Source organism: Thioalkalivibrio sp. XN8 (assembly GCF_011058255.1).
Lineage (GTDB): Bacteria > Pseudomonadota > Gammaproteobacteria > Steroidobacterales > XN24 > XN24.
In genome coordinates, this window is sequence record NZ_JAALFH010000062.1 from 78,971 (window position 1) to 194,313 (window position 115,343).

Sequence of the window (115,343 nt, forward strand, 5' to 3'; positions counted from 1 at the left end):
CGCCGCCGAGTCCTGGATCGGGATCTCGCGCCCGTCGCGGGAGATCAGCACCGAGTGCTGGCCGACCTCGGTGACGTTGCCCTCGCGCAGGCAGACCTCCGCCGGGTTGTCCAGCGTGTGGCCCTTGGTCTCGTGCCGCAGCGACATGATCTCGCTCACCGGGCGGCCGCGGGCCTGTTCCAGCGGCCAGCCGGTCAGGGTTTCCGCCACCGGGTTGAGGTAGTCGACGATGCCCGCGTTGTCGGTGGTGATGACGCCGTCGGCAATGGAATTCAGGGTGACCTGCGCCCGCTCCTTCTCGGCCTGCACGGCGAGCTCGGCGCGCTTGCGCTCGGTGATGTCCGACAGCGTGCCCTCGTGGCCGATCGGCTTGCCGTGCTCGTCCAGGATGGTGCGGGCGTTCTCCAGCACCACGATCTCGCTGCCGTCCTTGCGCCGCAGGCGCAGCTCGGCGTTGCGCAGGTTGCCCTCGCGGTTGAGCGCCTCCTGGAACACCGCGCGCTCCTCCGGATCGACGTACAGCGCGGCGGTGCTGGGCATCGCCATCAGCTCTTCTTCCGACTCGTAGCCGAGCATCTGCACCAGGCTGGGGTTGCAGGCGATGAAGCGCCCGTCCATCGACACCTGGTAGACGCCGTCGAGCACCTTCTCGAACAGCCCGCGGTAGCGGCGCTCGCTGGCGCGCAGGGCGCGCTCGTCGCGCTTGCGGGCGATGGCGATGCCGGCCAGCTGGATGACCCGGTCGAACAGGTCGAGCTGGTGCAGGACCGACGCGCCGGACTTGCCGTGGTAGACAGCGAAAGCGCCCAGCACGCGGCCGTCGGCGTCGCGAATCGGGGCCGACCAGCAGCCCTCGTAACCGTACTGGGCGGCCACCGCGCGGTGCCTCGCCCAGACCGGCGCGGTGCCGATGTCCGCCATACACAAGGTCTCGTCGAGGGAGCGCGAGGAGGTCGACTGGTGCTCGAGATCGGCGAACCGGATGCGCCCGACCGCGTTGCGGAAAGCTTCCGGCAGCCCCGGGGCCGCCAGCAGCTCCAGGTTCTCGGCGCTGTCCTCCAGCACGAAGAACGCGGGCTGCATGCCGCGCGCAATGCTGGTCACGATCTCGGCGCAGGCAGCGAGGATCTCCGGCAGCGGCGCGCTGGCGGCGATGCGCTCGAGGACGCTGCGCTCGCCCGCGGCCTGCAGCTCGCCGCGCTTGCGCGCGCGGATGTCGATGATCGAGCCGCGGACCATGACCTTGCCTTCGACCTTCACCGGCGTGAGGCGCACTTCGCAGGGAATCAGCTCGCCCTTGCTGTCGCGGTGGGTCCACTCGAAGCAGTCCCCGCTGCCGGCGAGCGCTTCCTGCACCACGGCGCGCGCGGCCGTCGCCGAGTCGCGCCCGTCCGGCTGCTCGGGCGGGCTGAAATCCCCCGGCCCCTTCTCCAGCAGTTTCACGCGGCTGGTGCGCAGCAGCTTCAGGGCCTGGTCGTTGGCGTCGACGAAGCGGCCCGTCGCCGGGTCCAGCACCACGATCGCTTCCGGGGCGCTGTCCACCAGCGAGCGGTAGCGGGCCTCGCTCTCGCGCAGGGCACGCTCGGCCTCGAGGCGCTCGCTGTTGTCGCGGATGGCCAGCACGTAGATCTTGCGGCCGTCCACCTCGGTGGCGCTGGCTACCATGTCGAGCGGGAACTTGCGCCCGTCGGCGCGCCGGCCCCTGCCGGCGGTCGGGGACAGGTCGAGCTGGGTGTTCTCCCGGACCCGGGACAGTTCCTTGAGGTAGTCGCCCTCGCGCCGGGCGCCGGGAATGTCGAGGATCAGGCCGAGGCTCTGGCCGACCAGCTCAGTGGCCTGGCGGCCGAACATGCGCTCGGCGGTGAGGTTCATGGAGCGGATGCGGCCGAGCGCATCGACCGAGATGATGCCGTCCTTGATGTTGTCCAGCAGGACCTGCAGCCCGCCGTCGCCGGCCACTTCCAGCCGCGCAGACGCCCGGCGCTCGGCATCGGCCAGCCGTTGCTCGAGGTCCATCAGCTCCTTCTCGTAGCGCCGGTACTGCTCGTGCACGGTTTGCACGAGCGCCTGGAAGCGGGATTTCTCCGGCGCTCCCTGGCCCAGCGCAGCCTGGAGCTGCTGTTTCAGGATCGGGTGCATGCAAGCCCTGTCCGTCGCGGCTGAACATAATGCCGCTAGTGACATGAACTATAGGTAGATCATGGGGATGCAAAGCGTGATTAAGCTCACGCTTTAAGGCCGGCGCCGCTGCGCTCGGCGCGCTTGCGCTCGTGCTCCTTGAGGAACCGCTTGCGGACCCGGATCGCCGCCGGGGTGATCTCGACCAGCTCGTCGTCGTCGATGAACTCCATCGCCTGCTCCAGGGTCAGGCGGATGGCCGGGCTCAGGTTGAGGTTCTCGTCCTTGCCGGCGGCGCGGATGTTGGTCAGCTGCTTGGCCTTGAGCGGGTTCACGGTCAGGTCGTTGTCGCGGCTGTGGATGCCGACCACCTGGCCCTCGTAGACCTCGTCGCCCGGGGCGGTGAACAGCCGGCCGCGCTCCTGCAGGTTGAACAGCGCGTAGGCCAGCGCCTTGCCGGTGGCGTTGGCGATCAGCACGCCGTTGGGGCGCTGGGCCAGCGGCCCGGACTTCACCGGCGCGTAGCGGTCGAAGACGTGGTGCAGCAGGCCGGTGCCCGAGGTCATGCTGCGGAACTCCGACTGGAAGCCGATCAGCCCGCGGGAAGGTACGAGGTAGTCGAGGCGCACGCGGCCGGCGCCATCGGGGCGCATGTCCAGCAGCTCGCCGCCGCGGCTGCCGAGCTGCTCCATGCTGGCGCCCTGGTGGCGGGTCTCGATGTCGAGAGTCACGTGCTCCCACGGCTCCTCGGTGACGCCCTCGTCGGTTTCGCGGGTGATGACGTGCGGGCGGGAGACGGCCAGCTCGTAGCCCTCCCGGCGCATGGTCTCGAGCAGCACCGACAGATGCAGCTCGCCGCGGCCGGAGACCAGGAAGCGCTCCGGGTCTGCCGTGTCCTCGACCCGCAGCGCCACGTTGTGCACGGCCTCGCGCATGAGGCGCTCGCGCAGCTGGCGGCTGGTCACGTACTTGCCCTCGCGGCCGGCGAAGGGCGAGTCGTTGGTCTCGAAGCTCATCTGGATGGTCGGCTCGTCCACCGTGAGCGGCGGCAGCGCCTCGGGCCTGGCCGGGTCGCAGAGGGTGTCGGAGATCAGCGGGTGCTCGATGCCGGCGAAGGCGACGATGTCGCCGGCCTGCGCCTCGGGCACCTCGATGCGCTTCAGCCCGAGGAAGGAGTAGACCTGCATGACCTTTTCGCTGCGCCTGGTGCCGTCGGCGCCGACCACCGTCACCGGCATGTTCCGCATGAGGCGGCCGCGCTTGATGCGGCCGATGCCGATCGCGCCGACGTAGCTCGAGTAGTCCAGCGCGCTGAGCTGCAGCTGTAGCGGGCCGTTCGGGTCGACGTCGGGCGGCGGGCAGCGATTGACGATGGTCTCGAACAGCGGCTGCATGTCCTCGGCCAGGTGCTCCGGGTCGAAGCCGGCCCGGCCCAGCAGGGCCGAGGCATAGACGATCGGGAAGTCCAGCTGCTCGTCGCTGGCGCCGAGGCTGTCCATGAGGTCGAAGGTCAGCTCCACGGCGCGGTGCGGATGGGCGCCCTCGCGGTCCACCTTGTTGATCACCACGATCGGCCTCAGGCCGTGGTCGAAGGCCTTGCGGGTCACGAAGCGGGTCTGCGGCATGGGGCCGTCTACGGCGTCGACGAGGAGGAGGACGGAGTCCACCATGGAGAGGACACGCTCGACCTCGCCGCCAAAGTCCGCGTGGCCCGGCGTGTCGACGATGTTGATGCGGTAGTCGTTCCAGCGGATGGCGGTGTTCTTGGCGAGGATCGTGATGCCCCGTTCGCGCTCCTGCGGGTTCGAGTCCATCGCCCGCTCCTGCAGCTCCTCGCGATCCGCGAGGGTCTGGGACTGCTTCAGCAGCTTGTCGACCAGGGTGGTCTTGCCGTGGTCGACGTGAGCGATGATCGCGATGTTCCTGAGGTTCATAGATGTACGGGGTCGGACCGTCGTAGGTGATTGAATCTGTTTGGTTTAGGGTGGAAAAAGCCCCTCGAAAGGGGCCTTGCGTGACACGAAACCGGGGGTTTTGTGCGATGTAAGCGCCCGCGAGGGCGGCCGCGCATTGTACTCGCAAATCGATGTAATTCCTTACCCGACACGAAAGCGGGGATCTGCTGTCACGTAAGGCCAGAAAACCCGGCCTCCTGGGACCTGTTTCACAAATAAAACAATCCGTTATGTCGGTCCGACCCGCTTAGCCCTTATCATCCCGAGCCTTAGTCCCTAGGAAGAGTCACCCGATGCCTAATGGAATCCTGGTCACCGGCGGCGCCGGCTACATCGGCAGCCACGTCGTGCAGCAGCTCGGCGAGGCGGGCGAACGTGTCGTCACGCTGGACAATCTCTGCACCGGGTTCGCCGAGGCGGTGACCCACGGCGAGCTCGTGGTCGGCGACACCGGCGACCGCGAGCTGGTCGCGAAGATCCTGGCCGAGCACGACATCGACACGATCATGCACTTCGCCGCGCACACGATCGTGCCCGAGTCCGTCGCCGACCCGCTGAAGTACTACCGCAACAACACCTGCTCCACGCGCAACCTCCTGCAATGCGCGGCCGAGGCCGGTGTGAAGCACATCGTGTTCTCCTCCACCGCCGCGGTGTACGGCATCCCGGCAGGCGGCGTTGCGCGCGAGGACTCGCCGAACGCGCCGATCAACCCCTACGGCACGTCGAAGCTGATGAGCGAATGGATGCTGCGCGACCTGGCTGCGGCCGGCGGGCCGAGCTACGTCGCCCTGCGCTACTTCAACGTCGCCGGCTCTGATCCCGAGGGCCGCATCGGCCAGTCCACGCCGAAGGCCACGCTGCTGGTCAAGGTCGGGGCCGAGGTCGCGACCGGCAAGCGCGAGGCGCTCACGATCTTCGGCACCGATTACGACACGCCCGACGGCACCGGCGTGCGCGACTACATCCACGTCGAGGACCTGGCCGCGGCGCATCTCGATGCGCTCGCGTGGCTGCGGGCCGGCGGCGAGTCGCAGGTACTCAATTGCGGCTACGGCCACGGTTACAGCGTGCGCGAGGTGGTCCAGGCCTTCGAGCGCGTCACCGGCCAGCCGCTTCCCGTGCGGGAGGCCGAGCGCCGCGCCGGCGATCCGCCGTCGCTGGTGGCCGACGCCGCACGGATCCGCGAGCTATTCGGCTGGACGCCGAAGCATGACGATCTCGATGGGATCGTGGCGTCGTCGCTGGCCTGGGAGCGGACGCCGCGGTACGGCGCGTAGGTTTGGGGACTGTCCCGGGGACTGTCCCTAGGACATGGACCCGACCGTCAACCCCAGCTTCCCCTCGATTAGGCATAGAAATTAAGCATTGAATACTAATGGCTTATGGATGAATCTTGAGTCATGCTCAGAGATCGACTAAATTTAGCTAATCATGTACCAGCCAGCGATCCAAACGCTATGAAAGTCAACATGCACGAGGCCAAGTCACAACTCTCAAGGCTCGCCGAACTCGTCGAGCAGGGCCAGACCATCGTCATCGCGCGCGCCGGCAAGCCATGCATGGACCTGGTGCCGCACCGCCCTGGCCGAGGACCACGCGAGCCGGGCCGACTGAAAGGCCGCATCACTATCGCGCCCGACTTCGACGCAACGCCTGCGGCCGTGCTCGAGGACTTCGAGCAGGATTGATGGAACGCCTGCTTCTGGACACCCACGTCTTCCTGTGGTGGCTAGTCGATGACCCGCGGCTAGGGCATGAAGCGCACCAACTGATTGCCGATTCCGACAACACGGTATTCGTCAGCGCGGCGACTGGCTGGGAGATCGGGATCAAACGCGCGCTCGGCAAGCTCGACGCGCCCCGCGACCTCGAGCGCGAAGTCGAGCGAAGCGGGTTCGCCCATCTTCCCGTTACCTTCTTTCACGGTGAGCAGGCCGGCGCGCTGCCGCCACACCACCGCGATCCCTTCGACCGGATGCTGATCGCCCAGGCGCAGGCCGAAGGCCTGCTCTTGCTGACCGCAGACAACCATTTCAGCGCATACGGGATCCGGGTGCTCGCCGCCGGCACCTGACCCGGCGCGTCCCCTTGCACGACACAAAACCCGCCCTTTTGTGTCACGCAAGGCCCCGCCAGGGGCCTTTTTCGATAACTCTTCGAAACAATTTCAATAACTTAAGTTGGTCCGACCCCAATAGTTCCCAAAACCGTGACCCGAGTCACGAAACTTCGTTGCTTTTTCCCGCCCCCGCCGCTACCTTCAATCCCACTGACAAGGGCAAACCCGCCGAAAGGCGGGGACGCAAAGCCACCGGTCTAAAGGACGTCGTCCTACGACAGCGGGGTTGCCAGACAAACAGAGGTTCGCGCTACGACTCCCCCCCTCCTCCTGGGCGCACTCTCTTCCTCGGCAACCCCCAGTCTCGACGCCCCCGGCAGCCTCGCCTCGAGGCGGTTTGCCCTGGTCGGTACGACCCGGTAACGGGATCGACCATTCGAAGACGAAAGGGCCACTGAAAAAGGCAAACTCACCGAAAGGTGGGGACGCAAAGCCTCCGGTCTAAGGGACTCCAAATCCTAAGATAGCGGGGCCGCCAGGAAACATGGACAGAATCGGCATACAGCTCAGGCTTGCCCACCGACAACGGCTCAGCCACCGATTGCCCAGCCCGGCGCGTTCCCGCCGGCGCAGCGACCTGCTGCGCCACCCGCTCTGCACTGCATCCCGTGAGTTGAACTTTTCCGTGGCCATGTTGCGAAGCGAGGTTTCGCCGTGGCTATCCGGAACAACTATTTAACTTCAGCACTCGCCGCGCTGGCCGCCGTCTCCCTGCTGACGCTGGGCGGCTGCAAGCTCGAGGAAATGGTCGACGGGTCGCACGGCTCGGCCGCCGAACTGCCGCCCGCAATTACGACCCCGCCGCCCGCGACGACGACGCCTCCGGACACGGACATCATCGAGAACCGCGTCATTGGCAGCGTGGGCGACGGCCCGATCGTCGGCGCGCGAATCCGCGTGCGCGCCAACAACGGCTCGCTGCTGATGGAATCCGAGAGCAGCGCCAGCGCCGACTACGACATCGTCATCAAGACCCGCGGCAAGAACTACGCCCTGGGCATCGAGGCCGACGAAGGCATCGACCTCGTCACCGGCATGGCGCCCGACTTCCGCCTCGTCACGGCGATCGCGAAGCCGAACGAGCGCACCATCAGCAACATCAACCCCTTCACCACCCTGATCTTCGAGACCGCGCGGCGCAACGGCGGCATCGAGGACTCGACCGTGACCGCCGCCCACCATGCCGTCACCACCCGCTACGGCTTCGGGCTGGACCCGGCGATCATCCCCGACCCGGCCAACACGCCGATCGACGAAAGCAACGTCCATATCATCGTCAAGACCAGCGAGACCCTGGGCGAGATGATCCGCCGCACGCGCGACGCGCTGGTCATCACCGGCGCCAGCATCGACGGCAACGTCGTAGTCGAGCGCCTGACCGCCGACCTGGTGGACGGCTGGATCGACGGGCTCGGCGCCGACGGCGTCGATGCCCGCACCGCCGCCGTGGCCAACGTGGCCAGCGCCGCCGTGCTGCTGCAGGCGATCGCCAACCGCCTGCACGTCTATGGCTTCGACGCCACCAGCGCGATGGACAACGCGATCCGCCAGGTGCGCCCCGACACGCCCGCCGAGAACAACACGGCCAACATCGCTATCCCGGCCGAAGCCATCGACCAGGCCGTGCGCGCGCTGCAGGCGGCGCGGACCCTGGCCGCCGACTCGCGCCTCGACGACGCCATCGCGGCCCTGCAGGCCCTGGCGCCCGGCGCGCTGCCGGCCGACCTGGCCGCGGCGCTGCCCGCCGACATCGACATCCTGCTCGAGCAGGCCACCCTCGACACGGCCTTCGCCGCCGAGACGCAGCTCGACGTAATCAACGCCGTCGGCCGCGGCGAAGCGCCGCCGGAGACCACGCCGGACCCCGAACCGACCCCGGACCCCGATCCCGCGCCGACCCCGGATCCCGACCCGGACCCGGCCCCGACGCCCGACCCTGACCCCGATCCGACCCCGGATCCGGATCCCACGCCGACGCCTGACCCGGATCCCGATCCGACTCCGCCGCCGCCGCCGCCCAACGCCGCGCCGACCATCTCCGGCACGCCGACGACCAGCGTCGAGGCCGGCAATGCCTGGAGCTTCCAGCCCCAGGCGTACGACGCCGACGGCGACGCGCTGACCTTCTCGGTGGACAACAAGCCGGCCTGGCTGAGCTTCGACAGCGCGACCGGCCGCCTGTGGGGCACCCCCGGGACCAGCAACGTGGGCACGCACCTTTATATCGTCGTCAGCGTCAGCGACGGCGAGGCCAGCGCCAGCCTGCCGGCCTTCGACCTGACGGTGACCGCGCCGCCGCCGCCGCCCAACCAGGCGCCGACGATCTCCGGCACGCCGCCCACGACCTCGATCCTGGTCGGCGAGTCCTGGAGCTTCACGCCCAGCGTCTCCGACCCCGACAGCGATACGTTGACTTTCTCTGTCAGCGGCGCGCCCGCCTGGCTGAGCATCGACAGCTCGACCGGCCGGCTGTCCGGCACGGCCCCGGCCGGCAGCGCCGGCGCCTACCAGGGCATCGTGATCAGCGTCAGCGACGGCGAGGCGACCGCCAGCCTGCCGGCCTTCACCCTGACGGTGACCGAGCCGGCGCCCGTGCTGGGCTCCGCCAACCTGAGCTGGACGCCGCCGACCGAGCGCGTGGACGGCTCGGCCATCGGCACCATCACCAGCTACCGCATCTACTACGGCCGCGACGCCGCCAACCTCGAGCAGGTGGTGACCGTGAGCGGCGGCATCACGAGCTACTTCATCGACAACCTCGACGAAGGCACCTGGTACTTCGCCGTCAGCGCCGTGTGCGAGGACGGGCTCGAGAGCGCGAAATCACAGGTGGTCAGCAAGACGATCTGACCGACCACGATTCCGGGAGCAGTGCAACGGCCGCGAGGCCGCTTCCCTTGGTGCGGACCGCGATGCGGTCCGCTTTTTTTTGGTCGGGGAAAAGTGTGACGTAGTTCACGTCGGCACACTTTACGGTTCACGGTTACTCCGTCTTGGCTGGCCCTCTCAAGCCACTGTTTTATAGACCCTTATCCCGCTTGGCACGCGACATGCATATCTTGTGAGCAGACAAGTTACAGTGTTCACAAAGGATTCGCTGCATGATTCGCAAGATTTCCAAGGCGCTCAAGGTTTCGGCCGTCGCACTGCCCCTGGCGTGCTTCTCGGGAACGGCCAGCGCCGACCTGATCCTGGACCAGTCGCAGTTTCCGGAGGCAGGGGATCCGACGTCCGCGACGCTCGGGGCGAAGTACGACTACAGCGAGTTCGAGAACGCTACGATCGACTTCGGCCAGCTGGAGGCGACTAAGGACGGCCAAGTCAAGTTCCAGTACCTTTACAAGGAAGCCGGCTACACGAACAGCCTGGTTCTGACATTCAATGGCCAGCCCACTGTTTTCACCACGGGATCGCCGCCCGCTTCTGGCCAATGGTCAAGCCTGTTCAACGTCGTTGCCGGCGCGCTGCCATTCGGTATCTGCACGGATGGTGGCAACTCGATTGGAGACTCCATGAAGTGCGCCTATAACGACGATCCTGCGTCGCTGATTGAACAGTACGGCGACAACGGCTACCGGAGTATCGGCTTCCTCGAGGAGACTCCGACTTCCTGGGTTCTGTTCTGGGACGACTCGGGCGCCACTAACGACGACGACTATGACGACCTGGTCGCCCGTATCCACTTCGTCGCCGCCGTCCCCGAGCCCGGCACCCTCGCCCTGCTCGGCCTCGGACTGCTCGGCGTCGGCCTGATGCGCCGCCGCGGCTGACAGACAGACACGTCTACGGCTCCTTCGAGCCGACCTTGCAAGGGCCCCTTTCGGGGCCCTTTCTTTTTGCGCGTGCTGCGCTGTCCTGCGCGCCACTTGCGCAACGCCTGATATGCCTGCCCGGCACTGACCGGCTCAAACAAGCCTTCCTGAGCCGATTTTCCGCATTGCAACAACCAGCTGTACACGTTTCTTGAGAACGTTTCTAGGAACTGCGCCCAAGCACACCTAGAGGTCTGGTTAAAGAATCGCCACAAGCTGCCGATTTCTAAGCTTTAACGGGCCTGGACTTTTGCCCTCCCATGCGCAAGTTTCTGTTTATTAATTAAAATTTCGGCTTTTACCCCTTGTTTGACTTAATTCGACTTGCTAGAACAGCGCGAATTTCAACCCAGCCAGCGCCGGGCGGCGCACCTATCCGCCCGACGGAGTTCTGATGAATTTCAGGTACGCGAGAAGCCTCAGGTTCTTGCCCGTGGTCGCCAGCGTCTTCCTGGCAGCCTGTCTCGGTAACGATGACCGGTCAGCGGGCGGCACGCTGCCGCCGGGAAGCAACTCCCCGCCGTCGATCTCGGGCACCCCGCCGTCGTCGGTGACGGTTGGCCAGTCCTGGCGGTTCCAGCCGACCATTTCGGACCCGGACGGCGACCGGCTAACAGTTTCGGCCAACAGCCTGCCGAACTGGTTGTCTCTGAACTCGAGCACGGGGCTGGTGCAGGGGACGCCCAGCGCAGGCGACGTGCGCACCTGGAGCGGCATCTCTCTCACGGTGAGCGACGGCCAGGCCACTTCGAGCCTGGGCCCCTTCTCGGTCAACGTGATCGCGCAGGGCGCGGCCACGGGCTCGGCCACGCTAAGCTGGATGCCGCCGACTGAGCGGGTGGACGGCTCGCCGATCGGCGAACTGGAGGGCTATGAAGTCCTCTGGGGACAGCGTTCGCGGGACTACGACAACGTCGTAGAACTGGGTGCCGGCACGACCCGTTACTTCATCGGCGGCCTCGGACCGGGCACCTGGTATTTCGCCATCCGCTCCAAGACAGCCGACGGGCTCGAAAGCCAGCTGTCGCAGGAAGTGAGCAAGACGATCTAGCGTTCTGGCCCAGTTGTGAGGCTGCCAGATCAGCTCAAGGCGCGGCCAGGGTCAGTCGGTGTGATAATCGGCGATTATCTGTGCGAGTTCTAAGGCGGCAGACTCCTGCCCATCTCGTGCAAAGTGGCAGGTGTCGTAACGCATCTCCATGGTCAGTAGTTCGTCCGTATTCACTCCGATTTCTACACCGTCAAGTTGCGCCAGCCGGGTTTGCGCCTCAGTAACCCTGTTCGGATATTTCAGGTCCTCTCCGCAAGTGCTCGCGATCGACAGGAAGATCGGAGCCTGGACACCTTCACCTCTCAAGGTGCTCAACATGCTCAAGAACATAGCCTCGTAGGTTTCCGTGAAAGTGTATCTATGGTCGGACTCGCCTTGATGCCAGACCACATCCGTAACCCGGTATATCGGTCGAACATTCGCGACCACGGACCTCAGCATTTCATTCAAATCGTTCCCGGCCGCCCATCTTGCTACCGGTGTACTCGTAATAGCACTTGATACGACAACAACTTCCTCGTATACGCCCCGAGATACCAGATGGCTTGCAACTCTGCTCAGCCACTCTCCGCCTCGTCCGGTCGAGCCCAGCAGCGGCGAGGATGCCTCATAACACTTGCCATCAAAATAGTTGTACACCCCTGCGAGCTCGCTTGACTGGTATTTGTACTCGGCGTGATTCGCCGCATTACTCTGGCCGATAACGAGCAGCACTCCCAACTTGTCCGTTTGAACCGGGCATTTGGCCTCAGTTTTGGATGCGTCAGCCACCAATCTTCCGATGGCATCGAATTCCAGGCCTGACGGCTCCTTTCCCGACCCTTTCAGAATCTTGATGGCTTCGTAGGGGAACCATTGATACTTACCGACCCCGACGCCGTAACCGAATACAGCCAGGCTATACGCACCAACAAGTAACAACGTCAACATTGTTCTCATTTGTTCTTTCCTGCGATTACCGGACGTGCCACGAATACCCGGATACCAGATAGCGCCCAAGGGGGTTCTGGTCTTGGAGAATTCGGAATTGGTTCACGTTCCAATCTGTCCAAATTGATGATTATATGCGGGAAACTATTGGTGGGACCTGCAGGATGCTCATCGCTGCAGTTCTTTCTAATGCCAACCGGCCACGCGTTATTCGAGCAGGCAACTGTGCTTGCGAACAACACTGGTGAATTAGCCTCGTGATTATGTTCTAACGAGGGTAATAAGAGTCAGAGCTTATGGGAAACTAAGCCCTGGGTTGCCGCATATGCGGCGCGAAAAGGACCGAAATGAAAGTTGCAATTCTCGCCGGCGGCGCCGGCACGCGCCTCGCTGAGGAAACCACGATTCGCCCGAAACCGATGGTCGAGATCGGCGGCATGCCGATTCTCTGGCATATCATGCGCCATTACTCGCACTTTGGGTTCAACGAGTTCCTGGTCGCACTCGGTTACAAGGGCGAATACATCAAGCGCTGGTTCTACGACTACGCCACCCTGGGCTCCAGTGTCAGCGTCCGAACCGGCAACGGCGAGATTCGCCGCCACGAGAGCGACAGGCCGGACTGGCAAGTAGACTTGGTTGACACCGGCATGAGCACCTTGACCGGCGGGCGCGTGAAACGCCTGCAGCCGTGGATCGGCGACTCGCCATTCATGCTGACCTGGGGTGACGGCGTCTCGGACGTGGATATCGGGCGCTTGCTGGAATTTCACCGCTCACATGGCAGGCTCGCGACGGTAACTGCCGTACGCCCGCCCGCCCGCTACGGCTACATGGAATTCGCCGGCGAGCAGGTTTCGAAGTTCTCGGAGAAACCGCAGACCGCCGAGGGCTGGATCAACGGTGCGTTTTTCATCCTCGAGCCCGGGGTGTTCGATTACATAGACGGCGATGATGTCATGTTCGAGCATGCGCCGATGGAGCGGCTGGCAGCGGACGGCCAGCTGATGGCCTACAAACACGATTCGTTCTGGCAATGCATGGATACGCTGCGTGAGAAGCACCTGCTCGAGACGCTGTGGAACTCCGGCAACGCGCCCTGGAAAACCTGGAGTTAACGATGCGAGTACTGGTGACTGGACACAAGGGATATATCGGCTCCTGCCTGGTGCCCATGCTGCTCGAGCAGGGCCTCGAGGTGACCGGGCTTGACAGCGATCTTTTTAAGGAGTGCACCTTCGACGGGGAACTCGCGGAGGTCCCGGAGGTTATCAAGGACACGCGTGACGCCACCCTGGAGGACGTCGCAGACCACGATGCGGTGATCCACCTCGCCGGCCTCTCGAACGACCCGCTGGGCGATTACGACCCCTCGCTGACCGACGAGATCAACCATCGCGCGTCGGTCCGGGTCGCGGAACTGGCCAAGAAGGCCGGCGTCGGCCGGTTCGTCTTCGCCTCCTCCTGCAGCAATTACGGTGCGGCGGGCGACAGGTTCCTCGACGAGTCGGCCAGCTTCAATCCGGTCACGCCTTATGGTATTTCCAAGGTGGACGTAGAGCGCGCCGTATCGCAGATGGCGACCGATGATTTCAGCCCGGTGTTCCTGCGCGCTTCGACGGCCTACGGCATGTCTCCCCGGATTCGGTTCGACCTGGTGGTTAACAACCTGACGGCGTGGGCCTTTACCACGGGACGCGTCTACCTCAAGAGCGACGGCACGCCGTGGCGCCCGATCGTCCACGTCGAAGACATCTGCCGGGCCTACATCGCCGCCCTGACGGCGCCCACCGAGGCGGTACACAACGCAGCCTTCAACGTCGGAACCACGACCGAGAACTACCAGATCCAGGAAATCGCCCGGCTGGTCGAGGAGATCGTGCCCGGTTCCAGAGTCGAGTTCGCGCCGGATGCCGGCCCCGACCTGCGGTGTTATCGGGTCGACTGCAACCACATCGCCCGCACCCTGCATGGCTTCAAGCCGCAGTGGACGGCGCGCCGGGGTATCGAGCAGCTGTATGCCAAGTTCCAGGAGGTGGGCCTGAAGCTCGAGGACTTCGAGGGCGAGCGCTTCAAACGCATTGCCCATATCAAGAAGCTCGTCGCTGACGGCGTGGTCGACAATCGGCTGCGCCGTATCGCGCCTGAATCTTTGTCCCGATCCGCCTGAGTCCAAGCGAGACCCAGCCCATGTATGGTCAAATCCAATCGTGTCGCAGTTGCGGATCGTCGAGGATCGACACCGTGCTCGACATGGGTATGAGCCCGCTGGCGGACGGCCTAATGCGGGATTTCGAGGCCGCGAAGAACGCGCCCCAGTATCCGCTGCAGCTTGTCTTCTGCCATGACTGCAGCCTGGTCCAGATCGACTACACGGTGCCGCCCGAAGAGCTGTTCTGCCGCGACTATCCCTATTTCTCCTCGGTTTCGGACGAGCTCCAGCGCCACACCCTGGCGAATGTCGAAGAGATCATCGCGCAGCGCCGGCTTGGTCCAGAGAACTTCGTGATCGAGCTGGCCAGCAACGACGGCTACCTGCTGAAGCATTACCTGGCCCGCGGCATCGGCGTGCTCGGGATCGACCCGGCGGAAGGCCCGGCCAAGGCGGCACAGGCCATCGGCGTTGAAACCATCCAGGATTTCTTCACGATCGAACTCGCCGAGCGCCTGGCGGCCGAGGGCCGGCGCGCGAGCGTCCTGCACGCCAACAACGTGCTGGCCCATGTGGCCGACACCAACGGTTTCGTGGCGGGCATTTCCCGGATCCTGGCGCCGGATGGCGTCGCGGTCATCGAGTTCCCCTATGTGCGGGATCTCATCGATCACTGTGAGTTCGACACCATCTACCACCAGCACCTGTGCTATTTTTCGGTCACCGCGGTGGACCGCCTGTTGCGCCGCCACGGTCTTTACCTCAACGACATCCGCAGGATACCGATCCACGGCGGCTCGCTGCGGCTCTTCATCGAGCCCGTCGAGCGCGTCGGTGCCCGGGTGACCGCGTTGCTCGCCGAAGAGGAGCAGCTCGGACTGACGCGAATCGATTACTTCACTGATTTCGGCGACCGCGTCGCGGGTATTCGACGGCGCCTGCTGGAGATGATCGGGGGGTTGCGCGACCAGGGCCATCGCCTCGCCGGCTACGGCGCGCCCGCGAAGGGCTGCACGCTGCTCAACTACTTCGGTATCTCTTCCGACCTGGTCCCCTACGTAGTGGACCGGGCGAAGGTGAAGCAGGGACGATTCATGCCCGGCACCGGCCAGGAGATCTTCGACCCGGCCCGGCTGCTGGAGGACCGCCCTGACTACGCTCTCCTGCTGCCTTGGAACTTCGCCGATGAGATTCTCGCCCAGCAGGCGGAGTTCCGTAGAGGCGGCGGGAAGTTCATCATCCCCATCCCGGAACCCGTAATCGTCTGAACGAGCGCCAGCAGGTAGCCATGAGCAAGACCAACGCAATGCTGAACCAAGCCGCACCTTTACCGGAGCCGTCCTGTCCTGCCTGCAAGTCGGGAGCCATGGAGATCTTTCTCGAGATCAGCGGGGTGCCGACCAACAGCTGCATCCTCTTCGACACGCCCCAGGCGGCGAAGGCGTGGCCGCGCGGCGACATCCGCCTCGGCTTCTGCCCGGAGTGCGGCTTCGTCTCGAACACGGCCTTCGATCCCAGGCTGACCGAGTATTCCGGCCGCTACGAGGAAACGCAGGCTTTCTCACCCACGTTTAACGAGTTTCACGAGCGGCTGGCGCGGGACATCGTGGAGCGGCACGAGCTGCGCGACAAGGACATCATCGAGATCGGCTGCGGGAAGGGCGAGTTCCTGAACCTGTTGTGCGAGCTCGGCCAGAATCGCGGCCTGGGCTACGACCCCGGATACTCCGAGTCGCGCGGCAAGGCGCTAGGCTCCGGCCGCTTCGAGGTCATTCGCGACTTTTTCTCGGAGAGCTATACGGACCGGAGCGCGGATTTCGTCTGCTGCAAGATGACCCTCGAGCACATCCCCACGCCGAACGATTTCCTCGGCACGGCCACCCGGGTCACCCGCCAGCCGGACGGGCTGGTCTTCATCCAGGTCCCCGAGTCGAAGCGCATCCTGGCCGACGTGGCCTTCGAGGACATCTATTACGAGCACTGCTCCTATTTCACTGCGGGGTCTCTGTCCCGGCTGTTCTCCCAGTTGGGCTTTGCCGTCCGCAACATTGACATCACCTACGGCGACCAGTATCTGGCAGTCGAAGCCGCACCGACGGCGAACGAGGATTCCGCAGGTCTCGCGGCCGCGGACGACCTGGCGGAACTCGCCGGACTGGTCGCCACCTTCCCGGCGCGGTTCGCGGCCCGGATCGAGGAGTGGCGCGACAAGTTCGCTGGCTGGCGGGCGGACGGCCAGAAAGTCGTGCTCTGGGGTTCCGGCTCCAAGGCCGTCGCCTTCCTCGCGGCTGTTCCCGGCTCCGATCATGTCGCCCACGCGGTGGATATCAACCCTTTCCGCCAGGGCTGCTTCATGCCGGGCACAGGGCAAAGAATCCTTTCACCGGAAGAGCTGCTTGGATTCCGTCCGGATGTCGTCATCGTGATGAACCGGGTTTACGTCCCCGAAATCCAGCGGGATCTCGAGCGGCTCGGCCTGCAACCGCAACTGCACGCCCTGTAGCGGGGCGCCGAGCTCAGGTCTATGGATACTGTGGACGCGATCGTCATCGGGGCCGGGGTCGTCGGCCTGGCGGTCGCAAGGGAACTCGCGCTGGCCGGTCGCGAAGTCATCGTCGCGGAAGCCGAATCGACCTTCGGCACAGGCATTAGTGCCCGCCATTCCGAGGTCATCCACGCCGGAATCTACTACCCGCCCGGCTCCCTCAAGGCCAAGCTGTGCGTCGAGGGCAAGGCGCTGCTGTACGACTACTGCGAGAGGCGCAGGATTCCCCACAAGCGGCTCGGCAAGCTGATCGTCGCGGTGGAGCGAACCGAACGCAGCCGGCTGGAAGAACTGGCCGAGCGGGCCGCCGCAAATGGCGTCGCAGACCTGCAATGGCTGACCGGGGCCGAAGCCCGGGCGCTTGAGCCGGAGCTGGTCTGCGACTCTGCCCTGCTCTCCCCCTCAACCGGCATTCTCGACAGTCACGCGCTGATGCAATCCCTGGTCGCGGACCTCGAGGCTGCAGGCGGAGCTGTCGCTTATGACAATCGGGTCACCTCGATTTCCCGCGGGCCGGGTGTTTTCGAGGTGGCCATCAACGGTGCACCGGAGCCCTGCCTGGCAACCCCCCTCGTGATCAATGCCGCCGGGCTGGAGGCGGCTGACGTTCTTGCCTCCATCGAGGGTTTTCCAAGAAGTGACGTCCCGAAAATGTATTTTTGCAAGGGCAATTACTTCACCCTGAGCGGCAAGAGCCCGTTCTCTCGCCTGATTTACCCCATGCCGGCGGCCGGTGGCCTGGGCACGCACGTCACGCTCGACCTGGCCGGCCGGGCCCGACTTGGGCCCGATACGGAGTGGCTCGACGCCCCCTGCTATGACGTCAGCGAAGACCGAGCGGAGGCATTCCGCACTGCTGTCGCCCGGTACTTTCCGAAGGTGCGAGACCGCAACCTGGTGCCGGCCTATGCGGGCGTGCGGCCCAAGCTCGCGGCTCCCGGGGAAACGGACCGTGATTTCGTAATCAGCCGCCAAGATGAAAACGGCGGCGCCCGGTTGATCTCTCTCCTGGGGATCGAGTCGCCGGGCCTGACGGCATCATTGGCGATAGGCACAAAGGTCGCCCTACTTGATGACTGACCTGCACCAGCGCGACCATGCCGCGTTCTCTCAAGGGGAATAAAGCAATGCCCGACACGCACCGCGATTCTGATCCACCGCCGCGTATCAGCTTCGGCCTGTTTGTTCGCAACGAAGTCGAGACCATAGAGACATGCATCGACAGTATCCTCGGCCAGACGCTGGCGGATATTGAGCTGGTGATCTCGGATAATGCATCCGACGATGGCACGCGAGAGATTCTGCAGAAGTACGCAGAGAGAGATGGCCGGGTCCGGCTTTATTGCCAAGAGCAAAACCTTGGCCTAATCGACAATGTCAATTTCGTAATTCGCGCGTGCCAGGGCGAGTTTGTCCGCCTGATCGGTGGTCATGACTGGCTGGAACCGAATTACGCGCAAGGATGTGTCGCGGCGGCGGAAGACAATCCGGGAGCCATCGTGGTGACAACCGATTTCGATATCCGCGATGAGTACGGTCACGTGCGCATTGGCCAGTATCAAGGTCAGCGACTCGAAAGCGAAAGTCCTTTAGAGCGTCTCCGGATGATGCTGTTCTTCTTCAAAGCCGGTGATGCGGAATACGACCCCGTCTACAGCGCGATTCGCCGCGATGTATTGATGAAAACGGGCCTGATCCGGATGATGGAGCATGCGGATCTCGTGCTATCCGTGGAACTCAGCCTTATCGGCCACTTCGCGCATGTGAATCATGTTTTGGCGCATCGCTTAAAGCGAGTAGCCCACTACAAGAATCGTCAAGCAGTATTCAAAAGTTACCGACCAGAGCAACACCTGGAACTCAAGACATCGGCCACCAGGCTATTGCGGGAGTTTTCCACAGTAGCATGGCGGTCGAATATGTCACTATCGGAAAAGCTCAGCGCTCAAGCTTCATTTCTATTTTTTTACGTCAGACGGGTTTGGAGAAAAAGGCACTTGCCGTTCCTTAGGAGAACCGTCAAGCATGGCCTCAGGAAGTTAGGACTTCGCCGACACAATCAAGCTATTAAAGAGAAATGACAGGGCTGGTAAGATTATGAGATTGCCGTATGGCGACGAACCGGTGGTTCTCTTTGACACGCCAGTTGATGCGTCTCCGTGGATTTCTGGTACGGTCGGTTTCCTCAGGGATTGCATGCGTGCTACACCACTCGTCCGCCACTTGGGTGCCATAGACCGTTTGTCACAAGGCCCGCTCGCAGATTGTGTCGTTCTGGGACTACAGAAATTCGGCGCGGATCTCGGCCGTTGGAGTATCAAGCCCGCTTCGCCCGGCGACCTTTTCGACCAGATCACCCTCTTGCCTACCGTCGTAGCCACACTGTTCTATCGGATCAATCACGAGCTCTACCTAGCCGGAGCGGAGAAACTGCAGGATATTCTCGCTGCAACAGCGAGAATCCAGTCGGGAGTGGAGATCTACTACTCTGCTGAGATCGGGCCTGGACTGAAGGTCATACACGGCGTCGGCACAGTAATTGGGGCCCGCTCGAAAATCGGTAAGAATTTCTCAACTTTCCAGGGGGTTACGATCGGCGACAAGCTGGGCACCAAGACCGGGCCTCGACCGGAGATTGGCGACAACGTGATCATGTCGGCTGGCTCGAAAGTACTCGGTCCAATTAGCATCGGAGACATAGTTGTTGTCGGAACGAATACCGTCGTGATCGAATCGGTAGGCTCGAACACCATCGTTGCAGGCGTTCCAGCGCGAGTGATTAACCCGGATCTTACGGCAGAGTATTTCAGCCAGTTCGTCTTGGCGATCAAAGGCTGACGGCAGCGGCTGGGGTCGGTCAACTGATGTGCGGCCTCGCGGGCATCCTCCATCTCGAAGGCGACGGCATCGTAACACGCCGCGAACTCGAGCCCATGGTGGCGGCTTTGGCGCCGCGCGGGCCCGACGGCACCGGTTACTACACGGAGCCGGGCATCGGCCTCGGGCACGCCCGCCTGAGCATCATCGACCTCGCCGGCGGCGACCAGCCGATCCACAACGAGGACCAGACCGTCTGGACGGTGTTCAACGGCGAGATCTTCAACTACGTCGAGCTGCGCGCGGAGCTTGAGACGCGCGGCCATTGTTTCTACACTCAGACCGACACCGAGGTCATCGTCCACGCCTACGAGGAATACGGCGACGATTTCCCGAGCCACCTGAACGGCCAGTTCGCCATCGCCCTTTGGGACGCGCCGCGCCGCCGGCTGCTGCTGGTGCGCGACCGGCCCGGCATCCTGCCGCTGTACTTCACCCACGACCCGGGCCGGCTCTTGTTCGCCTCGGAAGTGAAGGCGCTGCTGCCCGCCATGCGGCGTCGGCCGGCACTGGACCCGGCCGCGCTGAACCAGCTGATGACCTTCTGGGCACCGGTCAGCCCGGCGTCCCTGTTCCAGGGCGTCGAGGAGGTTTCACCGGGCGAGATGGTCGTGGTCGAGAACGGCCGCCTGCGCCGACAGCGCTACTGGGAATGGACCTTCCCGGGGGACGGCGAATACCTCCGCGGCAGCGCCGAAGAGTTGGCCGAGGAGTTGCACGAGCTGCTGCTCGACGCGACGCGGCTGCGGCTGCGCGCCGACGTGCCGGTGGGCGCGTACTTGTCGGGCGGGCTCGACTCCTCCGGCATCGCGGGCCTGGTGAAGCACTCCGGCCATCCTCATCTCCGGACTTTCTCGATCCGCTTCGAGGACCCGGGCGTGGACGAGACCGAGCACCAGGAGCGGATGATCCGGCACCTCGGCACCGACCACACCTCGATCCTGTGCCGCAACGCCGACATCGCCGACATCTTCCCGCGCGTGATCGCGCGCACCGAGGCGCCCGTGCTGCGCACCGCCCCGGCGCCGATGTCGATCCTCTCGGGCCTGGTGCGGCAGCAAGGCTACAAGGTGGTGCTGACCGGCGAAGGCGCCGACGAGGTGCTGGGTGGCTATGACCTGTTCAAGGAGGCCAAGATCCGCCAGTTCTGGGCCCGCCAGCCGGACTCGAAGTGGCGCCCCGCCCTGCTGAAGAAGCTCTATCCGTACCTCGACCTGAACCAGCGCAGCGGCAGCGCGTACCTGAAGCAGTTCTTCGGCCAGGGCCTGGACGACCCGGAGGCGATGGGGTTCTCCCACTTGCCACGATGGTCCACGACCGGCAAGACCCGCGACTTCTTCAGCCCGGAATTCCGCGCCACCATCACCGATGATCCCGAGGCGACACTGGCCGCGCGCCTGCCCGCCGGGTTCTCGCGCTGGCATTCCTTCAACCGGGCCCAGTTCCTCGAGGCCCGGACGCTGATGGCCGGGTATCTCCTGAACAGCCAGGGCGACCGGATGCTGATGGCCAACTCGGTGGAGGGTCGCTTCCCCTTCCTCGACCACCGCATCATCGAGTTCGCCAATCGTCTGCACCCGACCATGAAGATGCGCGGGCTGAACGAGAAATACCTGCTGAAGAAGGCACTGACACGGCACCTGCCACGGGAGACCGTGGCGCGCTACAAGCAGCCCTACAGGGCTCCGGACATCGCCGCCTTCTTCGGCGCAGGCGGCCCGCCGGACTACGTGCGGGAGTGCCTGAGCCCCGAGTCATTGCAGGCTACCGGCTATTTCGACGCCCAGCGCGTGCAGCACCTGTTGAAGAAGATCGAGCATGGGCGTGTGATCGGGTTCAAAGATAACATGGCGTTTCTTGGCGTATTGTCGACCCAGTTGTGGCACCGGACGTTCGTCGAAGAGCGGCCGGCGCAGGTCACGTCATAGATAACAAGCAGACAGCATCGGGTTTGGGGGAGCGCACTCATGTCGACCGAGGTCAAGGACCAGATCAAGCAGTACATCCTTGAGACGTACCTGTTTACGAGCGACACCAGTGCGCTCGGCGACGACGAGTCCTTCCTGGACCGCGGCATCATCGACTCCACCGGCGTCCTCGAGCTGATCTTCTTCCTGGAGGAACAGTTCGGAGTGAAGATCGCCGACGAGGAGCTGCTGCCCGAGAACCTGGATTCCGTCAGCCGGCTCACCGCCTTCGTCGAGCGCAAGCGCGCCGCCGCCTGAGCGGCGCCCGGCCACCCATGGGACGCCCCGCATACCGCGCCCTGCTGCACGACGCGCTGGCGGACGGGGCCGAGGCGACGCCCGACAAGGTCGCGGTGCATGTCGGCGACGAGCAGCTGACCTACGCCGAACTCGCCAGTCAGTCCGATCGGCTCGCCGCAGCCCTTCAGCAGCGGGGCGTCCGCCGCGGCGACCGGGTCGCCATCTTCATGGACAACACCCTGGCCTGCGCACCGGCGATCTATGCCGTGCTCAAGGTGGGCGGGGTGTTCGTCATGGTCAACCCCCAGACCAAGCACGACAAGCTGCGCTTCATCTGCAACGACTGCTCGGTCCGGGCGCTGATCACCGATAGCCACCTGGCGCCCGTAGCCGGCGGCCTGCCCGACGACGTGCCGAGCGTAAAGAGCGTGCTGTTCTCGGGCGACCCGGCGGCGGCCGGCGCGCTGAGCGGCCGCCAGGTCGAGGCCGAGCCGCTGGCCGGCGTGCTCGATGCCGCGCCCGCTGCGCCCCAGCCGCCGGGCACCATCCCGAGCGACCTGGCGGCATTGATCTACACCTCCGGCAGCACCGGCAACCCGAAGGGCGTGATGCACTCCCACCAATCCATGACCTTCGCGTCGGGGAGCCTGGTCGAATACCAGCGCCTCGCGCCGGACGACGTCATGCTGAATGTGCTGCCGATGGCCTTCGACTATGGGCTGTACCAGCTGTTGATGGCGGTGCGCATCGGCGCGACCCTGGTGCTGGAGCGCTCCTTCACCTACCCCGCCGAGGTATTCGCGCGCATGCGCGAGCACGACGTCACCCATTTTCCGGGCGTCCCCACCGTCTACGCCATCATGATCGCCGCGCACCGGCGCAGCCCGCTCAGCTTTCCCTCGGTCCGGCGTGTCACCAACACGGCTGCCGCGCTGCCGCCTGCCTACCTGGAGACACTGCGGGAGATCTTCCCCAATGCGCTGATCTTCTCCATGTACGGCCTGACCGAGTGCAAGCGGGTCAGTTACCTGCCGCCGGAGTGGCTGGAGCGCAAGCCCGGCTCGGTCGGCATCGCCATCCCGGGCACCGAGGTCTACCTGCGCTCCCCAGAGGGCGAAGCGGTGCCGGTCGGCGAGCCTGGGATTCTCCACGTGCGCGGCCCGCACCTCATGCGCGGCTACTGGAACAACCCGGAGCGCACGGCCAAGATACTGCATCCGGGGGAGCTCGAGGGTGAGCGCGTGCTGTGCACGGGCGACTGGTTCCGGATGGACGAGGATGGCTGCCTGTATTTCCTCAGCCGCAGCGACGACATCATCAAGACCCGAGGCGAGAAAGTCAGCCCGGCCGAGGTCGAGGCGGCGCTGTGCAGCATCCCCGGGGTCCGCGAGGCGGTGGTGGTGGGCGTCCCCGACCCGACGCTGGGCCAGGCCGTGAAGGCCTTCGTCGTCCCGGCCGAGGGAGCCGCGCTCGACCCGCGGCGGTTGCGCTTCGAGCTGACCCAACGGCTGGAGAACTTCATGGTGCCGCAGGAAGTCGTGGTGCTCGAAGAGTTCCCCAAGACGCCGAACGGTAAGATCGATCGGAAGGCACTGCAATGAGCGACACGGCCGAGCTCCAGCCGCAGTTCGACGCATTGCTGGCAAGGCTCGAGGCCGAGCTGGAGATCTTGCCCGACAAGCCGGACGAAACCCCGCGCTCGACCCTGCTGTGCCTCTGGGCGCTGGCCGAGGGCCGCCGGCTGGCGCTGAGCGAACTGCCGAGCTACGCTCCGGGAGCGCTGTCCACAGACCAGTCAGCCCGGCTTGAGACACTCGTCTCGCAGCGCCTCGAAGGCACGCCACTGGCCCACCTGACCGGGCGCCAGGATTTCCTGGGCGAAGTGCTGCTGGCCTCACCCGCAGCCCTTGTGCCACGCCGCGAGACCGAGCAGCTGGCACGCACCACCATCGACCGGCTGAGGTCGATCGGCGAAGCATCGCCGCTGGTGATCGACGTCTGCACCGGCGCCGGCAACATCGCCCTGGCAATGGCCGGCGCGCTGCCGGAGGCCCGCGTCTTCGGCGCCGACCTGTCGGAAGACGCGGTCGACCTGGCGCGGGAAAACGCCCGCTTCCTCGACCGCGAGCGCGTGGAGTTCCGCTGCGGCGACCTGCTGGCCCCGTTCGAGACCGGGGAGTTCCTCGGCCGAGTGGACATGATCACCTGCAACCCGCCCTACATCTCCAGCGGCCGGGTCGAGCAGATGCCGGGCGAGATCAGCCGGCACGAGCCGAGGCTCGCCTTCGACGGCGGACCCTTCGGCGTCGGCATCATTCGGAAGCTTTTTTCCTCGGCGCCCGCCCTGCTCCGCCCCGGCGGCTGGCTGGTACTAGAGGTCGGCCTGGGCCAGGGTCCCGGGCTCGCCCGCAGCCTGGCTGGGCAGCCGGCCTGGAGCGAGGTGTTGCAACATGCCGACAAGCGGGGCGAGATTCGCGTGATCGAGGCGCGCTTCGAGCCGCCCCACGGAGGAACCGACTCATGAGCCGACTGCATCCGGGCGTCCTCGAACTCGACGCTGAGGCCGAGATCGAACGCATCTGCCAGGCGATCCGGACGCAGCTCTCGACGAAGCTGCACCGGCGCGGCCTGGTGCTGGGCATCTCCGGTGGCATCGACAGCGCCGTCTGCGCCGCGCTCAGCGCGCGTGCCGTCGGCGCCGAGCGGGTCCAGGGATTGCTGATGCCCGAGACCGACTCGTCTTCGGCGACGACGCCGCGCGGCCAGCTGGTGGCCGACACCCTCGGCATCCGCACCCTGACGGAGGACATCTCCGGGACGCTCGAGGCCATCGGCTGCTACCGCTGGCGCGACGAGGCGATCCGGGCCGAATTCCCGGACTACGACGGCAGCTGGCCGCACAAGCTGGCGATCCGCGGCGGCCAGGAGGGCCGCGTGAATCATTTCGTGCTGGTGGTGCAGCGGCCGGACGGGGAACAGGAAGAACGCCGCCTCGGCCTGAACAGCTACCTGCAGATCGTCGCCGCGACCAACTTCAAGCAGCGTATCCGCAAGACTCTCGAGTACTTCCACGCCGACCGGCTCAACTACGCCGTAGTCGGCACGCCCAACCGGCTGGAGTACGACCAGGGCTTCTTCGTCAAGAACGGCGACGGCGCCGCCGACCTCAAGCCGATCGCCCACCTGTACAAGACCCAGGTGTATGCGCTGGCCGAGAAGTTGGGCATTCCCGAAGAAGTACGACGCGCCGCACCGACCACCGACACCTACAGCCTGGTGCAGGGCCAGGATGAGTTCTACTTCGCCCTGCCCTACCACCAGATGGACTTGGCGCTGTGGGGCGTGAACCACGGCCTCGGGGCCGACGAGATCGCCGCGGGACTCGGCATCACCGACGACCAGGCAGCATTCGTCTGCAAGGATATCGCCGCCAAGCGCCGCTCGACCCGCTATCTCCAGCTCCCGCCGCTGCTGGTCGAGGACGTGCCGGAGATCCGGTAGTGAGCCGCTGGTTCACGCGCCGCCTGGTGATGCTGCCGACGTGGCGGAGCTGGCTGGTCATCATTGGCGTGCTCGCGCTTGGGGTCCTCGCTGCCGCTCGCCACGTGCACGGGTTCCTGGCAGTGGAGCGCCCTGCCGAAGATGCGACCATCCTGGTCGTGGAGGGCTGGCTCTCGCAAGGCGCGCTGGACCGGGCCGTCGCGCTGTATCGAGACGGAGCCTATCGGCTCGTCGTGACCACCGGGGGGCCGATCGAGTCCTGGTCCGATTCAGACGACTTCCCCTCGTATGCCGACCGCGCCTCGGATTACCTGGTCCGCAGCGGCGTGCCTGCTGATCAGATCCACTCCGTCCCAGCGCCCGCCTCGGCGCAGAACCGGACGTTCCTGTCTGCGGTGATGCTGCGTTACTGGCTAGATGAGCAGGAACTCGCCCCCGCAGCACTCGACATCCTGTCCGGCGGCGTCCATGCACGACGTTCGCATCGGCTTTTCCGGCTGGCGCTCGGCCCCCGTGTTCGCGTCGGCATCCTCGCGGCGGAGGCGGACGGTTACGACCCGACGGCCTGGTGGCGCAGCAGCGCGGGTGCGAAAGCCGTCATGGGAGAACTGATCAGCCTCGGTTGGACGGTTTGCTGTTTTCGCGCGCCGGAGCCTGGCAGCCATCAAGAGCACTGGGGCGAGACGCGCTAGGCAGCGATAGGACCGGATCAATCGCTGGCCTGGCTATTGCGCCTCGACCTGCCGCTCCACGAAATTCGCGATCCGGCGCAGGGACTGCAGTTCCTCGAAGTCCAGTTCGAGCACGTCGATCTTAATGCCGTACTGCTGCTCGAGCTCGTAGATCAACCCGACCAGAGACAGCGAGTCCACCAGGCCCGACTCGAACAGGTCCTCGTCCGGCGAGTCGACGATGAGGTTAAGCCGCTCGCGGAAGAGTCGGGTGAGGTCCTCGATAGTGACAGGCGTCGGGGTATTCATTGGCTAGCGAACTCTTCCTGGAGCAGGTCGAACAGCGTCCGGTCGACCGTGCGGTCGCCGAGACGGTGGCAGCGGCGCTGGATGCCGATGCGACGGAACCCGTGCCGCTCAAGCACGCGTTCCGAGGCAGGATTGCCCGTGGCCACCCACGCCCAGGCGCTTTCCAGTCCGAGCTCGCCGAAGCCATGCGCCAGCAGCGCGCCGACGGCACGACTGGTCAGGCCCTGGCGCGCGAAACGCTTGTCGCCGAGGACGTACCAGACCATGGCGGTGCGTGACTCAGGAGCGATATTGCTAAACGCCACCAGGCCGGCCGGCGTCTCCGTCTCATCGCCCGCCGTAAATATCCGGAGACAGTGCACGGGTCGCAAGCACATCGCGCGCAGCGTCAACGGAGTGAGGCTGTGGACATCTTCACCGAAATCCAACCACGGTGAATGGGCCGGGTCGGCGGTCCACCCGGCTGCAAGCTCGATCAGTTCGTTATCCAATTCCAGTAAGCGCACCTCAGGCCCCGAACAATCCTCGTAAAGCGACACGATCGACCTTGCCGTTCTGATTGCGCGGCAGCGCTTCCAGCCGCTCCCAACGGCTCGGCAACATGTAGGAAGGGAGCAACGCCGACAAGGCGCGGCGCAGAACCGCCGCTTCCGCCATCTCGTCGCCGTCAGGAACGAAAGCGCAGCAGATGGTCTTACCGTTGAAGTCCGCGGCATCCACGGCGACGATCGCGGACTCGCGCAGTCCGGCCAGCGTATGCATTGCGGCCTCGATCTCGCCCAGTTCGATGCGGTAGCCGCGGCTCTTGACCTGGGTGTCGGCGCGGCCGTGGAAGTAATAGAGGCCATCGCTTCCTCGACGCGCAAGGTCGCCGGTCCGGTAGATCCGCAGGGCGCCACCCCCGGGCGCCGGCCAGTCAAGGAATGCGGCGGCCGTCTTCTCCGCGTCCTGCCAGTAGCCGGGGCTGAGGCCGACGCCCGCGATATAGAGGTCGCCGACCACCTCCGGCGGGCATTCCTTCATCTCGCCATCCAGCACCAGCAGTCGCTCTCCCTCGCAGGGCTGCCCGATGGGAATCTCGGCCCGCGGGTCTGCGGGCCTCTCGGTCGGCGAGTACCAGCTCGAGGCGATGGTTGCTTCGGTCGGGCCGTAGAGGTTGGTGAACTGGACGTGCGGCAAGCGTTCCATCAGGTAAATTAGGGTCGGAGTCGGCAGCGCCTCGCCGCACCAGATCATCCGCTTCAGCCCAGGAAAGTCCCCTGGCCGCACGACATCGAAACGTGCCAACAAGTTGAGCGCCCCGGGCACCGAAAACCACTGGGTGAGCTCGCGATCGGCGATGAACTCGCGCAGTTTCGGCGCGAGGATGTTGGCGCTCTTCGGGACGAAATGCAGCTCCGCGCCGGCGGCCAGGGCACCATAGAGATCGAAGGTGCTGAGATCGAAAGCCAGCGGCGAATGGGCCGAGATCCGCTCACCGGGTCTGATGCCGAAATGCTTAACGCCCCAATCCACGAAAGAGATCACGTTGGCATGGGTGATGACCACGCCCTTCGGTACGCCGGTGGAGCCAGAAGTAAAAAGGAGGTGCGCCGGGGAATATGAGGAGCGCCCCTTGCGCCGCAGCGGCGCATCGCTCTCGAGGCCCCCGAGGTCGAGCGAGCTCTGGAATCGATCGCCGGCGAGCGGCTGCTCCTGCAGCGCCATGACCTGGGCGGACAACGTATCGAGCTCGGCCAACACACCATCGAGGAGCTTGGCGGCAGCCGCCGAAACCATGACCACTCGCGGCGCTGCTGCCCGCAGCACATGGGCCACGCGGGGCGCCGGGCTGTCGGCATCGACCGGGACGTAGACCCCGCCGACCTCGAGCACCCCGAGGATGCCGGCAATCGTATCGATCGAGCGGGGCGCGATGACCGCCACCCGATCCCCGGGCGCCAGTCCCGCCGCCGCCAGGCGGGCGCCGATCACCCCGGCCCGTCGGGCCAGGCCCACGAACGAGATCGTGTCGTCGCCGTCGCGCAGCGCCACGCCGTCCGGCCAGCGCTCGGCGGCGCGGTGCAGGTAGTCCTGCAGTTCGCGGACGGCCATCCAGTTCAGTCCTGGCCCGCTATCGCGAGGCGGAAGACCTGGCCAGTGTGCTCGAGCTCCTCCTGGTCCGGCGGGATGTCCAGGATGAAGGTGCGGAAGCCCTGCGCGATATAACCGGCGATGAGCTTCGCCACCTGTGCATGGCTGCCGACCAGGTAGGGGCAGAAGGTTTTGCCGGACTTAAAGGGGTGCAGCCAGTAGACGTCGCGCGCCGGGCCTTCGTCGCTGGCCGACAGCTGCTTGTGCCAGTGCGAGTCCGAGACCTTCATCGCCATCTGGTGCTCCAGCTCGCCGCGCCGGTCCTCGGGGAACCGCTCTTCCGCGACGGCCCAGGCCGCTTCAGGGGTGTCGCGCGCGATGATCCCGACCCGGACCCCGAAATCGATCCCGGCGTCCGGCGGCAGCCCGGGCTCTTTGCCCGGCGGCTGGGGGTAGCGGATCGCAGTGGCGCCGACCTGCTGGGCGCAGGCCAGCCCGGCCGGCGAAGAGCCGGACAGCAGAATGCCCGGCTGCAGCTCGTCCGGGACCGGGGGCGACATCTTGAGGCCCTGGACCTTGTAGTAGCGCCCCTCAAAGCTGTAGCCGCGCGGGTTCTCCAGCACGCCGCGGATGACCTGGGTGAACTCGCCGGTGCGCAGGTAACGGTCGTCGTGCGGGGTCTCGTCCCCGAGTGCCTGGAGGTCGTTGACAAAGCCGCCCGCCAGCATGTTGAGGTAAAGCCGGCGTCCGTGCATGAAGGCCATCGAGGCCACCATCTTGGCCACGGAGTAGGGATGCATGTAAATGGGCTGGACGGCGACGAGGGGCGCCAGCGACTCCGTCGCATGCAAGATCTCCTGGCTGACGAGCCATGGATCGACCAGCGAGTTGTCGGTGTAGACGAGGATGCCGCGGCAGCCCGCCTCCTCGCTCCAGCGCGCCACATCGGCCACGCGCGCAAGATAATCGGGACTCGCGCTGTCCTTGGATTGCGGGCACGTCGAGAAGACGTCGATATCGCGGAACGTCGGCGTTGTACTGCGGTTAACTTCACTGGACATAACTTGCGCGACGACTCCTGAGATTGCGTGGGGTTTTCGTCAAATCGTGCTGGTGGTCAGTTGTTCCCGGGCGCCTCTTCAAAGGGTTCGAAGCGAATGCCCATCAACCACTCGCCCTCGATGCGAGAAATGTTGTTGTCGAGGGTCAGCACCGCGTCCAGGATTTCCTTGTTGCCGGAATGGACCAGTACCCGGTGGCCGAACGATATGCGCGAGCGATACGAGGCCAGGACATCGGCGACCCGGCCATCGATCCGACCGCTAACCGCGTGTACGTCCCTGCGCGCCGCCTCTGCCATCAGGGCCGCGAAAACACGGGGCAAGCTGCGGGGGACAGCTTGCAGGTCCAGCACCTGGAACACCCCGTCGGGCCGGGCCTGGCCGATGAACCAGCCGATCACGCCGCGCGAATCCTTTACCTCGCAGGCCACCGCTTCGCCGAAATAGGAGTACGCCGTCAGCTGGCGAAAGATCCAATCCACGAGCTCCGGGGAATACACCATCCGGAGCCGGACCCCGGTATCCACGGTTGCCGCAAGCTCTGCGAATCTTCCGGCGGACAGCGGCGTTGCCTCCGGCAACGGAACAGGGGGCCTGTGCAAAGCCTTGTTCCAGCGCCCGTCGGCCAATCGATCGACCACCACAGCCAGTGGGTGCAGGGCGCGCGCAAGGAAACGGAAGGCCCTGCGCCGGCGTCTGGCCAAAGACTTTGTTGCCGCTCTTGCCGGGCGGAGCGAAATGGTCCATTCGATGCTCTGCGGGACCGCCACCTTGCCCCCGAGCAGCTCCCAAAGCTTGCTGACGCCGGCGCCCGCACCATCGGAAAGGGTCAGCTCCTGTCCCGCCTGTACGGCTGCCTTGATGAGCTGGGCGCCCGCAGCCTTGGTGCGGAGCTCGGGAACCACGAACACGGGCCCAACCGACGCAAGCCTGCGGCGCACGCCATCAAACTCGAACTCCCGGACCTGTACGCCCTGGAATCCTGCAACCTCACCGCCGGCCTCCAGGACCAGCGAGGGAAGATCCGCTGCGCAAACCGGCGCCTCGATGAAGAGCTTCCGGAACTCGCTCTCGAGGCCCGCCGGCGCCGGCCCCGTGCCCCGGCGGATGATTCTCTGATAAAGAGCCGCCACTTCGGGAATGTCTTTGCCTTCCAAGGGACGGATGATCATGAGCGAAGACCTCGACGGCAGCCTACCGGGACCCTGGGGAGACCGCGAGCTGAGCCACGGCACGACGCTTGCCCCTGGTCAGGACATGCCAATGATATTCCCTGAGAAACTTGCGGAACTCCGGGTTCTCGTAGCGAGGAAGCCGCCTCAAGGCGCTACGAATCCAGCCCCAGAGCACTGCCATGCTGCCGATAACGTAGGGCCGCTCATTGAGCCGAAACGCCGCGCTGGCCATCATGTAAAGCAATCCTGTGCCCATGAAATACTGCCCGTAGCCGTGCCGCATCCGGCCGGTCAGGATGCCCTGCTGACTGGAGCCCATCGGCCGGAGATGGACGAACCGGAGCTCCGGCTCGTCCCAGCTGCAAGCCACCCAGCCTCGCATTCGACACATGTGACAATCAATGCCGTCCCACATGACCTCGCGCACGAACCCGCCGATCGCCTCGAAGCACGAGACCCGGTAGAACTTCGTCATGCCGAGCGACGTGTCATCCCCGTGACGTTCGAACACCAATTCCCCGTCCCGCTCGATGTAGGCTTTGCCGCTGCAGGTCGCGATGCGGGGATCTGCCTCCATGCGTCTCATCAGCAACTCAAAGTATCGCGGCGGCAGCTCCAGGTCGAGGTCGAGCTTGCAAAGATAATCGAAGTCCTCTGGATCAAATGTCCGGTAACCGGCATAGAACGCGTCGATGACCCCGGGACCGACGGCCCTGTGCCCCCGGTCTTCCCGGGTAACCACTTCTATCCAGGGATGTGCTTCCGCATACTCCCGCAGAATCGCCGGCGTCTCGTCGGTTGACCCATCGTCCACGATCACCCACCTGGCCGGTTGCTCGGACTGGGCGATGACACTGTCGAGAGTCCGGCGCATGTACCTGGCCTCGTTCCTGCATGGCGAGACGAGAACGTAGCGCCTTTCGCGTGTAGCCATCGGTACTCCAAAATCTCCTTTCGAAACACAGTATTTCAAACCATCCGGCCATAATGTTAACTGGCTCTAAGTTCAGATCTCAGTCGCCCGGATAATAGCAAGACCGCTTGGTTGCCAAGACAGACAGGGACACATCAAATTGACCGATCTGAACCCCAGAGAGCCCCAGGTATCGGTGGTCCTCGTGTCCTACCAGTCGAGGGAAACGATCGGCCGCACGCTCGACGCCCTGCAACGGGCCCGGGAATCGATGGGCATCAGGACCATCGTTGTAGACAACGCCAGCTCGGATGGGACCGCCGACTTCGTGGCCGAGTACCATCCCTGGGTCAGCCTGGTTCGAGGCCACGAAAACGTGGGCTTCGGCAAGGGATGCAACATCGCGTTACGCGACGTCGCATCGCCCTATGTGCTCTTTCTGAATCCGGACGCGGTCTGCGGCCTGCCTGCGCTTCAGGCCATGTTGGCGTTGATGGAGTCCCGGCCGTCCATCGGCATCCTGGGTCCCGCGGTGGTCGAGGCATCGGGGCAGCTGCAGCCCTCCGGGGCCCTGCCGACGCCATGGACCGTGATGTGGAAACCTGCCTTCCCCGGATGGGCGAGCCGCGGGATGCGCCATGTGCAGCCGGGGGAGTTGCCGCGCCGGACGAGCTGGATCTGCGGCTCTGTCATGCTGGTCCGGATGTCGATGGTCAAGGAGATCGGGGGATTCGACCCGCGATTCTTCCTCTATTTCGAGGAATCCGACCTCTGCGCCCGGGCGCACAGAGCCGGGTGGGAGGTCTGGACTTCGGGCCAAGCGGTCTGCGAGCACGTGAACGCTGCATCGGCAAAGAAGACCGGCGACGCGATGATGTGGGGCACGATTTCCGATCACTACTTCCGGAGCCGGATGTACTACATGGTTAAGCATCACGGCTGGCCGGCGGCTTTGGTAATGGAAGCCGGAGAGCTCGTGCTGATGTGCGCTCGCGCCGTCATCGAGAGGACCAGGGGCCGACCCTATCCGACCCTTGCAGGTCGGCTTCGAGCGCCCAAATTTCGATTGCCCGCGCCGGCGCAGGTCGCTGTCGCCGCCACATCGGCAAGGAACGGGACTCGATGATGTCAGTCAGCGACTTCAGACGGTTCGACCGTCATCCGGGCAAACCGGGTCCGGACCACTCGACTCGCCAAGTGGTTCGGTCGACGGAGTCGCCTTACGCCTTCGCCTACGCTCGGACTGCGTTCAAGTATGGGCTGCTGGCGGTGGGCCTGCAGCGGGGCGACGAGCTGCTGGTACCCGCATTCATTTGTGAATCGCTGATGCATCCCTTGCAGGAGCTCGGGATCGAGACGAGTTACTATGCGGTTGACTCCTCATTGCGGCCGATATGGTCGGATGTCGAGGCCAATGTGTCAGAGCGATCACGCGGACTGGTGCTGGTCCATTATTTTGGCCAGCCCAACGACCTGGCCCCCGGAAACGCGTTCTGCAAAAGCCATCGCCTGTTACTGATCGAAGACAACGCGCACGGATTCGGGGCCACCTGGAACGGGCGACTATTGGGCACGTTCGGAGCAATGGGAATTACCGCGCCGCGAAAATCGTTTCCGGTCAGGAATGGCGCATACCTGCATCTCGGGAACGAATGGCAGATGGATCTTCCCGAGTTGGCACCCCAGCCAGACCCAAGGAACCGGCTCAGGGCGTGGTTGGCAAGTCATGCCCGGCAGTCCCCTCGCTGGCTGGCCAGCCGGCGCGAACTCCGGCGACGCCGCGGACCCGCTCCACCCTATCATTCCCAGTACGCGTATCGGGACCCGCCCCTCGCGGAAGATTACGGGATGGACTCAAATGCCGCGGCGATGCTCGAGACGCAGGACCTGGCCTCAATCCGGCAGCAGCGCCAGGCGATCTTCGAGGTCTGGTCTGAATGGGCCGAGACCCGGGGCCTCGAGCCAGTGTTCGAATGCGCGGACCCGGGATCCATGCCGCTGGTATTCCCGGCGCTGGTCTCGGACCCAAGCGAGGCGCGGCAATGGTTTCAAAAAGGCCACGCGGCAGGCATCGACATCCACTCCTGGCCAACGCTCCCGCTGGACATCGTCGCCGAGGACGCCGCCGCGATGCGCCTTTGGGGAAGGTTGGTGTGTTTCCCGATCCACCAGTATATGGATCCGAACGCGCTCGCAACGCGATTGAAGCAGCTATGACCACTGAAACCAACTCAAGCGTCCTGACGTCCGAGGAGCTGGAATGGGACGCCTTCGTGAGCCGAAACCCGCTCGGGCATCACGAACAGACGAGCATGTATGCGCGCATGCGCCTAGCCTACGGGTTCTCATGCGAGCGGGTGGTAATCCACTCATCCGGGCAGATTGTGGGCGGAGCCCAGGTCCTGTTTCGGCGCACGCCGATCGGGACGTTCGGCGTGCTGCAACGCGGGCCGCTGGCCCGGGAAGATGATCCCGACGTCCTCGCTGCGGTCGTCGAGCGGCTCGACGAGGTGGCACAAGAGGCCAGAGCGGTTTCGCTGCGTGTCCAGACGTTCTGCCTCCAGGCGAATGCGAGGGCCGCCCTCGAAATGGACGGATTCATCGAGGACGAGTCCTGGGTGGGGCGGCAGACCACGACGGTTGCGCGCCTCGGCTTTTCGGACGAGGACTTGCTTGCTCGCATGGCCAAGCAGGGCCGCTACAAGACGCGTCTCGCAAAGCGCTCCGGCGTTGTAGTGTCAGTCGGTGGCGCTGACACACTCGAAGAATTCTTCGCCCTACACCAGATGACCGCCGAGCATCACGGCTTTCCTATCTTCCCCCGCAGTTACTACAACTACATCTGGTCACTGTTCGCCGATGGTGGGCGGGTGCAGCAGTTCATCGCTGTTCACGACGGCAAGCCAGTAGCAGCGATCCTGAATGCGATCGTCGGCGATCACATGCTCTATGGCTGGGGAGGCACCGACCGAAGCGACGCGGCAAGCAAGCTCGCGGCGAATTACCTGTTGCACTACGAGGCTATGAAATGGGCCCGGGACCACGGCTGTTCGCTATACGACATGCTCGGAATCTCGTTGCAGCAGCAAGACGGGCTGACACGATTCAAGACGCGGGTTGCCCCGGAATTAAAAACCTGGCCGGCCCCGATCCGAAAATGGTACGGACCCCTTCCCGGTTTACGGGCCAACGCATCAACCTTCGCCTGGTCGAGACCGATCGCACGAAAGGTTGTCAAGCGTATTGCACGGCAGGTCGGTCTGGCCCCAAAAATGCCATGGTAAAAAAGTAGACGGTACCGGCCGCTGCCGCGTCATGGTCCAGCCTGAACCCAATGAGCGGAAGACATACAGTGGACTTCTTGGCTCCGGCCACGGCCATCGGCGGATTGCTCCGAATCCACCTATACTTCGGAGCCTCCCTGGTCGGGGCTGATCGGGACATAAAAACATGAAACGGCGTTATTGGTCGGAGTTGTCGTGAGCTTAGCCAGCCTCTCTTCATATTTCGTTGCCCTGGCAAGAAGCCCAGCCCGGAAACTCCGCATCTGGTACCGTCGGCGGTTTCGGGGGAACCACATTGTTTTCATGAGAGAGGGCCCCTATGGACCCGAAAAACACCCGACCGCCGAATTTATGGCTTATCGCGAGATCGAGGTAATCCCTCCTCCCGTCGCCGCCGCCATCGTGGAGAGGGAGAGTGAAGCGCATTTCGCACAAGACTTGGCCGAGGTCCAGGATGGATCCGTGCTCTGGGTGGCAACGGTCAATGGCGCGGTGGCGGGAGTCAGGCACTCGCGGCGTGGCAAACAGTTTCGGCACTGGTTCGTGCCAATCAGAGAAAACGACATGGTGATTTTCCGCGGCCGAACCTACCCCGAGTTTCGCGGCCAGGGCATCAGCCCCTCAATGCACAGGCACATCATGCATTCGGAGTTGGCCCCGGAGGACCGGGTTTATGCCGATTGCGCGTTGTACAACAAGCCCTCAAGACGCAGCCTGCAGAAGGCCGGATACCACCCGATCGCCACCATGAAACCGATCACTCGCGAATGGGCGCTCTATGATCAAACTGGCCCGATCTAACGACAAAGAACCGACCAATTACCGACGTCGTTCTTCGAGAAAGCCAAGCGAGTACGGCAGTTTCCTGAGCACCGCCAGCATTGAATAATTGAATGCCTCGCCCCACCCGTCGCCCCGCCTGACCTGCCCGGCCATGATTCTCGCGGCGAGCACCGCGTATGCGGCCAGCGCCATCGCCACCACCAAAAGGAAACGGGCATCGCACAGCGACAGTATGGCACCCGCCAAAACGACCGAGGGCACCACCAAAACCCACGTCACCACACTGCGGACCTCCCGACGCAGGCGTGCGCATGATGCCTCGCCGAGAACATCCAGCTGTAACGCATCTCCCCGACCTCCCCAGACAGCCCTCGACCACCATTCGCTGAAGTGAAGCAGTTGCGAATCGTGGTCCGCCATGGGAACCGGGATTCGCGCAATGCGGTAGCCCGCCTCACGTACCCGGTTACAGAAATCCAGTTCCTCGCCGGTGAGCAGCTCGGACCGGAAACCGCCTGCGCTCTCGTAAGCCTCTCTCCGTGCAAGAAAGATTCCGCCACTTCCGGCGATGTCGCCGAGAGGGAGTGAGCGCCATCTCGACGCGTTAAAGCGGTTGTAAATGGAAGCCTCCGGATAACGCTCCCTCAGCATCCCACACACTACTCCCACGGAGGGGTTATCGCCCAGGAAGTCGGCTGCAGCCTGAATCCAGCCGGGCTCAAGCACACAATCCCCATCGAGAAACTGGATCATTTGCAACTCGGGATGTCGCTCCAGCAATTTCTCGACACCCTCCTTCCTTGCCCTTGCGGCAGAGAACGGCTCACTCGGGTCGAGCTCATGCACCATAACAGCGGTGCTCGTGGCAATTTCTATGCTGTCGTCGGTGGAGCCGGAGTCCACGTAGACGACGGCTTCCACATCCGCCGGCAGCGACTTAAGAGCGTCAACGAGGTTGGGTCCCTCGTTGCGCCCGATAACCACGAAGCCAAGCTGCTCCGTCGCCACTCAAAACTCCCCTCGATCAACAGATGATTGGACAGGGAACAGCATCGGAGCGCAGCGGTAGATTGACACCCTGGCACGCCTGCCTGGACCGATGCGCTCGCCAATATCCCGGACGAGCGCGCTCCAGTCGTAGAAGACCGGCGCTCCATCGACCAGGTCCGGTCGAAGCCGCACTGAGTCCTCCACAAACGGGACGAAAATGACATGGCCCGAATCCCATCTCCGGCCCGGATCGCGCCTGAGCTCCCACCGCCGGTGTTGCTCCTTCAGCCACCGCTTCAGAGCGGAGGCACCCGAGCGACGTTTGAGCGCCTGGACCATCCGCTCCCTGGCGCTCGACGCCAGGGGGACCCGGCCCAGCGGACAGTCGCACAGCGCAGTGACCAGAATGCGGCAAGCATCCTTTTTTGCGTAGCGGAAACACCACCTGCTCTTCCCTAGGACGCAAAGCGCGGTGTCCATGGGATAGGCGCTGGCGATAATGACGTCCGCTTCAGTATCAGGCACTGTGGCGAAACTGGCCCTCGCATCCACCACGGCGGCGCGGAAAGCCTGCCGGAAATCCCCACAATGCAACGATGCGACCTGCTTGTCCTGGTTGACGACACAATTGACGCTGTATCCCAGCCCAACCAGGTCGGCGAGATCCTCCAGGTCCTGCCGGAAAGCGGTGTCTACTTCGCCGCCCCGCTGCAGCAGCCCATGCCGGCGATGGATACCGGAAATCGTCTCCAGCGCAAGTATTCCGATCAGGATCTTGGCCCCGCCGCTGAACGACACCTCGTCATGGGGATACACGCCGCTGATCGCGATCCTGGCGTCGGCCGCCACGAAGTCCTTGTGAATCCGGACAGGCACGCCCGCCGGCAGTTTCCCACAGTCGGCAAACTGGGATGCATCCCGACAGTCCGGAACGATTACTTCAACGCCTGCGGGAATGCCCCCCAGCTTACGATCAAGAATCCGGCGGTCGTCGAACTCGTGCGTTCCTACTGCAACCAACACCTTGACATTGCCAGGGCTGATGCCGCTCGCAAACATCTCGTCAAGCAAAGGACCCAAGATCGCGCTCACGGGTGTCGGTCGCGAATGATCGTCAACGACAATCGAGACCTTGCGTTGCCCCGGCCCGACGTCCCGCTTTCCAAGGAACTCCCGCACACCGGCAAGCTTGGCCCTGATGTCTTCCGGGCCCAATGGCACACGGTGACTCATGTCGTGGATCGTAATGTCCCAATGCGTGGGCAAGTTCAAGGTAACCTCAGAATCCGAACACCACGAGCCGGTCTGAAGTACAACTTCTTGGGCAACTAGGTTCGATTTCGGGTCGTGGCTTCCTGCAACCATGTTTACGCTCTCTTCGATCTTGCCCCGGCGCCGAAGTATTCCCGAAAGTAATTGCCGTATCCAACAAAAAAGGGCCTTAAATCCCCAAGTGAGAACAGGCCGAAGGCCCGCGCCCTTCGAATACTGACCAGACCGCGGAAAGCATGAGACCATTGGCCTCGCTTCTTGCGCTCCCAGGCGCCACGTAACTCGTTTCTAAGATGCAGCCAATAGACGCTGTCTCGTTGACGAATAGGGCCGATCTCAGCGCCTTGGCCCGTCACGTCCTGGAAATAAATCAGAGGAAAATTAATTCCGCATGCCGTGAATAGGCTGTTGTACCAGGGAAGCCTGGGATTGATCTCCACAAGATAATATCGACCGTCATGCGGATTCTTCTTGTACTCCACCGAGGCGAATCCGGTGTACTGCACGGAGTTGAGCAATCGCAGGGTGTCCGTGACCAAGTCTGGCATCCATCGCGTCCGGCCGAACGACATCGTGCCGAAATCAACGGGTTGCTGGCGAATCTTCTGCACCGTGCACACCTGCGTCGAAACATGGCGGCCGATGTAAACGTTGCACTGAAAAATGCCGTCCTCCGGTCCAGCAATGATCTCCTGCAACAGGGCGTGTGGGACGAGTTGCGGGGACCCTCGGAAAAGCCGCGCTAGCTCCTCCGGACCAGCCACAACCTTGTTCTTCCACGGGAACTCGACCGTGTAGGAATCGCGCGGCTTGACGAGAGCGGGAAAAGAGAAGCTGCTTGCCAGAGACGGATTCTCTGCGAAGCGGGGCAAGGGAACCAAGCGTGGCACTTTCAGCCCGCAACGTTGGGCGAGATCGTGACTGCCCACCTTATCCGTGATTTCCTGGAGCGTGGCATCATCAACTACATTAAAGGCGCAAACTTCAGCCAGGTCTCGACGGTTCCTGGCGATGAACTCGACGTAGGCGTCGCTGCTTGCGAACAACGGCGGTAGCGCCGGCGACCCCGCAGCAATCGACCGCAGCGCATCCACCAGGCGCGAGTCGTAGTCCTCCCCTTTCGCCACCGTCACCGCGGTGGCGTAACGTGAATGGGCAGCTGGCTCAGCCAGGTCCGTGCAGACCACCACGACAGGTATGCCGGCACGGCCCAATGCACGAACCTGTCCCAGGCCGTTGACGTCACCTCCCAGCACAATGGCAATGGGCAACTCGCCTTTGGCGGGTCGCGTGGATGACACTAGTCGGAACCTCCGAGATTTTCGGGCCGCTCAGCGCGCAGCGCGGCTGCGTAAACCTCTTGTATAGGAACGCCCGCCACGCGCGCCCGCTCACGGCATGATTCGTACTCGGGGTTCACGCGTTCGCTGCCAGACGGCAGCATCGAGACCTTGACTTCGACCTTGCCGAATGGCGTATGGACCTTGCAGCGCCGGCGACGGAGCATCAACCTGGGGACCTGTCTCAGGCGAATCCCGATGGTGCTGGTGTGCTCGAGCACATAGCTGGCTAGATTTTCGGCACCTTCGTTGCCTGCCAAGACCTCAAGCACATATCCCGGCCGGCCTTTTTTCATCGTCACGGGGAAAATCACCACGTCGAGCGCGCCACGCTCGAGGAGGTCGGAGACGAAGCCGCCGCCAAGCATTTCTGCGGTACAGTCGTCGATGTTACAACGGAGCTCAAACACTTCGTCTCGCAGAAGAATGGAACCAGGACCATCATGCGCCTGCGCCAGTCGGAGGCGCAGGACGTTCGCTCGGCTGGCAGGATCCAGAGATCCTCCTCCGTAAGAAGACGCCGTGACCGTGTGCACCGGCCAGTCGAAGCTGACGCCAAGTTCGCGCAGGATCGCGGCCCCGGTCGGTGTCGTCCACTCCCCCGGCAGGTCACCCGGGGTCACCAGCATGCCGTGCAAGAGCTGCTCAGTAGCCGGCGCGGGTACCGGGAGTTGTCCATGCGCCGTGTGAACCAACCCGGATCCTACACAAATCGGCGTTGAAAAAGCCGCGTCCACCTCGAGGCGCTCGATGCATACTGCAGCTGCAACAATATCGATGATCGAGTCCACGGCGCCGATCTCGTGAAACTGGACATCCGCTATCGGCATCCCGTGGAGCTGTGATTCAGCCATGGCGAGGCTCGTGAACATTTTCGACGCCCGGACCCGAATGCCTTCTTCAAGGGCTGCGCGCTCGATCATGTCGAGAATCAGCGCAAGCGGACGATGATGGCTGTCTCGTCGTGGCTTGTGGTCATCTACGTCGAATTTCCGACATGCCAACGATCCTCGAATCACTTCAGAGAACCGGCAGTGGACATGCTCCAGCCCGAGCAACCCGGGCAGGGCGACGACCTCTGCCTCACAGTCAGCGAGTGCCGCCGCCGCTGCGACGAACATGTCGCCACTGATGCCGGCGTGGGCCTCAACCAGCAACGACCGCATGGCTCGTGCCGTTGAGCTGGCGCAGGATTCGGGCCGCAGCCGCAGCGGCCCCGCAGCCGTTGTCGATGTTCATGACCGTGACCCCGCTCGCGCAGCTCGACAGCGCGGCATGCAGGGCGGCCCTGCCTCCTTCGGAAACTCCATAGCCGACGCTCGTAGGCACTGCGATTACCGGCTGGGGGAAAAGTCCTCCTACGACCGACGGCAAAGCACACTCGAAGCCGGCGAAACAAATGACCACCTGGCAACCATCGAGGGTCTTTCGATGTGCCAGCAACCGATGCAGGCCGGCGACTCCGCAATCCCCGCACTCGGTGGCGGTCCCGCCGAGAAACTCCAGGGTGATTAGGCTCTCGCGGACGACGGGCAGGTCAGAACTGCCACCGTATACAAAGGCGACACGTCCGGGCAGCGGGTCCGGAAGTGTTCGGATCATGCGAAAGGTTCGGGAGACCGGTTCGTAGATGCCGTCAAGGCCCGCGACTTGCTCGGGCAGGCACCGCGTTACCAACAGGTTCAGACCCCGCTCTTCGTGCAGACGCGCTATCTCAACAAGCTGCTCCGGCAACTTGCCGGCGCCATAAATGATCTCGGGCAGGCCGATGCGTTCCTGGCGTTGGAAATCGAGGTCAATATCAAGATGAGACATGGTGCGGTGTCACACTATTCCTAAAGCTCGATTGAGCTTGCCCGAGACAAGACCCTCGCCATCAAGCTCAACGTGACGGAAGCCGACCCGAGCGAACGCCTGGCGGACGTCGCCCCAGAGCTTCTCCAGCTCGGGAATGCGCTCGCCTGGGATCTCGATCCGGGCGAACTGGCCGTAATGACGGACTCGGCAGACGCCAAACCCGCGCGCCTGCAGCCACACCTCGGCAGCCTCGATCTGCGCCAACTTGCCCCGGTCCACCGGCTGCCCGTACGGAATCCTGGAACTGAGACAGGGGCTGGCGGGCTTGTCCCACATGCTCAGGCCGTACGCTCGCGCAAGTTCCCGAACAAGGGACTTGCCGATACCGCACTCGAGCAAGGGATGGCGAACATGCCGCTCCCTCGCCGCCTGAAGCCCCGGCCGATAGTCGCCCAGGTCATCCAGATTGGCCCCACTACAGATCCACCACTCGCCGGTCTCCCGGTCGAGATGGGACCGGATCGCGGAATATAGGGAGTTCTTGCAGTGATAGCACCGGTTAGGCGGATTCGACGCGTAGTCCGGGTTATCCAGTTCCCGGGGATTCACCATCTGTAGCGTAATGTCGTGGGTCGCGGCAAACTTCTCGGCGATCTCGAGATCTTTGCGCTTCAGGCTGGGCGAGTCGCCAGTCCAGGCCGTTGCTCGGCGTTTGCCAAGGGCCCTGCGGGCCCAAAAGGCCACCAGTGCAGAGTCCACGCCGCCAGAGAATGCGACGGCGACGCGCGGGGCCGCCGTGAACCAGTGGTTCAACCGCATCTCAGCCGCTGCCAAATCTTCTACGTTCCACATACGCTCAGGTTGGCCGGGGTTGACGCGTTGGCAGCCGAGATGGCCTTGCTGAGTTACGTCGCGTTGGGAGGACTCTCTTTTCAGTCAAGGCAATCTGGCAACGCCCCGCTAGAGCGCCTGCGACCAACCAGAAAATCGGGTTCCGGAAATCGTTGGGAATCATGTAGAGCAATGACAACGCAATGATCATCGCCAGTGCTGCGGTCGCGGGATCGAAAGGGTCTTGCTGTCGGCGTTGTTGCCGCCAAAGCAGTATGAGTGGCAACGCCACCAGGCCGAATTGCGCGATGTAACCGATCCAACCATACGTCCCGATCACGATAATCCATGCGCCATCCGTTACGCTTAGATCGCGCCCGGACACCTCATCGTAGAGTCGGTTACGGCCCCATCCTCCCCAACCGGATAGCGGCTTCTCGAGGGCACGCTCGAGCAGGGCATCCTCATGGTAGAGCCTGAAACGTAACGATGCAGCACGACGCTCATCCACTATTTCCGCGGCACTGATGATCGTCTCAATCGGCACAAGGCCGACACCCCGAAGAAGCGGAAAACTGAGGAAAGTCACAGCTACAAACGCAGCCAGCAGCAGCTGATTGCGTACCGACAATAGCAGAACCGCCGGCACGAATACCATGACTAACACAACCGCTGCGAGATTGCGGGAGAGCAATAAGGCCAACGCGATCCAGATACCCCCGACTACCCAGGGGCCCTTCGCCAAGCCGGCCGTCGCCCTCACACGGAATTGACCTGACGAAGCCAGTAGCGCGGTAGCAAGGAAAAGACCGACCGCCAACCCATGCTCAAGAAAGACGATCGGACGAAAACCTCCGCCGCGTATATGCTGCACCCAGTCGTGCTGGAAGAAACCGTAGATCCAGATATGCAGTCGCGGGCTCATTCGGAACTCAAAGAGAACAAAGAACGAATAGACCACGCCAGCCACCGCAAGAGCTGTGACGAGGTAACGATGCTCATCCCTGGTGGCCACGAATCGCAATCCGAGGATGAATGGAATCACCGCGATAAAAAGATTGATGGACATCGAGAGCCCATCATATAGACTCAATCCTGAGATGATCCGCGGGCCGGCCGTCACACCGTCGCCATTACGAAAAACCGTCAAGAAGGGAGACAAAACTACTGCAAGCAAGAATACGAAAAAAAGCCTCGTTCCCGGCCTGCCAAGCGGCACCCCGTTAAAGCTTGCGCCTTCCGCTTGTAAACCAGCCTTCATAGACTGAGAACGCAGAGAACGAATGGAAGATCGTCTTGCATCTCTATGGGCAAGCGACATCCTTTGTGTCAAAAGTAAAGCCACAAGACTAATCACCGACGCCTTGTCAAGGGGCGGCACCAACGGCAAATCGACAACGGTTCTGGATGGAAGAAGCAAGTACCCGCTAAGCACGGATAGAATCAAGGCCTTCGGAACTGGCAACATCCGAAACAAAGCGAACATAACCAACGGCCAGCTGAAAAGCGCTATGTAGGCAAAACTATTAGGCATATGGCAATAGTCAGTTGGACTGGCGCAACCCTGAGAGATTGAGCTTAAGATTACCGAATAACGCGCAAAAAAAAAGCGGAAAACGTCGTTGGGGTCGAGCTTCTACTAAGTGCAGACTGAAAGTCGAGAACAACCCAGCTTGCTCCCGTGGGTCCCGCCCTCCGAACACCATCGGAAACGCAGAAAATTGGAAGGGCGGAGTCCGGAATGACCGTCAACTCAAGTCATCAATCATCGGGGGCATAGCATTAGCAGGCTCGACTCTTGGTTATCAGAGAATCACATGATGCGCCCTGCCCGAATCGGGCCATTGTTTGAGTGAGTTTTCCGGCAAACTGACCCTTGGGACAGGAGGGGGGGTTGCCGTGAAGAGGAAGCGATTTTCGGTCGAGCAGATCGCGGCCGAGCTGAAGCAGGCGGAGCTCAGGATGCCAGTGGGAGAACTGACGCGACAGGCGGGCATCTCGGAGCAGACATTTTATCGGTGGAAGAAGCAGCACGCGGGACTGCAGTCGGACCAGGCCCGGGAACTGAAGCAGTTGCAGGAGGAGAACACGCGACTGAAGAGGCTGGTCGCCGAGCTGAGTCTGGACAAGGCGATGCTGCAGGATATCAATTCAAAAAATAGCCCGGCCCGCGCTGAAGCGACAAGCAATGGACTATATTATAAACCACTCTGGGATCGCGCGGCGGCGGGGCTGCCGGATAGTCCAACAGCACCGTACTGTGCAGTACTACCGCACGCGCAAGGATCCTGAGGTTGCATTGCGGATGGGGGAATTGGCTGTCGTCCGAGTGCGTTACGATTACCCTCGGCTGCATATCCTGCTGCGACGGGAGGGCTGGCAACTCGGCAAGGACAAAGCGTATCGTCTCTATAGCGCAGAACATCTGCAGTTGCGCAGCAAGCGGCCGCGGCGGCGCAAGATGGCCACCCATCGTCGCGAGACTTACCGGCCGAGGCGGCCCAACCAGGCTTGGTGCATGGACTTTTCAGCAGACCAACTGGCCGACGGGACACGGTTCAGGTTGCTAACAAACCTCGATGTGTTCACGCGTGAGTCGATCGTGATCCGCCTTGGGCGACGACTTCGTGGCGAAAATGTGGTCGACGAATGCAATCGCCTAGCGGCGCGCCGCGGCCCGCCGGTTCGAGCATTCATGGACAATGGCAGTGAGTTTTCCCGGCGCCTGATGGATTTGTAGGCGTACCATAACCATGTACGACTCGACTTCGGTAGGCAGGGGCAATCTACGGACAACGCCTTCATCGAGAGTTTCAATGGGACGCGCCGCAAGGAGTGCCTGAACCTGAATTGGTTCCGGTCGGTTGACGAGCCCGCAGCGACTGTTGAAGCTTGGGGACGGGACTACAATGAGGGTCGGCCTCACATGGCTCTCGGGGGCCTGACGCCAACAGAATTTTCGCTGCGAAACGGGACGTTAATACAAACAAAAATTGAAATAGCCGCCGGAAAGTAACTTTCGAGGTGGTCCGGGAAGGGCCAACGCTTCAGATGAGCCATTTTCCAGAAACGAATGGCCCGAAGAATCCCGGCAGGTCAAGGTCAGTGCGGCACGAGAGTTAGCATCCTGAATTAGGTGCGCCGAAATGCAGGAAACCAATTCGAACATCAATGCGATATTTGGACCGGGCCGATCTGGAACAACATGGCTCGGATCGATGATCAATGCACATCCAGATATCGCGTACCGGTTTGAGCCATTCACGCGCCAGAAACGTGACGCCACAATTCAGAAATGCAAGGCGGAGTTAAGGGAAGGCCACTTAACAACTGAAGCCCGAAAGACGCTATACGATCTCCTGCTTCTCGCGCATCCCCTGACGGACAAGCCGCCTTTTTTCAAAAAGTCTTACGCTAAGGGGAAGCGTCTAAAAACTTGGTTATGGAGAGCAGCACGGGGCTTCCCTCCACTGAGGGTCATATACTCAGCGGCTCACAGCGCTCCCAGCGGCACCCCTGTAGTGTTCAAAGATGTCGGAAGCATGACCGCGCGAGGTTTCGCCCAGGCAACCGATATTCCTCTAATTTATCTTGCGCGCCATCCTTGCGCTACAGTGGTTTCGCATGTTGTAGGCCAAGAGAGCGGAAGAATGCCGACCGGCCGTGTTCAGGCGTTCGCGTCCTTGCTACTCGCGCACGATCCCAAGCTGTACGAAAGCCTGGCACCGCATTTTGCTCATATGAACGAGTACCAAAAAAATGCCCTGGTTTGGCGGATCAATGTGGAGACCGTAATGGAATCCCTGGAGCTGCGACCAAACACTATGCTGATGACTTACGAACAACTTTGCGATGAACCTTTCGCGCACGTATCCCGGATACTTAGCCATTTCGGTCTGGACTTCGCGCCTGAGGTTGAACGGTTCATCCTTTCACTGCTGAATGACGGAGGTACGAATGCCGCGAAGCCAAGAGGCCGGAAACGAAACTATTTTTCAGTATTCAGAAATCCTAAGACTCAACGTGACAAATGGAAGTCCCGAGTACCTACAGATATTAGTGACCAAATAATTGATCTCGTGGCTGATAGCGAATCGGTTCAGACGCTGGCGAGCGCTGGGGGTTGGTGGTAAGTTGCGATCCAAATACCACACGATTCAAAGATAAGCCCGATACACGGATGGGGCGACGGTCCCGCCGACGCGTTTCAAATAATTAAACTTGCCGAACGTTTTTGCGCATGCTTCCAGCATGAATCGAACAAGAAAAAGGGGCAAACCAGTTCACCCATTGGGATGACTCCAAATTGACCGGACACAGCACCGTTGGCAGTGGATTGCCCTCGGGCATCCCGGACACCTTCGAGATTCACGATGAGCCCTTCTCAAAGGCCTCCGGGCCAACACGCGCAAGATGGCCCTAACGAAGCTGTCAATTGTTGATCGCCTCGTGTTAGTCGACGATATCGGCGCGGGCCAGATCACTCGTCTAGCAGATACGCTCCTTGACACGTTCTTTCTTCAAACTGCCAACGAATGACTCCGGCACGGCATTGTCTCTGCGGTTCTCGCGACGACTCATGCTCCTATCGAGTTTGCGATATCTTCCCGCTTTTCGATGACAGTTTATAACTGGACTACACTTGCTTTTTAGGTCCTCCATCGGGGAGATGAGTACATGAAGAAATCGCGATTTATGGAAGAGCAGATCACATATGCCCCTGCATCAGGCGGAGGACGGGACGCCGGTTGCGGACGTGTGGCGGCCGCTGGGCGTGAGCGAGGCGGGCTTCTATATCTAACACAAGAAGCACGCCAAGCTTGATCTGACCGAGTTGCAGGAGTCGCCCCAGCCGCGCGACGATAACACTCGATTGAAGCGCGTGGTGGCGAATCTCACTTTCGACAAGGACATCGCCAGCGAGGCGTTGCAAAAAGCTCCGGAGCCGCCCAGGCGCCGTGCGCTGGTCGGCTAGATCAGGGAGTGATACTAGGAGAGCACGCGTAAGGCCTACCAATTGGCGCAGTCTTCGTGTTCGATGTACACCGCAAAATCCAAGCTAAACACCAACCGGCCTTGCCGCGTCGGGCCCCGGAGATCGCTGACTTGCGGCCTCGGTTCGGCTTCTAGCGCATCATCTGATGCATCGGCGGAAGGTCTGGCATTTTTGACCAAGAAGCGCAATCGCCGCCTGTAGCGGCTCAAGATTCTATAGCTCCGGATGCGGGTCCGGCGGCGCACGCACATGTACCTGGATAAAGGTCCGATGCCCCAGCCCGCAGCCCTAGGAGAGCGCTGGAGCATTGCTTTCGTACATGGTCAGTTGTTCGACGGTCCGACGTTTCGTATGCTCACCGTAGTCGATCTGTTGAGTCGAGAGAGTCCGTTGATTGAGGTGGATTTCTCGCTCACCGGACGGAGGGTCACTGTGGCCCTCGACGGGGTGCCCGGCATGGGTCCAACACCCCTGTCGCTGAAGGCGGACAATGCATGGTACGGACTCCACATTCCTCGCCTGCCTTATGTCGTATCGTTTTCGGAACCAATATGGGTCCGTATAAATTCACACCGTTGGAGCGCGATTTGGAAAGTCAGATCCTTCAATCCCTCGCTGAAAGCCCAGTCTTCTTGATTGGCGCCGAAAGGTCGGGCACCACGCTCTTGCGACTCATGTTGAGCAGTCACCCATCGATAGCGTTCCACTCAGAGTCTGGTTTCATAACTCATCCGCTTGCGGATTCCGCCTCCCCACCAGTCGGGGCTAGACTTCGGGAATATCACGACTTTCTTAACCGCTCCCCCGCGTTCAGAGCTAGCGGATTCACGGTTGATGGGACATTACCTTATGAAGAATTGTTAAGGAGCTTCATGCGCCAGAAGGCTCTGAACACAGGCAAGACCACCGTGGGAATGACTATCCATAAAGGGTTCCAATCGCTTCCCCGAATATGGCCGGAAGCACGGTACATTCACCTCATAAGGGACGGACGCGACGTCGCTAGCTCGTGTGTCGGAATGGGCTGGTACGGCAACCCTTGGGCCGCAACAACATTATGGAAAACGGCAATCGAAGCTTACGATACGCTCCTTTCATCGACCGAAAGCAGCCAAGTCTTGGAACTCCGGTTCGAGAACCTAGTGGCGGATTCGGATAGTGAGTTGGCACGGATAAGCCGGTTTTTGAACGTCCCGCACACTGACGACTACTATAATTTCAGCCGCACAAGTACCTATGCGCTACCAAATAAAGAAAGAGCAAAAAGCTGGCAGAGCCAAATGACCGAATTCGAAATTCGGACGACGGAAGCCGAAATCGCCCCCCTTCTCGAACGTTTCGATTACCCATTATCTGGCCTTAATCCACTCAAATTAACAGACAGCCTTCGCTCCCGATTAATTAAAGAAAATAAATTCAAAAGGCGAAGATGGGCGATACGCCGATATGGTTTTTCCCTTTTGGCCTTGGACAAATTCGGCAGATTCGTTGACTCCACCTACCTAAGACGGTACACAACCGCGAAAATGCAGCAAATTCGCCGCAATCATTTGAAATAGATCTCGTTAACTCGACTCAATAATAGAGCGAAAACGGCAGCCGCCTCGACGATAGTGTCGAGCATGACTAAGGGATCTCTCCCGAAACACGCTTGGCAATCTACGTAATGGTTGTTCCGCCTCATTATCTTCCAAAACCAGCACGAATATAATCATTTACAGCGCCGGCCGTAAAAGACGGATTCCAATTACTTCTCGACATCGACAATGCTTGCGCCGCAAACTCCTCAGCACCCCCGCTGAGGCCTAGACCACTCAAGTAAGAATCGATGGTTCGCTGCGGATCTGGGTAACTGATACGCGTAAACTCTGCTTCGGTTTCACCACTCGCACTCTGCCATCCCGCAAAATTATCACCCGGCATGAAGATATCAGATGTATCGCCACTGTAGTATTTATTTCCCCGATAACTGAATCCAGAAAAACGATCTCCGGCTCCACCGGTCCAATCTCGATGCATGATGATCTCGGCAGAACCCGTGCCAAACTGAAACTCATTATCTTGTATAGAAACGTTTCTGACTTCGGTGAAATCATTACTGAGACTTACAGCGCGAGCGACGCCACCAGGAGACTCAACATAATTGTAAACGACGTTTTCTAATATACTGGTATTACGAAGAATATAGGTATTAGATACACCCGTAATGGTAATTACGTTCGCAGCGCTAATTCCTCGCGGATCAGTCCAGATATTCCCTTTGACAATGGTCCCATCCATGTTGATTAGATGAAGAATGTTTGATGAATTTATGTTAGGGGGCCCTTGCATAAATACATTATTAATGATTGTGGCTGATTGCACGGAATCGATGCTTCCTCCGCGGCCACCAACCATGGTGATGTCATTTTGAAGAAATAAATTGTCCTCGATAAGCCCGCCAGCACGAAAATCAGCGGCCTCTCGCTCACCTCTGAAAAACACGTTCCTCCGCAAAATAAGATTCTTCAATCCGTCCTGCGCGCCACCAACCTCGACGGTTGGAGACAAGTAGAGATGGCGGCCAAATCTCGAGCCGTCTGGATAGTTCTTTTGATAGGGCTCGTAGAATACATTTTCCTCGAACAGCATGCCGTTAGTCTTGGAAACAAATACGAAACCATCATGAGCTTGATAGTGGGAATAGAAACATCGGCGGATCGCCACGTTTCTAATGTCTCCTCCTTGAATCAAGTCCTTACTGTTCCGGTCAAAACGTATGTCCTCATACAACTGATGTTCAGGAAATCCGTTCACATCAAGGGCCCGGCCTGCGGTGGTCCAATCGGCATTGTAGATATGCAAACCAGTGACTATAAGATAAGATTTGCTATAAGCATCGATAGAGCCTTGGAAGAGACGCGGACGATCTCCGGCGCCATAAGATGCAATAATCTGTCGCTCGGATGCTGACCTGCCGGATTTAGGTCTTCCAGCACTAGAACTCGTAAACGATTCCGACCACTCGTCTCCTCGGCGCAACAGTAAAATGTCTGGGTATCCCTCGCGCATCTGCGCATTGGCGGCGGCGATCGTTGCGAAGGCGCTGACTTGTACCCTTGGCTGAAACATCCCTTTGTCGTCAAATGTTAGATCACCGATCCCATAGACCTTCCCTAGATTGTCGCTGCCTTCATTTGAGACGAAAACAACACGCGCATCGTCGTACCCCGAAGCCGTCAACGCACCAAAATCGGTCCACCCAAACTGATCGATCGGGAGCCCTGTAAAATCATGTATTGCTTCGAATTCGCTGTCGTCGATAGCAATTAGCGTTGGGGGGTTCGGCGGCGCTTGCGCAAACGATCCTGCGCTGAAAAACAATGCCAAGCTGGCAAAGAACGCGGCTAAGGCGCGTCTTACGGTGCCGTAGGGGAAAATCGGTGCAAAACTTGACAGTGACTGGTAAACAACACTTGGAAACATGGCTATAGCTCCCGCACAAAGGCGTTTGGGCCAGCTTTTCGATGAAGAATCACACGAACCTATCAAGAGTAAAGAGCCTGCGACAGTATCGGCTTACGGAATGAGGACAGCGTCACAGAATGCGAATCAACCCTCTCTGTTGGTCAACCTACCATCCTCGGTCGGTCAGGTATCAGTGTATTAGTCGCTGCTATGGAGCCGCTAGATTTCTTCGAGCCGTCAGTTCCTGAAGAGCCTAGCACAAGTCCTGGAACTGAAGGCTCAAATTGGACTCGATTGCGGTTATGGGACTCCTAAACTCCATGGGTGGCGGACAACCGAGACGGGAACAGCATCGTCCGGCGCTATGCGACGATCGACAGGCTTGGATACTGTCCTAGGCCTAGAGCCGGTTTGGAAACTACTCGGTCGTTCGAGCGACTCTACCAACGCTTATCAGACCAGATCTAGCCGATCCAGATACCGCCAAAAAACACAGCAAGAGGCGGGAGCTTCACTCTTGACGATGGCGGCAACTTAGATTAAGTCTAGGCCCAAACCCGCGGATGCATATGGCCATCACTGTAATGACCAGGGCGAACGGAATACCAACGGCATCATCGATGCTCGACATTTTACTCAACCTGCTATCTCCGAATAGTGTCCGAATAGGCATCGTCTAGCTTCCCAAGATGTCCGCACACCCACTATTAATATTTCACTGAAGTAGCCATCAAGACGTCGACGATGTTCCGTCCGCTTTTCTGCCCACTACTTCCCACCCACAGCTCATTCTGAACGCGATCACGTGTCTTACATATTTGGTAGGATATCGCATCGGTTTGCATCGAGCATGAACTCTCGCGGGAACCAATAACCCGGGTAGCTTGCCGCTATTCCGTAATGCCAGGCGATTCACGAAAGACGCCGTCCCGGCGAGGACCCTCAATACTATCCAAGGCAATGGTATTACCCCCGGCCTTACAGGCTGCAACGATGCGAACCGCCTCAAGTAAATCCAGTGATTCGGAAGATCGTCGTCCACAACGTTGACGACTTGGGCCACATTGTCAGCCGTGCGCTCCGCCGCTTTCACGATGGCGTCCGCGCAGTTCTCGACGTAGGTCAATGGCACCGTGCTGAATGGCGCAGTGCAAACCCACCAGCGGGAGTTGATGGGAAACCCCACCCGGCCGTTCCACAGGTTGTCACGTCCATAGATCACGCCCGGCCGGAGAATCATGTGTGACCAGCCCCATTCCTCTGCTGCCTTCCTGACAAGCTGTTCCTGAAGCAGCTTGGTTCGGCAGTACTCGTCTCGGGCCTCTGGATCAACCGCGAGCGGGGACTCCTCGGAGATCTCGCTCCTGGCGGGACGCCTCAGGTATTCATACACCGCGAACGAACTTGTCAAGACGATTTGCCCCACCTCGGCCTCGACCATCTCGCCGAGCAGGTTCTCGGTCGCGATGACCGTGCCGGCGAACTGGTCATAAAAGTCTCCGCTCTTTGCGGCGGCCAGGTGCACGACGCAGTCGATGCCGTCGCAGATTCCCCCGAGGCCCGCACGCGTCCGCAGATCGGCGCGAAAAACCTCGATCGCGGGATCTTCGGCCCAGGCAGCCGAAGCCGGGGACTTTGGCCTGACCACCGCGCGGACCTCGTGTCCGGCCTTCGTTGCCGCCGCTACGACGTGGCGGCCCAGGAATCCTCCGGCGCCCGTTACAAGGAGTTTCATAGCCTGTTCTCCTCGGCAAGCAGGTCATCAATCAGACGCAACGTTCGTTCCATGTCCCCGTACGTGACGGGCGGCTCGGACCCAGTCCGAATCGCCTCGTAAGTCCCGGCCACGAAGGCCTGCAGCCCTTCGTAGGCAGTGCGGTTGCGAATCTTCCGCCAGATGCTGCCGAACCCCGAGCGCACCAGCGTACCGGCTTCAGCAAGACCGTTCATCAGCGGGCTGAGGTGTTGCCCGCCGGGGCGCACCTTCACAACGCGCACGGAGGGGTGGAACAGCTCGGCGCTCGCCAGGCCCCGGGAGCCGCGCACCGTCACGCTGAAACTGTCGGGCCACTGGTGGCACGAGAACCTCAGGTGGCCATGCGCGTTGGCGGTAATGATCTGTGCATCCAGCGAATCGTATTTGAACAGGTCGCCGCCACCCTGGTTGAGCCATGCGGCTGAGATCTTCCGTTCTCGCGTATCGCCGTCCGACATGAAAGCCAGCAGGAGGTACGCGAGATGGGAGATGAACTCGTGCAACACTCCGGCCGGGAGCCGATGGCTGGCATGGGGCAGGTTCTCGTCGGCATAGCGCCCCCCGCCGCGGATTCCAAGCACCATTCGCACTTCGACCTCCTCGACCTCGCCGATATCCCCGCGGGCGACAATCGCCCGGAGGCGCTGGATCGGATCATTGAAACGGTAGTTCTGGTTCTCCACCAGCCTCAGCCCCCGGCTCCGCGCCAGGGCCCACAGGTCCTCGAAGGCCTGTAGCGACAGCGCAACCGGCTTTTCGACGAGTACGTGCAGGCCCCGTTCCAGGCACTCGCGGGCAAACGGCTCGTGCGTCGCCGGCGGCGTCAGGATATGAACTACGTCGGGCCGGCATGCATCCAGCATGGCGTGGTAGTCGGTGAACCAAGCCTCGACGCCATGCGATCGCGCCGTGTATTCCGCCAGCGCCGGGGACAGGTCGCATACCCCTGCGAGTTCCACGCCCTCAACCTTTTTCAGCGCCAGCAGGTGCTGCTCGGCGATCTTGCCGGCGCCGACCAGCGCCACTCGGGGCCGGGTGACGGGATGGAATCCTGCAGCTTCGTCTTGAGTTTCTGTCACGTCCTTGTTCTCTCTAATCGTAGCGCCACTTGCGCTCGAGCCGCTTGATCCAGCGACCCGGCGCCCGGAGCAGTGGCCGCAGCGACGACTGCCGGCCCCAGCGCTCGGCGCGGGCGCGCAGCTCGTAGGCCCGGTTGACCAGCGACGGTCGCACGGCGCAGCCCTCGGCCACCATGACCGCATCCGTGCTGAACGCCTCCTTGTAAGGCGCCATACCCTTGCCCAGGTCGATGTACAAAAACTTTTCGTTGCATGCGTGGCGGATCATCTCGACCAGCAGCACCAGGCCCGGTGCGTAATTCCGGTAGTGGTCCTCGTAACCCGGAAACCAGGAATGCCAGACATCGCGCGATCGCATGGCGAAATGCGCGGCGATCAACTCGTCGCCGAGATGGAGCGCGGACAAAGTCCCGCCGAAGTCCGGACTGTCGTGCTCGTGAATGCGCTGGATCAGTTCGACCGTCCAACCGAGGCCGAAATAGTCCACGACCCCCGAACGCCGGCACTGCTCCCGTTTCCACCCGACCAGGGTGTCGAGAACGGATTCGTCTCGAGTATTGACGACGAAGCGGAACTCACCTTGCTCTCGCTCCAGCTTGCGGGCCCGGCGATAGGTGTCCTGGAGGTGCTTGCGCTGGCTCTTGCTGCGCGTGGCCTCGTATTGCTCGAACCCTTCCCGCGCGCCGATGACCGGCGAGCGCTCGACGCCGGCGTGCCACGTTTCCCAGGCCTGCTGGCTCGCCAACAGGTGATCGAACTCCCAGCGCACGATGCCGGCGCCCCGCAGGAGGTCCGCGGCATGCCACTCTGCGGCCGGTTCCACGATTACACCGTGGTGGTCCGACAACCCCAGGCCGGCCGGTCGGGCCACCCCGCCTCGGCTGCGGTGAAACGGGAAAAAGCCGACGACCTGGTTGCCGTCCTCCAGCAAGCAAATCCTGAGGTCGTTCCGGGTGGCCGCAACGGCCTGGGCATACTCCGGGCGAAAATAGGGGCTGGCGAACTGGGGATCGGATCGCTGGAGGCTGCCCCAACGGTCGGCAAGTCCGGCATCGAGCTCTCGCCCGTGAATGACCCTGTATCTCACGCCTCGCCAATCCTCGAGCATTGGTTCATCGCCCCAATCTCCGCCACAGGCCTCGATTTGCCGTGCTGACGGCCACTTCGAAACGCCTTAGGTCCGGGGGCGCCGCAATCCGGGGCAGGTACAGGGAATCACTACTCCCCGTAACGACGCGTTCGCCCGCACGCGCAGCACACGCAGCGTCTATGCCGAGCCCGGGCAGTGCCTGCCGCAACTCCTCCGAGCTGCGGCCATAACAGAAGGAGAAATGCCGCGGCTCGGACCCGATCATGTCCCTGATCCTCTCTCTGCAGCGCCCGATCTCATGAATCGCCGCAGCAACACTGATTGTCGTGAGGTCGGTATGCTCCACCGTGTGGCCGCCTAGCTCCATGGCGCCGCTATCCACCAGCGTCCGCACTTCGTCCCACGTCAGCGTCAGCCGCGGCGGCGCGACAGCGGGCGCCAGCGACCCGAGTAGCCGGTCCATGAGAGCCCGCCGCTCTTCCGACCCGGCCATCAGCAGCGCTTGGCAGACCAGCCGGTAGGCGTCACGATATTCCCTCGGGTCGTCAAGGTCGAATCGGCGCTCGTTCTCGCCCCAGGCCAGCAGGCGATTGGTCGCATGCTTGAACGCCGTGTAGGCCTGGTCGATCCACTGGGTTTCGCCCCGGTCTATATAACCGGTCGGCAGGAACAGGGTCGCGGTCATTCCCAGTCTCTCGAGGATTGGCGCCGCCACGGTGAGGTTGTCACGGTAACCATCGTCGAAAGTGATGACGACCGTGCCATCCTCGACCGATTTGCCGTCGCGTATCTCCTGGACCAGCTGTTCCATCCGGACGACTCGCCGATGTTCGGCGAGGAACTCCATCTGGCGCTCGAAGATTTCGGCAGGCACGTGATTCAGGGGATCGATCCAGCGCGCGTCCTCCTCGTCCGCCACGCTGTGGTACATCAGCACGAGCGCACCGCCGCGACCGGACAACCAGCTGGTCGCGGCCATCAAGCCGCTCCGATAACCCAGCCACTGGATGGAGGGCCCGAACCTCTGGCGCAGACTGGCCTTCATGGACATCAGCGGGTCACCCCGGCTGCTCGGTAAGTTGTGTAGCGCGAGAACCTCAAGACTCGTAGTGCCATTCTATGCGAGAAAGTGCAGGATGATCCGGAAAAATTCTCAGCTACACCGTTACTTATGTCACAATCCTGCCCGCGCGCCGCAAGGCGCGCCTCGCTTGGACGCTCCGGAGGCCTTACGTGAACTCGACCTCTCCCGCCCCAGCCGCCGGATCAGACTTACCGCCGGAGCGGATTGCCTACCTGTGCGGAGAATATCCGCGCGCTACCGACGTGTTTATCCAGCGCGAGGTGAGAGCACTGCGGGAGGCGGGCCTGCACGTCCGCACGATCTCTGTGCGGCGCCCGCAAACCGGCGAAAAGCCGCTGGATCCCGACAACGAAGAAGCGCATCGCACGACCTACCTGCTGCCGACGGGCCCGTTGCGACTGCTTGCCGCCCATGGTCGCACCTTGTTGGCGGGTCCCGGCCGATACTTTCGTGCCATTTGGCTGGCTTCGAAGGTGCGCGCGCCGGGCCTGCGGGCCCTGCTATACCAGTTGTTCTATTTTTCTGAAGCGGGGCTCGTGGCCGACATTATGCGCCGCGAGCACCTGGTCCATCTGCATAATCATGCGCCCGACTCCAGTGGATTCGTCGCCATGATCGCCGCGGAAATGGGCGGCTTCACTTTCAGCATGACCCTCCACGGCCACGGCATCCTCTCGGAGCCAAGCCGCTGGCGGCTGCGCGAAAAGCTCCAGCGCGCCCTGTTCACGATTTGTGTCAGCTGGCACGCGCGGAGCCAGGCCATGCTGTGGTCGCCGCGGGAGACGTGGCAAAAGTTCCACGTCGTACATTGCGGCGTGGACCTCGCTGAACCCCGACCGCCGCGAACTAACCCAGCTGGATCCCGACTCGCTTTCGTCGGCCGGCTGGACCATGTCAAGGGACTGCCGATCCTGCTCGACGCGGTCGCCGTACTGGCGGAGAGCCGCCCCGACATTCAACTCGACATTGTCGGCGACGGGCCGGAGCGAGCCGACCTCCAGACACTCGCCGTCGAATCCGGGATTGCGGAGAAAGTGATATTTCACGGCTATCTTCGCCAGCCGGAGATTCGCCAGCTGCTAGCGCAGGCCGACGTATTCGTGATGACCAGCCTGGCCGAGGGCATACCGGTCGTGCTGATGGAAGCGATGGCTGCCGCCGTGCCTGTGGTAGCACCGCGTATAACCGGCATTCCCGAGCTCGTGGAACATGGGCGCTCCGGACTGCTTTACGCGCCGGCAAGCACAGCCGAATTGGTAGCTTCGCTCGCAACGCTTCTGGATGACCGGACGTTGGCGCGGAGCCTAGCGGATAGCGGCCTGGGCGTAGTCAACCGCGAGTTCGACCTCGACGCTGAGACCCGTCGACTCGTGACCGTGATGCGGATGCGCCTGGCAGGAAAGACCGCAGATGCCAGGCCGAGCCTGGCGCATTGACTCGCTTCGAATCAGGATCATCCCAAATAGCGCCGACCGTTCGCCTACCAGGGTAAGGACAGCTGCGAATCGATGCCGCTGGCATCTTTCTGCCGCTGCAACACATCCTCGATCTCGCCCCGTGCCCGAGTGAGTACCCTTGCAGGAGGATCAAGCCGTTTCCTAAGCGCCAAGGCAAACAATTCGGTCCGGCCCAGTGAAGGCTGGCACGCAAACGCGTGACTACTGACTAGCCGCCCGATCATTGCTCCGTAAAGGTCGTGCGGCAGACTGCTGCGTCGCCAGCGGCGCGCACACTCGATATCCAGTCTGAACACGCGCCCGTCACTCGTAACCCCAAAATTGTTCAGCTTGTTGTCAATGTCGAGAACACCGTTTCGCACGAGGCTGGCGGTCGTATCAATAACATCCCGCTCGAACTGGCTCGCCGCAACCTCGTCTCCGTCGCGGAGGCACTGCTTCAGGTAGATCAGGCCGTTGATCAGTGCACCGAGGTCCTCAACCACCACCATTTCGAAGCCGACTTTTCCCGCCGTCGACGCGCAATAGCCGAATGGCTCGGGGAGCCGGGCGCCGGCAGCATGGAGGTGACAGTGAGTGTGCCACTCCCGCTGTGCATTACTGATGCCAAGAAAGCGCTTGAGGCGGTCGCGGAGACGTCGCTGCAGCCAGACCTTGACGATCACGGTCGACGCGTCGCCATAGGGCATACGGAGCAGAGGGCCGCGCCCGCCGCTTCGCTCGTGAACGATACTGCCGCCTATTGGCAGCTCACCGGTTCGAAGGTGATCCGCGACGGGCGACACCAGGCTGTCCAGGGCCGGTCTGGTCGAGACGGAATTCAAGACGCTTCCCGGCTCCTGGGCTGGAGCATGAATATCACCGCCAGCGCTCCCGCTGTCCAGTGACTTCCGCCCGGAACCCAAGGATCGAGTGGCGGCCGGTTGGACCGAAGACACGCTGCATCGAGACAGGACGGCGGCGCAGGCGGAATGGATCGCCCGAAGGCTCGTTAATTCCTTCCTCGGTAGAACAGCCGTAGGCATAACCCGCCCCGGCCGTGGCAGCCGCCACGCGCGGATCGGAATCGCCATTGGGAAAGCAAAAGCCGGTGATTTCTCTCCCGGTCCACTTTGCAAGCCTGGCCCGGGACTCGGTGAGTTCCCGCTTGAGTTCGTCGTCGTCCACCAGAGGCAGGATGGGATGGTCGATGCCATGGGAAGCGATCTCGTGCCCGCGACCCGCCAGTTCGGCGACCTGGGCCGGCGTCATTGGAGCGTATTGCTCGTTCGGGAACGCTCCTGGCGCCCGCTCCATGGCCGCCGCGACTCCTCTGTCCCGCTCTGCGACGGGGAGCCGCTTCAGCGCCGACATCCATGATGCCAACCCCGGCGTCAATTCGGCGCCGGGTGCCACTTCCTCGAAAAGACCGGCTCGGTCCTGCTCGGTGAGCCGAGACCAGGCATCAGCAGCCCGATCGAACCAGAACGGGGCCCCAGTCTCGACGAAGCCGGTGGCGACGAAAAACGTAGCACGCAGTCCTGCAGCTTCCAGTATCGGGGCGGCATGCTCGAAGTTGTCGGCGTAACCGTCATCAAAGGTGATGGCGACCAGCGGCCGAGGGTCTCCCGCCGGGCAGTGCAACTCGACCAGCGCCTCGGCGACCGGCCGGACCCGGCAACGCCGGGCCAGCCACGCGACCTGCTGGGCAAAGGCATCCACCGGCATGACGAGCGACGCCAACGGGTAATCCGTGCAAGCTTCGGCGGGCAGCACACGGTGGTACATGAGGATAGTGAGGCCCGACCGCGCCCGGCGTTCATGCCACTGCAGCAGCCCGGTCGCGGCAGCCCCAAGGTCGAGCAGTCCGCGGATCCCGTGCTTGATCGATTGTCGTGACTCAGCCAGTACGCTTGCCATGCTCGATCATTGTCCCTGGTTAAACCTGTTATCCGCGTTTCGGCCTGCCGGGTCCCGAACGGCGTTATCATCGCCGCTGGCCCGCCGGGCTGGCAACGGGAGACCCGCGTCGAAGCAACTCCCTTACTATCGCGTCGGGCGATGCCACAATCGTTGCGCCAGCTCACAGTTCGGGCGGCATGAGATGGGATAACTTGGCCATTGCTTCATCGAGGCCGACCGCTTAATGCTGGATATCTACCGCAAGATTTACCAGGTACTCGACCGCCACGAGCGGCGGCAAGGCTTCCTGCTGCTGGGGCTGTTCCTGGTCCGCGGCTTCACCGAGATGGTCGGCGTGGCGTCGATCATGCCCTTCATGGCTGTGGCCGCGAACCCCGGGATGATCGAGACCAACCAGTACCTGGCGATGGCCTACACGAGGCTCGGTTTTACCAGCTCGAGTGATTTCCTGGTGTTTCTCGGCGTCGTGGTTTTTGTGCTGCTCGTCGGCAGCCAGCTCTTCGGCGCCTTCACCGAGTGGTTCCTGCACCGCTTCAACCAGATGTGCGATTACCGCCTGAGCGTCCGGCTGCTGTCCAGCTATTACGGCCGCCCCTACAGCTGGTTCCTCAACCAGCACAGCGCCGACCTCGGCCGCACGGTCGTCTCCGAGATCCAGCACATGGTCGCCCACGCCATCCTGCCGGCCAGCCGGATCGTTTCCCGCGCGATCGTCGTGCTGTTTCTTGTCAGCCTGGTTGTCGCCGCCAACCCGGTCATCGCGGTTGCGGCGGTGATGACGCTGGGCGGCATGTATGCGCTGATTTATCTCCTCGTCCGTCGCCGACTGGTGCGACTGGGCCGCGCAACCTGGCAGACTAACGAGGAACGCTACCGCGCTTCCCAGGAAGGCCTCGCCGGAATCAAAGACGTCAAGGTCTCCGGCCTCGAATCTGCTTACCTGGACCGCTACCGCATTCCTGCGCTCCAACATGCCCGCAATCACGCCACTCAGCGCATCATCGGCATGGTTCCGAAGTTTCTGCTCGAGGCCGTCGCCTTCGGTGGCATCCTCGCGATCGTGGTGGTGATGCTCACCGTTCAGGCGGAAGGACTCGGGACCGCGTTGCCGCTGATTGCGGTTTACGCCTTCGCCGGATATCGGATGATGCCGTCGCTGCAAATGATCTACAACGACCTCACCAAGATGAAATTCGGTACCCGGAGCCTGGAGCGCATCCACGAGGAGCTGCTGGCCAGCAAGGACCAGCAGCTCGACTGGGACGCGAAGCGCCGGGATACCGACGGCACGCGACTGACGCTGCAGGCACGGCTCGAGCTGGCGGACCTGTGCTTCACCTATCCCGGGGCGGATCGTCCCGCGCTGGACCAGGTCAGCCTCGTAATCAGAGCCAACACCACCGTCGGCTTCGTCGGCTCGACGGGCGCCGGAAAGACGACCATCGTGGACATCCTGCTGGGATTGCTCCAGCCCGACAGCGGCCAGCTGCTGGTGGACGATCGGCTCGTAGAAGGCGAGCAGCGCCGCGCCTGGCAGCGGTCCATAGGCTATGTGCCGCAGGCGATCTTCCTGGTGGACGACTCGGTCGCCGCGAACATCGCTTTCGGCGTGTCGCCGGACGAGATCGACATGGAGGCTGTGCAGCGAGCCGCACGGGCGGCCGAGCTGCACGAGTTCGTCACCACGCAGATGCCGGACGGCTATCTGACGCGCGTCGGCGAGCGCGGGGTGCGGCTGTCGGGCGGCCAGCGCCAGCGCATCGGCATCGCGCGAGCCCTGTACCGCAACCCTAGCGTACTGGTTCTTGACGAGGCCACCAGCGCGCTCGATAACATCACCGAGCATGCCGTCATGCAGGCAGTGCACAACCTTGGCGCCACCAAGACGGTCATAATGATCGCCCATCGTCTCAGCACGGTCCGCAACTGCGACCAGATCTTCGTGCTCGATCGTGGACAGCTGGTCGGGTCCGGCACCTATGACGAACTCATCGCCAGCCATGCCGGCTTCCGGGAAATGGCCGAGGCGGCGGCCGGTTAGAAGATTAGGGGCCTGGCTGCCAGCGCAGGCTGGCGCCAGAGTTCTCCAGGAACCGCTCAAGAACCGCTCGGGCCTCGTCGCAGCCCGGCTCGCACTCCTTCGACACCGCAACGAGCACGCCGTCGGTTCGCCCGCTGCCGAGAGCTCGCGCCTCGGCCAACTTGGCGGCCAGGCGGCTCGTGACCGGCTGCCCGGCAACTTCGTACCAGGCCAGGGTTATCCGCTCGCGGCCGGACAGGCGCCCGACAAACTCGTTGACCGTGATTCGCTCTACGCCGACCTGCACCTCGCGCTGGCGGTGCTCGAGCTCCCACCAGTCGCGACCATGGAGGCTCCGTCGGTCCTGGAACAGGTGATGTTCGCGATCCTGCTGGGGATATGCCGCGCGGTAGGCCTCGACCCGGCCGCCGTCGGCCTGGTACACAGCGGACCCGACACGCGCGTTGCGAAAGCGCGGCTGCCAGCTCGACAGGTCGCCGACGCGAACCGCATTCCCCATAGTAACCTCGGGTAGCGGAAGGGGCTCGACCTCGTAAGTCACCCGGCCATCGGTCGCGAAAAGCCGCGGCGCGGCGAGCAGCAACGCCCCGGCGAGTGCCGCGGCGAGCATCGGTCCCGTGCGGGCGCGAACCCTCGGGGCGGGCATGGTGCGACCGGAAGACGGTTCTTCGTCTTCCTCCTGTTCCCGGTCCTCCAGTCGTGCGGCGAGTAGCCCCACCGGCACCAGGAAGATCAGGAACAAGACCATGCCATATGCGTAGTGATCGCCAATCAGCCAGTAATCGAGTCCGAGGTACTGGCCGATCAACACCAGCGTCCAGATACGGACCCAGTTTGACACCAGCGCCGCCGCTATCGCCGCCCCGAGCAGGATCAGGCGATGCCTCCAGCGCCGGAGGTACATGGCATCGTAGAACAGTGCCAGGGTCAACGCGGAGAGCAGGGTACTCAGGCCGCTGCACGAAGACACCACCTCGAAGGTTCCGGCGGGAATGTGGATGAAGAATTCCTCGATATGAACCGGGACGTTGCCGAAGCTCATCAGCAAATTGACCATCCGGGTCGCCAGCGCCTGCAGCGCCGGCTGCAGGACCCAGAACGGCAGCAGTCCGAGATACACGAACCCTGCCGGCATGACGACCCGCTTCGCGGCAGGCCAACCGAACACCAGTGCCGTTGCGGCCACGAACATGGGCGGCAGCAGGAGGGCCCGAGATGAATTGATGTAGATGAGCTCCATCGCGACCATCGCCACGACGAGCAGCGCCAGCGGCACGAGGGCCGACCAGGCGGGCCCGATCCGCTCCGGCGGGTCGCGACGCCAGTGGGTCCAGCCGATCCAGGCGGCCAGCCCAAGCACCAGGTAGCCGTGGGAGTATGCACTGACCCCAAAAAACGAGTACCAGCTTCCTGCCACCCACGACAGGATCGAAGGCATGCCGATGATAGCCCCGGCGGCCAGCAGCGCCGTGGCGATCAGCATGGTCGGGTCGAGCGTCCTGGCCCACATAGTTGCGGGAATGCTACCAGCCTCGGCGCGTTCGTTGCGGGCACAGTTCGCATTTCTCGACCCCGCGCACGGTTTCGTGAACTGCCTCCTTGACGCCGGCCAGGCCGGCGGCTGGAATGCCCGCAAATCTACTGGAGCACGCCTCTTGACCCGCCCCACGCCGCCGCCGGTCTACTGGCTTCTCGGCCTGCCTTTCGACGCCGTGGACCTGGACGGCGCCGCGCGGCTGATCCGTGACCATGCCCGGACCGGCAGCCGACTGGTCTTCGCCACGCCGAACCTGAACTTCCTGCGCAGCAGCCGCGAGCGGCCGGCCTTCCGCGACGACGTGCTACGGACGGACCTGTCCCTGGTCGACGGCATGCCGCTGGTCTGGCTCGGCCGGCTGGCCGGCATCCGGTTCACCGAGCGGGTCGCCGGCAGCAGCCTGGTCGAACGGCTGGTCGAGCCGACCGAACCCGCCGAACGCATCCCGACCTTTTTCTTCGGCGCGGAAGACGACGCTGCCGAGCGCGCGCTGGCGCGGGTCAACGACCCGCCCTCGGGCCTCCGCGGCGTCGGCGCGCTCAATCCGGGGCACGGCAGCGTCGAGACCCTCAGCGCGCCCGGCGTGATCGAGGCGATCAATCGAAGCGGCGCCGTGTTCCTCGTGGTTTCCCTTGGCGCGGTCAAGGGGCATGCCTGGATCGAGCACAACCGGGACCGGCTCAGGCCTGCTGTCATCAGTCACCTGGGCGCGGTCGTCAACTTTCTCGCCGGCACTGTCAGGAGGGCGCCGGCGTTGCTGCAGAAGCTCGGGCTGGAGTGGGCCTGGCGGATGGCCCAGGAACCCCGGCTCTTCAGCCGCTATTTTGGGGATGGCCTGTTCCTGCTGCGGCTGCTGGTGAGCGCGGCCGTCCCGATCTGGCTGCAGGAAAGGCGCCTGGCAGCGCCAGGCCTCGAGATCCCGCCTTCCACAAGCTGCGGAAAATACTGGGTTTTCAGGCCACGAGGCTCGATCACGGCGAACAATCTCGACCTGCTCGCGTCAGTCTTGGAGAAGGCCCAGGGCGACGAAACGACCGGGGTGGAACTCGACATGCGCGGTGTTGACTACCTGGATGCCCGGGCGCTGGGCTACCTCTACGCGCTCCGCCACCGGCCGGGGGCGCCCTGCCGACCGCGAGTCACGGGGATCAACCCGCGCCTCGCGCGCCTCGTGCGGCGCCAGCACGCCGAGTGTCTATGGGACGACCCGACCCAGCTGTCATAAGCCGGTCGAAAATGCGAACACCGTCTCAGCAAGATCACCGTAACCCGTTCAAACTTCAATAACTATCGGATTACGAGTAAGCTTGCCGGCCCGGTCATGGAAGGTCGGCTTGCGGCCATCAGGGGAAGAAATGCTTACGGTTCTTGTTACCGGCGGCGCCGGCTTCATCGGCGCCAACACCGTGCGTCACCTCCTCGACGCCACCGATGCCCGCGTGGTCAACCTCGACAAGCTGACCTATGCCGGCAACCTGGAGAGCCTGGCGGACGCCGCCGACTCCCCCCGCTACGCCTTCGAGCAGGTCGATATCTGCGAGGCCGCCGCCCTGGGGGAGGTCTTTCGCCGCCACGACCCCGATGCCGTCATGCACCTGGCCGCCGAGAGCCACGTGGACCGTTCCATCGACGGCCCCGGCGCCTTCCTCGACACGAACGTGGTCGGCACCGGCACGCTGCTTGGCGCAGCGCTCGATCATTGGCGGGGCCTCACCGGTCCCCGGCGCGAGGCCTTTCGCTTCCTGCACGTATCCACTGACGAGGTCTACGGCGACCTTGGCCCGGACGGCCCGCTGTTCACCGAGACCACGCGCTATGCGCCCAGCTCGCCCTATGCCGCAACCAAGGCCGCCTCCGATCACCTGGTGCGCGCGTGGCATCGCACCTACGGGCTCCCGGTGCTGATCACCAACTGCTCCAACAACTACGGCCCCTGCCAGTTCCCGGAGAAACTGATCCCTCACATGATCCTCAACGCGCTGGCGGGCAAGCCCCTGCCGGTCTACGGCGACGGCCGCCAGGTCCGCGACTGGCTGTACGTCGAGGATCATGCCCGGGCGCTGTGGACCGTGCTGGAACGCGGCCGGGTCGGCGAGACCTACAACGTCGGCGGCTGCAACGAGGTCATGAACATCGACGTGGTGCGCCGGATCTGCGCGCTGGTCGCCGAGCATGCGCCCGAGACCGCCGCGGCCCGCCCGCTGGAGGACCTCATCACCTTCGTCAAGGACCGCCCCGGCCACGACACCCGCTACGCCATCGACGCCTCGAAGATCCAGCGTGAACTCGGCTGGGAGCCGCAGGAGACCTTCGAGACCGGCCTCGCCCGCACGGTGCGCTGGTACCTGGACAACCGGGACTGGTGGCAGCGGGTGCTGGACGGCAGCTACCGGCTGGAGCGCATCGGCGCCGGCACGGGAGACGCCGCATGAGCCGCAAGGGCATTATCCTCGCCGGCGGCTCCGGTACCCGGCTCCATCCCGTCACCCTCGGGGTCTGCAAGCAGCTGCTGCCGATCTACGACAAGCCCATGATTTATTACCCGCTTAGCACCCTGATGCTGGCGGGCATCCGCGAGGTCCTGGTGATCTCCACGCCCCAGGACAGCCCCCGCTTCGCCCAGATTCTCGGTGACGGGTCCCAATGGGGCATGCGCATCGAGCACGCGGTGCAGCCGAGCCCGGACGGGCTGGCCCAGGCCTTCATCATCGGGGCTGACTTCATCGGACCCGATCCGAGCGCGCTGATCCTCGGCGACAACCTGTTTTTTGGCACCGGCCTGACCGGCCAGCTGAAGGCCGCCGCAGCCCGGACCGAGGGCGCCACGGTGTTCGCCTACGGCGTCGCCAACCCGAGCGCCTTCGGCGTGGTGGCCTTCGACGAGGAAGGCCGCGCCACCTCGATCGAGGAGAAGCCGGCGAAACCGAAGAGCCGCTTTGCCGTCACGGGCCTGTATTTCTACGACAACGAGGTGGTGGGAATCGCCCGCGACCTGAAGCCCTCGCCCCGCGGCGAGCTCGAAATCACCGACGTCAACAGCGCGTACCTGGCCCGCGGCCGGCTGGACGTGCAGCGCATGCAGCGCGGCATGGCCTGGCTCGACACCGGCACCCACGACTCCCTGATCGAGGCTGCGCACTTCATCCAGACGTTGGAAAAGCGACAGGGACTGAAGGTCGGCTGCCCGGAGGAGATCGCCTGGCGGCAGCGCTGGATCAATGATGAAGAATTGCTGGCACTGGCGAAGCCTCTGGCCAAGAGCGGCTACGGCGACTACCTGCGCGAACTGGTGGAGCTGGGCGCGTGAACGTCACCCCCACCCGGCTGCCCGGCGTCGTCGTCATCGAACCGAAGGTCCACGGCGACGAGCGCGGGTTCTTCCTGGAGACCTTCTCGGTGGAGCGCTACCGGGAGGCGGCGGGGATCGACCTCACGTTCGTGCAGGACAACCATTCCCGCTCGCGTCGCGGCGTCCTGCGCGGATTACACGCCCAGAAGCAGCACCCCCAGGGCAAGCTGGTGCGCTGCGCGCGCGGCGAGGTTTTCGACGTGGCGGTGGACATCGACCCGGCGTCGCCCACCTTCGGCCAGTGGGCCGGCGTCACGCTGTCCGATACGAATCACCGGCAGTTCTGGGTCCCGCCGGGCTATGCCCACGGCTTCGTCGTGCTCTCCGAGGTGGCCGACTTCGAGTACAAGTGCACCGATTACTACCACCCCGAGGACGAGATCGGGGTGCGCTGGGACGATCCGGACGTCGGTATCGAATGGCCTCTGGCCGTGCCGCGGCTGTCTGCCAAGGACGCAGCCCTGCCGACGCTCAAGGAACTGGCGGCCTCGCTATGAGCATCATCGTCCTCGGCGCCAACGGCCAGCTCGCCCGCCACCTCCTGGGGACAGTCCCCAGCGCGGAGTTCTGGGGACGGGAGACCCTGGACGTAGCCGATGCCGAGGCGCTGGAGGCGCGCCTGGTCGAGGCGGCGCCCCGCGCCATCATCAATGCCGCCGCCTACACCGCCGTGGACCGGGCCGAGTCCGAGCCCGTCGAAGCCTGGCGGGTCAACGTCGAAGCGCCGGCGGCGGCCGCCCGGGCCGCCCGTCGGCTCGACGCCGCGCTGGTGCACGTTTCGACGGACTATGTGTTCGACGGGAGCGCGAACACACCCTATGCCGAGGACGCGCCGACGTGCCCGCTCGGCGTCTACGGCGCCAGCAAGCTCGCCGGCGAACTCGCCGTCCGCACGATCTGCCCGCGCCACTGGATCCTGCGCACCAGCTGGGTGTTCAGCGAGTACGGCCACAATTTCATGAAGACGGTCCTGCGGCTGGCCGAAAGCGGTAACCCGCTGCGGATCGTGGCCGACCAGCTCGGCCGGCCGACCTATGCCGGCCATCTCGCCGAGCTGATCGCGGCGCTAGACCCGGCCGGGGACAGTCCCCAACTGCCGTATGGGACCTGGCACGCGACCGGCGGAGAGATCGCCAGCTGGCACGGCTTCGCGCAGCGGATCGTGGCGCGCGCCGCCGCCCTGGGCCTCCTCGCCGAGGCGCCCGAGGTGATCCCCATCTCGACGGCCGACTACCCCGCGCCCGCCCGCCGCCCGGCTTACTCGGTGCTCGCGCCGAGTGCCGCGATCGCCGCGCTGGACGGGACGACATTCGACTGGAACACGGGACTGGAACGGGCGCTGGCCGCCCTGGCCGGGGCCGCGGAGGCAGTGACGCCATGACGGAACCCGTCAACCTGAACAACGACCTGCGGCTGGCCGTGATCGCGGCACTGCAGCGACTGTTGCCGGCGGTCCTGGTCGTCCTGCTGCTGTACCTGGTCGCCGCCCTGCAGGGCGAAGCGTTCACGCCGCCCTACCGCGCGCTCGCGGTGGTCGCAGGCGGGTTGAGCCTTCTGCTGCTGAGAGTCCGTCGCAACGGCCGGCCGCTGATGCTGACCCCGCTCGCCGAAATCTCCGTAAAACTGGTCGGGCGTTGGCTCGGCATCGTGGCGCTGCTGCTGCTCGGCGCGTGGCTGGCCGGCGTCACGGGCTTCTACAGCCCGGGAACGGTCTTCACCTGGCTGACCTGCGCGCCGCTGGTTTTCGTTCCTGCTGCCCTCGGGCTCCACGAGATCAAGCGCCGCCTGATCACCGCGGACAATAATGTCCGTACCGCCATTTGCGCGGGCGTGACGCCGCATAGCGTACACCTTGCCCGCCAGCTCGAAACCCATCCGGAACTGGGCGCGCGCTTCGTCGGCTTCTTCGACGACCGCAGCGCGGATCGCCTCGAGGCCACCGAGCCCTTCGACATCCTCGGCGGCCTGGCCAGCCTTGGCGACTACGTGCGCGCCAACCACGTGGACGTCATCTTCATCGCCCTGCCCATCCGGCACCTCGAGCGGGTGATGAACCTGATCGACGACCTGCAGAACACCACGGCATCGATCTATTACGTGCCGGACGTCTTTGTCTTCGACCTGATCCAGTCGCGCCCGGGGGAGATCCTCGGCACGCCGGTCATCTCGATGTGCGAGACGCCGTTCCAGGGCTCGAAGGGCGTGGCCAAGCGGCTCACCGACATCGTGCTGACTGTCTTTGCCATGATTCCGGCACTGCCGGTCATGGCCGTCGTGGCGCTGATGGTCGCGCTGACGTCGCGCGGCCCGGTGATTTTCAAGCAGCGCCGCTACGGCCTCGACGGCCACGAGATCGTGGTTTACAAGTTCCGCACCATGCGGGTCCTGGAAGACGGCGACGAGGTCGTGCAGGTCTCGCGCGTCGACCCCAGGGTGACGCCGGTCGGGCGCATCCTGCGCACCTTCTCGCTGGACGAGCTGCCACAGCTCTTCAACGTGCTGCAGGGGCGCATGAGTTTGGTAGGCCCCCGGCCCCACGCCGTGAGCCACAATGAGCAGTACCGCAAGCTGATCAAGGGGTACATGCTGCGCCACAAGGTGCTGCCCGGCATCACCGGCCTGGCGCAGGTCAATGGCTGTCGCGGCGAGATCGAGAAACTCGAGGACATGGAGCGGCGCGTAACCTACGACCTCGAGTACCTGCGCCGCTGGTCGCCGCTGCTGGATCTTCGAATCCTGCTCCTGACCGTCGTCCGGGTGTTCAAGGACACCAAGGCCTACTGACCTGGGTGCCGCTTAGAACCGGGCCTCGACGAACAGCGACACGCGGTTAACGTCGTAGTCGAACTCGACGTCCGAGTCGCGGCTGAAGCGCGACACCGAAAGCACGCCCGACACGGTGCGCGTCAGGGCACGCGTCAGGCTCAGCGTCAGCTCCGCCAGGTCGTCCTCGCGCTGGACGCCGCCAAAGGACCGCCGCTCCCACTCCGCCACGCCGCCCAGGACCATGCGCGGCCCCAGCTGCCAGTCGTAGGTGACGCCCAGGCCCTGGTTGCGCTCGACGTCGCCCGAGCCGTCCTGGTAAACACGCTCGTCGTAGAACAGCCGCAGTCCCAGGGTGGAGCGCGCCAGCTCGTAGCTCGCCAGCCCCGCCAGCCGCTTCAGCAGGAACACCCGGGTATCGAGGCTCGGCAGGCCGCCGGGCCGGAACCCGGGCTGGAACACGCCCTCGTCCCCCAGCACGCCGCTCGAGGTGGTCGGTTCCTCGGTGTAGTCCACCGCGAGCTCGCCACGGGAGCCGCGCCGGCTCCAGTGCAGCTCGTAGGCGGTGCCGTAGAAACGGTCACCCACGCGGGCCGCCAGCGACTGGAGCTCGCTCGGCTGCCACTCGACGCCGACATACCAGAACGACTCGTCCAGGCCGCCGGCGCTGCGGTCGGTGACGAAGTCGGACTCCTGGCCGGCGGTCGCGGTCAGGCGGGTCCGCAGCCCGACCGGCACGCCGAGGTCCAGGGCCACCCGGTCGTAGGCGAAATCCTCGGCCGTGTCGAAAGAGGTGGTCTGGGTGCTGCCGGCCACGCGCCAGCTGAAGCCCCGGCGATCGGAGGGCGAGCCCAGCGCAGCTGAGAAGGCGTTGATGCTCGAGTCCTCGAGGTCGAAGGTTGCGTCATCAAAGTTGCTGTAGCGCACGCCCTGGTAGCTGTACTGCACCAGGCTTTCGCCCCAGCCGCCCCAGCGGCCGATGTGATAGGGGCTGAGGGCGTAGACGAAGGTGTCCGCGCGATTGCCGGTATCGAACAGGTTGCTGTCGGCCAGGCTGCGGGCCGGGTCGATGTTCTCCTGGTCGAAGCGCAGGTAGCCGTCGACGAACAGGCTGCGCTCGGCGAGCTCGTAGGTCCCGCGGCCCAGGGCCTGGTGGTAGATGTCGTCGAGGTCGCTGCGGTCCGAGAACCAGACGCCCTGGGCCTCGTAATCCAGCTCCGCCTCGAGCCGGGGCCCCTCGCCGACCAGGCTGAAGCCGGGCCGGAGCTCGGCGATGGTCTCCGACTCCTCCAGCCCGCTGGGAGCGAGGTTGACGTTGTCCAGCCAGGTCGCGCCCACGGCCACCCGCGGCTCGAACTCCCATTGTGCCGCCTGGACGGTCGTGGCGCTGCACAGCGCCGCGACGGCCAGCGCCAGCGCAGTGCTACTGCTCTTCCGGCGGTTGCTCGGGCTTGTCTCCGTAGCCATAACCATAGCCTCCGTAATATGCGCTCTTGGCCGCTACCCGGCTCTTGTTCAGGATGGCGTTCACCGGCGTCTGCTCGTCGATCAGCGAGAGCGCATTGCGCACGTCGTCGCGCGCGGTGCTGTTCTCGGCGATGACCAGCACCACCTGCCCGACCGTCGCCGCGATTGCCTGCGCCTCGGTCGCCGCCAGCATGGGCGGCGAGTCGAACAGGATGACCCGGTCGGGATAGCGCGAGGCCAGTTCCTCGCACAATCGGCGCATGCGCTCGCTGGCGAGGAGCTCGGTGGCATGGGCGTTCCAGCGCCCGGCCGGGAGCGCCGTCAGCCGCGGGATGTCCGTGCGCACCAGCACGTCTTCAAGCGGCGGCGGGTCGTCGCCGAGCACGTCGAGCAACCCGGGCTCCTGGTCGATCCCGAACAGGCGGCTGATGTGCGGCTTGGGCACGTCGCCGTCGACCAGCAGCACGGTGCGATCGCGCTCCGTCGCCAGGCTCAGGGCCAGGTTGATACAGGTGTGGGTCTTGCCCTCGCCGGAGACGGCGCTGCTGACGAGGATCAGGTTGCCCTTGTCGATCTTCGTGGCGCCGATACCGAACGCGTGCGCAATCAGCGGCCGCTTGATGCGGCGGTACTCGTCGGCCATTCGGCGCTGGTACTCGTCCGGCGCGAGGAAGCCTTCCTCACGCAGCCGCTGGCGATCGATGGACACCAGTTTGCCGCGCCGTGTTGTGGCGGGCCTCGGCAATGTCGGCGCCGCTTCGGCAACCGCCGGGGTGGCCACGACCGTGCTTCCGGAGGGCGATACTTCCGGCGATGGTGGCTGCGTCGGGGGCGAGTCCGCGGGGTCGAGCCGCCCCAGCGGCACCATGGTCTCTTCCTGCTGCTTCAGGCGCTGGAGGGCCTTTTCGATGAAACTCATCCCCTCAGACCTCCAACCAGGTCCACCGCCCAGGGCATCGCCAGGATGACGATCCCGAACAACACGGCCAATGCGGCAATGCCAACGAGGAATACCCCCTCGGCCGCCCGTCGCCTTCGGAGCGCTCGTGGCGTCCAGGCCATGGATACAGCGCCGAGCACCGGGACCTGCAGCTCCTGGTAGATCGTATCGGGGGACACATAGACGGGTTTCAACATGTGCAGCAGGTAAGCCGAGACGGCCCCGGCGCCCAGCGACCCGGCAAGTACAACCACCAGCAGGAAAAACCGCTTCGGCGCCACCGGCACCCCGGGCGCCAGCGGCGGCTCGATCACGCGGAACACCAGCTGGCGGCCCTGGCGCTTGCGGTCGATATCGAAACTCAGCTGCTCGCGCCGCTCCAATAGGCCTTCGTACTGGCTCTGCAGTACCTCGTGATCGCGGATCAGGCCGGCATGCTCGGCCTCGAGCTGTGGCGCCACGTCGATCTTCTGCTGCAGCTCGCCGATGCGCTGCTCCAGGTCCCGCTCGCGTGCCTGCAGCTCGGTGACGTCGATCTCGGCCTGGGTCAGCGCGATGCGCACGTTCTCGACCACTGCACTGCCGGCGCCACCCCCGACCAGTGGCCCGAGCTCCTCGCGACGCTGCACCAGCCGCCCACGCAGGGCCTCCAGCGTTTCCTGCGCCGATATTACGGACGGATGCGCGTCCGTATAGACCAGCCGCAGCTCATCGAGCCGCCGCTCCGCCTCCAGTACCTGCGTCTCCAGTTCCAGGAGCCCGGCGCCGCCGTCGCCGCCCTCGCCTTCGCTCGCTACCTGCGCTGCCAACGCGGCCCGCCGCTGGCTCGCAATCTGGAGGTTGGTCTTCACCTCTCGCAACTGCTCCTGCAGCGTGGCGAGCCGGCCAAAAAACCCGCCGCCATCGCCCGGGGCGAGTCCGGCATTACGGCGACGAAAATCGGCAACGCGATTCTCGGCCTGCTCGAGTCGGCGGCGATACTCCGCCATCTGTTGGTCGAGGAACTCCAACGCCTGGAGGTCGTCGCGCAGGTCGCCTTCCACCGAGCGCTCCTGGAAGCTGTTCAGCAGGACCTGCACCACCCGCTCCGCAGTGGCCCGGTCAATGTCGCGATAACTGATGTTGTAGAGATTGGCCTCGAAGCCCTGCCAGCCTCCGGGCTGGACCTGGATCTTGGCCTGCAGCCCAATGATCAGGTTCTCGAGCCCTTGGGGCGTATCCACGCGCAGGTCGAGATCGGTCTCGCGTGCCACTTCTGTCAGGTTGGGCGTCGACAGCAACTGCCGGCGCACGTAGTTCACCTTGGTCTGGGGATCATCGATGCCGGCGCCGAGCTGCATGTTCAGCAGCGGGTCCTCGGTGTCGACGAAGACCTGCGCCCGCGCCTCGTACACGTCGGGCATCATGAGGACATAACCGATGCCGCCGATCCCGATCACCCAGGCGACGGCCATCGCCACCCAGCGGTAACGCCAGGCGCCCCGCAGTTCGGTGATGACCTGGCGGAGGAGCTCGTTCACTAGAAGCGCGCCTCCGGGATGATGATGACGTCGCCGGGCTGGATCTGGACGTTCTGGCGCATGTCGCCGGCATTCAGGAGGTCATCCAGCCGGACGTTGATTTCGACCGTGCCGTCGGCCGTGCGCCGTACCAGCTTGCCGCGGTTGCCGGCGGCGAACTCGCCGAGGCCGCCGACCTGGATCATGACGTCGAGCAGCGTCATGCCGTCGCTGTAGGGCAGCGCCTGGGGGTTGGCGGCCTGGCCGACGACCCGGACCTGCTGCTGGAAGCTGGGCGCCGCCGTCTGGACGATGATGTTGACCGTCGGCTGGCGGATGTACTTCGCCAGGACCTCTTCCATGTCGCGGGCCAGCGTGGTCGGGGTCTTGCCGGCCGCGATCATGTCCTCGACCAGCGGCGTGGAGATCTTGCCGTCCGGGCGCACCGGCACCTCGGTCGAGAGGTCCGGATGCTGCCAGACGAACACGTTCAGCACCGCCCCCGGGGCGATGATGTAGTCGGTCTCGGCCGCGGGCATGGCGCTCTCGGGCAGCACCGGGCCCGGCCCGGTGGTCCCGCAGCCGGCCAGGGCAGCCGCGGCCGCCAGGCCGAGAATCCAATTTCCAATCCAGGCTCGCATCACTTCACTCCCTGCCCCGCTCGAGGCGATCCAGCAGCTCCTGGGCCGCCTCATGGTAATTGGCTGCGCCCGTATCCGCGAGTACCGCCTGTGCCTCGCGCCGCGCGCCCTCGATATCCCCGGTCTCGGCCAGCACCACCGCATAGCGGTACCGCACGTCGCCGGCCTCGGGCGCGCCGGCCGCGGCCTGGGCCAGCAGCGGCAGCGCCTCGGCGTCGTTGCCCTGCTGGTGCAGCAGCCAGCCCAGCGTGTCGGCGATCATCGGGTCCTCCGGCGCCGCGGCATGGGCGCGCCGCGCCAGCTCGACGCCCCGCGGATCTCCGGCCTCGCCGTACAGCCAGGCCAGGTTGTTCAAAAACAGCGGGTTGTCGGGCCGGATCTCGAGCAGCCGCTCGTATTCGCGCACCGCGGCGGCTTGTTCCCCGATCGAGAGGTAGTAATCCGCCAGCAGGGCCCGGACCGGCACGTCCTCCGGAAATTCTCCCAGCCACGCCAGCAGCGGCGCGGCCGGCTCCGGCAGCTCGCCGAGCCGGCGGGCCTGGAAAATGCCGATCACGGGGCGGTTGCCGGCGCCCTGGCCCTGCGCCGCGGCGAAAGCCTGTTCGGCCTCCCGGTAGCGGCCCTGCGCCAGCAGCAGTTCGCCACGGAGCACCGCGACCTGGGGATCGCCGGCCGGAGCCGCCGCGGCCAGCCGCTCCAGGGCCCGGGCCGCGGCGTCCAGCCGCCCGGACCGACGCTCGACATCGACCAGCGCCGCCAGCATGACCGGGTTCTCCGGCTCCAGCGCCAGCGCATTCACGAGTTGCTCGCGAGCCAGGTCGAGCTCGCCCAGCGCGCCGTGGGCGCGCGCGGCGTTCAACAGGTAGCGCGCCTCGAGCGGGTTGATCTCGTGCGCGCGCCGGAACTGTTCGAGCGCCTCGCGCGGCTGCCCGGTCTCGAGCAGGGTCACGCCCAGGGCGTTGACCGTCGGCGCAGCATTAGGCGCAAGCTCCGCCGCCTCGCGGGCGACCGCCACGGCGTCCGCGGCGCGCCCGGTGGCCACCAGGTACTGCGTCAGGATGAAGCGTGAGCCGCCGTCGGCGGGATCGGCGGCGCGCGCCTGCTCCAGCCGGTCGATGGCCTCGTCGCGCCGGCCCTGCGCCCAGTCGATCTGGGCCAGCGCGCTCAGCGCCGCCGCATTGCGCGGCTGCTGCGCCAGGATGCGCTCGAACTGCGCCACGGCGTCGTCCAGACGGCCCTGCGCCGCCCGCACGCGGCCCAGATTGAAGGCGGCGGCCGCGTTGTCGGGCGCCACCCCCAGGGCCTCTTCGAAGTACGCGGCCGCCTCGTCCAGTTGGCCAGCGTTCTGGAACAGCGCCCCGAGCGCGCCGTACAGGGCGGCGTTGTCGGGGGCCGCTGCGGCCACCTCGGCGGCCAGGGTCCGCGCGGCGGGCAGGTCGCCGCCCTGCAGGTGCGCAGCGATGCCAACGAGGTCAGCCCGCTGGCGCGCCACGCCCTCGCCCGCCTCCACGCGCCCGAGCTCGACCAGGGCCTCGTCGGTGCGCCCGGCCGACATCAAGCTGACTGCCAGCATCACCCGGGTCTCGTCGTCGCCCGGGTCGGCCTCGAGGCGGCGGCGGAAAATGTCCACCGCGGCGTCGGGATCGCCCGCCTGGACGCTCGCCATGCCGGCCAGCGCGGCCACGCTGCGGTCGCCGCCTCCCGACTCGCCCAGCACCGGGTCGAGCGCTTCCAGCGCCCGCTCCGGCGACTGCAGGCCGAGGCGCGTCTGGGCCAGCAGCTTGCGCGCGGCCAGGTTGTTCGGATCGCTGGCGATGGCCCGCTCGAGATGCTGCTCGGCCTGCACCGTCTGTCCGAGGGTCAGGCTGGCTGCGCCGGCCATCATGTGGCCGACGGGGGAATCGGGCTCGGCCGCGAGCACCGCCTGTGCGTACGCCAGGGCCTGTTCGCCGTTGCCCGACTGCAGTTCGACGCGGGACATGAGGTAGTTGGCGATGGGATTGCGCTCGGCCTGCTCCCGCAGGCGCGTCGCCACGGCCCGCGCCGCCTCGAGCTCGCCGGCGGACAGCAGCGCCTCGGCCTCGCCGGCGGCAAAAACGAACTGGCGCCGGCCGCTCGGATCGGTCACGACCGCGGCGCCTTGGCGGAAGGCCTCGACCGCCTCGCCGGGCCGGCCGGCCTGCGTCAGCGCGTAGGCCCGGACCTCCCAGTAGTCGGCGTCGCCGGCCATCGTAGCCGCGGCCTCGTCCAGCAGCACGAGCGCCTCGTCCGGCTGCTGGGCGGCCAGCGCGATGCGTGCCAGCCCGACCTGTGCGCGGCCGGCCAGGTCGGGCGTTCCCCGCAGCGCCTCGAGCGCCCGTGTCGCCTCGTCGACGCGGCCGCTGCGCAGCAGGGCCATCGCGTGCCAGTAGGCCACCTCGGGCTCCACGCCGGTCTCGCCCGGATCGCTGTAGCGCAGCGCCTGCTCGATGCCGCCGGCGCGCACCAGCGACTCGACGAGCGGCAGGCGGAAGGCCTCGACGTCGGCGCCGAGATCGATGGCGCGGAGGTATTCCTTGGCGGCGCTGTCGTAGTCGGCGGTCCGGTACGCGGCCTCGGCCAGCAGGACGCGCGCGTCCACATCGGCGGGGTCCGCCTGCAGCACGTTGCGCAGGTGGATCATTGCCGTGGCAGTGTCGCCGTCGGCCATCGCCGTGCGCGCGGCGTCCACGCGCTCCTCGTCCGTCAGGCGGGCGCCGCAGGCGGTCAGCGCGAGCAGCAGCAGTAGCGCCAACACCAAAGGCGGCCAGGCACTTGCGTGAGGGTTGGAGCGTTGCATCGTTCGATTCACCTCTGTCATGTCTGCGCCTCGGCTGCCGGGACAGTGATCTCGTGCCGCTGCACCAGGTCATAAACGGTCGGCCGCGACACCCCGAGCAGCTTCGCCGCGCGGCTCACATTACCGTCGGCCGCGGCCAGCGCGTCGATCACGGCGCGGCGCTCGGCCTCGTCGCGGACCTCGCGCAGCGTCGGCAGCTTGTGCTGCACCGTGCCCGCCACCAGGCCGAGGTCGTCGGCCGTGACCATCGGGCCGTCGCTGATGGCCACGGCGCCCTTGATGCGGTTCTCGAGTTCGCGCACGTTGCCCGGCCAGGCGTGGCGCTGGATGGCGTCCACGCCGTCGTCCGACAGCCCGCGCAGCTGCTTGTTCATGCCCTTCGCGTGCACGTCGAGGAAATGGCGCGCCAGCACCACGCGGCAACCTTCGCGGTCGCGCAGCGGCGGAATCTTCAGCGTCACTTCGCTGATGCGATAGTACAGGTCCTCGCGGAAGCGGCCGTCGGCGATCAGCTGCTGCAGGTCCTGGTTGGTGGCGCACACCACGCGCACGTCCACCGGGATCTCCTTGCGGCCGCCGATGCGCTCGACCGTGCGCTCCTGCAGGAAGCGCAGCAGCTTGGCCTGCAGCGCCGGCGGCATGTCGCCGATCTCGTCCAGCAGCAGCGTGCCGCCGTCGGCCAGCTCGATCTTGCCGGGCGTCTGCTTGTGCGCGCCGGTGTAGGCGCCCTTCTCGTAGCCGAACAGCTCGCTCTCGAGCAGGTTCTCGGGAATGGCGGCGCAGTTGATGGCGATGAAGCGGTGTTCGGCGCGCGGGCTGAGGCCGTGCAGCGCCTTGGCGAACACTTCCTTGCCGGTGCCGGACTCGCCCAGCAGCAGCGTGGTCACGTCCACCGCCGCGATCTTCTCGACCTTGCGGCAGAGTTCCTGCATCGGCGGACTGACGGCGATCACGCCCTCCAGCGGCGAGCGCGCCTGCTCGCGCGCCAGGCGGCGGTTCTCGGCCTCGAGCTCGTGCAGCGTGAAGGCCCGCTCGACCAGCAGCTGCAGCACGTCCACGTCCACGGGCTTCTGGTAGAAGTCATAGGCGCCGAAGCCGACGGCCTTGAGCGCGTTCTCCGGGGTTTCGTTGCCGGTGACGACGATGACCTTGGTGGCGGGGCGCGTCTGCAGAATTTCCTGCAGCGTCTTGAAGCCCTCGCTCACGCCCTCGGGGTCGGGCGGCAGGCCGAGGTCCTGCAGCACCACCGCCGGCTCGTGGCGGCGCAGCTCGCCGAGCGCGCTCTCGCGATCCTCCGCGACCGACACGTCGTAACCGTCGAAGCACCAGCGGAGCTGCTTCTGCAGCCCGCGGTCGTCCTCGACGATCAGCAGCTTGCGAGCTTCGTCAGCCACCTGGTCCTTCCTCCGTGGCATTGCCGCCTCCTTGCGTCCTGGCGAACGACGGCGCCATGAACTGGCCCGTGTCGCCCGTCCCGTACTCCACCAGCCGCGCCGGGAAACGCAGCTCGAAGCGCGTCCCTTCGCCGGGAGCGCTTCTCACCCGCACCTCCCCGCCGGCGGACTCGACGAACTGGCGCGCCTGGTAGGCGCCGATGCCCATGCCCTTGCTCCCCTTGGTTGAGTCGAAGGGCTTGAACAGCCGCTCGCGCAGGAACGCCTCGTCCATGCCCTCGCCGTCGTCCTCGACGGCCACGACCAGCGCGCCGCCCTCGAGCGTGGCCTCGATGGTCACGCGGCCGCCCGGCGGCGTCGCGTCCTGGGCGTTGGTCACGAGGTGCCCGAGCACGGCCGCGAAGCGCTCGCGGTCCACGCGCAGCCTGAGTGTCGCATCGGCACAGCTTGCCGTCGGCGCCGGGTCGCGGTCTGTGTGCCGGTTCACGATCTCGAGCATGATGCGGTGCACATCGACCCGCTCGACCAGGTTCGCGCCCTGGCCCCGCTTCAGCTGCTCGAGGAGTTTCTGCATGCGGTCCACGGAGTTGGCGACGGTATCGAGGGTGTCGTCGATGAATTCCGGATCGTCCCGGTACTTGGCGGCATTGCGCACGACCAGGGACTGCTGGGCGATGACGTTCTTGAGGTCGTGCATGATGAAGGCGGCGAAGCGGTTGTAGGCCTCGAACTGGCGGCTCTCGGCCAGCAGGCGGTCGGCCTCGGCCTGGGCCAGCACCGCGGCGACCTGCATGCCGGCGATGCGGAACAGGTCGATGTCCTCGTAGCTCAGGTGGCCGACCAGCCGCGGCGAGCGGATCACGACCAGGCCCCAGAGCTGCTCGTCCTTGAGGAGCGGGACGATGAGTGCGGCAGGGCCAAGGTCATCCAGCCAGTTCGGCGCCACGAAGTTCGGGTGGGATTCGGGGTCGTTCCGGGCCTGCGCGAGGTCGATGATCCAGCGGCGGTCGGCGAGGAAGCTGACCAGCAGGTCGTCGGTTGGGAGGTGGTGGGGACAGTCCCGGGGACTGTCCCCAGGAGGGGCGATCTCGGCGGCCAGCACGTAACCGCCGGGCTGGCGGTCGGTGGAGCGGATCCACAGCGCGCCGCCGGCGCCGTCGGCCAGCTTGATCATGGCGTCGAGGCTGCGTTGTTCCAGCCCCTCCGCCGGGTTGCCCTCGCTCAGGCGCTGCGTGAGGTTGATCCATTCGCGCCGGTAGTCGTACTTGGCGCGGTAGAAGTGCTTGGCGATGAAGACGCGCAGCTCGGCGCGCGCGCCGGGCGACAGCACGATCCAGCCGAGCAGGATGGCGGCGCCGAAGAAGAAGGCCGCCTGGAGCACGACGCCCCACTCGCCGCCTGCCACGCGCAGGCCGTAGCCGGCCACGGCCATCACCACGAGGTAGACGCCGATGCCGACGAGGCTGGCCGTGTAGAAGGCGACGTGGCGGGAAATGAACACGTCGACCGAGAGCACTTCCTTGCTGCGCCCGGCGGCGAGGAGAATCAGGGGCGCCGCCAGGAAGGCGATGTAGCCGCGGGCGAGCCAGAGCTCGGCGTGGATGCCGCGGAACAGGAGGCCGTGGGAATACAGGAACAGGTCGTAGGCCAGCAGGCCGCCGACGCCGAGGATGAGCGGCAGGACCGGGCGGCGCAGCTCGAGCTTGAGCGCGCGGTAGAACTGCTCGAGCAGCACCAGGCCGGCGATGGCGGTCACGAGGCCGGTGGTGACCAGGGTGCGGATGACCTGCGGGACCGGGTCGGCGGCGGCCGGGAGGAAGATGGTGAGCAGGCCGTAGACGAGCACGAAGGCCGCGGGGGCCAGGCTGGCGAAGTGCTTCGTGAGGCCGGCGACGCCCTGGCCGGCCGGGGTCAGGCGGGCGAGGAAGGCGAGCCAGGCGGTGTTGCGGAGGATCTCGAGGACGCCGACGAGCTGCCAGTGCTGGGGACTGTCCCCAGGGAAGGCGGCGGCGGCGGCCCAGGCGGCGCTGAGGCCGGCGGCGATGACGAGAAGCCCGCCCTGGAGCCGGCCCCGCCAGCTGGTCAGCATCAGCAGCGCCAGCAGGGCGAAGGCGATGGCGGCCAGTCCGTAGCCCAGGGTGCCGATCAGCGTCATGCGTGCCGGGTCCTCTCGGTTAGCCTGTCATTGTCGCTTTGGGTGGTTTTGGGAGTGTGACTTGCGTCGCATTATCGCAAGATTTCTCGACGCTACCGTCGAGTTTGTTGACACCTCTGGGGTCGGACCGACTTAAGTAAATGAAATCCATAGATTTCGGGTCTCCAAACCACCCCCATGGGCGCCTTACGTTACACGAAACCCCTGGTTTCCTGTCGCGTAAGGAGCCCCGCCCCTATGACCCGCGCCAACCGCGTCTACGTCCCCGGCCACGTCTGGCACCTCACCCACCGTTGCCACCAGAAAGACTTCCTGCTCGGCCACCGCGAGGACCGCCGCCGCTGGGTCTACTGGCTGTACCAGGCGCGACGCCGCTACGGCATCTGCGTGCTGAACTACATCGTGACCCGCAACCATATCCACCTCCTCGTGCGCGACCGCGGCGAACGAGAGATCGCCGCGTCCATGCAGCTCGTCGCCGGCCGCACGGCCCAGGCCTACAACCAGCGCATGGGCCGAGTCGGCGCCTTCTGGCAGGACCGTTACCATGCCACGGCGGTGGAGTCGGACGGCCACCTGGTCCGCTGCATGAGCTATATCGACCTGAACATGGTCCGCGCCGGCGCAGTCGCGCATCCGAGCGAGTGGCCCGAGAGCGGCTTCCGGGAGATACAGCGCGGCAAGAGTCGCTACCGGATCATCGACATCCCTGCAGTGTGCCGCCTCACCGGCGCCTCCTCGCCGCGGCACCTGCGCGACCGGCTGCGCCGCTGGACCGAGCATCAACTGGCAGCCGGCCGGTTGCGCCGCGAGCCGGCCTGGACCGAGAGCCTCGCGGTCGGGCCGGGCGAGTTCCTGCGCCGGGTTCACCGAGAACTGGGCGGGCCGAGCCGGGACCGCGAGCTGATCCACGCCGACGGCCTGACCTGCCTGCGCGAGCCGAGTGTGCCCTACGTCCTTGACAGGCCGCCTTACGTGACACAAAAGAGCCTAAACTGTGTCACGTAAGGGCCTTTAAACGGCCTCCTGGCGCCCCAATATCTCGTAGAAACAACTCTCTACGACGGTCCGACCCGGATAGAGCATGGATTTCAAGGACTATTACCAGACCCTCGGCGTCGAACGCACCGCCAGCGCCGACGAGATCAAGCGCGCCTACCGCAAGCTGGCGCGCAAGTACCACCCGGACGTCAGCAAGGAGCCGGACGCCGAGGCGCGCTTCAAGGAAGTGGGCGAAGCCTACGAGGTCCTGAAAGACCCCGAGAAGCGCGCGGCCTACGACCAGCTGGGCGAGAACTGGCAGGCCGGCCAGGAATTCCGCCCGCCCCCGGGCGGCGGCGGCTACTACTACTCTGGCGGCGGCCCGGACATGGGCGGCGCCGAACGCGAGTTCGGCGGCTTCTCCGATTTCTTCGAGGCGCTGTTCGGCCGCGGCGGCATGGCGGGCATGAGCGACGCCGGCCCGCGCGCCCGCGGCTTCAACTTCCGCCAGGCCGGCCCCATGCGCGGCGAAGACCAGCTCGCCCGCGTGCAGATCACCCTGAACGACGCCTACCAGGGCGCCAGCCGCACGCTCGAAGTGCGCGGCCCCGCCGGCGACAAGCGCAACATCCGCGTCGCCATCCCCAAGGGCGTGACCGCGGGCCAGCGCATCCGCCTGGCCGGCCAGGGCCTGCCCGGGGCGAATGGCGGCGCCGCCGGCGACCTGTTCCTGGAGGTGGACTTCGCGCCCCATCGCATCTACGAAGTCGAGGGCCGCAACATCCTCCTGACCCTGCCGGTCACGCCATGGGAGGCCGCGCTCGGCGCGACCATCAACGTGCCCACGCTCGGCGGCCGCGTCGAGCTCAAGATCCCCGCCGGGTCGCAGTCCGGCCGCCGCCTGCGACTCAAGGGCCGTGGCCTGCCCGGCAACCCGCCCGGCGACCAGATCGTGACCCTGCGCATCGACACCCCGCCCGCGGACTCGCCGTTCGCGCGCACCCTCTACCAGGAGATGCGCGAGAAGGTCCCGTTCAACCCGCGCCAAGAGCTGGAGGGCTGACCCATGACCCGCCAGGAACTCGAAGTGCTGATGGGCCAGGTGCTGGACGAGTCGCTGGAGCTCGGCCTGGAGGAGTTGTGCCGCATGGCGCAGGCGGATGAGGCCTTCGTCGTGGCGCTGGTGGCCGAGGGCGTGATTGAGCCGTCCGGCGCCACCCGCACCGAGTGGCGCTTCACCGGCCGCAGCGTATGCCGCACCCAGGTGGCGCTGCGCCTGCACCGCGACCTCGACGTCAACCTGCCGGGCGTGGCGCTGGCGCTGGACTTGCTGGAGGAGATTCGGCGGCTGCGCTGATGGGGACTGTCCCCAGGACCGGTCCTGGGGACAGTCCCCATCACGCCGGCGACGGCAACTCCCCGTCCTCCAGGAACAGCTCGCGCGGGAACTCACGGGTGACGCCGCCGGCGATGCTGATGAACACCACCCGCGCCGCGCCGGTACAGCAGGTCCACTCCTCTCGCCCAAGGATGCGATCGCGCGGCGACAGCGCCGCCGGGTCCATCACGCCCACATTGATGCCTCGCTCTGGATCACGCGCCGACAGGTACTCGAAGGCCTCGACCCCCGCCACGCGCATGGCCGCCCCAAGCGCCTGCGTCGCGCGGTAATCCGCGGGGTCGCGCAAAACGCGCTCGGAGACCGCGAAAGGCGGCGCCTGCAGGCGAATGCCGCGCCGGGTCGCATAGCCCGCCTTGAACACGGAATGCTGCGTGGTCAGCTCGCGGCTCGGCGGGGTCGCCATGCCGGACCAGAACCAGAAGCGGTAGAAGGCCGTCTCGGCGAGCACCGTGCCGAGCTCGCGCGAGCCGTAAAAGATCGACGGTTCAAAGCGGCTGCCGAAGCGCGAGCCGTGCGGCAGCGGCGGGTAGCGGAACGGCGTCTGCAGCAGGTAAGGCATGCCCTCGGAGCCCGCCCGCAGCGGCGGCTTCGAGCGCTCGAGCAGTTCCTCGAGCACCCGCTGCTCGGCGGCCGTGTCCACCAGGCTGTTGGTCGCGACCTGCTCCTGGCTCTCGACACAGCGGAGCAGCGTGCCGCGCAGGCGCCGGAACGGCACGACAGTCGCCTCGTTTGACTGCGCGCCGGGGCCGGCAGCGGCCCGGCAGGCCTCATCCCAGATCCGGCTCATGCGCCCGGCTCAAGGGCCCGGCTCACAACTTGCCGCGCACGGCGTCGAGGTATTCGGTCACCCGGACCAGTCCCTGCACATCCTTCACTTGCTCGCGCGGCACGCCGCCCGTGTGCAGGTTCGCCGTGTTCATCCAGTGGCGCATCACCGCCGCTTCGCCGCCCATCAGGACGAACAGGCTGCGGTAGCAGCGCAGCAGCAGCGCCGCCAGCTGGCCGGGCTTGGAATCGGGATCGATGCGACGGGCCAGCGACGAGCGGGTGCGGCCGATGACCTCCCCGACCTCAGCCTGGCTCAGCCCGAGGGCCTCGCCGGCGTTGCGCAGGGCCTTCGCCAGCACGTCGCCGGCCTCGGGCTTCAGTTCTGGTGCTGCGATGCCCATGGGTTGGCGGCCTCGAAAAGCGTGGCTAATGGTGGATGGATCGTATCATATCGAGCAATTGTGTGAAAATAGTCATATTTGGGGCATGAGGCCGGAAACGCGCGGTGGCGGGGCTCAGGGACCGGTCCCGAGTCCCGGTCCTGGGGACAGTCCCCAAAAGCGTCACACCCGAATGCCGGCCCAGCCCCGCCGCATCCAGAACCAGGTGAACACGCCCGCCATCCCGGCGCGGTAGCCGACCTGCAGGCACCAGATCACGGCGAGCCCGAACCCGAGCACCGGCCCCACCAGGTAGGCCAACGGCAGGAACAGGCCCCACTGCGCCACCACCGCCACCTTCATCACCCGCTTGTTGTCCCCGGCGCCGAGCAGGTTGTGCATCATCACCATCCCCAGCCCCTCGACGGCCATGCCGATGCCGACCAGGCGCATGGGGAAGGTCGCCACGGCCATCGTCTCGGGGTCGTGGATGAAGATGCCGAGCAGCAGCTCGGGCCAGATCGCGCCGGGCAGGCCGAGGAGCGCGAGCGCCACCATGCCGATGCGCGCCACGTCCCAGCCCCAGCGCGCGGCATCTTCCGGGTCGTTGCGGCCGAGCGCCTGGCTGACCAGCGTGGAAGCGGCGAGCCCGAGGCCGAGGCCCGGCAGCAGCGCGACCAGGGTGAGGTTCAGGATCACCGTCGCGGCCGCCATGTCGCGGGTGCCGACCTGGCCGATGATCCAGAAGGTGAGCACGAAGCCGGTGGAGAAGAACAGCTGCTGGATGCCGGTCGGCAGCGACAGTCGCAACAGCGTGGCGACGTGGGCGCGGCTCGGCGCGCGCTGCAGGAAGCTGGCGTCGCGCGCGTGGCGGAAGCCGAGGAAGATGTAGATCGTGAAACCGACGACGGTGGACAGCGCGGAGGCGATGCCGGCGCCCTGCACGCCCAGCGCGGGGGCGCCGAGGTTGCCGAAGATGAGCACCCAGTTGAGGAAGATGTTGCTGGCGTGCATGGCGATCAGCGTGCCCATGTACAGGCGCGGCAGGTCGATGCCGTTCCAGTAACCGCGGAAGGCGAAGTTGGCGCCCATGAAGAACATGGCGAGGACGCGGGCCTGGAGGTAGGGGACGCCCTGCTCGATCACGGCCGGGTCGCTGTTGAGGTAGGGATAGATCGTGGGGATGGCCCAGTATAGGATCGCGGCGAGCGGCGGGGCGACGCAGACGAGGACCAGCAGGCCGCCGTTGAGGGCGACCGCCGTCTGGTCGTGCAGGCCCTCGCCTTTGCGGCGGGCCGCGATGGTCTGGACGCCGGTCGAGAGGCCGAGCAGCAGGGCCATGAACATGAAGTTGGCGAAACCGCCCAGGCCCACGGCGGCGAGGGCCGCGTCGCCGAGGCTGCCGACCATGGCCGTGTCGACCAGGTTCATGATGTTCTGCGAGACCATGCCGCCGACGATCGGCAGCGCCAGCAGCAGGATCCGCTTTCCCCTCGGGTCGGACCACGGCAACACTATGTTCTGCAAGCTTTTTCCTTCGGAAAACCGGCGTCCAGTGGCCCTTGCGTGACAGGAAATGCCGGGTTTCGTGTCATGTAAGGCGAGTCTCGCAGTTCCCGGCCCGGAACTACATACACCAATGGTCGCTTACGCGACATGAATCCGCGGGTTTTGTGTCGCGCAAGCCCGTTTCGAGCCGCGTTTTTGAACGATTTCTTCTAAATAACAATTAGTTGGGGCGGTCCGACCAACCCGGCCATCCTACCCGCGTCCGCCCGTGGGAACTTCTCAGCCGGATTTGAATCCATAAGGTTCGTACGGAGCGAATCCCCCAACGTTCCCCCAAAATGCGTGTTCCCCCACGCGACCCCTACGGCCCCGGCGTCCAGGATGGACGACCGGGGCTGATTTTTTCCGGGACCGGTCCTGGGGACAGTCCCCGGGACAGTCCCCATATCCGTACTTTCCGTATTGACAATCATTCGCATTAGCAGTCATAGTGCGCTCAAGCCAGCAGGAGTCGAGCCAGCCATGTATGTCTGCATCTGCAAGCGAATCACGGATAACCAGATCCACGAGGCCATCGGCCGCGGCGCCCGCAAGCTCGAAGACCTCAGTCGCGAACTCGGCGTCGCCACCGGCTGCGGCCAGTGCGCCTGCTTCGCCGAAGACCTGCTCGGCGATGCGCCCGCCCCCTCCGGCCCGAACCGGGCCCTGTGCGAACCCGTCCATTCCGACGCCTAGCCTGCCCGCTTTCCGCCCGCGCCACCGCCTCCCGCGCACCGCGCTTGGGGATATGACCGCCGTCCCCGTATAATTCCGGGTTTGACGGCACCAGAAATTCCCCAGGAGACACCGGCATGAAGGGCGACCCGAAGGTCATCGAGCATCTCAACACGATCCTCAAGAACGAGCTCACCGCGATCAACCAGTATTTCCTGCATTCCCGCATGCTGCAGGACTGGGGCCTCGAGAAACTCGGGGAGAAAGAGTACGAGGAATCCATCGACGAGATGAAGCATGCCGATGAGCTGGTGCAGCGCATCCTGTTCCTCGAAGGCCTGCCGAACCTCCAGGACCTCGGCAAGCTGATGATCGGCGAGAACGTCAAGGAGATTCTCGAAGCCGACCTCGGCATGGAGAACAAGGCCATTCCCGACCTGCGCGACGCCATCGCTTATTGCGAGTCGGTCGGCGACTACGTCAGCCGCCACCTGTTCCGCGAAATCCTGAGCTCAGAGGAAGAGCACGTCGACTGGCTGGAGACGCAGCTCGGCCTGATCGAGAAGATGGGCCTGGAGAACTACGTCCAGTCCGCCACCTCCTGATCCGGCGCCGGCGGGGACTGTCCCGGGGACAGTCCCCAGGACCGGTCCCGCCGCATCCGGATACGCAAAAACAGCGAACTCTCATACAATCTTCTGGTCCTAGACCAAGTGGGCCGGTGCGCGTTGCGTGCCGGCCGCTATGTATCCACGCCCGGGGTTCACGACCTTGCAGAAAGCGATCACCACCGTCGTCGTCCTGGCCGCGGCCGCGCTGGCGGCTTGGATCTGGTTGGCCACCGGCAATGGCGGCGCCCCCGCCCAGCGCGGCGTCAGCGCGGAGGACCGCCCTCCCGTCGCCGTCGTGACCGTGGCCGCCCGGGCCCGGCCGCTGTTCGACGAGGTCGAGGCCCTCGGCACGACCCGGGCCCGCGAAGCAGTGGAAATCACCCCGCGCATCGCCAGCGTGATCACGGCCATCCATTTCCGCGAGGGCGAACTGGTCGAGGCCGGCGAGGTCCTGGTCGAGCTGGACAACGCCGAGGAGCGCGCCGCGCTGGCCGAGGCCGAGGCGCGCGTCATCGACAGCCGCGCCCAGTTCCGCCGCTCCCGCGAGCTGCTGGCCTCCAAGACCGTGTCCGAGTCCCAGGTCACCCAGCTCGAGGCCAACATGAACGCCGACGAGGCGCGGCTGCGCGCCGCCCAGGCCCGCCTCGAACAGACCCTCGTCCGCGCGCCCTTCGCCGGCCGCATCGGCCTCAGGCAGGTCAGCCCGGGCAGCCTGGTGAACCCCGGCGTCGTGATCACCACGCTGGACGACCTCTCCAGCGTGCGGCTGGACTTTACCGTCCCCGAGACCTTCCTCGGCGTGCTCGCACCCGGCCAGGCCATCGCCGCCAGCAGCGTGGCCTACGAGGGCCGCCGGTTCGAGGGCGAGGTCCGCACCATCGACACCCGCGTCGACCCGGTCACCCGCGCGGTCACCATCCGCGCCGACCTGCCCAACGACGAGGGCCTGCTGAAGCCCGGCATGTTCCTCACCGTGAAGCTGACCGGCGAGTCGAAGCTGCGCGTGGTGATCCCCGAGGCCGCGCTGGTGCCCGAGGGCGACCGCCAGAACGTGTACCTGGTGCGCGACGGCCGCGCCTGGCGCACCGAGGTGGCCGTGGGCCGCCGCCTGCCCGGCGAGGTCGAGATTCTCGAGGGCCTGCGGGCCGGCGACGAGGTCGTCGTCGAGGGCACGCAGAAGGTCGCCAACGGCGGCCGCGTGACCAGCGCCGAGCCGGTCGCGGTCCTCGGCGCGTCCTGACGCACCACCCCGCGGAGGCGCCGCCATGAAGATCTCTGAAATCTCGGTCCGCCGCCCCGTGTTCGCCATGGTGCTGTCGATGATGCTGGTGCTGGTGGGCCTGGCCTCGGCGCTGAACCTCTCGGTGCGCGAATACCCGGACATCGACCCGCCCATCGTCTCCATCGACGTCAACTACCGCGGCGCTTCCGCCGACGTGATCGAGACCCGCGTCACCCAGGTGATCGAGGACCAGGTCGCCGGCCTCGAGGGCATCGTCAAGCTGACCTCGCGCAGCCAGGACGAGCGCTCCTCGGTAGACCTCGAGTTCTCGCTGGACCGCAACGTCGACGAGGCCGCCAACGACGTGCGCGACCGCATCGGCCGCGTGCTGTCGCAGCTGCCGCCCGAGGCCGACCCGCCGCGCATCGCCAAGTCCGACAGCGACACCCAGCCCGTGATGTGGCTGACCTTCACCAGCGACCGCCACTCCACCCTCGAGCTGACCGACATCGCCGAGCGCATGCTGGTGGACCGCCTCTCGGTGGTCGAGGGCGTGGCGCGCGTGCGGCTCGGCGGCGCGCGGCGTTTCGCCATGCGCGTGTGGCTGGATCGCGAGGCCATGGCCGCCCGCGGCATCACGTCCGAAGACATCACCTCGGCGCTGCGGCGCGAGAACGTGGAGCTGCCGGCCGGGCGGCTCGAGTCCACCCAGCGCGAGTTCACCCTGCGCACCCGCACCGGCCTGGTGACGCCCGAGGACTTCGGCGAGCTGGTCATCCGCCGCGGCGGCGACGGCAATTTCGTGCGCCTGTCCGACGTGGCCGAGGTGCAGATCGGCGCCGAGGACGAGCGCAGCGTGGCGCGCGCCAACCAGGTGCCCGCCATCAGCCTGGGCATCGAGCAGCAGTCGAAGGCCAACACCGTCGAAGTCTCGCGCGGCATCCGCGCCGCCATGGAGGAAGTGCAGCCGTCGCTGCCCGAGGGCGTGGAGATCGGCATCAACTTCGACCGCGCCACCTTCATCGAGGCCTCGATGATGGAAGTGGTGAAGGCGCTCGGCTTCGCGCTCACGCTCGTGCTCCTCGTGATCTACCTCTTTCTCGGCAACGTCCGCGCCACGCTGGTGCCCGCCGTCACGATCCCGATCTGCATCATCGCCACCTTCTCGGTCATGGCGCTGTTCGGCTATTCCATCAACGTGCTGATCCTGCTCGGCCTGGTGCTGGCGATCGGGCTGGTGGTGGACGACGCCATCGTGGTGCTGGAAAACATCTGGCGCCGGGTCGAGGAAGGCGAGCCGCCGCTGCTGGCCGCGGTCAACGGCAGCAAGGAGATCGGCTTCGCCGTGGTCGCCACCACGCTGGTGCTGGTGTCGGTGTTCCTGCCCATCTCCTTCATCCAGGGCAACGTCGGGCGGCTGTTCCGCGAGTTCGGCGTGGCCGTGGCGGCGGCGGTGGCCATTTCCAGCGTGGTGGCGCTGACCCTGATCCCCATGCTCAGCTCCAAGCTGTTCAAGCATGGCGAGCAGCGCGGCCGCCTGACCAACTTCGTCGAGCGCGGCTTCAAGCGCATGAGCAACGCCTACCGCCGCGTCCTGGGGCGGATCGTGCCGAACCCGTGGCCGGTGCTGGCGGTGGCGCTGCTGGTCACCGTCGCGGCCGTCGGGCTGTTCCGGGTGCTGCCGAGCGAGTACGCGCCGCGCGAGGACCGGGGCATTTTCTTCACCCTGGTCACCGCCCCGCCCGGCGCCAGCCTGGAGTACACCGAGGCGTACGCGGACCGGATGGAAGAGATCCTGATGCGCTACGTCGACAACGGCGAGGCGCGGCGCGTGCTGCTGCGCGTGCCCGGCGGCTGGGGCTCCGGCGGCGGCGTGGACAGCGCGCGGGCCATCGTGCTGCTCGAGGACTGGGACCAGCGCGAGCGCTCGGTCACCGAGATCGCCGCCGAGGTGCGCGCCGAGCTCGACCAGCTGCCCGGCGTGCAGGCGCGCGTGATCACGCCGGCCGGCCTCGGCGTGCGCGGCGCCGACCGGCCGGTGCAGATGGTGCTCGGCGGCGCCGAGTACGCCCAGCTGGCGGCGTGGCGGGACGAGCTGATGGCTGCCGCCGAGGGCTATGCCGGCATCCGCGGCCTGGACTCCAACTACGAGGAGCGCCAGCCGCAGATGCGCGTCAACATCGACCGCAACCGCGCCGCCGAGCTCGGCGTGTCGCTGGAGAATATCGGCCGCACGCTCGAGACCATGCTCGGCTCCCGCTCCGTGACGACCTTCATCGACCGCGGCCGCGAGTACAACGTGATCCTGCAGGGCCAGGCCGAGGGCCGCGCCACGCCCGACGACCTTTCCAATATCTACGTCCGCTCCGAGACCAGCGGGCAGCTGGTGCCGCTGGGCAACCTGGTGACGCTCGACGAGCGCGCCGGGCCGTCGCAGCTGCGGCGTTTCGACCGGCTCCGCTCCATCACGGTCTCCGGGGGATTAGAGCCCGGCACTTCGCTGGGCGAGGCGCTGGACTCCTTCGAGGAGCTGGCGCGCGAGATCCTGCCGCCCGACATCCGCATCAGCTGGGACGGCGAGTCGCGCGAGTTCAAGGAGTCCGGCAACTCGCTCTACATCACCTTCATCATGGCGCTGGTGGTCGTGTTCCTGGTGCTGGCCGCGCAGTTCGAGAGCTTCCGCCATCCGCTGGTGATCATGTTCACCGTGCCGCTGGCCATCACCGGCGCGCTGCTCGGGCTCTGGGCCTACGGCGGCTCGATCAACGTCTACAGCCAGATCGGGCTGATCATGCTGGTCGGGCTGGCGGCCAAGAACGGCGTGCTCATCGTCGAGTTCGCCAACCAGCTGCGCGACCGCGGCCGCGAGTTCAACGAGGCCATCATCGAGGCTTCGGCCATCCGGCTGCGGCCGGTGCTGATGACCAGCGCGTGTACCGCGATCGGGGCCCTGCCGTTGCTGCTGGCGTCGGGCGCGGGGTCGGAGAGCCGGCAGGCGGTGGGCATCGTGGTGGTCTACGGGATGTTGCTGACCACGATCTTGACGCTGTTCGTGGTGCCGGCGGCGTACGCGGTGATCGCGCGGAACACCGAGTCGCCGGAGCACGTCACGCGGAAGCTGGAGAAGTTGCGGGCGGGGGAAGCGGTGAAGGCCGGGTGAGCTTGGAGTAATGTCGGAAATTTTTACAAAGCCCTTCGTCTCGACTTTATAACCACCTGTTTTTAAAGGATGTCGATGCCTGGCACGCTTCGTGCTCCATTATGTTAAGAGCGGGATTTCGGCGTCGAACTGCCCCTCCGTCGCCAATAACAGCAGGAAACGAGGTTCGGTGCAGGGCCAACCGAGCAGAGAGCAAAGTCATGAGAAAATTCATTGCATTAATCGCCTTGACGGGACTAAGCGCCCTACTGGCGCCAGCAGTGTCCGCAGCACCCATTCTGATCAGCGGTGGTGCCCTGAACGGCACGGATGTCGGCGAAATTGACAGGTTTGTCAAGGATGCTGGTTCGCTGGAGGTGGATGGCGTTTGTAAGCAGAACGGCAATAGTTCGAGTTGGAAAATCGAGAAATGCTGGGCGGAGTATGAACTGAAGACAACTCTGGTCTACGACGACAGCAAAGCCGAGGGCGTCCAGACCTTCGAAACCGACATGAACGGCGTCATCGCCTTCAAACTGGCCTTCGGGCCTGGGTATTACATCATCAAGAACTCGAAGTGGTGGGCGCTGGTCGAGAATCTCGACAGCCTCGACTGGGGCGTGATCAGGCTCGGCGATTTCGCGGATGGCCTCAAGCTCGACGAGGGTGTCCGAATCAGCCATGTGACCCAGTTCAACCCCACGCGCGTCCCCGAGCCCGGCGCCCTCGCGCTGCTCGGCCTCGGCCTGCTCGGACTGGTGGTCGTGCGTCGGCGCATGTCGACCCACTGACCGGATAAGAACGAAAAGACCAGCTGGAAGCCCCGCACTGCGGGGCTTCTTTTTGGGGACTGTCCCCAGGACCGGTCCTGGGGACAGTCCCCACCTCGCCCACCGCTGGTAGAATTCGCAGCCTGGATCCAGCGAGGCCTTCCATCGTGTCCGACACCCCGACCCGCACCGTCCGTACCCGCTTCGCGCCGAGCCCGACCGGCTACCTGCACATCGGCGGGGTGCGCACCGCGTTGTTCTCCTGGCTGCAGGCGCGCCGCCACGGCGGCGAATTCGTCCTGCGCATCGAGGACACCGACCGCGCCCGCTCCACCGAGGAGGCGATCCAGGTCATCCTCGACGGCATGGAGTGGCTGGGCCTGCGCGCGGACGAGGGCCCCCTCTACCAGACGGACCGCTTCGACCGTTACAACGAGATCGCGGCGCAGCTGCTGGCCTCGGGCCATGCCTATCACTGCTACTGCACGAAGGAAGAGCTGGATGAGATGCGCGCGGCGCAGATGGCACGCGGCGAGAAGCCGCGCTACGACGGGCGCTGCCGGGACCGCAAGGAGCCCAAGCCCGGCGTGCCGCCGGTGCTGCGCTTCCGCAACCCGGACCAGGGCCAGGTGGTGGTGGACGACAAAGTCCGCGGCCGCGTGGTGTTCGACAACAAGGAACTCGACGACCTGGTATTGCTGCGCTCCGACGGCGTGCCGACCTACAACTACTCGGTCGTGGTCGACGACATGGACATGGGCATCACCCACGTCGTGCGCGGCGACGATCACCTCAACAACACGCCGCGGCAGATCAACGTCTACCACGCGCTGGGCGCCGAGCCGCCGGTGTTCGCGCATGTGCCGATGATCCTCGGGCCCGACGGCGCCAAGCTGTCCAAGCGTCACGGCGCGGTCAGCGTGCTGCAGTACCGCCAGGAGGGTTACCTGCCGGAGGCGTTGCTCAACTACCTGGTGCGGCTGGGCTGGTCCCACGGCGACCAGGAGATCTTCTCGGTCGACGAGATGATCGAGCTGTTCGACATCGGCGACGTCAACAAGTCGGCCTCGAGCTTCAACCCGGAGAAGCTGCTGTGGCTGAACCAGCACTACATCAAGGAAGCGCCGCCGGCGCGGCTGGCGGCGGAGCTGCAGTGGCAGCTGGAGCGGCTCGGCGTGGAGTGCTCACGCGGCCCGGCGCTGGAGGCCGTGGCCGAGGCTTTCCGCGAGCGCGCCAAGACCATGCACGAGATGGCGCAGGCGGCGATCTTCTTCTACCAGGACTTCGAGACCTACCACGAGAAGGCCGCGCGCCAGCACCTGGGCGCGGCGGCGGCGGAGCCGCTGAAGCAGCTCATGGCGGGGCTGGAGGCGCTCGAGGACTGGCAGGCAGGGCCGATCCACGACATCGTCCAGGGCGTAGCCGAGGGGCTCGGCCTCAAGATGGGCAAGGTCGCCCAGCCGCTGCGCGTGGCCGTCAGCGGCGGCCCGGTGTCGCCGCCGATCGACGTGACCGTGGCGCTGCTCGGGAAGGACAAGACGCTGGCCCGGCTGCGCCACGCCGTTGTCGTTGCGGCGTCGGCCGGGGACTGTCCCTAGGACCGGTCCCGGGGACCGGTCCTAGGGACAGTCCCCATCTTGCCCGAGCCAACCGGGTTGGATATCATGATCGACTTCGCGTGGGGCCATAGCTCAGCTGGGAGAGCGCTTGCATGGCATGCAAGAGGTCGGCGGTTCGATCCCGCCTGGCTCCACCAAACTTCCTGCAGCGAACTGACACTGCAAACCTGCGTCCCCTTCGTCTAGAGGCCTAGGACACCGCCCTTTCACGGCGGCGACAGGGGTTCGAATCCCCTAGGGGACGCCACTTCCTCCCGGCGCCGGCGGCTCAGCCGCCGAACAGCTTGCGCAGCCCCTTCTTCACCGCATCCTCGGCGCCTTCTTTCGCTTCCTCCTTGGCGGCCTCCTCGGCGCCCTGCTGTGCCGCCTCGCTCACCTCGTCGATGATGGTGGGGCCGTCGCTGCCGCCCGGCCCGCCGCCAGTACCGTCCATGCCGTCCATGCCGTCCATGCCGTCCATGCCGCCAACGCCCATCGCGCCCAGGTCGAACTTCCGGTAGCCCGCCGGGATTTCGAACAGCTCATCCGCCTGCGGGCCGAGGTCGAGCCGCGTGATCTCGAACAGCACCCGCGTGCTGTCGCCTTCGGTGGTCGCGGTCATGTCGCAGCGCACGCCGATGTTGTCGTCGGTGAACCACGCATCGCCCTCGTAGCGCCCGTCCGGCCCCCCCTAGATCACGCGGTAGCGCGTCGTATCGAAGCCGTTCACCGTCTCGCGCCCGACTTTCGTGCGCTCGATGAGGCGGTACTCCTCGACCTGCTCGTTCTGCTCGGTGCCGAGGTCGAACTCCATGTACATGCCCATCGGCATGAGCATCTGGGCCTTGGTGCCGCCGTGGCGATAGAGCATGACCACGCCCTGGCCCTCCATCATCAGTTCCTCGCGGATGCGGCCGTCGTCGAAGTAGATGACGCTGTCGACCTGCTCGCCTTCGGCGGACATGCGCGCCTCGGCGCGGAACGGCGCGGTGACCTGGCTCACCTCTGCCATTTCGTTCATGCCGACGGCGATCATGCCGCCGAAGCCGTACGCCGCGCCGAACCCGGCACAGCTCATCACAACCAACACTATCCCCTGGCACAGCTTGCGCATCTGGAACCCTCCCCCGGTCAACTTGCTAAGTGGGCCATGAACATCGGCCGCGCGCCACGGAGCGTCAAACCGGCGCCCGCCGGGCCGCCAGAATTCGCCATGATCCGTCCGGGATTCGCCCGCCCCGGTCCATGGCCGCGCCCGCTTGCCGGCGCCCAATGCATCCATGGCATCCCTCCATGGAGCTCTCGACATGCGGCACCCGGCAACCACCCCCGACCCCACCTCCCGGTCCGATCTCGACTGGCGCGAGATCGCCAAGCGCATCGCGGCGCTGTTCGTGCTGCTCTTGCCCGGCATCGCCTGGTTCCCGGCGGACGCGGCCGCGGACCCGTACCGCGACGGCGGCCTGTGGCTGAAGGCGACCGCGGACGACGAGCCGGTGGCGGCCTTGAGCGTCGGCACGGAAATCCGCGCGCGGGTCACCGGCCACACCGGCCGCATCGAGGTCACGCAACGCTTCACCAACCCGCGCGACGAGTGGGTCGAGGGGCTGTATGTGTTTCCGCTGCCATCGGACGCGGCGGTGGACTCGCTCGAGATGGAGGTCGGCGACCGCGTGATCCGCGGCGAGATCCAGCCGCGCGAGCAGGCGCGCGAGACCTATGAGAAGGCGCGGGACGCCGGTCAGAGGGCCAGCCTGGTCGAGCAGGAGCGGCCGAACCTGTTCACCACCAGCGTGGCCAACATCCCGCCCGGCGGCGAGATCACGGTGCGGATCGCTTATCTCACGGTGATTCCCTGGCGGGACGCGCGTTACTCGCTGAAGCTGCCGCTCGCCGTCACGCCGAGGTTCTCGCCCGACATGCCGCTCGATGCCGCCGCCCCGTTGGCGGCGCTGCATTCCCGCGCCGCCAATGAGTGGCTGGGCGCCACCACCACGCCCGAGCGCGTCGGCCCCGCTGTCCAGGACGCGCGCATCGAGATCGAGCTCAACGCGGGGCTGCCGCTGGCGCAGCTGGAAAGCCGCAGCCATGCGATCGCGGTGGACGCCGGCGGGGCCGGGGCCGGGGCCGGGCGCCGCCAGGTGCTGGCGGCCGCGGCGCCCATGGATCGGGATTTCGAGCTGAGCTGGACGCCCGTGCTGGCGCCGGACACCCAGGCGGCGCTCTACACCGAGACTTTCGGCGGCGAGACCTATGCGCTGCTGCTCTTGGTCCCGCCCGCCTGGGGACTGTCCCCGGGACAGTCCCCACCCCGCGACGTCATCTTCATCATCGACACTTCCGGCTCGATGGGCGGACCGCCGATGGAACAGGCGAAACGGGCGCTGGCGCTCGGCATCACCCGCCTCGGCCCGCAGGACCGCTTCAACGTCATCGAGTTCAACAGCGAGGCGCGCGCCCTGTTCCGCGGGCCCATGCCGCTCGATGCAAATACCCGCCGCACGGCCCAGCGCTTCGTCGCCGGGCTGGAGGCCAACGGCGGAACGCACATGCGACCGGCGCTCGAGCTGGCGCTGGCGATGCCGGCGACGTCCGGCCTGCTGCGGCAGGTAGTGTTCGTCACCGACGGCAGCGTCAGCAACGAGACCGAGCTGCTGGCGCTGATCGAGCGGGACCTCGGCGAGGCGCGCCTGTTCAGCGTCGGGATCGGCCCGGCGCCGAACGACTGGTTCATGCGCGAACTGGCCACCGCCGGCCGCGGCAGCTACACCTTCATCTCCGACCCGGCGGCCGTGGCCGCCCGCATGGGCGAGCTGTTCCAGAAGCTCGAGCAGCCGGCGCTGGTGGACCTGGAGCTGCACTGGCCGGGTGGACAGGCGCCCGAGCTGGCCACGCCGCTGCCGCGGGACCTGTACAGCGGGGATCCGCTGGCGGTCGTGGCCCGGCTGGGACCGGTCCTGGGGACTGTCCCCAGGACCGGTCCCTCCGTCACCCTGCTCGGCTACGCCGGCGGCAGCGCCTGGAGCCGGCAGGCGCCCCTGCAAGCGCTCGCCGGCGAGGCGGGCATCGCCAGGCTCTGGGCGCGCGAGCGGATCGCGGAGCTGGGCCGGCACAAGCGGCTGACCAGTGGCGCCATGACCGGGCGGCTGTCGCGTGAGCAGCTCGACGCGGAGATCGAGGCGGTGGCCATGCAGTACGGCCTGGTCAGCGAGCGCACCAGCCTGGTGGCCGTGGACGTCACGCCGGCCCGCCCTGAGGGCGCGCCCGGCCGGCTGGAGCAGGCGCCGACCGCCGCGCCCGCCGGCACGGCCTGGTCCCGCTCGGCCGCCTTCGCCCGGACCGCCACGCCGGCCGCGATGCTGGCCTGGTTCGGCACCGTGCTGCTGGCGCTGGCCGGCCTGTTGCTGGCCCCGCGCCGGCCTCGCTGGCTGCACCCGTGACCGGCGCCCGCACGCGCCGGCTGGCGGCAGTCGCGGCGCTGCTGCTCGCGGTCGCGTGTTTCGGCCAGGCGGGCTGGATCCACGCCAAGGCCTGGCTGGCGCAGGCCCTCATCGCGCGGGCTTTCGAGGTGGGGACCGGTCCTGGGGACAGTCCCCAGGAGCGGGCCTGGCCGTGGGCCGACACGCACCCGGTGGCGAAACTCCGCCTGCCCGGCGCCGAGCGCCCGCTGTTCGTGCTGGCCGGCAACAGCGGCCGCAACCTCGCCTTCGGGCCGACCCTCGACCCGGCCGGCGCGCTGCCGGGAGACCCCGGCAACAGCATCATCGCAGCTCATCGCGACACCCACTTCCGCAGCCTCGCCACGCTGGCCGCCGGCGACCGCATCGAGGTGGAGCGCCGCGACGGCCGCCGGCTGGCCTTCGTGGTCACCGCGGTCGAGGTCGTGGACAGCCGCCGCGCGCGCCTGGCCCTGGACACCGGCGCGCCCCGGCTGACCCTCGTGACGTGCTATCCCTTCGACGCCGCCGATCCCGGCGGCCCCCTGCGCTTCGTAGCCACGGCGGTGCCCGCGGGCCGGCTCTGAGCGGTCCCGCGGCGCCGCCGGGGAGGTTATGATGCGCGGATGAAGACACTCAAGCCGCTCATCATCGTCGCCATCGCCCTGGTGCTGGCGTATGTCCTCGCCACCTTCTGGGTCGGGCACCGGGTGCAGGCCGAGATGGACCAGCTCGCCGCCGCGCTGACCGCGCGCGACGACGTCCGCGTGAACCGCTTCGACTACGAGCGCGGTTTCGGGCGCGGCGTCCTGCACTACGACGTGACCTGGCAACCGGTGGATGCCGACCCGTCGCTGCAGGCGCTGGTCGACATGGGCCTCATTCCCGAGGACGGCTTTCCGTTGCAGGGCGACCTGCAGCTGCGCCAGGGCCCGTGGGTCGGGGGCAACGCCGGCCTTGCGCTGGCCCGCACCGAGGGCCGTGTCGCCCTGCCGGAGACGATGCGCGCGGCCCTGCCGCAATACCCGGGCCAGGAGCCGCTGCTCCGGGTCGACGGGATCATGACCTTCGGCGGCCTGGTCGAGACCCACACCCGGGTGGTGGATTACCAGGGCCGCGTGACCCCGCCCGACACCGCCGGCTCGGCCCGGCTCGAACTGGAGGGGCTGCGGGCGATGACGCGCAGCACGCCGCGGCTCGACGAGGCGGTCGTGGAACTCCGGCTGGACCGCGCGCTGCTCGGCTTCGACGAGGGCGCGGACTCGGGGGAGATCGAGCTTGCCGGCTTTTACCTGGACGCCGACATGCAGGAAGCCCGGCCGCAGCTGTGGACCGGGACCAGCGGCGCCGGCTTCGGCCGGATCAGCCTGAGCTCGCCGGACGACACGTTCTCGCTCACCGAGGGGCGGGTCGCCTCGGACACGCGGCTGGAGGGCGACCGGGTCCACGCCAGGACGGCCATGACGGTCGGCCAGTCGACGATCAACCAGTACTCGATCCAGGGCGGCGAGATGACCATCTCGGTCCGCGATCTCGACGCGGATGCCCTGGCCGAGCTCGGGCGCCTCTCCAACGAGTTTGCGGAGACCGGCGGCCTGCCCGACTCGGACGAGGGCGTGGCAGAGTTCATGGCGCAGCTCGAACGCATCGTCGCCGGCAACCCGGCGGTGGCCGTCGAGCGGCTCAGCGTCGCCTTCGAGGCCCCCGACGACCTGGTCGGCAACTATCACGTGACCGTCGAGGGCGTTAACGAGCTGTCGCTCGAGTCGCTCGACGTGCTCGCCCGCGGCCTGCGCTCCACCGCCGAACTCCGGCTCAAGCAGTCGGCACTGCGCCATATCGCGCGGCGCATCGCGGCCGACCAACTCGTCCAGCCGAGCGAGGCCGAGCTCGACGAGGCGGCGGCGGGCATGTACCAGACGGCGGTCGCCGGCATGGAGGGGCTGCCCTTCGTCACGATCACGCCGGAGGAAATCGTGGCGGCCGTCGAGCTGCGCGACGGCGTGCTCTACGCCGGCGACACTGAGGTGATGAACATCGAACAAATGCTCGTGACCATGCTGTCCGGCATGGCCACGGCCGGCGTCGGCATGGGCACGGGGAGCCTGGACCCGGCGGCCGAGCCGCTCTACGGCCGGCTCGAGCTGGAATTCGATTTCGTGCCCGACCCGTACGAGATCGAGCTGCTGGCCGGGGGCGCGGACGACGTCGAGGTCATCCTCGGCGAGGGCTGCGTGGGGTTCGTCAACGGGATCAACCCGGACGTCGTGCTGAACTACGCCGCCGGGCCGAACCCGTTGTACATCTACGGCACCTCGGAGTTCGACACCAGCCTGGTGGTGCTCGACCCGGCGGGGCAATGGCACTGCAACGACGACGCCCTCGGGCGCGGGCTGGATCCCGGGCTCGAGTTCATCGCGCCTGCCAGCGGGGACTACGCCATCTGGGTCGGCACGCTGGACGGCAACATGGTCGAGGCCGTGCTGAGCATTTCCGAGCTCGGCATGTTCTGAGCCCGGCCGGCGCGGCGGGGTGGATCGAGCATAACCTGCGTCAAGTCCGGCCCGCCCGATCATGACGCCGGTCAGTCGGCGTGGCGGGATGGCTGACCTGGGTCAAGGCCCGCCGGGCCGGGGCTCGATTGACGGGGTTCGCGGCGGCCACTAGAATTTCGCGCCTTGCCCGGGCGATTAGCTCAGCGGGAGAGCGCTCCCTTCACACGGGAGAGGTCACTGGTTCAATCCCAGTATCGCCCACCATACAGACGAAAACGGCAGCCTCGCGGCTGCCGTTTTTTGTTGGGGACTGTCCCTAGGACCGGTCCTGGGGACAGTCCCCAGAGCGCTCAGTAATGCACTGCGCGCGGCAGTTCCTTGGCCTGGGCGACCCACTTGACCACGGTGCTCTCGCTCGGCAGCGCCCGCACCAGCTTCTTGGCCTCGTTCACCTCGACCATCTTCTTGTAGAGGTTGTCGGCGCGGCGCTGGGCCAGCTCCTTCACGGTGTCGACGCCAGCATGCTCCAGCAGGTCGGCATATTCTTCCCCGACGCCCTTGATGCGGGCGAGATCCGCACGGTTCACCCAGCCGAGGATCTGCTTGGCACTCAGGCCGCACTTCTCGGCCAGGTCCTTGCGGCCCTTCGGCGTGGCGCCCGCTTCGAGCAGCTTCGCCTGGTTCTTGATGCCAGCCCCTTCGAGCTTGGCGGCGCAGACCGGCCCGATACCTTCGATTTCCCTGAGTTTGGCCATCAGTACAGCTCCGTCGATTCGTGTTGGTGTGCAAGAGGATTGACCGATCGCAATACTAGCCAAAAACGGCGGCAAGCGCTCGTTTTGCTAGACTTCTGCAGTATTCATGCAGGAAACAGCCGACATCGTGGACGTCGCCTGGCAGGCCGTCCGGCCCTGGGCCGAGGGTTTGGGCATCCTGGGGATCGGCGCCGCCGCCGGCCTGCTCGCCGCCTTCGCCGTCCGCCTGGCGCTCAACCTGGTGCTGGCGCGACGCGACCCCGCGCTCGCCGACTCGCTGCGCCGCCGCTGCATGGGCGTGCTGGCGTCGTTCCTGCCGCTGCTCGGCATCTACCTCGCCCTGCCGGCGACCGACCGCCTGGTCGAGATTCCCTGGCTGCATGCCGTGCTGGTCAGCCTGCTGGTCTTCCATGCCGGCTTCCTGCTGGTCCGGCTGGTCCGCGTGCTGGAGGATGCGCTGGGGCGGCGGCTGCAGATGGACGTGGCCGACAACCTCCAGGCGCGGAAATTCCATACCCAGTTCCGCATCCTGCGCCAGGTGCTGACGCTGATCATCTGGCTGCTCACCGGCGCGGCGATCCTGCTGCAGTTCGACGGTTTCCGGCAGTTCGGCCAGGGGCTGCTGGCCTCGGCCGGTATCGCCAGCCTGGTGATCGGCTTCGCGGCCCAGCGCACGCTGGGCAACCTCATCGCGGGCTTCCAGATCGCGCTGACCCAGCCGATCCGCCTCGACGACGTGGTGGTAGTCGAGAACGAGTGGGGGCGCATCGAGGAAATCACGCTCACTTACGTGGTGGTGAAGATCTGGGACGAGCGGCGGCTGGTGCTGCCGATCAGCTATTTCCTGGAGAACCCGTTTACCAACTGGACCCGGAGCAGCGCCGAGATCCTGGGCACGGTGTTCCTGCACGTGGACTACACCGTGCCGGTGGATGCGCTGCGGGCGGAGCTGGAGCGGCTGGTGCGAGGGCACGAGGACTGGGACGAGCGCGTGGCCGAGATCATCGCCTTCGAGGCCCGGCCGACGACCTACGAGCTGCGGGCGCTGGTCAGCGCGCGCGACTCGGGCGCCGCCTGGCGGTTGCGCTGCCATGTGCGGGAGGGGCTGGTGAGCTTCCTCCAGCGCGAGTACCCCGAGGCCCTGCCCCGGTTCCGTGTTGGGGACTGTCCCTAGGCTAGGTCCTGGGGACTGTCCCCAGGACCTAGCCTAGGGACAGTCCCCGCTGCGGTAGTCCCTTATACAGTCCTGCTGCAGTGCGTTCATACTAGTCAGTGGCGTCTACCTACCCACATGGAAAGGGGGCCACGGGCATGGCTGAAGGCAACCGCCCGACCAGTTCCGACGCCGCCGCCGCGATCGACGAGGTCCTGCTCGCGGAGTCGGCAACGCGACAGGCCACGGAGGCCTGCCGCCAGGAGGCCGAGAGCACCCTCGAGGCCGCCCGGGAGGATGCGCGCCGCATCGCCCGGACCGCCAATGCCCGCATCACGAAGCTGCACAACCACTGCGACGCGCTGGTCCGTGAACGCATCGAAGCGATTCGCGCCGGCGCCCGCGACGAGGCCGTCCGCACCGAACTCAACACCGCCGACCGGGAGATGTTGCGGGAGGCGGTGGACCGCCTGGCAAACCGCCTGACCCGGCCCGGCGATGGCTGACGGCGCGCGCCTCGCCTACCTGCAGGCCCGGCTGCAGGCCCGCCACGGCGATCGCCCCTCGCCGGAGGAATGGCGGCTGGCCGAAGCCAGCGCCGACCTGTCCCACTACCTGGAGGCGCTCCGTCGCACGCCCCTGAAACGCTGGCTGGGCGACATCAACCACGAGCTGCCGCCGGAGGCGCTGGAGCGGCAGTTCCGCGCAGCCTGGCGGCATGCGGTGGACGAGGTCGCCGCCTGGGCGCCGGACGACTGGCGCGCGGCCATCGAGTGGCTGCGGTGGCTGCCCGAGCTCCCGGTCATGGACCACCTGCTGCGCGGCGGCGCGATCCCGCCGTGGCTGCGCGCCGACCCGGTGCTGAAGGACATCGCTTACGAGGAGCCGCAGCGCCGCCTCGAGGCCATCGAGGAGCACCCCCTGGGACCGGTCCTGGGGACAGTCCCCAGGACCGGCCCCCAGGTCGCAGAGCGCTGGCTCGACGAATGGCGCCGCCGCCTGCCGCGCAGCGCCTGCGGCGAGGACGGGGAACTCGAGTCGATGGTGCGGCGCATCCAGGCCCACCTCGAGGCCATGCGCGCCAGCCCGGAGCCGGACGGCCGCGCCCTGCGCAACACGCTGGCGGCCCACCACGTCCGCAACTTCCGCCGCCACGCGGGCACCATGATCGCAGCCCTGTCGCACCTGGTGCTGGACGGGCTGGAGCTCGAGCGGGTCCGGGCCGGCGTGATGGCCCGGCGCCTGCTGCCGGAGCGCCCGGAGGGCCGCACATGGGCATGAGGCCGCAGGCTGCCCGCTGGTTCGAGCTGCTGACGCCGCGGGACGAGCTGACCCGGGCGCTGGAGTGCCTGGCCGAGACCCGCGCCGTCGAGCTGCAGACCCACAGCCAGCCCGAGCAGGCGCTGGAACTGCCCGGGCTGCCCCAGGCGCTGGAGGAATACGGCGAGCTGGAACGGCGCTACGGCCACTGGTGGCCCGAGGGCGTCGTGCCGCCGGTCGAAGACGCGCTGGAGCCGGTCAGCGCCATGCAGGAGGCCCTCGAGCGGCTGCGGGCCTGGGCGCACGACGCCGAGCCGCTGATCGCCGACGGCGAGCGCCTCGAGATCGAGGCCCGGGAGCTGGGTGAGCTCCTCGAGGCGCTGGCGGCGCCCGACGCCGCGCTGCCCGACCTGCACCGGCTGGCCGAGGCCGGCCCGGTGCTGGCGGCGCGCTTCTATCGCCTGCCGCCGCGGGCTGCGCTGCGCTCGCTGCCCCCGTCCGTGCTGACCGAGTCCTTCACCGGCGCCGACGACACGCCCTACCTGCTGGCCGTCGGCCCGCTGGCCCAGCTCGAGGCGCTGGAGCGCCAGATGCAGGCGCTCAAGGCGCGCCGTGTGCAGCTGCCGGAATGGCTGCCGGCCGACCCGGCCGCCGCGCGCGAGGCGGTGGCAGAGCGGCGCCGGGAAGTCACCAGCCGGCGCGACGAGGTCAAGGCACGGCTCGAGGCGCTGGACGACCGGCACGAGCTGAAGCGCGCCATCGGCACCATGGCGCTGATGGAATGGTTCGCCGGCCACGCCCCGTCGCTGCCGGTCACCGACCATTTCGCCTGGGTCACCGGCTGGACCAGCGACCTCGACGGCCACGAAATCAACCAGGCGCTCGACCGGGGCAAGGTGCAGCACCTGCTGCGCTACAAGGACCCGCCCGAGGGCGTGGTCTGCCCGGTGGTGCTGCACAACCCGCGCTGGGTCCGCCCCTTCGAGCTGTTCCCCGGCCTGCTCGGCACGCCGGGCGCGACCGAGGCCGACCCCAGCCGCATCCTCGCGATCCTGGCGCCGGTAATGTTCGGCTTCATGTTCGGCGACGTCGGCCAGGGCGCGGTGCTGCTGGCGCTCGGGCTGTGGCTGCGCAAGCGCGTGCCGGTGTTCGCCCTGCTGGTGCCCTACGGCGCGATGTCGATGCTGTTCGGCTTCCTGTTCGGCAGCATCTTCGCCAACGAGCACCTGATCCCCGCGCTGTGGATGCATCCCATCGAGCATCCGCAGGACATCATGGTCATCGCGCTGGGCTTCGGCGTGCTGGTCCTCACCCTGGGCCTGCTGCTCGACGCGCTCGGCGCCTTCTGGCGCCGCCTGTTCGGTTACTGGCTGGCGACCCGCGCCGGGATCCTGGTCGCTTACATGGGCATCGTCGGCGCCTTCCTCAATCCCGACCTGCTGCTGTTCACCTGGATCGGCTTCACCTGGTTCGTGCTCGGCACCGCGCTGACCTCGCACCACAACAAGCTGCTGGAGATCCCCAAGGCGCTCGGCGAGCTGGTCGAGGGCATGCTGCAGCTGCTGGTGAACACCATTTCCTTCGTGCGCGTGGGCGCCTTCGCGCTGGCGCACTCCGGCCTGTCCGCCGCCATCATGGGCATGGCGGAGGCCACCGGCGGCGGCGTCGGCTGGCTGCTGGTGATGATCCTCGGCAACGCCCTGGTGATCGCGCTCGAGGGCCTGATCGTCGGCATCCAGACCACCCGCCTCTTGCTGTTCGAATTCTTCATCCGTTTCCTTACCGCCGAGGGCCGCCAGCTCAAGCCGCTGACCGGCCCAGGCTCCGCCATCCGACCGACCGGAAGGAGTTCCTCATGAAACTCGGGATGTACCTCGTCATGGCCATGACGGCCATCGTTGTGGGGCTGGTGGCCACCGCCACCTACCTCTTCGTCACCTCCGGCATGGCCGGGGCGCAGGAAGCCGAGGGCGCAGCCCTGGTCATCGATCCCGCGATCATGACCTGGGGCTTCATCTCCGCCGCCGCCTCGGCCGGCCTGTCGGCCGCCGCCGCGGGCTACGCCGTCGCCCAGGTCGGCAGCGCCGCGGTCGGCGCGCTGGCCGAGAAACCCGAGCTGATGGGCCGCGTGCTGGTCATGGTCGGCCTCGCCGAGGGCGTGGCCATCTACGGCCTGATCGTCGCCATCCTGATCCTGGGCAAGATCCCCGGGCTGGCAGGCTGAGGGGACTGTCCCCATGACCAGGCCCGTGCTCATCGGCGACCGGCTGACCGCGGCGGGGTTCCGCCTCGCCGGCCTGCGCACGCTGGTGACGGAACCCGCGGACGCGGGGCCCGTGCTGCGCGAGGCGCTGGAGCTGGGCGGGCCGGTGCTGATCACCGCCGCGCTGGCGGCGCACGTGCCGGCGGCACAACTGGAGAAGGCCATCCTGGCGGCTGCCCCGCCGGTGGCCGTCATTCCCGATATCGCGCGCAGCCGGGAGCCCGCCGACATGGGCGCCGCGGTGCGGCGCGCGCTGGGAGTCGAGGCATGAAGGAAGGCGACGGCGGCATCGTCCGCACCCAGGCCGACGCGCTCAAGGAACTGCTCGAGCAATCGCGCGAGCAGCAATGCCGCGAGCTCAAGGAACGCGCCGCCCACGAGGCGCGCGAACTCCGGCGCCGGGCGCGGCGCCAGGGCCGCGAGCGCGTCAGCCGCGCCGCCCAGGAGGAACGGGCGCGGCTGGAGCGGGAAGTGCGGCTGGTCGAGGCGGAGATCGAGACCGAGCTGCGCCGGCGCGAGCGGCTGCGCGACCTGGCGCTGCTCGAGGCCGGCCGCGAGGTGCTGCGCGAGGCGCTGGCCGCGCGCTGGCAGGACCGCGAGCAGCGGCTGCAGTGGGCCGCGGTGACCATGCAGGAAGCCCGCTACGTGCTGTTCGGCCGCGAGTGGACGCTGGAGCACCCGGCGGACTGGGCCGACGAGGAGCGCGACGCCGCCATCCTGTACGCCCGCGAAAAGTGCGGCGCCGAGGTAACCGCCGCGCCGGCGGACGAGCTCGCCGCCGGGCTGCGCATCCGCTGCAAGGGGGCGCTGGTGGACATGAGCGTGGCGGGGCTCATGGCCCACGTGCGCGCCATCGAGGGCGCGCTGCTGGCCGAGATCAACCGCGCGGAGGCGAACGCCGCCGAGGGAGAGACATCATGAGCAAGGCCGTCATCCAGTGGATCGGCGGGCCCGTGCTGAAGGCCCGCGTGAGCTCGCCGTTCCACGTCCACGAGGCGCTGGCGGTCGGCGAGCAGCGCCTGCTCGGCGAAGTCATCCAGCTCTCCGGCGACGTCATCACCGCGCAGGTGTACGAGGACACCACGGGCCTCCGTCCCGGCGACCCGGTGACCGGCACGGGACTGCCGCTGTCGGTGGCGCTCGGTCCCGGCATCCTCGGCCACATCTTCGACGGCCTGCTGCGGCCGCTGGGCGACGTGACCCAGCACTGGTTCAAGCCGGGCCTGGCCTCGAAACGCAGCGGGACCTTCGACTTCACGCCGTCGGTCACGGAGGGTGACGAGCTCGAGGGCGGCCAGGTGTTCGGCGAGGTCGCCGGCCCGGGCCCCGGGCGCGGCTGCCTGGTGCCGCCGAATATCTCGGGCCGGGTGGTCTCCGTCGTCGCGGCCGGCGAGTATGCCGAGGACGACGTGGTGCTGGTGCTCGAGGACAGTGAGGGGCGCGAGCGGCAGTTGTCGATGCAGCATGACTGGCCGGTGCGCCATCCGCGCCCGTCGGCGGGACGGCTGCCGGCCGACGCGCCCATGGTCACGGGCCAGCGCATCCTCGACACCCTGTTCCCGGTCGCGCGCGGCGGGCGCGCGGCCCTGCCGGGCGGCTTCGGCACCGGCAAGACGGTGCTGCAGGAGAGCCTCGCCAAGTGGTGCGACGCCGACATCATCGTCTACGTCGGCTGCGGCGAGCGCGGCAACGAGATGGCCGAGGTGCTGGACGAGTTCCCCGAGCTGGAGGATCCGCGCACCGGCCGGCCGCTGATGGAGCGCACGGTCATTATCGCCAACACCTCCAACATGCCGGTGGCGGCGCGCGAGGCCTCGATCTACACCGCCATCACGGTGGCCGAGTACTTCCGCGACCAGGGGCTGTCGGTGGCCCTGATGGCCGACTCGACCAGCCGCTGGGCCGAGGCGCTGCGCGAGGTGTCGGGACGGCTCGGCGAGCTGCCGGGCGAGTCGGGCTACCCGGCCTACCTGGCTTCCAGGCTGGCCGACTTCTACGAGCGCGCCGCGCGGGTGAAGACCCTGGCCGGCGGCGAGGGCTCGGTCACGGTGATCGGCGCGGTGTCGCCGCCGGCGGGCGACTTCTCCGAGCCGGTGACCAGCCATACCAAGCGCTACGTGCGCAGCTTCTGGGCGCTGGACCGCAGCCGTGCCCAGGCCCGCTTCTACCCCGCCATCCACCCGCTGACCAGTTATGCCGAGGACGTCGACACGCTCGCGCGCTGGTGGCAGCTGCAGGGCAACGCGGACTGGAAGGAGCACCGGCGGCGCCTGCTCACCCTGCTGGAGCAGCAGGCCAAGCTGGAGCGCATGGCGCGCATCGTCGGCAAGGATGCGCTGCCGGACGAGCAGCAGATGACGCTGCTGGCGGCGGACCTGATGAACGAGGGATTCCTGCGGCAGAGTTCCTTCTCCGACATCGACCGCTACTGCTCGCCCAAGCGCCAGACCGCGATGCTGCGGCTGCTGATGCAGTTCATCGACCAGGCCGAGGAAGCCGTCGCCAAGGGCATCGCCCCGGCGAAGATCGCGGCCATGCCGATCCTCCGGAAGCTGCAGCGCCTGGGCGAGGAGTTCAGCGAGGAGATGATCGAGGACAAGCCGAAGGTGGCGGCCGAGATCGGCGCCGCCTTCAACGAGCTGGAAAAGCAGGAGGCCGCCCATGCGAGCTGACGTGACACTGTCCGGCGCCGCCCATCGCCTCGAGGGGCCGCTGCTGTTCGCGCGGCGCGAGGCCGACGTGGCGCTCAACGACGCGGTCGAGGTCATCGGCGACGACGGCTCGGCGCGCGTCGGGCGCGTCTCGGCGGTGGACGACGACAACATGGTGATCGAGGTGCTGGAGTCCACCACCGGACTCGGCCTCGACGCCACCCGCATCCGCATCCTGCACCGGCCGCTGGAAATGGCGGTCGGGCCCAACCTGCCCGGGCGGGTGTTCAACAGCGTCGGCATGCCGATCGACGGCGGCCCGCCGGTGGCGGCGGCGCAGATGATGCGCATCGACGGGCTGGCGATCAATCCCGCCGCGCGCGACCTGCCGCGCGACTTCATCGAGACCTCGATCTCTACCATCGACTTGATGAACAGCCTGGTGCGCGGCCAGAAGCTGCCGCTGTTCTCCTGCGGCGGCCTGCCGCACGACCGCCTGGCGACCCAGATCGCCCAGCGGGCGCGCCTGCGCGACGCCGAGGCCGGCGAATTCAGCGTGGTGTTCGTGGGCATCGGCGTGCCCTACGACATCGCGGCGAACTTCACCCGCGCCATGGAAGAGTCGGGCGCGCTGGCGCATACCGTGATGTTCTTGAACCACGCCGACGAGCCGTCGACGCAGCGGCTGCTCACGCCGCGGTTCGCCTTGACCGCGGCGGAGTACCTGGCCTTCGTGGAGGGGCGGCATGTGCTGGTCGTGATGACCGACATGACGAATTACTGCGAGGCGCTGCGGGAGGTGTCCGCCAGCCATGGCGAGATTCCGAGCCGCAAGGGTTATCCCGGCTACATGTACTCCGACCTGGCGACGATTTTCGAGCGGGCCGGCTGCATCCGCGGGCTGCAGGGGACGCTGACCCAGCTGCCGATCCTGACCATGCCCGGCGACGACATCGGGCATCCGATCCCGGATCTCACCGGCTACATCACCGAGGGCCAGATCGTGCTCGGGCGGGAGCTGGACCGCAAGGGCGTGTTCCCGCCGGTCGAGGTGCTGCCCAGCCTGTCGCGGCTGATGGATGCCGGCACCGGCAAGGGCTTCACTCACGAGGACCACCCCGCCCTGGCCCACCAGCTGTTCGCGAGTTATGCGCGGGCGAACCGGGTGCGGGTGCTGGCGTCGGTCATGGGCGTGGAGGGGCTGCCGGAGAACGACCGCAAGTTCCTCGAGTTCGGCGACGCCTTCGAGGAGCGCTTCGTGTCCCAGTCCGAGCCGCGCACGCTGGAGGACAGCATGGCGCTGGGCTGGGAGCTGCTGCGCGGGCTGCCGGCCGGTGAGCTGACGCGGCTTTCGAGCACCCAGCTGGCGAAGTACATCGAGGCCGGGCCCGGTCCTGGGGACAGTCCCCAGGACCGGTCCCTGGCGGTCGCCGAGGGCGAAGAGGGCTCGGGGTACTGACGCATGCCAGAGGCCGGCCTCAGTCCCAGCCGCAGCGCCTTCCTGGAACTCAAGGAAGAGCGCCAGCTGGTGCGCGAGGGCTTCGAGTTCCTCGACGAGAAGCGCGTCATCCTGGCCCAGGAAATGCTGCGCCGGCTGGCGGCGTGGAAAGCGGCGCGCGAACGCTATGACGAGCTGCACGAGCAGGCGGCGGCGGCGCTCGCCCGGGCCGTGGGGCGTCACGGCCTGGACGGCCTGGGCATCTACCCGGCGGTGCCGCTGGACGAAGCCGCGCTGCCGCTGGAGGAGATCCGGTTTCTCGGCGTCAACCTGCTGGACGGGACCTTCGAGACCGGCGACCAGGAAGAGCCGCCGCCCGCCGTCAATCCCAGTCCGGAGGCCGAGCGTTGCCGTGAGGCCTTTGCGGCGCTGGTGCCGCTGGGCTTCGAGCTGGCCGTGATGCGGGCCAGCCTGGAGCGGCTGGTGCGGGAATACATCCGCACCGAGCGGCGCGCCCGGGCGCTGGAGAACGTGGTGCTGCCGGAGATCGAGCATTCACTGCGCTTCATGGACGAGCAGCTCGAGGCCATGGACCAGGAAGAGGCTATCCGCGTCCGCAACGCGGGCCGCTGAGCTGGGGACTGTCCCTAGGACATGTCCCGGGGACAGTCCCCATCATGTAAGCTAGGGAATCTCTGGAAAGCGGAGCGCCCCATGAGCAAGCCTGTCCTCGCCCTCGTCGCCAGCGCCATCCTCGCCGGCTGCGGCACGGTGATCGATTTCGGGCCCGAGCCCGGGACCATCGGCGACGAAAGCTACCTGCACTTCCAGCCCGAGCTGCACGGCCCGAACGCGCCGCCGCGTGAGCCGCCGCGCGATCGCATCAGGATCGGCGGCAGCGACGAAGCCCCGGCAGCGGCCCAGCCCGCCACGCCGCAGCCTGCCGCCGCGCCTGCCCTGCCGCCTCCCCCGCCGCCGCCGGCCGTGCCGGCAGCGCCGACCTCCGAGGCCCTGTTCAACGACGCCATCCGGCGCGCAGTGGAGTCCGGCGACATCGACCGGGCACTGAAGCTGCTGGAGGAAGCGGAACGGCTCGGCTCGCCGAGCGCGCGCTCGACCTTTATCGAGGCGATCCAGTCCCGAGATAACTGACCGAGCGGCTCTTCAGCTCCGCGTGCATCACCTCGACCCGGTCCTGCAGGGCGCGGGCCAGGTGCTTGCGGTGGTTCGCCTCCACGGCCTGCCCGGCCTTCAGCCGGACCGTGAACCCCGGCAACAGCACCAGCCGCCAGAGATGCGGCGGCAGCGACAGCTTGCCCCACCAGGCCAGCGCCTCGCCCGGGTCGATGCGCGGGTCGCGGGTGTCATAGACCAGCACCGCCGGATACACCGGATGGCCGTCGCGGGCCGGCAGCGTCAGCAGGCCTGAGCGGAACGGCAGGATGGCGTCGCCCGGGCCGGTCGTGCCCTCGGGGAAGAACACCACCAGGTCGCCGTCCTCGAAGGCCCGCTGCATGCCCTCGAGCGTGACGTTCGCGGCCTCCGGGCCGTGGCCGCGCTTGACGAACAGAGTCCCGGCGCACTTTGCCAGCAGCCCGATCAACGGCCAGTCCGCGACCTCGTGCTTGGACACGAAGCGGCAGCCGGTCTGGGACATGAGCACCGGGATGTCGAGGTAGCTGACGTGGTTGGTGATCAGGAACGCCGGGCCGGGCGGCAGGCCGCCGTCGGTCTCGATGCGGGCGCCGAGGAGGCGGCACAGGATCGTGGCCCAGCGGCGGGTCACCCACTGGCGGATCGCAGCGCGGCGCGACTGGCTCCAGGGCCACAGCGCCACCAGGCCCCAGGCCAGCGCGATGCCGATGGTGACGATGAACAGCAGCGGCAGGCGCACCAGGGCGCGCAACAGGCCGAGCGGCGTCACCGGGACGCGGGCAAAGGCCGGCTCGCGGGGGGTGGTTTCCGTGCTCACGGCGCGCATCCTGACAGCGCCGCATGGTCGCGGCAAGCCGGTCCCGGTCCTGGGGACAGTCCCCAGGAGCGGGACAGATGTGCCAAAATGACGCATGGCTCATTTCAAGCAAAGAGCCGGCGAATCGCTCAACCTGCGCACCGCGGTGGTGGCCTTCGTGGTCCTGCCCTGCCTGCTGGTGATGGGGCTGGCGAGCTGGATCGGCCTGCGCGGGCTCGAAGAACAGATCAACGCCCGCATGCAGGAGGACCTGGAACTCATCGCCCGCACCCTGCGGCTGCCGCTGAGCGAGGCGATACGACAGGACCGGCCCGGCCTGGTGCAGGCGGCCATCGATTCCACGGTCGGCTTCGACCAGGTCTACGCTGTCAATGTCTACGACGAGAAGGGCGTCCGGGTGGCCCAGAGCGGCCGCCGCCGGGCCGCCGTGCCGAGTCGCACCGCAGCCGAAATGGCCGAGCAGGGCGAGCGCCTGGAGGCAGCGGCGGCGATCGGCACGGAGCAGCTGGTGTCCGTGTTCCAGCCCTTGACCACCGGCGACGGCCGCATCGCCGGACTGCTCCAGGTGACCCGCCACAGCGGCGCGGTACGCGGCTACCTCGAGCGCACCCAGCTCCTGGCCTTGGTCGGGGTGGCCACGGCCGGGGCCCTGCTCACGCTGCTGATCGTGCTCGGCCATCATTACGGGGTCGGCCGGCACGCCCGCGCCATCGAGACCGGATTGCAACGTGTGCGCGAGGGCGACGACCGCCACCGGCTGACGCCGGCGGGCGTGGCGGAGTTCCGGAGCCTGGCCAGCAACATCAACCGCATGCTCGACGGTATCGCCGCATCCCAGCAGGCACTGGAACGCCAGCGCGCCACGGAAGCCGGGCTGCGGGAGCAGTTGCACCAGAGCGAGAAGATGGCGGCGGTCGGCCGGCTGGCGGCCGGCGTGGCGCACGAGCTCGGTTCCCCGCTGGCCGCCCTGTACGGCCGCGCCCAGCAGTTGCTGCGGGCGGCGCCGCTCGAAGCGGCTGAACGCCCGGCGCTGCAGGCCATCCAGGACGCGGCGCTGCGCATGGAACAGACGATCCGCCAGCTGCTCGACTACGGGCGCGCCAACCCGCTGCAGCGCCGCCGCGTGGAGCTCGCGCCGCTCCTGCGGCGCCTGGCGGACGAGGCGCTCACGGCCGCTGCGGACCCGCCGCAGCTGGCGCTGCCGTGCCCGGACCCGTCGCTGGCCGTGTGCGCCGACCCCCTGCGGCTGGAGCAAGCCTTGCGCAACCTGATCGACAACGGCCTGGACGCCGCCCGCCGAAAGGTGACGATCGGGGCCGCGGCCGGCGACGACGGCAGCGTACGGGTTTACGTCGCCGACGACGGGCCGGGCATCCCGCCGGCGGAGCGCGACCGCGTGTTCGAGCCCTTTTTCACCACCAAGCCCGTGGGCCAGGGCACGGGCCTCGGGCTCAGCGTGGCGGCAGCCGCGGCGGCGGATCACGGCGGGCGCCTCGTGGTGACCGACGACCCGCTGCTGGGCGGTGCCCGTTTCACCCTCCAGCTGCCCGCGGAGCCGCCCGATGACCAGGCCTGACCCCGGCCGCCGCCCCTGCGTCCTGGTCGTCGAGGACGACGCAGGGCTGCGCGACATGCTGCACCAGGAACTGGACGACGCCGGCTACGCGACGCTCACCGCCGCCGACGGCGACACGGGCCACGCCCTGGTCGTGGAGCAGAAGCCCGACCTGGTGCTGAGCGACCTCCGGCTGCCGGGCGCGGACGGCCAGGCCTTGCTGGCCCATTGCCGGACGCTGCCGGATCCGCCGGCGTTCATCATGATCACGGCCTTCGGCACGGTCGAGCAGGCGGTGGAGGCGCTGAAGCAGGGCGCCGACGACTTTCTCACCAAGCCCCTCCGCCTCGAGCACCTGCGGCTCGCGGTCGCGCGCGCCCTGGAGGCGCGGCAGCTGCGCTCCGAGCTGAGCCAGTACCGGCGCCTGCTGGCGGAAGGAGAGTTCCACGGCATGCTGGGGCGCAGCGCGCCGATGCGCGAGCTCTACGAGCTGGTCCGGCGGATCGCGCCGCTGCCCTCGCCCGTGATCATCACTGGCGAAAGCGGGACCGGGAAGGAGCTCGTGGCGCGCGCGCTGCACGCCGAGAGTCCGCGCCGCGACCGCGCTTTCGTGCCGCTCAACTGCGCCGCCATCCCGGCCGAGCTGATGGAAAGCGAGCTGTTCGGGCACGCCCGCGGCGCCTTCACCGGCGCCACCCAGCAGCGGGACGGACTGTTCGCCGAGGCCGACGGCGGCACCCTGCTGCTCGACGAGATCGGCGAGATGCCGCCGGAGATCCAGGCCAAGCTGCTGCGCGTCCTCGAGGATGGCAGCATCCGGCCGCTCGGCACCGACAGCGAGCGGCGAGTGGACGTGCGCCTGCTGGCGGCCACCCACCGCGACCTCGAGGCCGAGGTCGCCGCCGGGCGTTTCCGCGCCGACCTGTTCTACCGGCTGGAAACCTTCCAGGTCCGGGTCCCGCCCTTGCGTGAGCGCGGCGACGACCTGGACCTGCTGGCGGCGCACTTCGTGGCGCGCTTCGCTGCGGCCCGCGGCCAGCCTCCACCCGCGCTGGCCGAGGACACGCTGGCCTGCCTCCGGGCCTACGGTTTTCCCGGCAACGTGCGCGAGCTGGTAAACGCGCTGGAGCGCGCCACCGCCTTTTGCGGCGGCCGCGAGATTCGCCCCGCGCACCTCCCCGAGCGGATCCGGCGGCACAGGCGGATGACGGCGGGCTCCGACGCGCCCGGGGCGGGCGGCGAGGACGGGGCGGAGCGGCTGGTCGTGCGCGGCGACGACCCGGAGGACTGGCCGTCGCTGGAGGCGTGGGAGCAGCGCTACATTCGCTGGGTGCTCGAGCGCCTCGACGGCAACAAGCGGCGCGCCGCGGAGGTCCTCGGGATCGGCCGGCGCACGCTCTACCGGCGCCTCGACAACATGTGACGCCCTGGCACATGCGCCGGTTGATTGTGCCAGCCTGGCACACCCGGGCGCTCGCCCGGTCCCCGCCGCGGGCCGGCGGATCGCGGTAAGTCGCTGTCCTGGCAGGCATCCGCCGGGGTGGCACGCGCCTTGCAGTATTTCGGGCAGGCCAACAATCCCATTGCAAGGAGCCGACATGAAACATCGCCAGCACACTGCCTTCGCCCTCGCCGCCACCGCCGCTCTCGCGGCCGGCCTTGCCGCGGCACCCGGCATCGCCGAAGAAGGCTACGGCACAGGCCAGGCGCAGGCTGCGCCGCCCGCGGACGTGCCGGGCGCCAAGCTCGACCAGTTCGTGGTGGCGCTCGAAGAGGTACACGCCATCGGCAGCAAGGCCACCGAGGAACTGGAGCAGAGCGGGGACATGGAGGAAGCCCGGCTGATCCAGGAGCGTGCCCAGGGCGAGATGATCGAAGCCGTCAAGGACGCCGGCCTGACGGTGGAGGAGTACAACCGCATCGCGCAGTTGATGAATTCCGACCCCACCATCCAGGAGCGCGTCAACAAGCGGATCGAAGACCGCAGCTGAGCGGCGGGGCCCGGTCCTGGGGACTGTCCCCAGGACATGTCCTGGGGACAGTCCCCGGGGGCCGGGCCCTCCTCAAGCGATCCGCGGCACGGCCGGCTCGGGCAGGTCCCGAAAGAACAGCTGGCGCGTCCTCGGCGCCAGGCGCTCGAGATCGAGCAGCACGAAGAAATCGACCGTGCCGAACTCCGCGTCCAGCGCCGGCGGGCCGCAAACCTCGGCCCCGAGATTGAGATAGCTCTGGAACAACGGCGGCAGCTCGCCCGGCTCGAGCGGGCGACTCGGCCCACGGCGAACCTCGATCGCGTGCTCACGCTGCGGGGCCACCGAATAGCGCTCGCTCAGGAAGCCCTCGAGCTTCAGCTGGCGCCAGGCAGCGACACCGGTGGCGGTGTCACGCGTCGGCAGCGAGCAGCAGCCGAACAGGTAGCGCTGGCGGTTCCACAGCAGGTAGGCCGCGAGGCCGCGCCAGAGCAGGTGAATCACCCGGCCGTTGCGATGGCCCGCCTCGACGCAGGCCCGGCCGATTTCCACCGCATTCCCAAGCACCTCGGGCGGCAGCCGCCGCAGGTCGAACTCCGACTCCGAGTAGTAGCCGCCGTGAAGCTCGCCCATGGGGCCGGTCTGCAGCCGGTAACTGCCGACCACCGTGTCGCTGGGCAGGTGCTCGATCATGATGTGATGGAACAACGGATCCCAGGGATCCGCGTCGAGGCCGGTCTGCCAGCTTTCGGCAAAACCCTCGCCGAGTTCGCGGTTGAATACCTCGAAGCGCAGCCGCTGCACGGCGGCCAGATCGTCGGCCGAGGCGGCAAAACGCAGGCGATACGAGCCAGCCACGCGCAGGAGCGGCGGCAGGCATTCGGGAGCGACCGGGTAACAGGCGGGTTGCGCGAGCATGGCAGTACCGTGTGGGATTTGCCGCGCACGGTACGACCGTCCGATGACACGCCGCTTGCCGCCGTGTTGCCGTTTCGGGTCAGCGGGTGGAAGCCCCGGTTTGCCCGCGAATTGCGGCCTTTCCCGCCCTGTACAGGGTTGGGGACTGTCCCCAGGCTATGTCCCCATGCCGAGAAAACCGAGACAGCTCCATGGCGGCCGCTACTACCACGTGATCAACCGCGGCAGTGCGCGCCAAACCGTCTTCCACGACACCAAGGACTACCAGGCCTTCCTGGATTTCATGCGCGCGGCCCAGGAACGGGTGCGCATGGGCATCCTGGCCGTCTGCCTGATGCCCAACCACTTCCATTTCCTGGTTCGCCCGGCCGGCGACAAGGACCTGAGCGATTGGATGCACTGGGTGATGACCAAGCAGGTGGCGCGCCATCGCTGGGTGCACCAGACGAGCGGCCACGTCTGGCAGGGACGGTTCAAGCCGTTCGAGATCCGGACCGACGGTTACCTGCTGATGATCATGCGCTATGTCGAGCGCAACGCGCTGCGCGCCGCGCTGGTGGAGCGGGCGGAGCACTGGCCGTGGGGCAGCCTGGCGTGGCGCTGTCGCGGCGGCGCGCCCTTCGAGCTCTTGGATCCGCCGGCCGGATTGCCCGCCCGGTGGGTCGAGCGCGTCAACCGCCCGGAGAATGCTCTAGAGCTGAAGGCCGTCCGGAACAGTGTGCGGACGGGCGCGCCGTTGGGGGTGGGGACTGTCCCGGGGACAGTCCCCAAAACTTAGTCCTGCGGCAGGTCGACGTTGAACTTGACCGACGTGGACTGCTCCACCGGCTTCGTCGGCGGGTTGACCCAGTAAATCTTCACCGGCATCCCGCGCGCCGATTTCTCGACCGCATTCACGTACTCGTGGTCGATCGCGTGCCGCTTGACCGTCTCCTCGCCCGGCGGCACGGCCGCGCAGCCCGACACCAGCATCCCGGCCGCAGCCAATGGCAGGACCAGCCTCGATACAGTCGCTTTCATCAGGGCACCTCCTCTCGATCGCCCGCCGGGCGGGGCACGCTCGCCGCGCCTGGGTGACGAATTTTTAATCATATTCGCCGGGGACCAAAGTGCAACCGCAGCGTGTGCTGCGGTGCAACACCGGCGCGGCCGCGAACGGGGAGATCCGCCTACCGGGCGTCAAGCAGCGCCAGCAACT

The 115,343-nt window shown here is 65.9% G+C and carries 101 protein-coding genes, 3 tRNA genes, 2 pseudogenes and 2 riboswitches (2 of these 108 running past the window's edge); of the genes and pseudogenes, 64 read left to right on the top strand and 42 right to left on the bottom strand.

The annotated features are described in order from the left end of the window. A protein-coding gene (locus G6N75_RS09125) for an EAL domain-containing protein (RefSeq protein ID WP_165348039.1) crosses the window boundary here: on the bottom strand, positions 1-2,139 show its 5' portion. The gene continues 1,413 nt to the left of window position 1, outside the view; 2,139 of the gene's 3,552 nt are visible here — the first part of the coding sequence; the start codon lies at positions 2,137-2,139; its stop codon lies beyond the left edge, outside the window. 86 nt (positions 2,140-2,225) lie between these two features. After that, on the bottom strand, positions 2,226-4,052 hold the full coding sequence (gene typA / locus G6N75_RS09130; RefSeq protein ID WP_165348040.1) for a translational GTPase TypA: 1,827 nt from the start codon (positions 4,050-4,052) through the stop codon (positions 2,226-2,228). Positions 4,053-4,366: 314 nt separating this feature from the next. On the opposite strand from typA, the gene galE reads away from it, so the two are divergent. From galE to G6N75_RS15115, 6 genes are all read left to right on the top strand, one after another. Further along, positions 4,367-5,353: a UDP-glucose 4-epimerase GalE gene (galE, locus tag G6N75_RS09135; RefSeq protein WP_165348041.1), complete on the top strand. Its 987-nt coding sequence runs from the start codon at positions 4,367-4,369 to the stop codon at positions 5,351-5,353. Between the two features lie 192 nt (positions 5,354-5,545). Continuing rightward, the gene (locus G6N75_RS09140; RefSeq protein WP_206203034.1) at positions 5,546-5,764 is read left to right on the top strand and encodes a type II toxin-antitoxin system prevent-host-death family antitoxin; all 219 of its coding nucleotides are present in this window, start codon (positions 5,546-5,548) and stop codon (positions 5,762-5,764) included. Then, complete coding sequence (locus G6N75_RS09145; RefSeq protein ID WP_165348043.1) at positions 5,764-6,150, top strand: type II toxin-antitoxin system VapC family toxin; 387 nt, start codon at positions 5,764-5,766, stop codon at positions 6,148-6,150. The genes G6N75_RS09140 and G6N75_RS09145 overlap by 1 nt, the downstream gene beginning before the upstream one ends. 193 nt (positions 6,151-6,343) lie before the next feature. Then, positions 6,344-6,429: riboswitch (cyclic di-GMP riboswitch) on the top strand. A gap of 158 nt (positions 6,430-6,587) precedes the next feature. After that, positions 6,588-6,675: riboswitch (cyclic di-GMP riboswitch) on the top strand. Between the two features lie 174 nt (positions 6,676-6,849). Further along, entirely contained in the window at positions 6,850-9,045 is a 2,196-nt protein-coding gene (locus G6N75_RS15560; protein ID WP_165348044.1) for a fibronectin type III domain-containing protein, read from the top strand. A 251-nt stretch (positions 9,046-9,296) separates the two neighbouring features. Next, positions 9,297-9,965, top strand: a complete 669-nt coding sequence (locus G6N75_RS09155; RefSeq protein ID WP_165348045.1) for a PEP-CTERM sorting domain-containing protein — start codon at positions 9,297-9,299, stop codon at positions 9,963-9,965. A 436-nt stretch (positions 9,966-10,401) separates the two neighbouring features. After that, complete coding sequence (locus G6N75_RS15115; protein WP_206203035.1) at positions 10,402-11,058, top strand: putative Ig domain-containing protein; 657 nt, start codon at positions 10,402-10,404, stop codon at positions 11,056-11,058. 51 nt (positions 11,059-11,109) lie between these two features. Here the strand turns inward: G6N75_RS15115 and G6N75_RS09170 are convergent, their stop codons facing one another. Next, complete coding sequence (locus G6N75_RS09170; RefSeq protein WP_165348048.1) at positions 11,110-11,997, bottom strand: sialate O-acetylesterase; 888 nt, start codon at positions 11,995-11,997, stop codon at positions 11,110-11,112. A gap of 338 nt (positions 11,998-12,335) precedes the next feature. Between G6N75_RS09170 and rfbF the strand changes: the two genes are divergently transcribed. The 13 genes from rfbF (at position 12,336) to G6N75_RS09235 (ending at position 25,962) form a co-directional block, all read left to right on the top strand. Then, the gene (gene rfbF / locus G6N75_RS09175) at positions 12,336-13,106 is read left to right on the top strand and encodes a glucose-1-phosphate cytidylyltransferase (protein WP_165348049.1); all 771 of its coding nucleotides are present in this window, start codon (positions 12,336-12,338) and stop codon (positions 13,104-13,106) included. Between the two features lie 14 nt (positions 13,107-13,120). Beyond that, a complete protein-coding gene (locus G6N75_RS09180; RefSeq protein ID WP_206203036.1) occupies positions 13,121-14,158 on the top strand; it encodes an SDR family oxidoreductase in 1,038 nt (345 codons plus the stop codon). Positions 14,159-14,178: 20 nt separating this feature from the next. Beyond that, on the top strand, positions 14,179-15,408 hold the full coding sequence (locus G6N75_RS09185; protein ID WP_165348051.1) for a class I SAM-dependent methyltransferase: 1,230 nt from the start codon (positions 14,179-14,181) through the stop codon (positions 15,406-15,408). A 98-nt stretch (positions 15,409-15,506) separates the two neighbouring features. Next, positions 15,507-16,643: a class I SAM-dependent methyltransferase gene (locus G6N75_RS09190; RefSeq protein WP_206203038.1), complete on the top strand. Its 1,137-nt coding sequence runs from the start codon at positions 15,507-15,509 to the stop codon at positions 16,641-16,643. Between the two features lie 21 nt (positions 16,644-16,664). Continuing rightward, positions 16,665-17,765 (top strand): NAD(P)/FAD-dependent oxidoreductase, encoded by a 1,101-nt coding sequence (locus G6N75_RS09195; RefSeq protein ID WP_165348052.1) that lies wholly within the window; start codon positions 16,665-16,667, stop codon positions 17,763-17,765. A gap of 47 nt (positions 17,766-17,812) precedes the next feature. Continuing rightward, on the top strand, positions 17,813-18,766 hold the full coding sequence (locus G6N75_RS09200; RefSeq protein WP_165348053.1) for a glycosyltransferase family 2 protein: 954 nt from the start codon (positions 17,813-17,815) through the stop codon (positions 18,764-18,766). Positions 18,767-18,809: 43 nt separating this feature from the next. Then, positions 18,810-19,523 (top strand): hypothetical protein, encoded by a 714-nt coding sequence (locus G6N75_RS09205; RefSeq protein WP_206203039.1) that lies wholly within the window; start codon positions 18,810-18,812, stop codon positions 19,521-19,523. 26 nt (positions 19,524-19,549) lie between these two features. Continuing rightward, the gene (gene asnB, locus G6N75_RS09210) at positions 19,550-21,490 is read left to right on the top strand and encodes an asparagine synthase (glutamine-hydrolyzing) (RefSeq protein WP_165348055.1); all 1,941 of its coding nucleotides are present in this window, start codon (positions 19,550-19,552) and stop codon (positions 21,488-21,490) included. A gap of 39 nt (positions 21,491-21,529) precedes the next feature. After that, positions 21,530-21,787 carry an acyl carrier protein gene (locus G6N75_RS09215; RefSeq protein WP_165348056.1) on the top strand — a complete coding sequence of 86 codons (258 nt, stop codon included), beginning with the start codon at positions 21,530-21,532 and terminating at the stop codon, positions 21,785-21,787. A gap of 17 nt (positions 21,788-21,804) precedes the next feature. Next, complete coding sequence (locus tag G6N75_RS09220; protein WP_165348057.1) at positions 21,805-23,370, top strand: AMP-binding protein; 1,566 nt, start codon at positions 21,805-21,807, stop codon at positions 23,368-23,370. Further along, a complete protein-coding gene (locus G6N75_RS09225) occupies positions 23,367-24,293 on the top strand; it encodes a HemK/PrmC family methyltransferase (protein ID WP_165348058.1) in 927 nt (308 codons plus the stop codon). The genes G6N75_RS09220 and G6N75_RS09225 overlap by 4 nt, the downstream gene beginning before the upstream one ends. After that, positions 24,290-25,270 carry an NAD(+) synthase gene (nadE, locus tag G6N75_RS09230; protein ID WP_165348059.1) on the top strand — a complete coding sequence of 327 codons (981 nt, stop codon included), beginning with the start codon at positions 24,290-24,292 and terminating at the stop codon, positions 25,268-25,270. Before G6N75_RS09225 ends, nadE begins: the two co-directional genes overlap by 4 nt. Next, positions 25,270-25,962, top strand: coding sequence for an ElyC/SanA/YdcF family protein (locus G6N75_RS09235; protein WP_165348060.1), 693 nt, complete (start codon positions 25,270-25,272; stop codon positions 25,960-25,962). The genes nadE and G6N75_RS09235 overlap by 1 nt, the downstream gene beginning before the upstream one ends. 33 nt (positions 25,963-25,995) lie before the next feature. Here the strand turns inward: G6N75_RS09235 and G6N75_RS09240 are convergent, their stop codons facing one another. From G6N75_RS09240 to G6N75_RS09265, 6 genes are read right to left on the bottom strand one after another with little or no spacing between them, the layout of a single operon-like run. Beyond that, positions 25,996-26,250 (bottom strand): phosphopantetheine-binding protein, encoded by a 255-nt coding sequence (locus tag G6N75_RS09240; protein ID WP_165348061.1) that lies wholly within the window; start codon positions 26,248-26,250, stop codon positions 25,996-25,998. Then, entirely contained in the window at positions 26,247-26,789 is a 543-nt protein-coding gene (locus tag G6N75_RS09245) for a GNAT family protein (RefSeq protein ID WP_346765514.1), read from the bottom strand. Before G6N75_RS09245 ends, G6N75_RS09240 begins: the two co-directional genes overlap by 4 nt. Beyond that, positions 26,758-28,344, bottom strand: a complete 1,587-nt coding sequence (locus G6N75_RS09250; RefSeq protein ID WP_165348063.1) for an amino acid adenylation domain-containing protein — start codon at positions 28,342-28,344, stop codon at positions 26,758-26,760. Before G6N75_RS09250 ends, G6N75_RS09245 begins: the two co-directional genes overlap by 32 nt. 5 nt (positions 28,345-28,349) lie before the next feature. Beyond that, a complete protein-coding gene (locus tag G6N75_RS09255) occupies positions 28,350-29,384 on the bottom strand; it encodes an LLM class flavin-dependent oxidoreductase (RefSeq protein ID WP_165348064.1) in 1,035 nt (344 codons plus the stop codon). 56 nt (positions 29,385-29,440) lie between these two features. Beyond that, on the bottom strand, positions 29,441-30,556 hold the full coding sequence (locus G6N75_RS09260) for a hypothetical protein (protein WP_165348065.1): 1,116 nt from the start codon (positions 30,554-30,556) through the stop codon (positions 29,441-29,443). Positions 30,557-30,578: 22 nt separating this feature from the next. Next, entirely contained in the window at positions 30,579-31,493 is a 915-nt protein-coding gene (locus tag G6N75_RS09265) for a glycosyltransferase family A protein (RefSeq protein WP_165348066.1), read from the bottom strand. A gap of 139 nt (positions 31,494-31,632) precedes the next feature. On the opposite strand from G6N75_RS09265, the gene G6N75_RS09270 reads away from it, so the two are divergent. The 4 genes from G6N75_RS09270 (at position 31,633) to G6N75_RS09285 (ending at position 35,557) form a co-directional block, all read left to right on the top strand. Then, positions 31,633-32,598, top strand: a complete 966-nt coding sequence (locus G6N75_RS09270; RefSeq protein ID WP_165348067.1) for a glycosyltransferase family 2 protein — start codon at positions 31,633-31,635, stop codon at positions 32,596-32,598. Next, the gene (locus G6N75_RS09275) at positions 32,595-33,689 is read left to right on the top strand and encodes a DegT/DnrJ/EryC1/StrS family aminotransferase (protein WP_165348068.1); all 1,095 of its coding nucleotides are present in this window, start codon (positions 32,595-32,597) and stop codon (positions 33,687-33,689) included. Before G6N75_RS09270 ends, G6N75_RS09275 begins: the two co-directional genes overlap by 4 nt. Next, on the top strand, positions 33,686-34,756 hold the full coding sequence (locus G6N75_RS09280) for a peptidoglycan bridge formation glycyltransferase FemA/FemB family protein (RefSeq protein WP_165348069.1): 1,071 nt from the start codon (positions 33,686-33,688) through the stop codon (positions 34,754-34,756). The genes G6N75_RS09275 and G6N75_RS09280 overlap by 4 nt, the downstream gene beginning before the upstream one ends. A gap of 303 nt (positions 34,757-35,059) precedes the next feature. Continuing rightward, the gene (locus tag G6N75_RS09285; RefSeq protein ID WP_165348070.1) at positions 35,060-35,557 is read left to right on the top strand and encodes a GNAT family protein; all 498 of its coding nucleotides are present in this window, start codon (positions 35,060-35,062) and stop codon (positions 35,555-35,557) included. 18 nt (positions 35,558-35,575) lie between these two features. On the opposite strand, the gene G6N75_RS09290 is transcribed toward G6N75_RS09285, so the two are convergent. From G6N75_RS09290 to G6N75_RS09320, 7 genes are all read right to left on the bottom strand, one after another. Continuing rightward, positions 35,576-36,547, bottom strand: coding sequence for a glycosyltransferase (locus G6N75_RS09290; protein WP_165348071.1), 972 nt, complete (start codon positions 36,545-36,547; stop codon positions 35,576-35,578). After that, positions 36,548-37,762 carry a lactate racemase domain-containing protein gene (locus G6N75_RS09295; RefSeq protein WP_240901040.1) on the bottom strand — a complete coding sequence of 405 codons (1,215 nt, stop codon included), beginning with the start codon at positions 37,760-37,762 and terminating at the stop codon, positions 36,548-36,550. A 134-nt stretch (positions 37,763-37,896) separates the two neighbouring features. Next, positions 37,897-39,102, bottom strand: coding sequence for a hypothetical protein (locus G6N75_RS15565; RefSeq protein ID WP_165348073.1), 1,206 nt, complete (start codon positions 39,100-39,102; stop codon positions 37,897-37,899). After that, entirely contained in the window at positions 39,102-40,307 is a 1,206-nt protein-coding gene (gene larC / locus G6N75_RS09305) for a nickel pincer cofactor biosynthesis protein LarC (protein ID WP_165348074.1), read from the bottom strand. Before larC ends, G6N75_RS15565 begins: the two co-directional genes overlap by 1 nt. Then, a complete protein-coding gene (larB, locus tag G6N75_RS09310) occupies positions 40,288-40,956 on the bottom strand; it encodes a nickel pincer cofactor biosynthesis protein LarB (RefSeq protein ID WP_165348075.1) in 669 nt (222 codons plus the stop codon). The genes larC and larB overlap by 20 nt, the downstream gene beginning before the upstream one ends. 9 nt (positions 40,957-40,965) lie before the next feature. Beyond that, a complete protein-coding gene (gene larE, locus G6N75_RS09315; protein WP_206203041.1) occupies positions 40,966-41,751 on the bottom strand; it encodes an ATP-dependent sacrificial sulfur transferase LarE in 786 nt (261 codons plus the stop codon). A gap of 43 nt (positions 41,752-41,794) precedes the next feature. Continuing rightward, on the bottom strand, positions 41,795-43,255 hold the full coding sequence (locus G6N75_RS09320; RefSeq protein ID WP_165348077.1) for a hypothetical protein: 1,461 nt from the start codon (positions 43,253-43,255) through the stop codon (positions 41,795-41,797). Positions 43,256-43,668: 413 nt separating this feature from the next. Between G6N75_RS09320 and G6N75_RS09325 the strand changes: the two are divergent. Both G6N75_RS09325 and G6N75_RS09330 read left to right on the top strand, forming a co-directional pair. Further along, a pseudogene (locus tag G6N75_RS09325) lies at positions 43,669-44,785 on the top strand (IS3 family transposase). Positions 44,786-44,915: 130 nt separating this feature from the next. Beyond that, complete coding sequence (locus tag G6N75_RS09330) at positions 44,916-45,902, top strand: sulfotransferase (RefSeq protein WP_165348078.1); 987 nt, start codon at positions 44,916-44,918, stop codon at positions 45,900-45,902. 286 nt (positions 45,903-46,188) lie between these two features. On the opposite strand, the pseudogene G6N75_RS15320 reads toward G6N75_RS09330, so the two are convergent. Next, positions 46,189-46,353 (bottom strand): annotated as a pseudogene (locus G6N75_RS15320) (IS3 family transposase); the annotation flags it as partial. A gap of 963 nt (positions 46,354-47,316) precedes the next feature. Between G6N75_RS15320 and G6N75_RS09335 the strand changes: the two are divergent. Beyond that, complete coding sequence (locus G6N75_RS09335) at positions 47,317-48,324, top strand: sulfotransferase (RefSeq protein WP_276611268.1); 1,008 nt, start codon at positions 47,317-47,319, stop codon at positions 48,322-48,324. 124 nt (positions 48,325-48,448) lie between these two features. Here G6N75_RS09335 and G6N75_RS09340 read toward each other — a convergent pair whose 3' ends face one another. From G6N75_RS09340 to G6N75_RS09360, 5 genes are all read right to left on the bottom strand, one after another. After that, positions 48,449-50,230, bottom strand: a complete 1,782-nt coding sequence (locus G6N75_RS09340; protein ID WP_165348080.1) for a hypothetical protein — start codon at positions 50,228-50,230, stop codon at positions 48,449-48,451. Between the two features lie 712 nt (positions 50,231-50,942). Continuing rightward, positions 50,943-51,947: an NAD(P)-dependent oxidoreductase gene (locus G6N75_RS09345; protein WP_165348081.1), complete on the bottom strand. Its 1,005-nt coding sequence runs from the start codon at positions 51,945-51,947 to the stop codon at positions 50,943-50,945. Then, entirely contained in the window at positions 51,944-53,047 is a 1,104-nt protein-coding gene (locus G6N75_RS09350) for a Gfo/Idh/MocA family oxidoreductase (RefSeq protein ID WP_165348082.1), read from the bottom strand. The genes G6N75_RS09345 and G6N75_RS09350 overlap by 4 nt, the downstream gene beginning before the upstream one ends. Positions 53,048-53,060: 13 nt before the next feature. Further along, positions 53,061-54,134, bottom strand: a complete 1,074-nt coding sequence (locus tag G6N75_RS09355) for a GNAT family N-acetyltransferase (protein WP_165348083.1) — start codon at positions 54,132-54,134, stop codon at positions 53,061-53,063. A 25-nt stretch (positions 54,135-54,159) separates the two neighbouring features. Continuing rightward, complete coding sequence (locus G6N75_RS09360) at positions 54,160-55,188, bottom strand: polysaccharide deacetylase family protein (protein ID WP_165348084.1); 1,029 nt, start codon at positions 55,186-55,188, stop codon at positions 54,160-54,162. Positions 55,189-55,370: 182 nt separating this feature from the next. Between G6N75_RS09360 and G6N75_RS15570 the strand changes: the two genes are divergently transcribed. Continuing rightward, entirely contained in the window at positions 55,371-56,657 is a 1,287-nt protein-coding gene (locus G6N75_RS15570) for a glycosyltransferase family 4 protein (RefSeq protein ID WP_165348085.1), read from the top strand. 44 nt (positions 56,658-56,701) lie between these two features. On the opposite strand, the gene G6N75_RS09370 is transcribed toward G6N75_RS15570, so the two are convergent. Together G6N75_RS09370 and G6N75_RS09375 are read right to left on the bottom strand one after the other, a co-directional pair. Continuing rightward, the gene (locus G6N75_RS09370; protein WP_165348086.1) at positions 56,702-57,502 is read right to left on the bottom strand and encodes a hypothetical protein; all 801 of its coding nucleotides are present in this window, start codon (positions 57,500-57,502) and stop codon (positions 56,702-56,704) included. 34 nt (positions 57,503-57,536) lie between these two features. Next, positions 57,537-58,577 carry a polysaccharide deacetylase family protein gene (locus tag G6N75_RS09375; protein ID WP_165348087.1) on the bottom strand — a complete coding sequence of 347 codons (1,041 nt, stop codon included), beginning with the start codon at positions 58,575-58,577 and terminating at the stop codon, positions 57,537-57,539. A gap of 226 nt (positions 58,578-58,803) precedes the next feature. On the opposite strand from G6N75_RS09375, the gene G6N75_RS09380 reads away from it, so the two are divergent. Continuing rightward, on the top strand, positions 58,804-60,621 hold the full coding sequence (locus G6N75_RS09380; RefSeq protein WP_165348088.1) for an ABC transporter ATP-binding protein: 1,818 nt from the start codon (positions 58,804-58,806) through the stop codon (positions 60,619-60,621). Positions 60,622-60,625: 4 nt separating this feature from the next. Here G6N75_RS09380 and G6N75_RS09385 read toward each other — a convergent pair whose 3' ends face one another. After that, positions 60,626-62,104 carry an exosortase C-terminal domain/associated protein EpsI gene (locus G6N75_RS09385; protein ID WP_165348089.1) on the bottom strand — a complete coding sequence of 493 codons (1,479 nt, stop codon included), beginning with the start codon at positions 62,102-62,104 and terminating at the stop codon, positions 60,626-60,628. A 172-nt stretch (positions 62,105-62,276) separates the two neighbouring features. Between G6N75_RS09385 and G6N75_RS09390 the strand changes: the two genes are divergently transcribed. The 6 genes from G6N75_RS09390 (at position 62,277) to G6N75_RS09415 (ending at position 68,291) form a co-directional block, all read left to right on the top strand. Then, complete coding sequence (locus G6N75_RS09390; RefSeq protein WP_165348090.1) at positions 62,277-63,383, top strand: WecB/TagA/CpsF family glycosyltransferase; 1,107 nt, start codon at positions 62,277-62,279, stop codon at positions 63,381-63,383. 130 nt (positions 63,384-63,513) lie between these two features. Beyond that, complete coding sequence (rfbB, locus tag G6N75_RS09395) at positions 63,514-64,590, top strand: dTDP-glucose 4,6-dehydratase (RefSeq protein ID WP_165348091.1); 1,077 nt, start codon at positions 63,514-63,516, stop codon at positions 64,588-64,590. After that, positions 64,587-65,465: a glucose-1-phosphate thymidylyltransferase RfbA gene (gene rfbA, locus G6N75_RS09400; protein WP_165348092.1), complete on the top strand. Its 879-nt coding sequence runs from the start codon at positions 64,587-64,589 to the stop codon at positions 65,463-65,465. The genes rfbB and rfbA overlap by 4 nt, the downstream gene beginning before the upstream one ends. After that, positions 65,462-66,004 (top strand): dTDP-4-dehydrorhamnose 3,5-epimerase, encoded by a 543-nt coding sequence (gene rfbC / locus G6N75_RS09405; RefSeq protein WP_165348093.1) that lies wholly within the window; start codon positions 65,462-65,464, stop codon positions 66,002-66,004. Before rfbA ends, rfbC begins: the two co-directional genes overlap by 4 nt. Then, on the top strand, positions 66,001-66,888 hold the full coding sequence (rfbD, locus tag G6N75_RS09410; RefSeq protein WP_165348094.1) for a dTDP-4-dehydrorhamnose reductase: 888 nt from the start codon (positions 66,001-66,003) through the stop codon (positions 66,886-66,888). Before rfbC ends, rfbD begins: the two co-directional genes overlap by 4 nt. Beyond that, entirely contained in the window at positions 66,885-68,291 is a 1,407-nt protein-coding gene (locus G6N75_RS09415) for an undecaprenyl-phosphate glucose phosphotransferase (RefSeq protein ID WP_165348095.1), read from the top strand. The genes rfbD and G6N75_RS09415 overlap by 4 nt, the downstream gene beginning before the upstream one ends. A 12-nt stretch (positions 68,292-68,303) precedes the next feature. On the opposite strand, the gene G6N75_RS09420 is transcribed toward G6N75_RS09415, so the two are convergent. Genes G6N75_RS09420 through prsK form a run of 7 tightly spaced genes read right to left on the bottom strand, consistent with a single transcriptional unit; the run spans position 68,304 to position 79,184 of the window. Beyond that, positions 68,304-69,737, bottom strand: coding sequence for a TIGR03016 family PEP-CTERM system-associated outer membrane protein (locus G6N75_RS09420; protein WP_165348096.1), 1,434 nt, complete (start codon positions 69,735-69,737; stop codon positions 68,304-68,306). Then, on the bottom strand, positions 69,694-70,656 hold the full coding sequence (locus G6N75_RS09425) for an XrtA-associated tyrosine autokinase (RefSeq protein ID WP_165348097.1): 963 nt from the start codon (positions 70,654-70,656) through the stop codon (positions 69,694-69,696). The genes G6N75_RS09420 and G6N75_RS09425 overlap by 44 nt, the downstream gene beginning before the upstream one ends. Then, on the bottom strand, positions 70,653-72,197 hold the full coding sequence (locus tag G6N75_RS09430) for an XrtA system polysaccharide chain length determinant (RefSeq protein ID WP_165348098.1): 1,545 nt from the start codon (positions 72,195-72,197) through the stop codon (positions 70,653-70,655). Before G6N75_RS09430 ends, G6N75_RS09425 begins: the two co-directional genes overlap by 4 nt. Next, a complete protein-coding gene (locus G6N75_RS09435; RefSeq protein ID WP_165348099.1) occupies positions 72,197-72,817 on the bottom strand; it encodes an XrtA/PEP-CTERM system exopolysaccharide export protein in 621 nt (206 codons plus the stop codon). Before G6N75_RS09435 ends, G6N75_RS09430 begins: the two co-directional genes overlap by 1 nt. Before the next feature lie 4 nt (positions 72,818-72,821). Further along, positions 72,822-75,593 carry an XrtA/PEP-CTERM system TPR-repeat protein PrsT gene (gene prsT / locus G6N75_RS09440; protein ID WP_165348100.1) on the bottom strand — a complete coding sequence of 924 codons (2,772 nt, stop codon included), beginning with the start codon at positions 75,591-75,593 and terminating at the stop codon, positions 72,822-72,824. A 59-nt stretch (positions 75,594-75,652) separates the two neighbouring features. Next, on the bottom strand, positions 75,653-77,029 hold the full coding sequence (prsR, locus tag G6N75_RS09445) for a PEP-CTERM-box response regulator transcription factor (RefSeq protein ID WP_346765515.1): 1,377 nt from the start codon (positions 77,027-77,029) through the stop codon (positions 75,653-75,655). Continuing rightward, complete coding sequence (gene prsK, locus G6N75_RS09450) at positions 77,022-79,184, bottom strand: XrtA/PEP-CTERM system histidine kinase PrsK (protein WP_165348102.1); 2,163 nt, start codon at positions 79,182-79,184, stop codon at positions 77,022-77,024. Before prsK ends, prsR begins: the two co-directional genes overlap by 8 nt. Before the next feature lie 237 nt (positions 79,185-79,421). Here prsK and G6N75_RS09455 point away from each other — a divergent pair, with 237 nt between their 5' ends. The 3 genes from G6N75_RS09455 (at position 79,422) to G6N75_RS09465 (ending at position 81,522) form a co-directional block, all read left to right on the top strand. Beyond that, on the top strand, positions 79,422-80,192 hold the full coding sequence (locus G6N75_RS09455) for a transposase (RefSeq protein WP_240901042.1): 771 nt from the start codon (positions 79,422-79,424) through the stop codon (positions 80,190-80,192). A gap of 76 nt (positions 80,193-80,268) precedes the next feature. Further along, positions 80,269-81,228 carry a DnaJ C-terminal domain-containing protein gene (locus G6N75_RS09460; protein ID WP_165348103.1) on the top strand — a complete coding sequence of 320 codons (960 nt, stop codon included), beginning with the start codon at positions 80,269-80,271 and terminating at the stop codon, positions 81,226-81,228. A 3-nt stretch (positions 81,229-81,231) separates the two neighbouring features. Further along, positions 81,232-81,522 carry a chaperone modulator CbpM gene (locus G6N75_RS09465; RefSeq protein ID WP_165348104.1) on the top strand — a complete coding sequence of 97 codons (291 nt, stop codon included), beginning with the start codon at positions 81,232-81,234 and terminating at the stop codon, positions 81,520-81,522. A gap of 40 nt (positions 81,523-81,562) precedes the next feature. On the opposite strand, the gene G6N75_RS09470 is transcribed toward G6N75_RS09465, so the two are convergent. The 3 genes from G6N75_RS09470 to G6N75_RS09480 form a co-directional block, all read right to left on the bottom strand. Next, the gene (locus tag G6N75_RS09470) at positions 81,563-82,354 is read right to left on the bottom strand and encodes an RES family NAD+ phosphorylase (protein WP_165348105.1); all 792 of its coding nucleotides are present in this window, start codon (positions 82,352-82,354) and stop codon (positions 81,563-81,565) included. Positions 82,355-82,376: 22 nt separating this feature from the next. Next, the gene (locus G6N75_RS09475) at positions 82,377-82,736 is read right to left on the bottom strand and encodes an MbcA/ParS/Xre antitoxin family protein (RefSeq protein ID WP_165348106.1); all 360 of its coding nucleotides are present in this window, start codon (positions 82,734-82,736) and stop codon (positions 82,377-82,379) included. 162 nt (positions 82,737-82,898) lie between these two features. Further along, the gene (locus G6N75_RS09480) at positions 82,899-84,242 is read right to left on the bottom strand and encodes an MATE family efflux transporter (RefSeq protein ID WP_165348107.1); all 1,344 of its coding nucleotides are present in this window, start codon (positions 84,240-84,242) and stop codon (positions 82,899-82,901) included. Positions 84,243-84,746: 504 nt separating this feature from the next. Between G6N75_RS09480 and G6N75_RS09485 the strand changes: the two genes are divergently transcribed. The 8 genes from G6N75_RS09485 to G6N75_RS09520 all read left to right on the top strand — a co-directional run bounded on the left by G6N75_RS09485 (position 84,747) and on the right by G6N75_RS09520 (position 92,546). Next, positions 84,747-84,959: a (2Fe-2S)-binding protein gene (locus G6N75_RS09485; protein ID WP_165348108.1), complete on the top strand. Its 213-nt coding sequence runs from the start codon at positions 84,747-84,749 to the stop codon at positions 84,957-84,959. A 116-nt stretch (positions 84,960-85,075) separates the two neighbouring features. Next, a complete protein-coding gene (bfr, locus tag G6N75_RS09490; RefSeq protein WP_165348109.1) occupies positions 85,076-85,543 on the top strand; it encodes a bacterioferritin in 468 nt (155 codons plus the stop codon). A 166-nt stretch (positions 85,544-85,709) separates the two neighbouring features. Then, entirely contained in the window at positions 85,710-86,789 is a 1,080-nt protein-coding gene (locus tag G6N75_RS09495) for an efflux RND transporter periplasmic adaptor subunit (RefSeq protein ID WP_165348110.1), read from the top strand. A gap of 25 nt (positions 86,790-86,814) precedes the next feature. Next, positions 86,815-89,931 carry an efflux RND transporter permease subunit gene (locus G6N75_RS09500; RefSeq protein WP_165348111.1) on the top strand — a complete coding sequence of 1,039 codons (3,117 nt, stop codon included), beginning with the start codon at positions 86,815-86,817 and terminating at the stop codon, positions 89,929-89,931. Positions 89,932-90,131: 200 nt separating this feature from the next. Continuing rightward, complete coding sequence (locus G6N75_RS09505; RefSeq protein WP_206203042.1) at positions 90,132-90,701, top strand: PEP-CTERM sorting domain-containing protein; 570 nt, start codon at positions 90,132-90,134, stop codon at positions 90,699-90,701. A 146-nt stretch (positions 90,702-90,847) separates the two neighbouring features. Beyond that, complete coding sequence (gene gltX, locus G6N75_RS09510; protein ID WP_165348113.1) at positions 90,848-92,278, top strand: glutamate--tRNA ligase; 1,431 nt, start codon at positions 90,848-90,850, stop codon at positions 92,276-92,278. 82 nt (positions 92,279-92,360) lie between these two features. Further along, positions 92,361-92,436, top strand: a tRNA-Ala gene (locus G6N75_RS09515). 34 nt (positions 92,437-92,470) lie between these two features. Then, positions 92,471-92,546: transfer RNA gene (locus G6N75_RS09520), tRNA-Glu, on the top strand. 21 nt (positions 92,547-92,567) lie between these two features. Here the strand turns inward: G6N75_RS09520 and G6N75_RS09525 are convergent. Both G6N75_RS09525 and G6N75_RS09530 read right to left on the bottom strand, forming a co-directional pair. Beyond that, entirely contained in the window at positions 92,568-92,900 is a 333-nt protein-coding gene (locus G6N75_RS09525; protein ID WP_165348114.1) for a hypothetical protein, read from the bottom strand. 69 nt (positions 92,901-92,969) lie between these two features. Further along, the gene (locus G6N75_RS09530) at positions 92,970-93,356 is read right to left on the bottom strand and encodes a DUF4412 domain-containing protein (protein ID WP_165348115.1); all 387 of its coding nucleotides are present in this window, start codon (positions 93,354-93,356) and stop codon (positions 92,970-92,972) included. Between the two features lie 229 nt (positions 93,357-93,585). On the opposite strand from G6N75_RS09530, the gene G6N75_RS09535 reads away from it, so the two are divergent. From G6N75_RS09535 to G6N75_RS09550, 4 genes are all read left to right on the top strand, one after another. After that, positions 93,586-95,718, top strand: a complete 2,133-nt coding sequence (locus tag G6N75_RS09535; RefSeq protein WP_165348116.1) for a marine proteobacterial sortase target protein — start codon at positions 93,586-93,588, stop codon at positions 95,716-95,718. Further along, a complete protein-coding gene (locus tag G6N75_RS09540; protein WP_165348117.1) occupies positions 95,715-96,302 on the top strand; it encodes a class GN sortase in 588 nt (195 codons plus the stop codon). Before G6N75_RS09535 ends, G6N75_RS09540 begins: the two co-directional genes overlap by 4 nt. 39 nt (positions 96,303-96,341) lie before the next feature. Next, a complete protein-coding gene (locus G6N75_RS09545; protein WP_165348118.1) occupies positions 96,342-98,228 on the top strand; it encodes a DUF945 family protein in 1,887 nt (628 codons plus the stop codon). 171 nt (positions 98,229-98,399) lie between these two features. After that, positions 98,400-98,474 (top strand) — tRNA-Val (locus tag G6N75_RS09550). A gap of 86 nt (positions 98,475-98,560) precedes the next feature. On the opposite strand, the gene G6N75_RS09555 is transcribed toward G6N75_RS09550, so the two are convergent. Then, positions 98,561-98,965, bottom strand: a complete 405-nt coding sequence (locus G6N75_RS09555) for a DUF4332 domain-containing protein (protein WP_165348119.1) — start codon at positions 98,963-98,965, stop codon at positions 98,561-98,563. 106 nt (positions 98,966-99,071) lie between these two features. Between G6N75_RS09555 and G6N75_RS09560 the strand changes: the two genes are divergently transcribed. From G6N75_RS09560 to G6N75_RS09610, 11 genes are all read left to right on the top strand, one after another. Next, entirely contained in the window at positions 99,072-100,139 is a 1,068-nt protein-coding gene (locus tag G6N75_RS09560; RefSeq protein ID WP_165348120.1) for a mechanosensitive ion channel domain-containing protein, read from the top strand. 137 nt (positions 100,140-100,276) lie between these two features. Further along, positions 100,277-100,624, top strand: a complete 348-nt coding sequence (locus G6N75_RS09565; protein WP_165348121.1) for a hypothetical protein — start codon at positions 100,277-100,279, stop codon at positions 100,622-100,624. Then, entirely contained in the window at positions 100,617-101,399 is a 783-nt protein-coding gene (locus G6N75_RS09570) for a hypothetical protein (protein WP_165348122.1), read from the top strand. The genes G6N75_RS09565 and G6N75_RS09570 overlap by 8 nt, the downstream gene beginning before the upstream one ends. Then, complete coding sequence (locus tag G6N75_RS09575; RefSeq protein WP_165348123.1) at positions 101,390-103,237, top strand: ATPase; 1,848 nt, start codon at positions 101,390-101,392, stop codon at positions 103,235-103,237. Before G6N75_RS09570 ends, G6N75_RS09575 begins: the two co-directional genes overlap by 10 nt. Then, positions 103,234-103,602, top strand: a complete 369-nt coding sequence (locus G6N75_RS09580; protein ID WP_240901043.1) for an ATP synthase subunit C — start codon at positions 103,234-103,236, stop codon at positions 103,600-103,602. The genes G6N75_RS09575 and G6N75_RS09580 overlap by 4 nt, the downstream gene beginning before the upstream one ends. Positions 103,603-103,615: 13 nt before the next feature. After that, positions 103,616-103,912, top strand: a complete 297-nt coding sequence (locus G6N75_RS09585; RefSeq protein WP_165348124.1) for a V-type ATP synthase subunit F — start codon at positions 103,616-103,618, stop codon at positions 103,910-103,912. Then, positions 103,909-104,562 (top strand): hypothetical protein, encoded by a 654-nt coding sequence (locus tag G6N75_RS09590; RefSeq protein ID WP_165348125.1) that lies wholly within the window; start codon positions 103,909-103,911, stop codon positions 104,560-104,562. The genes G6N75_RS09585 and G6N75_RS09590 overlap by 4 nt, the downstream gene beginning before the upstream one ends. Continuing rightward, positions 104,559-106,313 (top strand): V-type ATP synthase subunit A, encoded by a 1,755-nt coding sequence (locus tag G6N75_RS09595; RefSeq protein WP_165348126.1) that lies wholly within the window; start codon positions 104,559-104,561, stop codon positions 106,311-106,313. Before G6N75_RS09590 ends, G6N75_RS09595 begins: the two co-directional genes overlap by 4 nt. Next, on the top strand, positions 106,303-107,751 hold the full coding sequence (locus G6N75_RS09600) for a V-type ATP synthase subunit B (protein WP_165348127.1): 1,449 nt from the start codon (positions 106,303-106,305) through the stop codon (positions 107,749-107,751). The genes G6N75_RS09595 and G6N75_RS09600 overlap by 11 nt, the downstream gene beginning before the upstream one ends. Before the next feature lie 3 nt (positions 107,752-107,754). Further along, positions 107,755-108,363: a V-type ATP synthase subunit D gene (locus G6N75_RS09605; protein WP_165348128.1), complete on the top strand. Its 609-nt coding sequence runs from the start codon at positions 107,755-107,757 to the stop codon at positions 108,361-108,363. Positions 108,364-108,444: 81 nt separating this feature from the next. Then, complete coding sequence (locus G6N75_RS09610) at positions 108,445-108,882, top strand: hypothetical protein (RefSeq protein WP_165348129.1); 438 nt, start codon at positions 108,445-108,447, stop codon at positions 108,880-108,882. Here the strand turns inward: G6N75_RS09610 and G6N75_RS09615 are convergent. After that, complete coding sequence (locus G6N75_RS09615; RefSeq protein ID WP_165348130.1) at positions 108,851-109,702, bottom strand: lysophospholipid acyltransferase family protein; 852 nt, start codon at positions 109,700-109,702, stop codon at positions 108,851-108,853. The genes G6N75_RS09610 and G6N75_RS09615 overlap by 32 nt on opposite strands. Positions 109,703-109,796: 94 nt before the next feature. Here G6N75_RS09615 and G6N75_RS09620 point away from each other — a divergent pair, with 94 nt between their 5' ends. From G6N75_RS09620 to G6N75_RS09630, 3 genes are all read left to right on the top strand, one after another. After that, positions 109,797-111,278: a HAMP domain-containing sensor histidine kinase gene (locus tag G6N75_RS09620; protein ID WP_165348131.1), complete on the top strand. Its 1,482-nt coding sequence runs from the start codon at positions 109,797-109,799 to the stop codon at positions 111,276-111,278. After that, positions 111,265-112,680, top strand: coding sequence for a sigma-54 dependent transcriptional regulator (locus tag G6N75_RS09625; RefSeq protein ID WP_165348132.1), 1,416 nt, complete (start codon positions 111,265-111,267; stop codon positions 112,678-112,680). The genes G6N75_RS09620 and G6N75_RS09625 overlap by 14 nt, the downstream gene beginning before the upstream one ends. A gap of 175 nt (positions 112,681-112,855) precedes the next feature. Further along, complete coding sequence (locus tag G6N75_RS09630; protein ID WP_165348133.1) at positions 112,856-113,248, top strand: DUF4168 domain-containing protein; 393 nt, start codon at positions 112,856-112,858, stop codon at positions 113,246-113,248. 72 nt (positions 113,249-113,320) lie between these two features. On the opposite strand, the gene G6N75_RS09635 is transcribed toward G6N75_RS09630, so the two are convergent. Then, positions 113,321-114,145, bottom strand: coding sequence for a GNAT family N-acyltransferase (locus tag G6N75_RS09635; protein WP_165348134.1), 825 nt, complete (start codon positions 114,143-114,145; stop codon positions 113,321-113,323). Between the two features lie 166 nt (positions 114,146-114,311). Here G6N75_RS09635 and G6N75_RS09640 point away from each other — a divergent pair, with 166 nt between their 5' ends. Beyond that, entirely contained in the window at positions 114,312-114,923 is a 612-nt protein-coding gene (locus tag G6N75_RS09640) for a transposase (RefSeq protein WP_165348135.1), read from the top strand. Here the strand turns inward: G6N75_RS09640 and G6N75_RS09645 are convergent. Together G6N75_RS09645 and G6N75_RS09650 are read right to left on the bottom strand one after the other, a co-directional pair. Continuing rightward, complete coding sequence (locus G6N75_RS09645; RefSeq protein WP_165348136.1) at positions 114,920-115,165, bottom strand: hypothetical protein; 246 nt, start codon at positions 115,163-115,165, stop codon at positions 114,920-114,922. The genes G6N75_RS09640 and G6N75_RS09645 overlap by 4 nt on opposite strands. Positions 115,166-115,314: 149 nt before the next feature. Continuing rightward, positions 115,315-115,343, bottom strand: partial view of a phosphomannomutase gene (locus tag G6N75_RS09650; protein WP_165348137.1) — the final stretch only. It continues 1,315 nt past the right edge of the window; the window shows 29 of its 1,344 coding nt (coding positions 1,316-1,344); its start codon lies beyond the right edge, outside the window; its stop codon occupies positions 115,315-115,317.

Coding starts and splice junctions, on each gene's coding strand:
- typA (WP_165348040.1), bottom strand. CDS start 4,052: ATGAACCTCAGGAACATCGCGATCATCGCTCACGTCGACCACGGCAAG.
- galE (WP_165348041.1), top strand. CDS start 4,367: ATGCCTAATGGAATCCTGGTCACCGGCGGCGCCGGCTACATCGGCAGC.
- G6N75_RS09140 (WP_206203034.1), top strand. CDS start 5,546: ATGCACGAGGCCAAGTCACAACTCTCAAGGCTCGCCGAACTCGTCGAG.
- G6N75_RS09145 (WP_165348043.1), top strand. CDS start 5,764: ATGGAACGCCTGCTTCTGGACACCCACGTCTTCCTGTGGTGGCTAGTC.
- G6N75_RS09155 (WP_165348045.1), top strand. CDS start 9,297: ATGATTCGCAAGATTTCCAAGGCGCTCAAGGTTTCGGCCGTCGCACTG.
- G6N75_RS15115 (WP_206203035.1), top strand. CDS start 10,402: ATGAATTTCAGGTACGCGAGAAGCCTCAGGTTCTTGCCCGTGGTCGCC.
- G6N75_RS09170 (WP_165348048.1), bottom strand. CDS start 11,997: ATGAGAACAATGTTGACGTTGTTACTTGTTGGTGCGTATAGCCTGGCT.
- rfbF (WP_165348049.1), top strand. CDS start 12,336: ATGAAAGTTGCAATTCTCGCCGGCGGCGCCGGCACGCGCCTCGCTGAG.
- G6N75_RS09185 (WP_165348051.1), top strand. CDS start 14,179: ATGTATGGTCAAATCCAATCGTGTCGCAGTTGCGGATCGTCGAGGATC.
- G6N75_RS09190 (WP_206203038.1), top strand. CDS start 15,507: ATGGAGATCTTTCTCGAGATCAGCGGGGTGCCGACCAACAGCTGCATC.
- G6N75_RS09195 (WP_165348052.1), top strand. CDS start 16,665: ATGGATACTGTGGACGCGATCGTCATCGGGGCCGGGGTCGTCGGCCTG.
- G6N75_RS09200 (WP_165348053.1), top strand. CDS start 17,813: ATGCCCGACACGCACCGCGATTCTGATCCACCGCCGCGTATCAGCTTC.
- asnB (WP_165348055.1), top strand. CDS start 19,550: ATGTGCGGCCTCGCGGGCATCCTCCATCTCGAAGGCGACGGCATCGTA.
- G6N75_RS09215 (WP_165348056.1), top strand. CDS start 21,530: ATGTCGACCGAGGTCAAGGACCAGATCAAGCAGTACATCCTTGAGACG.
- G6N75_RS09220 (WP_165348057.1), top strand. CDS start 21,805: ATGGGACGCCCCGCATACCGCGCCCTGCTGCACGACGCGCTGGCGGAC.
- G6N75_RS09225 (WP_165348058.1), top strand. CDS start 23,367: ATGAGCGACACGGCCGAGCTCCAGCCGCAGTTCGACGCATTGCTGGCA.
- nadE (WP_165348059.1), top strand. CDS start 24,290: ATGAGCCGACTGCATCCGGGCGTCCTCGAACTCGACGCTGAGGCCGAG.
- G6N75_RS09240 (WP_165348061.1), bottom strand. CDS start 26,250: ATGAATACCCCGACGCCTGTCACTATCGAGGACCTCACCCGACTCTTC.
- G6N75_RS09250 (WP_165348063.1), bottom strand. CDS start 28,344: ATGGCCGTCCGCGAACTGCAGGACTACCTGCACCGCGCCGCCGAGCGC.
- G6N75_RS09255 (WP_165348064.1), bottom strand. CDS start 29,384: ATGTCCAGTGAAGTTAACCGCAGTACAACGCCGACGTTCCGCGATATC.
- G6N75_RS09260 (WP_165348065.1), bottom strand. CDS start 30,556: ATGATCATCCGTCCCTTGGAAGGCAAAGACATTCCCGAAGTGGCGGCT.
- G6N75_RS09265 (WP_165348066.1), bottom strand. CDS start 31,493: ATGGCTACACGCGAAAGGCGCTACGTTCTCGTCTCGCCATGCAGGAAC.
- G6N75_RS09275 (WP_165348068.1), top strand. CDS start 32,595: ATGATGTCAGTCAGCGACTTCAGACGGTTCGACCGTCATCCGGGCAAA.
- G6N75_RS09280 (WP_165348069.1), top strand. CDS start 33,686: ATGACCACTGAAACCAACTCAAGCGTCCTGACGTCCGAGGAGCTGGAA.
- G6N75_RS09285 (WP_165348070.1), top strand. CDS start 35,060: ATGAGAGAGGGCCCCTATGGACCCGAAAAACACCCGACCGCCGAATTT.
- G6N75_RS09295 (WP_240901040.1), bottom strand. CDS start 37,762: ATGAGTCACCGTGTGCCATTGGGCCCGGAAGACATCAGGGCCAAGCTT.
- larC (WP_165348074.1), bottom strand. CDS start 40,307: ATGCGGTCGTTGCTGGTTGAGGCCCACGCCGGCATCAGTGGCGACATG.
- larB (WP_165348075.1), bottom strand. CDS start 40,956: ATGTCTCATCTTGATATTGACCTCGATTTCCAACGCCAGGAACGCATC.
- G6N75_RS09320 (WP_165348077.1), bottom strand. CDS start 43,255: ATGTTCGCTTTGTTTCGGATGTTGCCAGTTCCGAAGGCCTTGATTCTA.
- G6N75_RS09330 (WP_165348078.1), top strand. CDS start 44,916: ATGCAGGAAACCAATTCGAACATCAATGCGATATTTGGACCGGGCCGA.
- G6N75_RS09335 (WP_276611268.1), top strand. CDS start 47,317: ATGGGTCCGTATAAATTCACACCGTTGGAGCGCGATTTGGAAAGTCAG.
- G6N75_RS09340 (WP_165348080.1), bottom strand. CDS start 50,230: ATGTTTCCAAGTGTTGTTTACCAGTCACTGTCAAGTTTTGCACCGATT.
- G6N75_RS09345 (WP_165348081.1), bottom strand. CDS start 51,947: ATGAAACTCCTTGTAACGGGCGCCGGAGGATTCCTGGGCCGCCACGTC.
- G6N75_RS09360 (WP_165348084.1), bottom strand. CDS start 55,188: ATGTCCATGAAGGCCAGTCTGCGCCAGAGGTTCGGGCCCTCCATCCAG.
- G6N75_RS09375 (WP_165348087.1), bottom strand. CDS start 58,577: ATGGCAAGCGTACTGGCTGAGTCACGACAATCGATCAAGCACGGGATC.
- G6N75_RS09380 (WP_165348088.1), top strand. CDS start 58,804: ATGCTGGATATCTACCGCAAGATTTACCAGGTACTCGACCGCCACGAG.
- G6N75_RS09385 (WP_165348089.1), bottom strand. CDS start 62,104: ATGCTGATCGCCACGGCGCTGCTGGCCGCCGGGGCTATCATCGGCATG.
- rfbB (WP_165348091.1), top strand. CDS start 63,514: ATGCTTACGGTTCTTGTTACCGGCGGCGCCGGCTTCATCGGCGCCAAC.
- rfbA (WP_165348092.1), top strand. CDS start 64,587: ATGAGCCGCAAGGGCATTATCCTCGCCGGCGGCTCCGGTACCCGGCTC.
- rfbD (WP_165348094.1), top strand. CDS start 66,001: ATGAGCATCATCGTCCTCGGCGCCAACGGCCAGCTCGCCCGCCACCTC.
- G6N75_RS09415 (WP_165348095.1), top strand. CDS start 66,885: ATGACGGAACCCGTCAACCTGAACAACGACCTGCGGCTGGCCGTGATC.
- G6N75_RS09420 (WP_165348096.1), bottom strand. CDS start 69,737: ATGGCTACGGAGACAAGCCCGAGCAACCGCCGGAAGAGCAGTAGCACT.
- G6N75_RS09425 (WP_165348097.1), bottom strand. CDS start 70,656: ATGAGTTTCATCGAAAAGGCCCTCCAGCGCCTGAAGCAGCAGGAAGAG.
- G6N75_RS09435 (WP_165348099.1), bottom strand. CDS start 72,817: ATGCGAGCCTGGATTGGAAATTGGATTCTCGGCCTGGCGGCCGCGGCT.
- prsK (WP_165348102.1), bottom strand. CDS start 79,184: ATGACGCTGATCGGCACCCTGGGCTACGGACTGGCCGCCATCGCCTTC.
- G6N75_RS09455 (WP_240901042.1), top strand. CDS start 79,422: ATGACCCGCGCCAACCGCGTCTACGTCCCCGGCCACGTCTGGCACCTC.
- G6N75_RS09460 (WP_165348103.1), top strand. CDS start 80,269: ATGGATTTCAAGGACTATTACCAGACCCTCGGCGTCGAACGCACCGCC.
- G6N75_RS09465 (WP_165348104.1), top strand. CDS start 81,232: ATGACCCGCCAGGAACTCGAAGTGCTGATGGGCCAGGTGCTGGACGAG.
- G6N75_RS09470 (WP_165348105.1), bottom strand. CDS start 82,354: ATGAGCCGGATCTGGGATGAGGCCTGCCGGGCCGCTGCCGGCCCCGGC.
- G6N75_RS09475 (WP_165348106.1), bottom strand. CDS start 82,736: ATGGGCATCGCAGCACCAGAACTGAAGCCCGAGGCCGGCGACGTGCTG.
- G6N75_RS09485 (WP_165348108.1), top strand. CDS start 84,747: ATGTATGTCTGCATCTGCAAGCGAATCACGGATAACCAGATCCACGAG.
- bfr (WP_165348109.1), top strand. CDS start 85,076: ATGAAGGGCGACCCGAAGGTCATCGAGCATCTCAACACGATCCTCAAG.
- G6N75_RS09500 (WP_165348111.1), top strand. CDS start 86,815: ATGAAGATCTCTGAAATCTCGGTCCGCCGCCCCGTGTTCGCCATGGTG.
- G6N75_RS09505 (WP_206203042.1), top strand. CDS start 90,132: ATGAGAAAATTCATTGCATTAATCGCCTTGACGGGACTAAGCGCCCTA.
- G6N75_RS09525 (WP_165348114.1), bottom strand. CDS start 92,900: ATGACCGCGACCACCGAAGGCGACAGCACGCGGGTGCTGTTCGAGATC.
- G6N75_RS09530 (WP_165348115.1), bottom strand. CDS start 93,356: ATGAGCTGTGCCGGGTTCGGCGCGGCGTACGGCTTCGGCGGCATGATC.
- G6N75_RS09535 (WP_165348116.1), top strand. CDS start 93,586: ATGCGGCACCCGGCAACCACCCCCGACCCCACCTCCCGGTCCGATCTC.
- G6N75_RS09545 (WP_165348118.1), top strand. CDS start 96,342: ATGAAGACACTCAAGCCGCTCATCATCGTCGCCATCGCCCTGGTGCTG.
- G6N75_RS09555 (WP_165348119.1), bottom strand. CDS start 98,965: ATGGCCAAACTCAGGGAAATCGAAGGTATCGGGCCGGTCTGCGCCGCC.
- G6N75_RS09560 (WP_165348120.1), top strand. CDS start 99,072: ATGCAGGAAACAGCCGACATCGTGGACGTCGCCTGGCAGGCCGTCCGG.
- G6N75_RS09565 (WP_165348121.1), top strand. CDS start 100,277: ATGGCTGAAGGCAACCGCCCGACCAGTTCCGACGCCGCCGCCGCGATC.
- G6N75_RS09570 (WP_165348122.1), top strand. CDS start 100,617: ATGGCTGACGGCGCGCGCCTCGCCTACCTGCAGGCCCGGCTGCAGGCC.
- G6N75_RS09575 (WP_165348123.1), top strand. CDS start 101,390: ATGGGCATGAGGCCGCAGGCTGCCCGCTGGTTCGAGCTGCTGACGCCG.
- G6N75_RS09580 (WP_240901043.1), top strand. CDS start 103,234: ATGAAACTCGGGATGTACCTCGTCATGGCCATGACGGCCATCGTTGTG.
- G6N75_RS09585 (WP_165348124.1), top strand. CDS start 103,616: ATGACCAGGCCCGTGCTCATCGGCGACCGGCTGACCGCGGCGGGGTTC.
- G6N75_RS09590 (WP_165348125.1), top strand. CDS start 103,909: ATGAAGGAAGGCGACGGCGGCATCGTCCGCACCCAGGCCGACGCGCTC.
- G6N75_RS09595 (WP_165348126.1), top strand. CDS start 104,559: ATGAGCAAGGCCGTCATCCAGTGGATCGGCGGGCCCGTGCTGAAGGCC.
- G6N75_RS09600 (WP_165348127.1), top strand. CDS start 106,303: ATGCGAGCTGACGTGACACTGTCCGGCGCCGCCCATCGCCTCGAGGGG.
- G6N75_RS09605 (WP_165348128.1), top strand. CDS start 107,755: ATGCCAGAGGCCGGCCTCAGTCCCAGCCGCAGCGCCTTCCTGGAACTC.
- G6N75_RS09610 (WP_165348129.1), top strand. CDS start 108,445: ATGAGCAAGCCTGTCCTCGCCCTCGTCGCCAGCGCCATCCTCGCCGGC.
- G6N75_RS09620 (WP_165348131.1), top strand. CDS start 109,797: ATGGCTCATTTCAAGCAAAGAGCCGGCGAATCGCTCAACCTGCGCACC.
- G6N75_RS09625 (WP_165348132.1), top strand. CDS start 111,265: ATGACCAGGCCTGACCCCGGCCGCCGCCCCTGCGTCCTGGTCGTCGAG.
- G6N75_RS09630 (WP_165348133.1), top strand. CDS start 112,856: ATGAAACATCGCCAGCACACTGCCTTCGCCCTCGCCGCCACCGCCGCT.
- G6N75_RS09635 (WP_165348134.1), bottom strand. CDS start 114,145: ATGCTCGCGCAACCCGCCTGTTACCCGGTCGCTCCCGAATGCCTGCCG.
- G6N75_RS09640 (WP_165348135.1), top strand. CDS start 114,312: ATGCCGAGAAAACCGAGACAGCTCCATGGCGGCCGCTACTACCACGTG.
- G6N75_RS09645 (WP_165348136.1), bottom strand. CDS start 115,165: ATGAAAGCGACTGTATCGAGGCTGGTCCTGCCATTGGCTGCGGCCGGG.